Annotated in this window: 113 protein-coding genes and 5 pseudogenes (2 of these 118 cut by a window edge); 44 read left to right on the top strand and 74 right to left on the bottom strand. The window is 66.8% G+C overall.

Annotated features, from left to right (window positions below):
• The 4 genes and pseudogenes from WS70_RS18325 to WS70_RS32980 all read right to left on the bottom strand — a co-directional run.
• Nucleotides 1–66: the start of a baseplate J/gp47 family protein gene (locus WS70_RS18325; protein ID WP_059596564.1), read on the bottom strand. 840 nt of this gene lie to the left of the window's left edge; 66 of the gene's 906 nt are visible here — the first part of the coding sequence; its start codon is at nt 64–66; the stop codon falls past the left edge of the window.
• The gene (locus WS70_RS18320) at nt 63–425 is read right to left on the bottom strand and encodes a GPW/gp25 family protein (protein ID WP_050042429.1); all 363 of its coding nucleotides are present in this window, start codon (nt 423–425) and stop codon (nt 63–65) included. The genes WS70_RS18325 and WS70_RS18320 overlap by 4 nt, the downstream gene beginning before the upstream one ends.
• Complete coding sequence (locus WS70_RS18315) at nt 422–1102, bottom strand: phage baseplate assembly protein V (RefSeq protein ID WP_059596563.1); 681 nt, start codon at nt 1100–1102, stop codon at nt 422–424. Before WS70_RS18315 ends, WS70_RS18320 begins: the two co-directional genes overlap by 4 nt.
• A pseudogene (locus WS70_RS32980) lies at nt 1024–1257 on the bottom strand (hypothetical protein); the annotation flags it as partial. The pseudogene WS70_RS32980 and the gene WS70_RS18315, both read right to left, overlap by 79 nt.
• A 19-nt stretch (nt 1258–1276) precedes the next feature.
• Between WS70_RS32980 and WS70_RS18305 the strand changes: the two are divergent.
• Nucleotides 1277–2047, top strand: a complete 771-nt coding sequence (locus WS70_RS18305) for a DNA-methyltransferase (protein ID WP_082722147.1) — start codon at nt 1277–1279, stop codon at nt 2045–2047.
• On the opposite strand, the pseudogene WS70_RS18300 reads toward WS70_RS18305, so the two are convergent.
• Nucleotides 2036–2182: pseudogene (locus tag WS70_RS18300) on the bottom strand (phage virion morphogenesis family protein); the annotation flags it as partial. The gene WS70_RS18305 and the pseudogene WS70_RS18300 overlap by 12 nt on opposite strands.
• Nucleotides 2183–2457: 275 nt before the next feature.
• On the opposite strand from WS70_RS18300, the gene WS70_RS31650 reads away from it, so the two are divergent.
• Complete coding sequence (locus tag WS70_RS31650; protein WP_159082916.1) at nt 2458–3684, top strand: hypothetical protein; 1227 nt, start codon at nt 2458–2460, stop codon at nt 3682–3684.
• A 60-nt stretch (nt 3685–3744) separates the two neighbouring features.
• Here the strand turns inward: WS70_RS31650 and WS70_RS18295 are convergent, their stop codons facing one another.
• The 13 genes and pseudogenes from WS70_RS18295 to WS70_RS18235 all read right to left on the bottom strand — a co-directional run bounded on the left by WS70_RS18295 (nt 3745) and on the right by WS70_RS18235 (nt 10181).
• Nucleotides 3745–4212, bottom strand: coding sequence for a phage virion morphogenesis protein (locus tag WS70_RS18295; RefSeq protein ID WP_082722142.1), 468 nt, complete (start codon nt 4210–4212; stop codon nt 3745–3747).
• Entirely contained in the window at nt 4209–4625 is a 417-nt protein-coding gene (locus WS70_RS18290) for a phage tail protein (RefSeq protein ID WP_059596561.1), read from the bottom strand. Before WS70_RS18290 ends, WS70_RS18295 begins: the two co-directional genes overlap by 4 nt.
• Complete coding sequence (lysC, locus tag WS70_RS32975) at nt 4618–4893, bottom strand: Rz1-like lysis system protein LysC (protein ID WP_226382784.1); 276 nt, start codon at nt 4891–4893, stop codon at nt 4618–4620. The genes WS70_RS18290 and lysC overlap by 8 nt, the downstream gene beginning before the upstream one ends.
• Nucleotides 4814–5170, bottom strand: a pseudogene (gene lysB / locus WS70_RS18280) (Rz-like lysis system protein LysB); the annotation flags it as partial. The pseudogene lysB and the gene lysC, both read right to left, overlap by 80 nt.
• Complete coding sequence (locus WS70_RS18275) at nt 5167–5979, bottom strand: N-acetylmuramidase domain-containing protein (protein WP_059596558.1); 813 nt, start codon at nt 5977–5979, stop codon at nt 5167–5169. The gene WS70_RS18275 and the pseudogene lysB, both read right to left, overlap by 4 nt.
• Nucleotides 5976–6248, bottom strand: a complete 273-nt coding sequence (locus tag WS70_RS18270) for a phage holin family protein (RefSeq protein WP_004524440.1) — start codon at nt 6246–6248, stop codon at nt 5976–5978. The genes WS70_RS18275 and WS70_RS18270 overlap by 4 nt, the downstream gene beginning before the upstream one ends.
• 1 nt (nt 6249) lies before the next feature.
• Nucleotides 6250–6594, bottom strand: a complete 345-nt coding sequence (locus WS70_RS18265) for a putative holin (protein ID WP_059596557.1) — start codon at nt 6592–6594, stop codon at nt 6250–6252.
• 14 nt (nt 6595–6608) lie between these two features.
• Nucleotides 6609–6815 (bottom strand): tail protein X, encoded by a 207-nt coding sequence (locus WS70_RS18260; protein ID WP_004524438.1) that lies wholly within the window; start codon nt 6813–6815, stop codon nt 6609–6611.
• Nucleotides 6812–7063, bottom strand: a complete 252-nt coding sequence (locus WS70_RS18255; protein ID WP_059596556.1) for a hypothetical protein — start codon at nt 7061–7063, stop codon at nt 6812–6814. Before WS70_RS18255 ends, WS70_RS18260 begins: the two co-directional genes overlap by 4 nt.
• Entirely contained in the window at nt 7063–7542 is a 480-nt protein-coding gene (locus WS70_RS18250) for a head completion/stabilization protein (RefSeq protein WP_059596555.1), read from the bottom strand. The genes WS70_RS18255 and WS70_RS18250 overlap by 1 nt, the downstream gene beginning before the upstream one ends.
• 99 nt (nt 7543–7641) lie before the next feature.
• Nucleotides 7642–8331, bottom strand: coding sequence for a phage terminase small subunit (locus WS70_RS18245; RefSeq protein ID WP_059596554.1), 690 nt, complete (start codon nt 8329–8331; stop codon nt 7642–7644).
• Entirely contained in the window at nt 8328–9338 is a 1011-nt protein-coding gene (locus WS70_RS18240; protein WP_059596553.1) for a phage major capsid protein, P2 family, read from the bottom strand. The genes WS70_RS18245 and WS70_RS18240 overlap by 4 nt, the downstream gene beginning before the upstream one ends.
• A 33-nt stretch (nt 9339–9371) precedes the next feature.
• Nucleotides 9372–10181, bottom strand: a complete 810-nt coding sequence (locus WS70_RS18235; RefSeq protein ID WP_059596552.1) for a GPO family capsid scaffolding protein — start codon at nt 10179–10181, stop codon at nt 9372–9374.
• Between the two features lie 143 nt (nt 10182–10324).
• Here WS70_RS18235 and WS70_RS18230 point away from each other — a divergent pair, with 143 nt between their 5' ends.
• From WS70_RS18230 to WS70_RS18215, 4 genes are all read left to right on the top strand, one after another.
• Entirely contained in the window at nt 10325–12094 is a 1770-nt protein-coding gene (locus WS70_RS18230; protein ID WP_108033979.1) for a terminase ATPase subunit family protein, read from the top strand.
• Entirely contained in the window at nt 12091–13146 is a 1056-nt protein-coding gene (locus WS70_RS18225) for a phage portal protein (protein WP_108033978.1), read from the top strand. The genes WS70_RS18230 and WS70_RS18225 overlap by 4 nt, the downstream gene beginning before the upstream one ends.
• A gap of 113 nt (nt 13147–13259) precedes the next feature.
• A complete protein-coding gene (locus WS70_RS18220) occupies nt 13260–13532 on the top strand; it encodes a BrnT family toxin (protein WP_059473851.1) in 273 nt (90 codons plus the stop codon).
• Complete coding sequence (locus WS70_RS18215; protein ID WP_059473841.1) at nt 13492–13764, top strand: BrnA antitoxin family protein; 273 nt, start codon at nt 13492–13494, stop codon at nt 13762–13764. Before WS70_RS18220 ends, WS70_RS18215 begins: the two co-directional genes overlap by 41 nt.
• A 205-nt stretch (nt 13765–13969) precedes the next feature.
• Here WS70_RS18215 and WS70_RS18210 read toward each other — a convergent pair whose 3' ends face one another.
• From WS70_RS18210 to WS70_RS18195, 4 genes are all read right to left on the bottom strand, one after another.
• On the bottom strand, nt 13970–14248 hold the full coding sequence (locus WS70_RS18210) for a hypothetical protein (protein ID WP_059473840.1): 279 nt from the start codon (nt 14246–14248) through the stop codon (nt 13970–13972).
• Nucleotides 14245–14727, bottom strand: coding sequence for a DUF2778 domain-containing protein (locus WS70_RS18205; RefSeq protein WP_059473839.1), 483 nt, complete (start codon nt 14725–14727; stop codon nt 14245–14247). The genes WS70_RS18210 and WS70_RS18205 overlap by 4 nt, the downstream gene beginning before the upstream one ends.
• A 509-nt stretch (nt 14728–15236) precedes the next feature.
• The gene (locus tag WS70_RS18200) at nt 15237–15842 is read right to left on the bottom strand and encodes an ImmA/IrrE family metallo-endopeptidase (RefSeq protein ID WP_059596310.1); all 606 of its coding nucleotides are present in this window, start codon (nt 15840–15842) and stop codon (nt 15237–15239) included.
• 12 nt (nt 15843–15854) lie between these two features.
• Nucleotides 15855–16358: a hypothetical protein gene (locus tag WS70_RS18195; RefSeq protein ID WP_059596309.1), complete on the bottom strand. Its 504-nt coding sequence runs from the start codon at nt 16356–16358 to the stop codon at nt 15855–15857.
• Between the two features lie 947 nt (nt 16359–17305).
• On the opposite strand from WS70_RS18195, the gene queC reads away from it, so the two are divergent.
• The 6 genes from queC (at nt 17306) to WS70_RS18150 (ending at nt 21601) form a co-directional block, all read left to right on the top strand.
• Nucleotides 17306–18040, top strand: a complete 735-nt coding sequence (gene queC / locus WS70_RS18185; RefSeq protein WP_059471469.1) for a 7-cyano-7-deazaguanine synthase QueC — start codon at nt 17306–17308, stop codon at nt 18038–18040.
• 88 nt (nt 18041–18128) lie between these two features.
• Entirely contained in the window at nt 18129–18761 is a 633-nt protein-coding gene (queE, locus tag WS70_RS18180) for a 7-carboxy-7-deazaguanine synthase (protein WP_059471470.1), read from the top strand.
• Between the two features lie 19 nt (nt 18762–18780).
• Entirely contained in the window at nt 18781–19233 is a 453-nt protein-coding gene (gene queD / locus WS70_RS18175) for a 6-carboxytetrahydropterin synthase QueD (protein WP_059471471.1), read from the top strand.
• Nucleotides 19234–19271: 38 nt separating this feature from the next.
• On the top strand, nt 19272–19565 hold the full coding sequence (locus tag WS70_RS18170) for a hypothetical protein (protein WP_203235990.1): 294 nt from the start codon (nt 19272–19274) through the stop codon (nt 19563–19565).
• A 477-nt stretch (nt 19566–20042) separates the two neighbouring features.
• Nucleotides 20043–20828, top strand: coding sequence for an HpcH/HpaI aldolase family protein (locus WS70_RS18155; protein ID WP_059471473.1), 786 nt, complete (start codon nt 20043–20045; stop codon nt 20826–20828).
• The gene (locus WS70_RS18150; RefSeq protein ID WP_059471474.1) at nt 20825–21601 is read left to right on the top strand and encodes a tetratricopeptide repeat protein; all 777 of its coding nucleotides are present in this window, start codon (nt 20825–20827) and stop codon (nt 21599–21601) included. The genes WS70_RS18155 and WS70_RS18150 overlap by 4 nt, the downstream gene beginning before the upstream one ends.
• A 245-nt stretch (nt 21602–21846) precedes the next feature.
• On the opposite strand, the gene rodA is transcribed toward WS70_RS18150, so the two are convergent.
• From rodA to WS70_RS18120, 5 genes are all read right to left on the bottom strand, one after another.
• Nucleotides 21847–22995 (bottom strand): rod shape-determining protein RodA, encoded by a 1149-nt coding sequence (gene rodA, locus WS70_RS18140; RefSeq protein WP_059471475.1) that lies wholly within the window; start codon nt 22993–22995, stop codon nt 21847–21849.
• 11 nt (nt 22996–23006) lie between these two features.
• Nucleotides 23007–25355, bottom strand: a complete 2349-nt coding sequence (mrdA, locus tag WS70_RS18135; RefSeq protein WP_059596307.1) for a penicillin-binding protein 2 — start codon at nt 25353–25355, stop codon at nt 23007–23009.
• Between the two features lie 183 nt (nt 25356–25538).
• On the bottom strand, nt 25539–26051 hold the full coding sequence (mreD, locus tag WS70_RS18130; RefSeq protein WP_059596306.1) for a rod shape-determining protein MreD: 513 nt from the start codon (nt 26049–26051) through the stop codon (nt 25539–25541).
• Nucleotides 26048–27115, bottom strand: coding sequence for a rod shape-determining protein MreC (gene mreC / locus WS70_RS18125; RefSeq protein WP_059471478.1), 1068 nt, complete (start codon nt 27113–27115; stop codon nt 26048–26050). The genes mreD and mreC overlap by 4 nt, the downstream gene beginning before the upstream one ends.
• 119 nt (nt 27116–27234) lie before the next feature.
• Complete coding sequence (locus tag WS70_RS18120) at nt 27235–28278, bottom strand: rod shape-determining protein (protein WP_004189550.1); 1044 nt, start codon at nt 28276–28278, stop codon at nt 27235–27237.
• A gap of 364 nt (nt 28279–28642) precedes the next feature.
• On the opposite strand from WS70_RS18120, the gene gatC reads away from it, so the two are divergent.
• The 5 genes from gatC to WS70_RS18095 all read left to right on the top strand — a co-directional run bounded on the left by gatC (nt 28643) and on the right by WS70_RS18095 (nt 33805).
• Complete coding sequence (gene gatC / locus WS70_RS18115; RefSeq protein WP_059471479.1) at nt 28643–28942, top strand: Asp-tRNA(Asn)/Glu-tRNA(Gln) amidotransferase subunit GatC; 300 nt, start codon at nt 28643–28645, stop codon at nt 28940–28942.
• Nucleotides 28943–29057: 115 nt separating this feature from the next.
• Entirely contained in the window at nt 29058–30548 is a 1491-nt protein-coding gene (gene gatA / locus WS70_RS18110) for an Asp-tRNA(Asn)/Glu-tRNA(Gln) amidotransferase subunit GatA (RefSeq protein WP_059596305.1), read from the top strand.
• A gap of 2 nt (nt 30549–30550) precedes the next feature.
• On the top strand, nt 30551–32038 hold the full coding sequence (gene gatB / locus WS70_RS18105; RefSeq protein WP_059471481.1) for an Asp-tRNA(Asn)/Glu-tRNA(Gln) amidotransferase subunit GatB: 1488 nt from the start codon (nt 30551–30553) through the stop codon (nt 32036–32038).
• A gap of 127 nt (nt 32039–32165) precedes the next feature.
• On the top strand, nt 32166–33005 hold the full coding sequence (locus WS70_RS18100; protein ID WP_059596304.1) for a PPK2 family polyphosphate kinase: 840 nt from the start codon (nt 32166–32168) through the stop codon (nt 33003–33005).
• Between the two features lie 29 nt (nt 33006–33034).
• On the top strand, nt 33035–33805 hold the full coding sequence (locus WS70_RS18095) for an exodeoxyribonuclease III (protein ID WP_010100857.1): 771 nt from the start codon (nt 33035–33037) through the stop codon (nt 33803–33805).
• Nucleotides 33806–34031: 226 nt separating this feature from the next.
• On the opposite strand, the gene WS70_RS18085 is transcribed toward WS70_RS18095, so the two are convergent.
• Nucleotides 34032–35096 (bottom strand): NAD(P)-dependent alcohol dehydrogenase, encoded by a 1065-nt coding sequence (locus WS70_RS18085; protein ID WP_059471483.1) that lies wholly within the window; start codon nt 35094–35096, stop codon nt 34032–34034.
• Between the two features lie 221 nt (nt 35097–35317).
• On the opposite strand from WS70_RS18085, the gene WS70_RS18080 reads away from it, so the two are divergent.
• Nucleotides 35318–36262 carry an AraC family transcriptional regulator gene (locus WS70_RS18080; RefSeq protein ID WP_059471484.1) on the top strand — a complete coding sequence of 315 codons (945 nt, stop codon included), beginning with the start codon at nt 35318–35320 and terminating at the stop codon, nt 36260–36262.
• 103 nt (nt 36263–36365) lie between these two features.
• On the opposite strand, the gene WS70_RS18075 is transcribed toward WS70_RS18080, so the two are convergent.
• The 7 genes from WS70_RS18075 to argB all read right to left on the bottom strand — a co-directional run bounded on the left by WS70_RS18075 (nt 36366) and on the right by argB (nt 43662).
• Entirely contained in the window at nt 36366–37430 is a 1065-nt protein-coding gene (locus WS70_RS18075) for a M48 family metallopeptidase (protein WP_059471485.1), read from the bottom strand.
• Nucleotides 37420–38733: an AmpG family muropeptide MFS transporter gene (locus WS70_RS18070; RefSeq protein WP_059596303.1), complete on the bottom strand. Its 1314-nt coding sequence runs from the start codon at nt 38731–38733 to the stop codon at nt 37420–37422. The genes WS70_RS18075 and WS70_RS18070 overlap by 11 nt, the downstream gene beginning before the upstream one ends.
• 9 nt (nt 38734–38742) lie before the next feature.
• On the bottom strand, nt 38743–39357 hold the full coding sequence (metW, locus tag WS70_RS18065) for a methionine biosynthesis protein MetW (protein ID WP_059596302.1): 615 nt from the start codon (nt 39355–39357) through the stop codon (nt 38743–38745).
• Nucleotides 39354–40499, bottom strand: a complete 1146-nt coding sequence (gene metX / locus WS70_RS18060; RefSeq protein WP_059596301.1) for a homoserine O-succinyltransferase MetX — start codon at nt 40497–40499, stop codon at nt 39354–39356. Before metX ends, metW begins: the two co-directional genes overlap by 4 nt.
• Nucleotides 40500–41303: 804 nt before the next feature.
• Nucleotides 41304–41996, bottom strand: coding sequence for a nucleoid occlusion factor SlmA (gene slmA, locus WS70_RS18055; RefSeq protein WP_059596300.1), 693 nt, complete (start codon nt 41994–41996; stop codon nt 41304–41306).
• Nucleotides 41963–42766 carry a pyrimidine 5'-nucleotidase gene (locus tag WS70_RS18050; RefSeq protein ID WP_059471490.1) on the bottom strand — a complete coding sequence of 268 codons (804 nt, stop codon included), beginning with the start codon at nt 42764–42766 and terminating at the stop codon, nt 41963–41965. Before WS70_RS18050 ends, slmA begins: the two co-directional genes overlap by 34 nt.
• Nucleotides 42763–43662 carry an acetylglutamate kinase gene (gene argB / locus WS70_RS18045; protein ID WP_059471491.1) on the bottom strand — a complete coding sequence of 300 codons (900 nt, stop codon included), beginning with the start codon at nt 43660–43662 and terminating at the stop codon, nt 42763–42765. The genes WS70_RS18050 and argB overlap by 4 nt, the downstream gene beginning before the upstream one ends.
• Nucleotides 43663–43987: 325 nt before the next feature.
• Between argB and WS70_RS18035 the strand changes: the two genes are divergently transcribed.
• Genes WS70_RS18035 through WS70_RS18025 form a run of 3 tightly spaced genes read left to right on the top strand, consistent with a single transcriptional unit; the run spans nt 43988 to nt 46090 of the window.
• A complete protein-coding gene (locus WS70_RS18035; RefSeq protein ID WP_059471492.1) occupies nt 43988–44230 on the top strand; it encodes a cysteine-rich CWC family protein in 243 nt (80 codons plus the stop codon).
• A gap of 17 nt (nt 44231–44247) precedes the next feature.
• Nucleotides 44248–45528 (top strand): ATP-binding protein, encoded by a 1281-nt coding sequence (locus WS70_RS18030; protein WP_059471493.1) that lies wholly within the window; start codon nt 44248–44250, stop codon nt 45526–45528.
• 19 nt (nt 45529–45547) lie between these two features.
• Entirely contained in the window at nt 45548–46090 is a 543-nt protein-coding gene (locus tag WS70_RS18025; RefSeq protein ID WP_010100880.1) for a response regulator transcription factor, read from the top strand.
• Nucleotides 46091–46275: 185 nt separating this feature from the next.
• Here WS70_RS18025 and hslU read toward each other — a convergent pair whose 3' ends face one another.
• From hslU to WS70_RS17970, 9 genes are all read right to left on the bottom strand, one after another.
• Complete coding sequence (hslU, locus tag WS70_RS18020; RefSeq protein WP_059471494.1) at nt 46276–47619, bottom strand: ATP-dependent protease ATPase subunit HslU; 1344 nt, start codon at nt 47617–47619, stop codon at nt 46276–46278.
• A gap of 10 nt (nt 47620–47629) precedes the next feature.
• Nucleotides 47630–48166, bottom strand: a complete 537-nt coding sequence (gene hslV / locus WS70_RS18015) for an ATP-dependent protease subunit HslV (RefSeq protein WP_059471495.1) — start codon at nt 48164–48166, stop codon at nt 47630–47632.
• Between the two features lie 234 nt (nt 48167–48400).
• The gene (gene dksA / locus WS70_RS18005; protein ID WP_059471496.1) at nt 48401–48817 is read right to left on the bottom strand and encodes an RNA polymerase-binding protein DksA; all 417 of its coding nucleotides are present in this window, start codon (nt 48815–48817) and stop codon (nt 48401–48403) included.
• Between the two features lie 691 nt (nt 48818–49508).
• Complete coding sequence (locus WS70_RS17995; RefSeq protein WP_059471498.1) at nt 49509–50591, bottom strand: CobW family GTP-binding protein; 1083 nt, start codon at nt 50589–50591, stop codon at nt 49509–49511.
• A 178-nt stretch (nt 50592–50769) separates the two neighbouring features.
• A complete protein-coding gene (locus WS70_RS17990) occupies nt 50770–52050 on the bottom strand; it encodes a class I SAM-dependent rRNA methyltransferase (RefSeq protein WP_059596299.1) in 1281 nt (426 codons plus the stop codon).
• Nucleotides 52051–52115: 65 nt separating this feature from the next.
• Nucleotides 52116–53036, bottom strand: coding sequence for a tyrosine recombinase XerC (xerC, locus tag WS70_RS17985; RefSeq protein WP_059471500.1), 921 nt, complete (start codon nt 53034–53036; stop codon nt 52116–52118).
• A gap of 40 nt (nt 53037–53076) precedes the next feature.
• Nucleotides 53077–53790 (bottom strand): DUF484 family protein, encoded by a 714-nt coding sequence (locus tag WS70_RS17980; protein WP_059471501.1) that lies wholly within the window; start codon nt 53788–53790, stop codon nt 53077–53079.
• Between the two features lie 31 nt (nt 53791–53821).
• Nucleotides 53822–54706 carry a diaminopimelate epimerase gene (dapF, locus tag WS70_RS17975; protein WP_059471502.1) on the bottom strand — a complete coding sequence of 295 codons (885 nt, stop codon included), beginning with the start codon at nt 54704–54706 and terminating at the stop codon, nt 53822–53824.
• 29 nt (nt 54707–54735) lie between these two features.
• Nucleotides 54736–55620, bottom strand: coding sequence for a lipid A biosynthesis lauroyl acyltransferase (locus WS70_RS17970; RefSeq protein WP_059471503.1), 885 nt, complete (start codon nt 55618–55620; stop codon nt 54736–54738).
• A 266-nt stretch (nt 55621–55886) separates the two neighbouring features.
• Here WS70_RS17970 and metK point away from each other — a divergent pair, with 266 nt between their 5' ends.
• On the top strand, nt 55887–57074 hold the full coding sequence (gene metK, locus WS70_RS17965; protein WP_059471504.1) for a methionine adenosyltransferase: 1188 nt from the start codon (nt 55887–55889) through the stop codon (nt 57072–57074).
• 290 nt (nt 57075–57364) lie between these two features.
• Here the strand turns inward: metK and WS70_RS17960 are convergent, their stop codons facing one another.
• Nucleotides 57365–58390, bottom strand: a complete 1026-nt coding sequence (locus WS70_RS17960; protein ID WP_059597921.1) for an IS110 family RNA-guided transposase — start codon at nt 58388–58390, stop codon at nt 57365–57367.
• 198 nt (nt 58391–58588) lie between these two features.
• Entirely contained in the window at nt 58589–58942 is a 354-nt protein-coding gene (locus tag WS70_RS17955) for a hypothetical protein (RefSeq protein WP_059471532.1), read from the bottom strand.
• 368 nt (nt 58943–59310) lie between these two features.
• On the opposite strand from WS70_RS17955, the gene WS70_RS17950 reads away from it, so the two are divergent.
• The gene (locus WS70_RS17950) at nt 59311–60081 is read left to right on the top strand and encodes a phytanoyl-CoA dioxygenase family protein (protein ID WP_059471505.1); all 771 of its coding nucleotides are present in this window, start codon (nt 59311–59313) and stop codon (nt 60079–60081) included.
• 197 nt (nt 60082–60278) lie between these two features.
• Here the strand turns inward: WS70_RS17950 and WS70_RS17945 are convergent, their stop codons facing one another.
• Nucleotides 60279–60485, bottom strand: coding sequence for a DUF3185 family protein (locus WS70_RS17945; protein ID WP_059471506.1), 207 nt, complete (start codon nt 60483–60485; stop codon nt 60279–60281).
• Nucleotides 60486–60660: 175 nt separating this feature from the next.
• Here WS70_RS17945 and mgrA point away from each other — a divergent pair, with 175 nt between their 5' ends.
• Entirely contained in the window at nt 60661–61704 is a 1044-nt protein-coding gene (gene mgrA, locus WS70_RS17940) for an L-glyceraldehyde 3-phosphate reductase (protein WP_059597971.1), read from the top strand.
• 87 nt (nt 61705–61791) lie between these two features.
• Here mgrA and WS70_RS17935 read toward each other — a convergent pair whose 3' ends face one another.
• The 4 genes from WS70_RS17935 to WS70_RS32160 all read right to left on the bottom strand — a co-directional run bounded on the left by WS70_RS17935 (nt 61792) and on the right by WS70_RS32160 (nt 65072).
• Nucleotides 61792–61977, bottom strand: coding sequence for a hypothetical protein (locus tag WS70_RS17935; RefSeq protein ID WP_059471508.1), 186 nt, complete (start codon nt 61975–61977; stop codon nt 61792–61794).
• A 249-nt stretch (nt 61978–62226) separates the two neighbouring features.
• On the bottom strand, nt 62227–63090 hold the full coding sequence (locus WS70_RS17930) for a DMT family transporter (RefSeq protein ID WP_059597972.1): 864 nt from the start codon (nt 63088–63090) through the stop codon (nt 62227–62229).
• A 344-nt stretch (nt 63091–63434) separates the two neighbouring features.
• Nucleotides 63435–64724, bottom strand: coding sequence for an MFS transporter (locus WS70_RS17925; RefSeq protein WP_059597973.1), 1290 nt, complete (start codon nt 64722–64724; stop codon nt 63435–63437).
• A gap of 24 nt (nt 64725–64748) precedes the next feature.
• Nucleotides 64749–65072, bottom strand: coding sequence for a hypothetical protein (locus WS70_RS32160; protein ID WP_162498953.1), 324 nt, complete (start codon nt 65070–65072; stop codon nt 64749–64751).
• Between WS70_RS32160 and WS70_RS17920 the strand changes: the two genes are divergently transcribed.
• Entirely contained in the window at nt 65071–65283 is a 213-nt protein-coding gene (locus WS70_RS17920; protein WP_004198969.1) for a hypothetical protein, read from the top strand. The two genes, WS70_RS32160 and WS70_RS17920, sit on opposite strands and share 2 nt — an antisense overlap.
• A 40-nt stretch (nt 65284–65323) precedes the next feature.
• Entirely contained in the window at nt 65324–66355 is a 1032-nt protein-coding gene (locus WS70_RS17915) for a serine/threonine protein kinase (protein ID WP_059597974.1), read from the top strand.
• Between the two features lie 183 nt (nt 66356–66538).
• On the opposite strand, the pseudogene WS70_RS17910 reads toward WS70_RS17915, so the two are convergent.
• From WS70_RS17910 to WS70_RS17900, 3 genes and pseudogenes are all read right to left on the bottom strand, one after another.
• Nucleotides 66539–67369, bottom strand: a pseudogene (locus tag WS70_RS17910) (LysR substrate-binding domain-containing protein); the annotation flags it as partial.
• 35 nt (nt 67370–67404) lie between these two features.
• A complete protein-coding gene (locus WS70_RS17905) occupies nt 67405–68823 on the bottom strand; it encodes a coniferyl aldehyde dehydrogenase (protein WP_059471512.1) in 1419 nt (472 codons plus the stop codon).
• 34 nt (nt 68824–68857) lie between these two features.
• On the bottom strand, nt 68858–70537 hold the full coding sequence (locus WS70_RS17900) for an isovaleryl-CoA dehydrogenase (protein WP_059471513.1): 1680 nt from the start codon (nt 70535–70537) through the stop codon (nt 68858–68860).
• Between the two features lie 227 nt (nt 70538–70764).
• On the opposite strand from WS70_RS17900, the gene WS70_RS17895 reads away from it, so the two are divergent.
• Nucleotides 70765–72411, top strand: a complete 1647-nt coding sequence (locus WS70_RS17895; RefSeq protein WP_059597975.1) for a GMC family oxidoreductase — start codon at nt 70765–70767, stop codon at nt 72409–72411.
• 36 nt (nt 72412–72447) lie between these two features.
• Here the strand turns inward: WS70_RS17895 and WS70_RS17890 are convergent, their stop codons facing one another.
• Genes WS70_RS17890 through fliF form a run of 6 tightly spaced genes read right to left on the bottom strand, consistent with a single transcriptional unit; the run spans nt 72448 to nt 79377 of the window.
• Nucleotides 72448–73863 (bottom strand): flagellar hook-length control protein FliK, encoded by a 1416-nt coding sequence (locus tag WS70_RS17890; RefSeq protein WP_059597976.1) that lies wholly within the window; start codon nt 73861–73863, stop codon nt 72448–72450.
• 36 nt (nt 73864–73899) lie between these two features.
• Nucleotides 73900–74352, bottom strand: coding sequence for a flagellar export protein FliJ (gene fliJ / locus WS70_RS17885; protein WP_059471516.1), 453 nt, complete (start codon nt 74350–74352; stop codon nt 73900–73902).
• A gap of 5 nt (nt 74353–74357) precedes the next feature.
• Entirely contained in the window at nt 74358–75929 is a 1572-nt protein-coding gene (gene fliI / locus WS70_RS17880; protein WP_059471517.1) for a flagellar protein export ATPase FliI, read from the bottom strand.
• Nucleotides 75923–76603 carry a flagellar assembly protein FliH gene (fliH, locus tag WS70_RS17875; protein ID WP_059597977.1) on the bottom strand — a complete coding sequence of 227 codons (681 nt, stop codon included), beginning with the start codon at nt 76601–76603 and terminating at the stop codon, nt 75923–75925. The genes fliI and fliH overlap by 7 nt, the downstream gene beginning before the upstream one ends.
• On the bottom strand, nt 76596–77591 hold the full coding sequence (gene fliG, locus WS70_RS17870; RefSeq protein ID WP_059471519.1) for a flagellar motor switch protein FliG: 996 nt from the start codon (nt 77589–77591) through the stop codon (nt 76596–76598). Before fliG ends, fliH begins: the two co-directional genes overlap by 8 nt.
• Nucleotides 77581–79377, bottom strand: coding sequence for a flagellar basal-body MS-ring/collar protein FliF (fliF, locus tag WS70_RS17865; RefSeq protein WP_059471520.1), 1797 nt, complete (start codon nt 79375–79377; stop codon nt 77581–77583). The genes fliG and fliF overlap by 11 nt, the downstream gene beginning before the upstream one ends.
• Nucleotides 79378–79625: 248 nt before the next feature.
• Between fliF and fliE the strand changes: the two genes are divergently transcribed.
• The 6 genes from fliE (at nt 79626) to WS70_RS17835 (ending at nt 83669) form a co-directional block, all read left to right on the top strand.
• Nucleotides 79626–79970: a flagellar hook-basal body complex protein FliE gene (fliE, locus tag WS70_RS17860; protein WP_059471521.1), complete on the top strand. Its 345-nt coding sequence runs from the start codon at nt 79626–79628 to the stop codon at nt 79968–79970.
• Nucleotides 79971–80098: 128 nt separating this feature from the next.
• On the top strand, nt 80099–80533 hold the full coding sequence (gene fliS, locus WS70_RS17855) for a flagellar export chaperone FliS (RefSeq protein ID WP_059471522.1): 435 nt from the start codon (nt 80099–80101) through the stop codon (nt 80531–80533).
• Nucleotides 80530–80856, top strand: a complete 327-nt coding sequence (locus tag WS70_RS17850; protein WP_059471523.1) for a flagellar protein FliT — start codon at nt 80530–80532, stop codon at nt 80854–80856. Before fliS ends, WS70_RS17850 begins: the two co-directional genes overlap by 4 nt.
• Nucleotides 80857–80968: 112 nt before the next feature.
• Nucleotides 80969–82450, top strand: coding sequence for a flagellar hook-length control protein FliK (gene fliK / locus WS70_RS17845; RefSeq protein WP_059597978.1), 1482 nt, complete (start codon nt 80969–80971; stop codon nt 82448–82450).
• Nucleotides 82447–82764 (top strand): EscU/YscU/HrcU family type III secretion system export apparatus switch protein, encoded by a 318-nt coding sequence (locus WS70_RS17840; protein WP_059471525.1) that lies wholly within the window; start codon nt 82447–82449, stop codon nt 82762–82764. Before fliK ends, WS70_RS17840 begins: the two co-directional genes overlap by 4 nt.
• A gap of 185 nt (nt 82765–82949) precedes the next feature.
• Nucleotides 82950–83669 carry a PepSY-associated TM helix domain-containing protein gene (locus WS70_RS17835; protein ID WP_059471526.1) on the top strand — a complete coding sequence of 240 codons (720 nt, stop codon included), beginning with the start codon at nt 82950–82952 and terminating at the stop codon, nt 83667–83669.
• A 296-nt stretch (nt 83670–83965) separates the two neighbouring features.
• Here the strand turns inward: WS70_RS17835 and WS70_RS17830 are convergent, their stop codons facing one another.
• The 5 genes from WS70_RS17830 to WS70_RS17810 all read right to left on the bottom strand — a co-directional run bounded on the left by WS70_RS17830 (nt 83966) and on the right by WS70_RS17810 (nt 90306).
• Nucleotides 83966–84817, bottom strand: coding sequence for a carbohydrate ABC transporter permease (locus WS70_RS17830; RefSeq protein ID WP_059471527.1), 852 nt, complete (start codon nt 84815–84817; stop codon nt 83966–83968).
• Between the two features lie 9 nt (nt 84818–84826).
• Nucleotides 84827–85723 (bottom strand): carbohydrate ABC transporter permease, encoded by an 897-nt coding sequence (locus tag WS70_RS17825; protein ID WP_197419262.1) that lies wholly within the window; start codon nt 85721–85723, stop codon nt 84827–84829.
• A 130-nt stretch (nt 85724–85853) separates the two neighbouring features.
• A complete protein-coding gene (locus tag WS70_RS17820) occupies nt 85854–87113 on the bottom strand; it encodes an ABC transporter substrate-binding protein (RefSeq protein ID WP_059471528.1) in 1260 nt (419 codons plus the stop codon).
• 61 nt (nt 87114–87174) lie between these two features.
• Nucleotides 87175–89157, bottom strand: a complete 1983-nt coding sequence (locus WS70_RS17815) for a beta-galactosidase (RefSeq protein ID WP_059597979.1) — start codon at nt 89155–89157, stop codon at nt 87175–87177.
• A 9-nt stretch (nt 89158–89166) separates the two neighbouring features.
• Complete coding sequence (locus tag WS70_RS17810) at nt 89167–90306, bottom strand: ABC transporter ATP-binding protein (RefSeq protein WP_059597980.1); 1140 nt, start codon at nt 90304–90306, stop codon at nt 89167–89169.
• A 187-nt stretch (nt 90307–90493) separates the two neighbouring features.
• Here WS70_RS17810 and WS70_RS17805 point away from each other — a divergent pair, with 187 nt between their 5' ends.
• Nucleotides 90494–91552: a LacI family DNA-binding transcriptional regulator gene (locus WS70_RS17805; RefSeq protein WP_059471531.1), complete on the top strand. Its 1059-nt coding sequence runs from the start codon at nt 90494–90496 to the stop codon at nt 91550–91552.
• A gap of 174 nt (nt 91553–91726) precedes the next feature.
• Here WS70_RS17805 and WS70_RS17800 read toward each other — a convergent pair whose 3' ends face one another.
• The 7 genes from WS70_RS17800 to WS70_RS17770 all read right to left on the bottom strand — a co-directional run bounded on the left by WS70_RS17800 (nt 91727) and on the right by WS70_RS17770 (nt 98887).
• Entirely contained in the window at nt 91727–92752 is a 1026-nt protein-coding gene (locus WS70_RS17800; protein ID WP_108033975.1) for an XdhC family protein, read from the bottom strand.
• A gap of 195 nt (nt 92753–92947) precedes the next feature.
• Nucleotides 92948–94351 (bottom strand): amino acid permease, encoded by a 1404-nt coding sequence (locus WS70_RS17795; protein ID WP_059469369.1) that lies wholly within the window; start codon nt 94349–94351, stop codon nt 92948–92950.
• Between the two features lie 206 nt (nt 94352–94557).
• Nucleotides 94558–95214, bottom strand: a complete 657-nt coding sequence (gene rqpR, locus WS70_RS17790; protein ID WP_059469373.1) for a response regulator transcription factor RqpR — start codon at nt 95212–95214, stop codon at nt 94558–94560.
• Nucleotides 95211–96053, bottom strand: coding sequence for a sensor histidine kinase (locus WS70_RS17785; protein ID WP_059469368.1), 843 nt, complete (start codon nt 96051–96053; stop codon nt 95211–95213). Before WS70_RS17785 ends, rqpR begins: the two co-directional genes overlap by 4 nt.
• Nucleotides 96054–96475: 422 nt before the next feature.
• Nucleotides 96476–97246 carry a ferredoxin--NADP reductase gene (locus WS70_RS17780; protein WP_059469367.1) on the bottom strand — a complete coding sequence of 257 codons (771 nt, stop codon included), beginning with the start codon at nt 97244–97246 and terminating at the stop codon, nt 96476–96478.
• A 255-nt stretch (nt 97247–97501) separates the two neighbouring features.
• A complete protein-coding gene (locus WS70_RS17775; RefSeq protein WP_059469366.1) occupies nt 97502–98308 on the bottom strand; it encodes an endonuclease/exonuclease/phosphatase family protein in 807 nt (268 codons plus the stop codon).
• A gap of 6 nt (nt 98309–98314) precedes the next feature.
• Nucleotides 98315–98887 (bottom strand): hypothetical protein, encoded by a 573-nt coding sequence (locus tag WS70_RS17770; RefSeq protein WP_059469365.1) that lies wholly within the window; start codon nt 98885–98887, stop codon nt 98315–98317.
• 417 nt (nt 98888–99304) lie between these two features.
• Between WS70_RS17770 and WS70_RS17760 the strand changes: the two genes are divergently transcribed.
• The 10 genes and pseudogenes from WS70_RS17760 (at nt 99305) to WS70_RS17715 (ending at nt 109749) form a co-directional block, all read left to right on the top strand.
• The gene (locus tag WS70_RS17760; RefSeq protein ID WP_059469364.1) at nt 99305–100285 is read left to right on the top strand and encodes an AAA family ATPase; all 981 of its coding nucleotides are present in this window, start codon (nt 99305–99307) and stop codon (nt 100283–100285) included.
• Nucleotides 100286–100356: 71 nt separating this feature from the next.
• The gene (locus WS70_RS17755; RefSeq protein WP_059469363.1) at nt 100357–101469 is read left to right on the top strand and encodes an NAD(P)/FAD-dependent oxidoreductase; all 1113 of its coding nucleotides are present in this window, start codon (nt 100357–100359) and stop codon (nt 101467–101469) included.
• A gap of 143 nt (nt 101470–101612) precedes the next feature.
• Nucleotides 101613–101927 carry a high-potential iron-sulfur protein gene (locus WS70_RS17750; protein WP_059469362.1) on the top strand — a complete coding sequence of 105 codons (315 nt, stop codon included), beginning with the start codon at nt 101613–101615 and terminating at the stop codon, nt 101925–101927.
• Nucleotides 101928–102140: 213 nt separating this feature from the next.
• Nucleotides 102141–102491, top strand: a pseudogene (locus WS70_RS17745) (MFS transporter); the annotation flags it as partial.
• Nucleotides 102492–102836: 345 nt separating this feature from the next.
• Nucleotides 102837–104465: an ABC transporter substrate-binding protein gene (locus tag WS70_RS17740; RefSeq protein WP_059469361.1), complete on the top strand. Its 1629-nt coding sequence runs from the start codon at nt 102837–102839 to the stop codon at nt 104463–104465.
• Nucleotides 104466–104577: 112 nt separating this feature from the next.
• Entirely contained in the window at nt 104578–105588 is a 1011-nt protein-coding gene (locus WS70_RS17735) for an ABC transporter permease subunit (RefSeq protein WP_059597537.1), read from the top strand.
• Between the two features lie 98 nt (nt 105589–105686).
• On the top strand, nt 105687–106604 hold the full coding sequence (locus tag WS70_RS17730) for an ABC transporter permease subunit (RefSeq protein WP_059469359.1): 918 nt from the start codon (nt 105687–105689) through the stop codon (nt 106602–106604).
• Nucleotide 106605: 1 nt separating this feature from the next.
• Nucleotides 106606–107598, top strand: coding sequence for an ABC transporter ATP-binding protein (locus tag WS70_RS17725; protein ID WP_059469358.1), 993 nt, complete (start codon nt 106606–106608; stop codon nt 107596–107598).
• A complete protein-coding gene (locus WS70_RS17720; RefSeq protein WP_059597536.1) occupies nt 107595–108611 on the top strand; it encodes a peptide ABC transporter ATP-binding protein in 1017 nt (338 codons plus the stop codon). Before WS70_RS17725 ends, WS70_RS17720 begins: the two co-directional genes overlap by 4 nt.
• Nucleotides 108604–109749 (top strand): TraB/GumN family protein, encoded by a 1146-nt coding sequence (locus WS70_RS17715; protein ID WP_059469356.1) that lies wholly within the window; start codon nt 108604–108606, stop codon nt 109747–109749. Before WS70_RS17720 ends, WS70_RS17715 begins: the two co-directional genes overlap by 8 nt.
• A 501-nt stretch (nt 109750–110250) precedes the next feature.
• Here WS70_RS17715 and WS70_RS17710 read toward each other — a convergent pair.
• Entirely contained in the window at nt 110251–111207 is a 957-nt protein-coding gene (locus WS70_RS17710) for a DUF979 domain-containing protein (RefSeq protein ID WP_059469355.1), read from the bottom strand.
• Nucleotides 111204–111823, bottom strand: the 3' portion of a protein-coding gene (locus WS70_RS17705) for a DUF969 domain-containing protein (protein WP_059469372.1). The gene runs 130 nt beyond the window's last position; only the last 620 of its 750 coding nucleotides appear in the window; the start codon falls outside the window, past its right edge — the gene reads right to left on this strand; it ends in the stop codon at nt 111204–111206. The genes WS70_RS17710 and WS70_RS17705 overlap by 4 nt, the downstream gene beginning before the upstream one ends.

Here is a 111823-nt window from a genome sequence, read left to right as displayed (position 1 = left end):
GAAGTCGAGCGGCTCGACGATGTCCGGCGCGGGGAGCTGCGAAAGATCGATGGGCGTGCTTCTCACGTTGTTCCTCCGTTCGTCAGCGGCACGCGCAGCGAGACGAGTTCGTCTCGCTCGTCGGTCCATCCTTCGATGTCGACGAACTGCCGGCCCGCGAACGCGTCGGTGGCGGCCGCAGAAATCTGAATGCGCGTGACCGTCAGGCGAGGTTCCCATCGCATCAACGCGGTTGCGATCGCCGCATACAGGCGAATCCGGGTCGCGCCGTTCGCCGGCGCGTCGATCAGGTCGGGCAGCTCCGAGCCGAACGTGCGGCGTTGGATGCATGAGCCAAGCGGCGTCGTGACGATGCGGCCGATGGACTGCGCGAGGTGATCGAGCCCGGACATTGAGCGGCCCGTCTCTGCGTTCATGCCCCTCATAGCGGCTGGCTCACTTCGGCCGATTCGCCACGCGCCTGGTGCGTGTGGTGCGGCACGCTCTTGCCCATCGAGCGCACTTCGCCCGTGAAATCGGCCGCGCCGTCGATGCGCATGACGTTGCCGCCGCCCGCGCTGCCCGAGCCCGTCATGCCAGACTCGAACGCAAGCGGCCCTTTTACGAGCAATGCGCCCGTGCAGGTCGTCTGCTCGGCGTCGAGCGTGACCGATGCGGCCTTCACGGTCGCCGATTCCGTCTCGACCGTGATCGACACGGGCGCGACAACGCGCACGGTCGCGCCGGCGGGCAGCTCGGCCGTGAGCGCATGCGCGTCGTGGTCGTAGCTCACACGCGCGCCGTCCGCGTAGACGCGGGTGTGCGTGTTCGGCAGGTTGTCGGGCGCGGGGAACGTGTCGGAGAAAACGCCGCGCAGCGCGACGCCTTGCGCAAGGTCGCCCATCGCGCCGAGCACGACGACCTGCTCGCCCTTCGTCGGCGGCGACCACTCGCGCGTGTTACCGGCCGCCGGCGCGAGCCAGGGAATCCAGTTCGTTTGCAGGCCGTCGTCGTCCGACTCGCCGACCGACACGCGGCAGAGGCCCGCCTTGTGGTCGACATCGAGAATCGAGCCTTTGCGCACGACGTTGCGTGCTTGCCGTTGAATTTCGTTCGCATCCATACCGGCAATGGTGCCGGTCGCCCGCGCGTGGCGCGAGCACTCGCCTTTGTCGTGCCGCCGGGTACAGCGCGTTCGTGATCCGCGCAGTGAAACGTGCGTCGACAATGGCCGCTCGATACACGCAACGACGCGTGCGGCGAGCGCCGCGCGCGCATTTTTTACTCTCGCAACACGATGACGATTCAACCTACCGACGCCGCGCCCGCGGCCGATCTTGCCCCGCTACTCGACCGACTTCACGCAATGGACGCGCTCACGATGGCGCGCATGCTGCCCGATGCTTCAATCGATATGGTGTTCACCGATCCGCCGTATTCGTCCGGGGGGCTGCACACGTCGGCGCGCACGCGGCCGCCGAGCGAGAAGTACATCAACAGCGGCACGAAAGCCGAGTACGAGGACTTCGACAGCGACAACATGGACCAGCGCGCGTGGGCGTTCTGGTGCCACGCGTGGCTGACGGAATGCCGCCGCGCGTTGAAGTCGGGCGGCCTGCTCGTGTGCTTCATCGACTGGCGGCAGCTCCCGACGCTCACGGATGTCGTGCAGGCGGCCGGCTTGATCCTGCGCGGCGTCGCGGTATGGGACAAGACGCCCGGCCGCGCGCGACCGCGGCGCGGCGGCTTCGCGCAGCAGGCCGAATTCGTCGTGTGGGCAAGCCGCGGCGCGATGCGCGACAGCGATGTGTATCTGCCGGGCGTGTTTCCGTCGCGTCTGCCGCTGCCGAAGCGTCACGTCACCGAGAAGCCGCTCGACGTGGCGCGTGAGGTCGTGCGGCTCGTGCCGGCCGGCGGCGTCGTGTGCGACCTGTTCGCCGGTTCGGGCACGTTTCTCGCCGCGGCGCGCGAGGCCGGCTTGCACTGGATTGGATGCGAGACGAATGCGGCGTATCACGTGATCGCGTCGGCCCGGCTCGATGCCGCAGCGAACGATTCAGCGGTTTAGGTAGCGTAACAGCCGATCGCGCACGAGCTCGCGATCGGCGTCCGCGAAACCGAGCACGACGCGAACCGGATACTGCACGAGCGGCCCGCTCGGCTCGATGGGCACTTTCCAATCTTCCTGAAGGACGCGTGCGATCAGTGCGCAAACCGTAATAACAGGTGACCCAGTTGCCGGCACGTAGGTATGCACGCGTCGTTTCGCTTCTGTTGAGAGGCGATGGCTCTACCAAAACAGGTAGTTGCCGGATAACGCCGCTGCGATCAATATATCATCGAATACTGATCGACTCCATTAAGGCGATTAAGGAAAGTCGGACATTTTAAGTAGAGATATATTTCCCACAATTTTCAGAATGGCGGCGAAGTTTACTGCGCCGCAACAGGGCAATCCACCATAGGGAGGGTAAGAGCATGAAGAAGCTCAATGCGATTCCCGTTGCTATTGCATTAATTTATTCAACTATTCCTTTGTATTCCACACAAACATATGCCGGTCAGCCCAGAGATCCGGCAGCTTGCAAGCTCCCAACTAAAATTCCAGATGGGAATAATAGATATCAACATTTGGCATGGCAGATTTTTGTTGCCGCTAACTGCGATTCCGGGAAAACCGATCTTCCTCTCACATGGGAGACTTGGCCGGAACAAGATTGTTTAAAGAGCGGCAAAAAGGACTGCACCAATAATGCTAATCAAACGCGCTTGCATGCCAGCATACTTGCAACGAGAAATTTTGATTTTAAGAAAACCTGTCAGCCAATGACGACAAAAGATAACGCGCCGTCTGGCGCTTTCTTGCCTTTCGTGCCAAAAAATTTGACGAAGAATCCAGAGTTCTGTGAAGAGGTGCATGTCAATCAAGATGCTGCGGATTTTATTACCTCTCCATCTGGGAAAAGCGTCAAATATAGTCTGCAAACTCTTCCTGGGCAGAAAGATTATGTCGCTAACAACGGAAAGATCAATTTTCCTCGAACAGCCATCGAGATTAAGGTGGATTGGCTGCCAGCCAGCTCAATCAAGGAAAAACTTAATTGTGATATTGATTCTAAAGAATATTATTTGGAGAAAATTGACGGCGTGTGTTATGCTATGGTCAGCTTCCATTTGAATTCAAAGTTAACAAATAATTGGGTGTGGGCCACGTTCGAACCCCAGAGTGAAATTACAAATCCGAATCGCTGCAAATCAGATCTCTACTCAAATTGTAACGATCCATGGGGGTCAAGCCCTCCGATTAGCAACGGCCAAGTGACTTCTCGAACAGCCGATTTGGATACCTTAATTGATAAAGCCAACCTTTCGATTGCATTCAAAAATTATCGTTTGGTTGGGGTGCAAACAAATTATACTTCGGGGGTTGATACTCCTGTCCGGAAGCCGGTATTGCTAGGAAATTCATTTACAGAATTTAATGCAGGAGTGGCTCCGAAGAAAGCGTCATGCATGACCTGCCATGCTTATGCTTCATTTACTAGCGATACGAAGCCAATTGTCCAAAATCCATATTTCGGCGCCTTTCCGGGGACGCAGCCGATTGGACTGCCAGCCCCGTTAACCAATTGGACAAAGCAGGACTTTTCATGGTTGCTCGGCGTCATGCCACCCAATGATTTCGTGAGTGCCGGCAAGAAATAGAGGGAAGTTCGCAGTCAGTGCACTTCGCTCGTTCTACGCCGCCGATCTGGGCGGCGTGTGTCATCGGTTGAGATACTGTATTAGCCGATCGCGCACGAGCTCGCGATCGGCATCCGCGAAACCGAGCACGACGCGAACCGGATACTGCGCGAGCGGCCCGCCCGGCTCGACGGGCGCTTTCTGGCCTTCCTGGTGGACGCGCGCGATACGCGACAGCCGCTCATCGAAACCAATCGCGAGCCCGGCGTCGTCTACGTCGATTCGCAAATAGCGCGCCGTGCGCAGCTTCCGAAACATCGCCTCGCGCTTCACGCGGCCGGCCTTCTCACGCAAGCGCTTGCCGCCGCGCTTTACCTTCCGCGGCGCATACGCCGAACCATCCGGGTTCCTCTGCGCGGCGACGCGCGACTGCTGCGCGCGGCGCAGATCGCGGCCGAGCTCGCGCAGCAGTTGACGGCGGGCCGCCGGCGACAGCTTCGCGAGCAGCGCGCCGGCCCACTGCTCGAGCGCCTGAAGATCGTCCGTCATGTGAGCCACTCGTCGGCCGCATCGTCGATGTGCTCGACCGTTCGGTTGCCGGCTTCGTCCGTTCCGACCACGATGCTTTCCGACAACTTCACTTTCAGCCCGAGGTCGACGGCGTTGTTCGACAGGATGTCCGCGACAAACGTGATGCTGTTGCGGCGCGCGTCCCGGTTCGTCACGAGGTCCGGCTGATTCGCGCGCGCCCACTCGACGACGGCGATCATCACATCGTCCGCGCTGCCGATGAAATCGCGAATGATGATCTCGCACTCGTATTCGCAGTCGAACGACGCCGTGCGCGTGCCCGTCGCTTCGATCCGGCCTTCGTTGACGAACACGAGCAGTTGATCCGGCGACGCGTTGAGCTGCGGCAACGCGGCGACGAGCGCCGCACGCAGGCTGTTCGGCTTATTCATCGCTGTCCGCCTGCGGCACGCGCGCCTGGCACGTCGCGATCATGTCGACTTCGGACGCGCAGCGCGCCCACGCCGCGCGCGCGACGTGCAGCGCGTCGCTGAGTTCACCGTTGGTTCGCGGCGCCATCGCCGGCATCGTGCAGCGCGTCACGCTCGCGCATTCGTTGAGCGTAATCGTCGGCGCCATTGAGGGCGGGGCTTGCGTGCAGGCGCACAACATCGTCAGGCAGAGCGCCAGCAGCCCAGGTGCGCACGGCGGCGTTTTCATCGATCAGTCTCCGCAGTTCGTTTCGATAGGTCGCGAGCGTCGCGTCGACGCCGGCGCGCGCGCGGTCGAGCTGCGCGCGCTGCTCGTCCTTCGCGCGGGCGTCAGTCAACAAACGCTCGATGACCGCTGCTCGGGCTTCCGCGTCCCGGTTGGCCCGGCGCGCGTCTTCCGTCGCCCGGTCGCGCTCCACGCGCAGTGCACGGTTGTGCCCGCAGCTCGCGACGAGCGCGAACACGACGGCCAGCAATGCCCACGGCAGAAGGCGCGACAGGTTCATGCGGCCGCCTTGCCCGTGCCGGCGTACTTTTCGTACGCCCGTTCGAGCTTCACGTCGTACAGGTTGATCGCGAAATCCGGGCCGTTGTAGCCTTCTGCGAACGCCGCCCACTTCCGGGCACGAAGCGCGGCCAACAGCTTCTTGTCGGCCGCGACGTACCGCACGAACGCGTCGAGGTGCTCGGCTTCGCCCAGCTCCATGCGGGACACGAATTCGTCGACGCTCGCGTAACCCAGGCGCTTCCAGTGATACGCCATGATCTGGAACGCGCCCCAGCTCGCCGACTCGTAAGCGGATGCCGCGTCGATGCGCGCCGCGGTGTCGAGCCGCACGTATTCGGCGGCGCCGCCCTGGTAGCCGCCGCGCTTCGGATTGACGACGCTCGGCCAGCGTGCGGCGGCCGCATCCGCCGCGTCCTTGCCGAGATTCACGCCGAGCCGCTGATACATGACATGCCGCTCGAACAGAATCTTCGGCCGGCCGTCGTCCAGAAAGCCCACGCCGCGCGACTCGACTTCGTTGACGGCGCGCACGCACGCGACGGATACGCCGAGCGTGTCGGCCGCGCGCACGAGGTCGGCGTCCGTCAGGTGCTTCGGATCGCGCTGCCCGCTGGCGAGCACCCGGTACGTCTTCGGGCCGGCGATGCCGTCGACGACGAGGCCCGCGGCCGCCTGTAACGTCTGGACGGCGCGCTCGGTCTGTTCGTCGTAGAGGTGCGACACGTCGACCGGATAGCCGGCGCGCACGAGGCGCTGCTGCAGTAGCCCGACTTCCGCGCCGTGATCGTTGAATCGAAGGATGTTCACGCTTCGTCACTCCGTAGAAGGCGCGCGACGTTTCCGCGCGCGAGATAGACCAGCACGGCGAGCAGAACCGCGAGCGCCGCGTGAAAGAAGCCGGTCGGCTTCGGATGAAACAGCAGCTCGATGGCTGAGCCGCCCGAAATCGCGACGATCACCCAGGCTGCCCACGCGACGTGGAAGCGATGCCGCGCGCCGTTCTTGCGGTAGGTCAGCACGCGCACGATGACGGCGAGGTGTGCGGCGAGCGCGACGAGTGCGGACGAGACATGCACGTCAGTCTCCCTTGCGAAACAGCGCGAACAGGTCCATGCCCTTCACGCGCTCGATCAGCGTCAGCGTGACCGCGATCACGAGCGCGGCCGCGAAGAACGCGGCGACACCCGTCGAGCGGATCGGCACGGCGTGGATGATTTCAGGCGCGGCGAGGTAGCCCATCACGAGCGAGATGAGCATGTATGCGGCGCGCTTCGCGAGGCCGAGGTCTTTCGACGTGACGACGACGAGCGCCGCGCCCGCGAACGCGCCGATTAGCGCGTCGCCGTCGATGCCCGGCGCGATGCCGGCGAGGCCGACCGCGGCGAACAGCGCCGCGGCCGAAGAAGTGTTCGGTTCAGCCATTCATTCGGCTCCGGTCAGTCAAACAGTTGCAATAGCGGCGTGGTCGTCTCGATCGCGCGGCGCTCGGGCATCTCCACGACGGTTCCCATCGGCAGCACCACGCCGAGCTCGGCGAGGCCGGGGTTCGCTTCGAGCACGGCTTCAACCGTGCCCGCCGTGCTGCCGTAGTGCCGCCAGCACAGCGCGTCGAGCGTCTCGCCTTGCAGCGCCGCGATCTTCATTGCCCGAGCGCCTGCCCGTCGCGATCGAACAGGCCGAGCACGCGCGGCTTGAGCCGGGCTCGCCGGCGCGCGATCACGGCGGCTCGTATGGCCGCCTCCGCGCCGGTGCGATCCGAGCAATAGGCAATCTCAAGCCAGAACAGGCCAGCGACGTGCTGCTGCACCTGGCACGCGCCGGCGCAGAACAGTTTCCCGCCGCGCACGCGGGACTGCGCGAACTGACGAATGCGGTACAGGGGGCGGGCCATCAGATCAGCTCCACCGTCGAGCGCGCGATGCCGAGGATGTCGCTGATCGCCCATCGCGCGGCGCGGCGCGAATCGTCGACCGTCGCGGCCAGATCGGCCGCGACCTGGCCGCCGCTCTTCGTCGTGTCGTAGCCGCGGTACTTCTCCGTCACGTCCGCGTGCGTCAGGTGGTACACCGCGCGCCGGTAGCGGGCCACGTGTGCCGATTCGCCATCGATGCGCGGCGCCGGCACGTCGGCGAGCGTCGCCGCGCCCGCCGCGCGCTGCCGTGCGCGCCACGCGGCGAGCTCGTCGTTCACGGTCAGCATCGCATCGCGCGCGGCGTGCCGCAGCCGTTCGCGCGTCACGGTGCCGTCCAGGCGCATCGCATCGCGCAGCGCGGACAGGTCGATGTCCGGGAAGAAGCCGTCGTTCGTCAACGTGCCTTCGATCGGCGTCGCCGCGACGGTGGGCGCGGCAGTAGCGACAAAACTGTTCATGGTCGATTCGCAATGAGGTGGCGGTGGACCGGCGCACAAGATCCGAAACCGTCAGGCGTGGGGCCTGGGCGCCGGTGCCGCCATGCCGAGGTGGGCTCTTTACGTGCCGTCGGTGCCGTCGCCCCGACGGCCCGCGGCTTCGACCTGCTTCGTCAGCCGGTCGATGTCCTTTTTCACGCCGACGCGATCGTTCAGCGCGACCGCGCGGCGCAGATAGTCGAGCGCGCGCGCCGGCGCGTCGGCCTGCGTCGCGTAGCCGAGCGCCTTGCATAACTTCGCGCGCACCTGGTCGTGCATGTCCGCATCGCGCGTCAGATCGTCGACGAGCTCGAGACTCGCCGCGTCGAACGTCCCGCCATCCATGAACGCCGACAGCGCGGCGTCGGCGAACTGCTCGGCGACGAGCGACGCGAGCGAGCGCTCGAACTGGTCGGGCAGCGCCAAGCCGTGCGCGAGCGCGTAGGCCGCGATCGCGAGCGCGCCGTCGAAGTCGCCGGCGTCGATGCGCCAGACCATCACCGTCACGAGCACGTCGTCCTGCGCGCCGCGGCCGCCGTTCAACACGCCCGCCACGTAGTCGGCGTACTCCGGCAGCAGCTTGCGTTTCAGCTCGACCTTCCGCTCGATCGACTGAATACCCTTGAGCGCGCGGCGGTCGGCCGCGAGCTTCGCGAGCATCAGCTCATACGGCGTCGCGCCTTTCATCGTCTCGCCGGGCGACACGGCGGCCGCCGCGCGCGCGGCCGAGACGCGTTCGAAGTGCGCGCGAGCGGGCGTGTTGATCGTCATGCGGTCACCAGTTCGATGTTCTCCGCGACGCAGCCGCAGCCGAAGTCTTCGACGACGTAGGCGTCGTTCGACGATTCGTAGTTCTCGATGCGGTCGCGTTCCGGCACTTCCTTGAGCGTGCGCCGGCGTGCGCCTTCCTGGTAGTAGATCGACAGGTTCGAGAGCTTCGTCACCATCAGCGCGCGCTTCGGGAAGAACGGCACGCGCACGGCCGGCAAGTTGCCGATGCGTTTCTGGCTCACGATCAGGTCGGCCGCGAGCTGCTCGGTCGGCGCCTGCGTCGTGTTGACGATCGGGAAATACTTGTCGTGCAGCAGCTCGCGGCCGCAGATCGCGACGAGGCCCGTGTCTTCCTGGAACCACGGATCGATCATCGACGAGACGATATCCATCACGAGCGCGTCGAGGTTCTCGTAATCGCCGGCCTTGCCGACGAGCACCTTGCCGGCCTGCTTGCCCTCGTGCAGCACGCGCTGCGCTGCGCGGTCACGGTACTGTTGCAGCCAGCCGATATTGACGTCCTGCAACAGCGGATTCGCCTGCTTGTCGGTCGTCGCGGCCGCCTTCACGCCGTGCCAGCCGATCATGATGCGATCGAGCGCGGCTTGATTCACGATCACGTCGCGGATGCGCTGCTGGAAGTCAGGGAACTTCGCCCACGCGTCGAGCTTGCGATACGGAATCGCCGTGTCGTAGTCGGTCTTCTCGCAGCGGTAGCGGTTGCTGTCGAGCGCCGTCGGGTCGACCGGTTGCCGCGCGGCCTTCGTGGTGTCGGTGCGGCTCGCGATCGGGCCGGACACGGACAGGCCGAGCTTCTCGCCTTCGAGCTCGATCACGGGCAGGATGTTGATGCTTTTCAGGAACGCGCTGGATTCCTGGATTTTGGTTTCGAGTTTCTGTTGCACGGTCGGCTCGACCGCGAACTTCTTCGACACGTCGCCCGTGTCGTTCAGCTTGGCGATTTGCGTGGCGTACCCTTCGTACGCCTTGCGCGTTTCCTTCCTCATCGGGGAATGCTCCTGTGTGGTGTGCGGGATGGGTCAGCAGTCGGTCACGAGCTCGCCCGTCGAGCCGGTCGACGGCGGGCGCTGCGGCGCGCCGTTGTCGGTGTTCGACAGCTTTTCGGTGAGCGCTTCGACGGCGGCGAAGGCTTCGTCTGCGCGCTTCTTCGCGTCGGCCGCCGCGCTCGTGGCGCTCGTCACGGCCGCGCTCAGCGTCGCGACTTCGCGGTCCGTGTCGTGCGCATGGGTCGCGACCTGTTCGACGGCTTCGCGCACGTCGGCGAAGCGCTCGTCGTCGTTCTCGCGGTTGCGGGCGAACAGGCCCTTCACCCATTCCTTGAGGCCGGCCGTCTCGGTCGCGCCTTCGAATTCGATCGACGTTTCGCACGCGGCCGAGTACACGTTGTTCGTGCGCTTCGCGGCGAATTGCAGCGCTTCGGTGCCGAGGCTCGCCGGGTCGTCGGTCGCGGCGAGCCCGACGAGATACGCCTCGCCGATGTCCGCGAAGTCGGGGTTGATTTCGATCGACGTGAAAATCTTCTGGCGCTTCTTCGACAGCGCGACGAGCTCGTCGGTCGGATCGATTTGCGCAAACAGCGCCATCTTTCCTTTCAGCGGGCCGTCTTCGATTTCGGCCGCCTTCAGCGCGATCACGTCGCCGTATGCGCCGAACGGGTTGAAATTCGAGAGCGGCGCCCAGCCCTTGATGTGCTCGATGTTCAGTCGCGCGCCGTACAGTTTCGGGTCGTAGTTTTTCGCCATCTGCGTGAGCCATTCACGCTTGATCTCGCGACCGTCGACGGTCGCGCCTTCCACTGCGACGCGGAAGAATTTCGATTTGCTTGCCATAGAGAGGGTCGAACGTGGTTGAGTGAGCGTGGTTCTCATGTTCGACGTTCACGCGCTACGGCTCAACGAGTGGCGTTTGTGGCTCACGCCGGTACAGTCCGCTGCGCGTGCTCGCGCGTGCGCGGCGGCCTACGCTTGGCCGCATGCTTGAAACTACGGACTCCCATCAGCTCGAAAACGACGTGCGCAAGGTCGCGCGCACGCTCTATTGGCAGGGCTGGCGCCTCTCGTCGATCGCCCGCCATCTCGACGTGAAACCCGCGACCGTCGCGTCGTGGTGCCGCCGCGAAAAGTGGAAGGATGCGACACCCATCGAGCGCATCGAGGCATCGCTCGAAGTGCGCATGATGGTGCTGATTGCGAAGGACAAGAAGGACGGCGCGGACTACAAGGAAATCGATCTACTCGGCCGACAGGTCGAGCGGCTCGCGCGCGTGCGCAAGTACGACGAGACGGGCAAGGAATCGGACCTGAACCCGAAGATTGCGTCGCGCAACGCCGGCCCGAAGCGCCGCGCGCCGCGCAACGAAATCAGCGAGGAACAGCACGAGCGCATCATCGAAGCGTTCCGCGAATCGCTGTTCGACTATCAGAAGGTCTGGTATCGGAACGGCGATCAGCGCACGCGCAACATTCTGAAGTCGCGGCAGATCGGTGCGACGTGGTACTTCGCGCGCGAGGCGCTCGTCGACGCGCTCGACACCGACCGCAATCAGATCTTCCTATCGGCCAGCAAGGCGCAGGCGCACGTCTTCAAGCAGTACATCACGCAGTTCTCGCGCGACGCCGCCGACGTCGAGCTCACGGGCGATCCGATCATCTTGCCGAGCGGCGCGACGCTGTATTTCCTGGGGACGAACGCGCGTACCGCGCAGTCGTACCACGGCAATTTCTATTTCGACGAATACTTTTGGGTTCCGAAGTTCCGCGAGCTGAACAAGGTCGCGTCCGGCATGGCGATGCACAAGCGCTGGCGCAAGACCTACTTCAGCACGCCGTCGAGCGTCACGCACGAGGCGTACGCGTTTTGGAGCGGCGCGCACGCGAATCGCGGCCGCGCCGCGGCCGATCGCATCCAGATCGACACGAGCCACGAGGCACTCGTGCGCGGCATGTTGTGCGAGGACGCGCAGTGGCGGCAGATCGTGACCGTGCTCGACGCGATGGCGGGCGGCTGCGACCTGTTCGATATTGACGAGCTGCGCCGCGAGTACAGCGCCGAGGAATTCGCGAATCTGCTGATGTGCCAGTTCATCGACGATTCGCTGTCGGTGTTCAAGCTGTCGGACCTGCAGCGCTGCATGGTCGACTCGTGGGAAGAATGGGCGGAGGACTTCTCGCCGCTGCTGCTGCGGCCGTTCGGTCATCGCGAGGTGTGGGTCGGCTACGATCCGGCGCTCACGGGCGACTCGGCGGGGCTCGTCGTCGTGGCGCCGCCGCGCGTCGACGGCGGCGCCTTCCGCGTGCTCGAACGTCACCAGTTCCGCGGCAACGACTTCGAAGAGCAGGCCGCGGCGATCGAGGCGATCACGCAGCGCTACAACGTCGGCTATATCGCGATCGACACGACGGGCATGGGCCAGGGCGTCTATCAGCTCGTGTGTAAATTCTTCCCGGCCGCCGTCGCGCTGAACTACTCGCCCGAGGTGAAAACCCGCCTCGTGCTCAAGGGCCAGTCCGTCATCCGCAACGGCCGCCTGCAATTCGACGCGGGGTGGATCGATCTGGCCGCGTCGTTCATGGCGATCAAGCAGACGATGACGGCAAGCGGCCGCCAATCCACCTACACCGCCGGCCGCAACGACGAGACGGGCCACGCCGACCTGGCGTGGGCCTGCCTGCACGCGATCGACCGCGAGCCGCTCGCCGGCGGCGGCATCCATTCATCTTCTTTCACGGAGTTCTACTCATGAGCAAGCGCCGATCGCGCGCGCCGCGCACGTTCGCGGCCGCGCCCAATCCGAGCGCCGGCAGCGCCGCGCCGGCGCGCGCCGAGGTCTTCACGTTCGACGATCCCACGCCCGTCATGAACCGGGCCGAGATTCTCGATTACGTCGAGTGTTGGTCGAACGGCGAATGGTTCGAGCCGCCGGTCAGCTTCGCCGGCCTGGCGAAATCGTTTCGCGCGAGCACGCACCATAGCTCGGCGCTCTTTTTCAAGGCGAACGTGCTCGCGTCGACGTTCCGCCCGCACCGCTGGCTGTCGCGGCACGCGTTCGAGCGGTGGGCGCTCGATTTCCTGACGTTCGGCAACGGCTATCTGGAACGCCGCCGCAACATGGTCGGCGGCACGCTGCGGCTTGAGCCGGCGCTCGCGAAGTACGTACGGCGCAAGGCGGATTTCAGCGGCTTCGTGTACGTGAACGGCTGGCAGGACCGGCACGAGTTCGCGCCCGACAGCGTGTTCCAGCTCATGCGGCCGGACATCAATCAGGAGGTCTACGGCCTGCCCGAGTATCTGAGCTCGCTGCACTCGGCCTGGCTGAACGAATCGTCGACGCTGTTCCGGCGGAAGTACTACGAGAACGGCAGCCACGCCGGCTTCATCCTGTACATGACGGACGCCGCGCAGAAGCAGGACGACGTCGACAACATGCGGGAAGCGTTAAAGAACGCGAAGGGGCCGGGCAACTTCCGCAACGTCTTCATGTACGCGCCGGGCGGGAAGAAGGACGGCATCCAGCTCATCCCCGTGTCCGAGGTCGCCGCGAAGGACGAGTTTTTCAACATCAAGAACGTGACGCGCGACGATCTGCTCGCCGCGCACCGCGTGCCGCCGCAACTGCTCGGTATCGTGCCGAGCAATTCGGGCGGGTTCGGCACGCCGGACACCGCCGCGCGCGTGTTCGGGCGCAACGAAATCAAGCCGCTGCAGGCTCGCTTCGCCGAGCTGAACGACTGGCTCGGCGAGGAGGTCGTGGCGTTCGACGATTACGAGATTCCGCCGGCGCCGTTCGCGGCATAGCGCATTGACCGCGTGCGGACGCGTGCGAGCCCCGATGCCGGCTGGCTCATACGGATAAAAGTATGTACAAATATTCGTTGCAACAGGGTGTTTTTGTACATACAATAATGGCTATGGAACTTGAATTCGATCCCAACAAACGCGACAAGACACTGACCGAGCGGGGGCTGGATTTCGCGCGTGCCGTGGAGGTGTTCGCCGGGCACCACTTCACATTGGAGGATACGCGGGAGGATTACGTGGAATCGCGTTACATCACGGTCGGCACGCTGGACGGCCGCATGATCGTGATGGTTTGGACGCCTCGCGGCGAGGCTCGCCGCATTATCAGCATGAGGAAAGCAAATGACCGTGAGCAAGCGAGCTACGCACACCAATTGGGTTGATCCGGACGACGCGCCGGAGCTGACCGACGAATTTTTTGAGAGGGCGGACGAGTACGTCGGCGACCGCTTGGTCCGTCGCGGGCCGGGCCGGCCGCTCGGCAGTCACAAAACCGCGACGACGATCCGACTCGACGACGACGTGCTCGACGCGTTCAAAGCGACCGGCCGAGGCTGGCAAACGCGGGTGAATGCTGCGTTGAAGGAGTGGCTCAAGACGCACAAGCCAGCATAGCGAATCGCATTCGCCGAACGAAGGGCCGCGCACCGGGCAACCGGGCGCGGCCCTTTTTTGCGTCTGACGAGCGCGAGCTGCTGAGTCGCTCGGCGCGACGGCGCATAGGCATCCCGTCGCTGTCCCATTCGTGTCCCGACTAGCGTCCCGTTGTCCCGTCTAGCGTCCCATCGTCCCGATTTCTGTTGCCGCGAGGCTGCGAATGTCAGCGATTGGTCGAATGCCGGAGGCGGCCGACCAAGCCGAAGAAGGCGAACGACAGAACGAGCGCGAGGACGAAGCTGATGACGAGCAGGATGCCGACGAAGATCTCTTCGTTTTGTTCGCCGCCGTCAGAGCCGAGCGCGCGAAACACGGGCGACAGCGCGTTCCAGCCTTCGCCGCCGTTTGCGAACCAATGCACCAGCAACGGCGATGACGAGATGCCCGTCAGAAGAGGCCAGGTAAGCAGCAGCGCCAGCAATATACGGCCGATCATCTTCATTTAACCGTCACCCTCCCATATGCCCTGAATGAGGTGCCTGGGACCTGCATAGTCGGTTGCGCTTTCAGGAAAGCCCGCAGCTTATCGAACTGCCCACGGCTCGTCAGCGTAATGCACCCGTCGCTTTCGCCCAGCCGGCCGACCGGATGCAGGCGGAAATGGCCGCGGCGGATGCCGTTGACGATCGTCCAGTCGTCAATCTGGCCGTCAATGCGATACAGCGCGAACCAGTCCGCGCGATTCGTGTTCAGGGCTGCATCCATCACCGTGTCTCGGAACCAGCCAAGATGGCCGCCGCTTTGCCGGTCGATGATGTAGTAGACGCCCGCGGGCAGTGGCCCCTTATCCGCTACGGCGGTCGAGCCCGGATCGTTGATGTATCGGCCGTTACCGGAAAAGGCGGGGACGCTTCCGAATCCTGGACAGGTCAGCGTCGATAGGCGGCTGCGGTTCAGGACGAATGTGCACTCGGCGGGCATAGGGTATTCCTCGGGACAGAGCTCTCAGGTTGTTATGGCGCAGGTTCGGCTAGCGCGGCGGCGCCCCGTTAGTCTTGCGCTAATTTCTATCGGAACTTGGCGGCCAGTGCAAGCCTATGCGACTGCGTTTGGATAGAGGCGCTACAGCGCCTTGGGACGCGGGGCGTTCTCCGGGCTTCAGCCAGATCGCGCGAGGCCGCTGTAGTCCCGTCAGGCGGGCGGATGGGGGCGGAAATGGGGGGAGGAGGCCGATGTGCGAAGGAGGGCGCCGCAGCCGCCTTTGCGCGGTCCCCTCCTCGCCTGCGGGCTTCGCTTGACAGGGTGGTTCTAGTGCACCGGGCGCCTTTGCTTGCTGGCCCTTGTGGCGTGGGTTTCGGGGAATTTGCAGGTGTGCGGGGATAGTGCGTTCTGATGCAAGCGCGTGCGCTTTGATGCGGCTTGGCAATCACTGGCCTGACGTGGTTTGGGCGAAAAAAAGCTCGCCGTAGCGAGCTTCAGTGGATTCTAGGCTAGCGCCTAGCAAGCATATTTTTTACTCGGTATTCCATCGCAGGATTCGAGACGCGGAAACGAGGCGCCATTTGAGCAGTGAAGCGATCCAGCGGCATCTTTTCCGTGCCGTTTTCACGCTTATAAGCGTCGATGATCGGTCGGCCGACGGATCGGATAAGCTGCGAGGGCATAAGGAGTTCCGCCGCGAAGTTATTTGCTTCCGATTCGTGTCTCGTCCAATAAGATTCGCTGCGGCTCATCGTGCTCTTGTCATCGACGAACTCGAGCCGTCCCTCAACGCGATGCATACAAAAGTGGCCGATTTCGTGCGCCAGCGTAAACCTACGTCGTGGTTCGTACGAATTCTGGTTGGTGTTTATCCAGACAGTGGCCCTACCTTCGTGCTCAAGAGAAATCAGGCCCACCGTATCGCTATCGACAGGCGCCGACGTTGAGCCGTTGAAAGTCGGCGACTCGATAACGTTGATATCTAAGAGTCGCGCGATGGCATCGACATCGACCGGCGGTGCGCCCGCAAAGATGTCATAGTCGAATTCATCCTTCAGGTATTTCCCCAAATCCGACACGGTCAACATTTGGGGGGCAGTAGTTTCGGTAACCATGTGACCTCCCTCTTACGATGATAAATCGTCTAAGGCATCCTTCTCGTTGCGAGCATCATTCGCCCGCTGGCCGGCGTGAGCTTTCCGCCTTGCGACAATTTCGCTCAGCTTTTCCTCAACGCTGTCGCTCACGCTCTGGACGACGCCGGGGTTCTTCATCAGCTCTTTGACGAACTTCACAGCCTTCTCTTCGTCGGTCGCAAGCTGCGCAAGCAGGGCCTTGAACGCGTTCTCTATGTGAGCGTCCTTCTCCATCGAAAAGTGCTCGGTGAAGATAAGGCCGGCAATCGCCAACAGCGCGGCAACCGCTGCAATTACGAAGGTTGTGTAGACGATGTAAGTGTTGGCGATCGAGACTGAGTCCGCCGATGCGACAGTGAGCGGCGTGCTCCAGCGATTGATTGCTGTGAATGCAACAATCGATCCTACGATCCCTCCGCAGAACCCGCCGAGTAAGCCGCGAGTCTCGCGAGCAAACCAACGTGCAACAGGCCCTTGTTCCCCGGTCGCCATCATTCCCACCTTGTTATCTTATCAAAGTACTGGATGTATACACAGTATTGCGTGCAGCTTCAGGGCGAAGCATAGCACCTTGCTAACTGGTCAGATAGTGCAAGATTAGGCATTCGTCAAGGGCCTAGCATGCTCGGACGGAGTTTTCCCGCCGCTGGACAGGGTGTCAGAAGCCCCTGACAACCGGTGAAGAGCGGTCGGTGTTGTGCAGCTAAATTGCAGCTTGCATAGGCCGGATTGACTTCGACTCGCCCTGTTTAGCCTTGATCTTGCAGCGTGCGAGTTGCGCAAGGCATTGATTTATAAGCGATTGGTGCGCGTCAGTAAAACTCCGAAGGCAGTGCTCGAGTGCTACATGCGCACAGTCAACTCTGCCGCATGGCGCGCGCGAGCGATCCGGCATCCCGTTCAGCGTCGCGCGGGGGCTGGCCCGCGGATGCCGCGTGTGCCGAGGATGAACCGGGCTGTGCCCGGAATGTGCCAAGTTGTGTAATACTTCAGGCTGCTTTTCGCTTCTTGGGCGGCCGCGATGCCTTGCCAGACGGGGCGCTGGTGTCAGCGGTACGTTTTGAAAATCCGCGTGTCGGTGGTTCGATTCCGCCCCAGGCCACCAGCAGTATCCCACCCCAAGAATCGCCAGATTCTTGGGGTTTTTCGTTTGTGGAGCGGCATTTCCGGTCCTCGGCCGGTTTTGGGGAGGCGTGATAAAATCTCCGTCGACTCAAAGACTTAGAGGACTTGAGGATGTGCCCCGGTGGGCGCCGCAAGTCCTTTTTTCGTTTCGGCGCTCGAGGACGGCATGGGCCCGTGCGCCGCTGCATCGCGGAGCGATGAGCGACATAAGCGCCGCGCCGTTTCCGGCCGGGCGCTGCTGCCTATACTGGGTGGGCCGGCGCCGCCGGCGCGTGCCGGATCGCCGGCGCGCTCGCTCATCATTCACGGAGTATCAGGTGATTCGGACAGACGCTAAGGACGGCGCGCTCGTGTTGTTTTCCGGCGGCCAGGATTCGGCTACGTGTGTTGCCTGGGCGCTCGAGCGCTATCAGACCGTCGAGACGCTCGGCTTCGACTACGGCCAGCGCCATCGCGTCGAGCTCGAATGCCGCGAGGGCGTGCGCGATGCGCTGAAGCGGCGTTTTCCGCAGTGGGAGAACAAGCTCGGCGACGATCACATGATCGATCTGTCGGTGCTCGGCTCGATCAGCGACACCGCGATGACACGCGCGATCGAGATCGAGACGGCGTCGAACGGCCTGCCGAACACGTTCGTGCCGGGCCGCAATCTGCTGTTCATGACGATCGGCGCGGCGATCGCGTATCGGCGCGGGTTGCGCGTGCTCGTCGGCGGCATGTGCGAGACCGATTTTTCCGGCTATCCGGATTGCCGCGACGATACGATGAAGGCGCTGCAGATCACGCTCAATCTCGGCATGGACGCGCGCTTCGTGCTGGAAACGCCGCTGATGTGGCTCGACAAGGCCGACACGTGGCGGCTCGCGGAGCAGCTCGGCGGCAAGCCGTTCGTCGAGCTGATTCGCATCGAGACGCACACGTGCTACGTCGGCGAGCGCTCGGAGCTGCACGATTGGGGCTTCGGCTGTGGCGAATGCCCGGCGTGCAAGCTGCGCAAGCGCGGCTATGAAGCGTATCTGCGCGGCGAGCGCGTGACGGAGGCGCCGGTCTGACGCGGCGCGGTGCTCACGCGACGGCGCGGGCGACAACTGGATTCATCGAGTAACGGAAGGCGAACGGCGCGAGCCGAAACGAAGCAGCATGACGTACACGGTCAAGGAAATCTTCTATACGTTGCAGGGCGAGGGCGCGAATGCCGGGCGTCCGGCCGTGTTCTGCCGGTTCGCCGGCTGCAACCTGTGGTCGGGGCGCGAAGCGGATCGCGACGGCGCGGTGTGCCGCTTCTGTGACACCGACTTCGTCGGCACCGACGGCGAGAACGGCGGCAAGTTCAAGGACGCCGTGTCGCTCGCAGCGAAGATCGCGTCGCTGTGGCCGGCAGGCGAAGCGTATCGCTTCGTCGTCTGCACGGGCGGCGAGCCGATGCTGCAGCTCGATCAGCCGCTCGTCGACGCGCTGCATGCGGCGGGTTTTACGATCGCGATCGAGACGAACGGGTCGCTGCCCGTGCTCGAGTCGATCGACTGGGTCTGCGTGAGCCCGAAGGCCGATGCGCCGCTCGTCGTCACGAAGGGCAACGAACTGAAGGTGGTGGTGCCGCAGGACAAGCAGCGCCTTGCCGATTATGCGAAGCTCGACTTCGAGCACTTCCTCGTGCAGCCGATGGACGGCCCGTCGCGCGACTTCAACACCAAGCTCGCGATCGACTGGTGCAAGCGCCATCCGCAGTGGCGACTGTCGATGCAGACGCACAAGTACCTGAACATTCCTTGAGCCTTACGCTTCATTCATCGTGCTGATTACCCGAAAACTCGAATTCGACGCGGGCCACCGCATCCCCGATCACCGCAGCCAGTGCCGGAATCTGCACGGCCATCGCTATGTGCTCGAAATCACGCTGCGCGGCGATCTTGTCGATACCGAGGGCGCACCCGACCGCGGGATGGTGATGGATTTCGCCGATGTGAAGGCGCTCGCGATGGAGCACCTCGTCAGCAAGTGGGATCACGCGTTCCTCGTCTATGCGCGCGACGACGTCGTGCGCTCGTTCCTCGAGAAGATGGCCGACCACAAGACGGTCGTCCTCGACCGGATTCCGACCGTCGAGAATCTCGCAGCGATCGCGTTCGACATCCTCGCGAACGTCTACGATGCGCATTACGGCGTCAATCTGCGCCTCGAGCGTGTGCGTCTCTACGAGACGCCGAACTGCTGGGCCGACGTCGAGCGCGACGCGCGCGTCTGACGCGCGGCGGTACGCGGCGCTCGGCACCGGCGGCCGGCGTGCGCCGCGGTATGCGCATCGGCGTGCGCGAGGCGGTCGCGCATCGGCGCTTTTTCTTCGCCCTCCTTCGTTCGATGTACTTGTCCGGTTTGCTTGGGGCGCTCGGTTTCGTGTGGATGAGCAGTGGCGGTGCGATTCGGCCGAATTCGTTGAACTCGGCGGATCAGCGGATCGTCGCATTTGTCGATTTGTCGATTTGTCGATTTGTCGATTTGTCGATTTGTCGATTTGTCGATTTGTCGATTCGCCGAGCACCGAGCACCGAGCACCGAGCACTGAGCACGAGCCGCTGACTCGTTGATCCTCTGTTGCTGTCGTCCTGGGCAATTGTCTGATCGGCCAGCGAATCGTTCGAGCTGTCGATGCCCTGGTTCGATAATTCGTCAAACTTGTCGACCCGCCGACCCGCCGACCCGCCGACCCGCCGACCCGCCGACCCGCCGACCCGCCGACCCGCCGACCCGCCGAATCCCCGAATCTCCGAATCCCCGAATCTCCGAATCCCCGAATCCCCGAATCCCCGAATCCCCGAATCCCCGAATCCCCGAATCCCCGAATCGCACCAACCAGTTCGCGCCCCGCCGTGCGCGGCTTCACCCCGCATCAGTATTTCCCGAGTCCGCGCACCGGCTGCGATCACGGTATGATCGAATCGGCCGCCGCGACGAACGAACCGCGCGCGTCCTTGCGGCTCGGCGCCCACCCGGCGGCAGCCCGCCGCTCCTTCCGAATCGCAGTCCGCTCGTGCGCCGCACGACAGGAGGCCGCCGATGAGCACGCTTACCAATTCCCTGAAGACGCGTCTGAGCGACGGTGACGAGCCGTTGTTCGGCCTGTGGCTCACGCTCGCGAGCGCGGCGGCGACCGAGGCGCTCGCGCATGCCGGCTTCGACTGGCTGTGCATCGACATGGAGCACGCGCCGAACGACAGCCACGACGTCGCCGCGCAGCTGCGTGCGCTCGCGGCCGCGCATCTGCCGAGCGAGCCCGTCGTGCGAGTGCCGGCGCGCGAGCCGTGGCTCGTCAAGCGGGCGCTCGACGCGGGCGCGCGCACGCTGATGTTCCCGAACATCGAAACGGCCGACGACGCCGCGCACGCGGTGCGGCTTACCCGCTTTCAGTCGGCCGACGCGCCGGATGGGCTGCGCGGCGTCGCGGGCGTCGTCCGCGCGGCGGCTTACGGGATGCGGCGCGACTACGTGCAGACCGCGAACGCACAGATCGCGACGATCGTGCAGATCGAATCGGCGCGCGGGATCGACGAGGCCGAGCGGATCGCGGCGACGCCGGGCGTCGATTGCATGTTCGTCGGTCCGGCTGATCTGTCGGCGAGCCTCGGGCATCTCGGCGATACCAAGCATCCGGATGTCGCGACCGCGCTCGAACACGTGCTCGCGGCGGGGCGGCGCGCCGGCGTGCCGGTCGGCATCTTCGCCGCCGACGCGGCCGGTGCGCGCCAGTATCTCGAAGCCGGGTTTCGCGTGATTGCGTTGTCGGCGGATGTCGTGTGGCTGCTGCGCGCGACGCGGCAGGCGCTGCAGGAGGTGCGGGGATGAACGGGAAGAGCCGCCGCGCGCCGACGTTCGCGCGCGCGCGGCGCGCGCTGCAAGACGCGGCGATCGGCGCACTGCTCGCGACGGCGTTCGGCGCGGCGACGGGCGGCGTATTCGCACAGGCGTCGGGCGCGCAGAGGCAGCCGAATCCGGAGCGCGAAACCAACTCGGCGATCGCCGACTACAACGCGGGCAATCTGCGCGCCGCGCTCGTGCAGTTTCACGACGCGGCGACGCGCGGCAACCGTCTCGCCGCGTTCGACTACGCGATGATGCTGATCACGGGTGAAGGCGTGACGGCGAACGTGCCGGAAGGGCTGCGCTGGCTGAAGCGCGCGGCTGACGCGGGCATGTCGCAGGCGCAATATGTGTATGGCCGGATGCTCGACGACGGCGAGTTCGTCGCGCGCGATCCGGCGGCCGCGCACGGCTGGTTCCTGAAGGCTGCGCGGCAAGGGCACGTGCAGGCCGAGCTCGCGCTTGCGAACCAGTTTCTCGACGGACGCGGCACGCCGCGCGACAACCGGCAGGCGTTCGCGTGGTACAAGCGCGCGGCCGACGCGGGCGAGCCGGTTTCGCAATACGTGACGGCGTCGTTCTACGAGCACGGCGGCGACGGCGTCGCGCGCAACCTCAACATCGCCCGCGCATACTACGCGGCGGCCGCCGCGCAAGGCGACGACGCGGCGGCGCTCAAGTATCGGGAGCTGACAGCTGAACTGAAGGCGGGGCCGGGTGGTGCGTTGGCGCCGAAGGTGCCTGGTCCGTCGAACTGATCGGACCGGACGAATTGGCAAACCGCAAACCGCAAACCGCAAACCGCAAACCGCAAACCGCAAACCGCAAACCGCAAACCGGGCTCGCGCAAGGCTGGCGCGCCAGACACGACGCGCGGCAACCGCGACCGACACGGTAGAACGTCGCGAGTCCGCGCGTTCACCGCACCCGGCTCGCTGAACGCCGGCTCGAACGCGAGCCCGAAAGCCGGACATAAAAAGCGGCACATCGCGCGCCGCTTCGATCAACTCTTCATCAGCCGTTTCTGCCGTCCGACGCTCATGATGAGCCCGATGGCGATACCGAGCGTCGTGAGCGCGGTGCCGCCGTAGCTCATGAACGGCAGCGGCACGCCGACGACGGGAAGCACGCCGCTCACCATCCCGATGTTGACGAATGCGTAGACGAAGAACGCGAGCGTGAGCGACCCCGCGAGCAGCCGCCCGAACAGCGTCGCGCCTTGTGCGGCGATGTAGAGCCCGCGCGCGATCAGCGCCATGTAGAGCGTGAGCAGCACGATCCCGCCGACGAGCCCGAATTCCTCGGAGAACACCGCGAAGATGAAGTCTGTGTGCTTCTCCGGAATGAATTCGAGGTGGGCCTGCGTGCCCTTCAGATAACCCTTGCCGAGCGGGCCGCCGGAGCCGATCGCGATCACTGCCTGGATCGTGTGGAAGCCCTTGCCGAGCGGATCGGACGTCGGGTCGAGGAGCGTGCAGACGCGGTGCTTCTGGTAGTCGTGCATCAGCGGCCAGACGACTTCGGGCTGGCAGATGCGGTTCTCGAACACGGCGATCGAGCCGACCGCGAGCACGCCGGCGACGAGCACCGGCACGATCAGCTTGTACGACAGCCCCGCGAGATAGATCACGAAGAGGCCTGCCGCGAACACGAGGACGGCGGTGCCGAGGTCCGGCTGTTTCGCGATCAGGCCGACGGGCACCATCAGGATGCCGAACGCGACGACGAAGTCGTACCAGCGCAGGCTGCTTTCGCGTCGCTGGTAGTACCACGCGAGCATCAGCGGCGTCGCGATCTTGAGGATCTCGGACGGCTGGATCACGACGCCGACGTTCAGCCAGCGCTTCGCCCCCTTTTTCGTCATTCCGAACAGCGCGACCGCGACGAGGAGCGCGACGCCGAACGAATAGAGCGGCACGGCGAAGCGCATCAGCGTCTGCGGCGGAATGTTCGCAATCACCCACATCAGCGCGAACGTCAGCAGGATGTTGCGCAACTGGTCTTCGACGCGTCCGGGCATGTCGATGCTCGCGCTGTAGAGCGTGACGATGCCGACGCACAGCAGCAGGAACACGATGAGCGCGAGCGGTCGGTCGAAGCCCGCGAACATCTGCTTGATCTTGTCGAGCGAGGCGCGCTTGTCGAATTGCATGCCTGTCTCCGTTACTCGTCGATGCCGCCCCGCGCCGGCTTCTCGGCGGGGATGGCGCGGTTGTCGTTCCGCGGCGCGGCGGCGGTGATCGCCGCGTCGCTCGCCGGCGCGCGGCGCGGTTTGCGCGTAGGCAGGCGGCGGGCCGCAGGCGGCGCGCTCGCGGCGCTGACGGCCGTCGCGGTTGCGCCTGGAGCGCTGGCCGTTGCGCTCGTCGCGGTGCCGATTGCATGGGGGGCCGCGCGAGTGCCCGCTGCGCCGACGCCGGCATTTGCGTCGCTGGCCGCCGCCCCGCTTGCGCCCGACGCCGCCTCCGCTCCGCTCGCTGCCGCGGGCGGCGTCGGCCGAGGCAGCGCCTTGAACCCGGCCGCAACGCCGACAGGCTTCGTCGCGTCGCCGATCACGGGCGCGTTGACCGGCTCGGTCGCCGACGCGGCCGCCGCGACGGCTGCGGCTTCCGTCGTGGGATTCTTGCGGTCGAGCAGATAGAAATCGAGCACGCGCCGCGCGATTGGGCCTGCGGACTGTGCGCCCCAGCCGCCGTTCTCGACAATCAGCGCGATCGCGATCTGCGGATGGTCGGCGGGCGCGTATGCGATGAAGAGCGCGTGGTCGCGCAGATGCTCGGCAAGCAGGTGGCCGCGGTAGTTGCCGCCCTGCAGCGAGAACACCTGCGCGGTGCCGGTCTTGCCCGCCGCGAGGTACGGCGCGCCGCGGAACACCTTGAACGCGGTGCCGGACGGATTCTCGACGACGTTTTCCATCCCGCGCTTCACGACGTCGAGGTCGCCCTGCTTGAGCGGGATCGCGCCGCTTTCCTTCGGCACGGTCAGATGCCGCTCGCGCGAGATCGGGTTCTCGACCTCTTTCACGAGGTGCGGCTTCATGACGACGCCGTCGTTCGCGAGCGTCGCGGTCGCGTGCGCGAGCTGCAGGATCGTGAACGAGTTGTAGCCTTGTCCGATCCCGAGGCTGATCGTCTCGCCGTCGAACCACTTCTGCTGCGCGGCCTTCTTGAACGTCTTCTTCTTCCATTCGGGCGACGGCAGCACGCCGCGCGCCTCGCCCTGGACGTCGATGCCGGTGATCTGGCCGAATCCGAACGGCTTCATGAAATTCGCGATCGCGGTCACGCCGAGGTCGCGCGCGAGCATGTAGAAATACGTGTCGTTCGACACCATGATCGCCTTGTTCATGTCGACCCAGCCTTGACCCGAGCGCACGTCGTTGCGGAACGTGTGGCCGCCGAACGTGAAGTAGCCGGGGTCCTGGAAGCCCCAGCCCGGCGAGCGCTTGCCGAGCGTCAGGCCTGCGAGCGCCATGAACGGTTTGTACGTCGAGCCGGGCGGATAGGTGCCGTGCAGCGGGCGGTTCAGGAGCGGCTTGTCGGGCGAGTTGTTGAGCTCGTCCCAGGTCTGCTGGTCGATCCCGTCGACGAACGAATTCGGGTCGAAGCTCGGCGACGACACGAACGCGAGCACGTCGCCTGTCTTCGGCTCGATCGCGACGAGCGCGCCGCGTTTGCCGGCGAACGCCTGCTCGGCGACCTGCTGCAGTCCGATGTCGAGCGACAGTACGAGGTTGCTGCCGGGCGTCGCCTGCGTGCGCGACAGCGTGCGCACCGGCCGCCCGCCCGCTGTCACCTCGACTTCCTCGAAGCCCGTGATCCCGTGCAGCTCCGTCTCGTAGCTCTGCTCGACGCCGACCTTGCCGATGTAGTCGGTGCCCTTGTAGTTGTTCGCGTCGCGGCGCGGATCGTAGGTTTCCGGATCGCTGTCGTTCTCGTCGCTCATCGCGTCGATGCGGTCCTGGTCGCGCTTCGAGATCCGGCCGATGTAGCCGATCACGTGCGCGGCCGTTGGGCCGAGCGGATATTGGCGGAACAGGCGCGCGCGCACGTCGACGCCCGGGAAGCGCCAGCGCTGCGCGGTGAAGCGCGCGACTTCGTCGTCGGTCAGGCGCGTTCGGATCGGCAGGCTCTCGAAGTTCTTCGAGTCCTCCTGCAGCTTCTTGAAGCGGCGGCGGTCGCGCGCGTCGATCTGCACGACTTCGGAGAGCGCGTTGATCGTGTTTTCGAGCGTGTCGGTCAGCTTCGACGGCGTGATCTCGAGCGTGTACGCCGAGTAGTTCTTCGCGAGCACGACGCCGTTGCGGTCGGTGATGATCCCGCGGTTCGGGACGATCGGCGCGACCGAGATCCGGTTTTCCTCGGCCTGCAGCGCGTATTTGCCGTGCTGCCAGACCTGCAGGTAGAAGAACCGCGTGGCGAGCAGGCCGAAGCAGACGAACACGAACACGCCCGCCGCCGCGACGCGCAGGCGGAACTTCGAGAGCTGCTGTTGAGTGTCCTTGAATTCGGTCATGCGATTACGGATGAAGGGGCGTGCTTTCCGTCGCTGCGCCGGTGTGTCGGGCGGTGCCGACACGGCGCGCTCGCGCGGGCCGCGCCCACTCGCAGGCCGGCGCGCTGCGGCCGCAAAACGCTAGCGGCGGGCGGGCGGGCGGTCGGCGGGCGTTCAACGTGGAAATCCTGGCGGCGCGGCGCGTCAGATCGGCCGCGTGTCGTCCGGGTCGACCGGACGGCGCTGCGGCATTAGCAGCAGATGGCTCGCGATCGGCCACAGCGCCGCCTCGACGAAACCGTCGACGAGATAGCTCCAGCCGGGAAACGCGGCGCCCATCAGCAGCCGGATCACGAACGGCACGAGCTGCGCGAGCACGAGAAGCGGCGCGACGTAGAAAATTTGCACGCCGAGCGGCAGCCACAGCACGCGCCGGTGGATCGTGATCGCGCCGTACGCGAGCAGCGTGTACGCGAGCGCGTGCTCGCCGAGGAGGCCCGCGTCGTGGACGTCCATCAGGATGCCGAGCATGAACGCGACGCCCATCCCGACCTTGCGCGGCTGGTGGATGTTCCAGAACAGCACGACGAGCGCAACGAAATCGGGCACGCCGGGGATCCGCCCCCACGGCATCAGGTTCAGCAGGAACGCGGCCGCGAGGCTGAAGACGATGAAGTACGGATTGACCGGCTGCAGGATGTACTGAGGGCGGTTCATCGCTGCGCTCCTTGCGACGGCGCGGCCGCGGGTTTGAGCGGGGCGGCGGGCTGCGCCGCGCCGGCCGGGCGGTTCTGGGCGGGCGAGGGCGGTTGCGCGGCGGGCTTCGCACCCTTGTCGGCGCTCTTGTCCGCCGCCTTCGCGTTTTTGTCCGCGCCCTTCGCCGCCTTCTTGCCCTTCGCCGACTTCGCGTCGCTCGCGGCGTCGTCGGTCGCGGGCCGCGGCGGGACGTCGGTGCGGTAGTGCAGCACGAGCATCTCGCGCGCGCCGCGCACCGCGGCGACCGGTGCGCAGACGACGTGCGCGAACGCGGTGTCGGCGAGCTTGTCGACGCGTACGACCTTCGCGACCGGCAGCCCCGGCGGATAGACGCCGTCGAGGCCGCTCGTCACGAGCTCGTCGCCGACGAGCAGGTCGGCGCTCGTCGGCACGAAGCGCAGATCGAGCGCGTCGCCCTTCGGCGTGCCGTAGATCACGCTGCGCAACCCGGTGCGCAGCACCTGGACCGGAATCGCGAGGTCGCGATCGGTGACGAGCGTGACTTCCGACTGCAGCGGGAACACGCGCGTGACCTGGCCGATCACGCCGTCCTCGTTGACGACGGGCGCGCCGTCCTGGATGCCCGCCTGCGCGCCGTGGCCGATGATGATCTTTTGCGAGAACGGGTCGCCGGTGTCGTACTGGATCTCGACGGGCGTCGCCTGCGCGGCGATCTGCTGGCGCAGCTCGAGCACCGCGCGCAGGTGCGCATTGTCGGCAGCGAGCTGGCCTGCCTGGTTCGCCTGCAGCGACAGCGTCAGGTTGCGGTCGCGCAATTGCTGGTTTTCGTGCCGCAGCGACGCGCTCGACGTCGCGAGCTCGGTCGCGCCGACGAACAGGTCGCGCGGCACGAGCGCCGCGCGCTGCAGCGGATAGAGCACGGTGCCGAGGACGCCGCGGACGATTTCGAGTGTGTTGAAGCGCGCGTCCGAGATGAGGAGCGCGATCGCCAGGACGACGAAGAAGGTCAGCCGCGCGAGCGCGGACGGACCTTGTTTGAAGAGGGGCGGCGGACTGTATTCCATGGTCGGCGCCGGGCGCGTGATCGATTTAGATGTTGCTCAGACGCGCGAACGGCGCGGCGGTTCGTTCTAAACGAGCGAGCCGGCCACGCCGCGCGAGCGACATACGGATACCTAGACGATCACTCGTACGAGAAGATGCTGCCGAGCTTGTCCATCCGTTCGAGCGCCATCCCGGAGCCGCGTACGACGCAGGTGAGCGGATCCTCGGCGACGAGCACGGGCAGGCCGGTTTCCTCGGCGAGCAGGCGATCGAGGTCGCGCAGCAGCGCGCCGCCGCCCGTCAGCATCATCCCGCGTTCGGCGATGTCGGCGCCGAGTTCGGGCGGCGTCTGTTCGAGCGCGATCTTCACCGACGACACGATCTGGTTCAGCGGATCGGTGAGCGCCTCGAGGATTTCGTTGCTCGAGATCGTGAAGCTGCGCGGAATGCCTTCCGACAGGTTGCGGCCCTTGACTTCCATTTCCTTGACTTCCGAGCCCGGGAACGCGGAGCCGATTTCCTTCTTGATCGCCTCGGCGGTTTGCTCGCCGATCAGCATCCCATAGTTGCGGCGGATGTAGTTGACGATCGCTTCGTCGAACTTGTCGCCGCCGACGCGCACCGAGCCCTTGTAGACGATGCCGCCGAGCGAGATCACGCCGACCTCGGTCGTGCCGCCGCCGATGTCGACGACCATCGAGCCCGTGGCTTCCGACACCGGCAGGCCCGCGCCGATCGCAGCGGCCATCGGCTCCTCGATCAGGTAGACCTGCGACGCGCCCGCGCCGTGGGCCGCTTCCTTGATCGCGCGGCGCTCGACCTGGGTCGAGCCGCACGGCACGCAGATGATGATGCGCGGCGACGGCGAGAACATCCGCGATTCGTGCGCAGTCTTGATGAACTGCTTGATCATCTGCTCGGTGACCGTGAAGTCGGCGATCACGCCGTCTTTCATCGGACGGATCGCCTCGATGTTGCCGGGCACCTTGCCGAGCATCTGCTTCGCTTCCTTGCCGACCGCTTGAATCGTTTTCTTGCCGTTCGGGCCGCCTTCCTGGCGGATCGACACGACGGACGGCTCGTCGAGCACGATGCCCTTGCCGCGCATGTAGATCAGGGTGTTTGCGGTGCCGAGATCGATCGCGAGATCGTTGGAGAAATAGCTGCGCAAAAAGCCGAACATTCAGAATCCTGTTTCGCTCTGGGGCCGGCCCCATGCGAACATGACGCGAAGGGCGGCAGCGGAAAAAATAACAGCCTCGGATCGGGCGGGAGCGGCCGCTCGGAAGCGCGAAGCTGCGAGTGAAATCTTCCGGGACCGGCGCGAAGCCCGCGCGGCTTCGTCAAAGCGGCGGCGGCGCGGCAAAGGCAGTCCGGGTCTGGGTCGAACGCGTAATGATACCTTATAATTTCGCAGTATTTGAATCGAAACGGGCGGTATTTTCGCCGCTTCGTCCCCGATTTTTGAGGGTTCGATCGAGTCCTCCAACCCCCTGACGCAACGCAAGTTTCACGCTGCGCCAAGCCCTTGTTTTTCCGGTGACCGCATGGCTTTGACCCTGACCGATGTGAAACGCATCGCGCACCTGGCGCGGCTCGAAATGGCCGACGCCGACGCCGAGCATACGCTTACCCAGCTCAACGAATTCTTCAGCCTCGTCGAGCAGATGCAGGCCGTCGATACGACGGGCGTCGCGCCGCTCGCGCACCCGATCGAGCAGATCCAGGCCGTCGCGCAGCGGCTGCGCGACGACGCCGTCACGGAACACGTGAGCCGCGACGAGAATCAGCGCCCGGCCCCGGCTGTCCAGGACGGCCTCTACCTCGTGCCGAAGGTGATCGAGTAAGCGCCCGATTCGGGCCGCGGCCCCAGCAGCCGGCCTCGCCGGCCCGTTTCGTCAGCTTGTTCGCCCGGGCGCGCGCCGTTGCCGCGCGCGCCGAAGAATCCAGGAAACCCACGCAATGCACGCAAAAAGCCTGACCGAACTGCGCGCCGCGCTCGATGCCAAGGAATGCTCGGCCGTCGAGCTTGCGCAGCACTATTTGAAACGGATCGACGCCGCGCGCGATCTGAACGCGTTCGTCCACGTCGACGCGGATCTCACGCTCGCGCAGGCGAAGGCGGCCGACGCCGCGCTCGCGCAAGGCGCCGCCGGCCCGCTCGCCGGCCTGCCGATCGCCCACAAGGACGTATTCGTCACGCGCGGCTGGCGCTCGACCGCCGGCTCGAAGATGCTCGCGAACTACACGAGCCCGTTCGACGCGACCGTCGTCGCGCGCCTCGCGAAGGCGGGCATGGTCACGCTCGGCAAGACCAACATGGACGAGTTCGCGATGGGCTCGTCGAACGAGAACTCCGCGTTCGGCCCGGTGAAGAACCCTTGGGACACGAACGCGGTGCCGGGCGGCAGCTCGGGCGGCAGCTCGGCTGCGGTCGCCGCGCGCCTCGCGCCCGCCGCGACCGGCACCGACACCGGCGGCTCGATCCGCCAGCCGGCGTCGTTCGCCGGCGTGACGGGCATCAAGCCGACGTACGGCCGCGTGTCGCGCTACGGGATGATCGCGTTCGCGTCGTCGCTCGACCAGGGCGGCCCGATCGCGCGGAGCGCCGCCGACTGCGCGCTCCTGCTGAACGCGATGGCGGGCTTCGACGAGCGCGACTCGACGAGCCTCGAGCGCGCCGATGAGGACTATACGCGCCACCTCGGCAAGACGTGGTCGGCCGACGCCGACGCGGGCAAGCCGCTCGCCGGCCTGCGCATCGGCTTGCCGAGCGAATACTTCGGCGCGGGTCTCGCCGACGACGTGCGCGCCGCGATCGACGCCGCGCTCAAGCAGTACGAAGCGCTCGGCGCGACGCTCGTGCCGGTGTCGCTGCCGAAGACCGAGCTGTCGATCCCCGTTTATTACGTGATCGCACCGGCGGAAGCGTCGTCGAACCTGTCGCGTTTCGACGGCGTGCGCTACGGCCACCGCGCGGCCGAGTACCGCGATCTGCTCGACATGTACAAGAAGTCGCGCGCCGAGGGCTTCGGGCCGGAAGTGAAGCGCCGGATTCTCGTCGGCACGTACGTGCTGTCGCACGGCTATTACGATGCGTATTACCTGCAGGCGCAGAAGATCCGCCGGATCATCGCGCAGGATTTCCAGGAGGCGTTCAAGCAGTGCGACGTGATCATGGGTCCGGCGTCGCCGACCGTCGCGTGGGACCTCGGCGCGAAGGGCGACGATCCCGTCCAGATGTACCTCGCGGACATCTACACGCTGTCGGTGAGCCTCGCCGGCCTGCCCGGCATGAGCGTGCCGTGCGGCTTCGGCGCGGGCGCGAATGCAAAGCGCCCGGTCGGTCTGCAGATCATCGGCAACTATTTCGACGAAGCCAGGATGCTGCAGGTCGCCGACGCGTTCCAGCGCGCGACCGACTGGCACGAACAGAAACCGGCAGGAGTGTGAGCATGACCCAGTGGGAAGTCGTTATCGGCCTCGAGACGCACGCGCAGCTGTCGACCGTCTCGAAGATTTTCTCGGGCGCGTCGACGCAGTTCGGCGCGGAACCGAACACGCAGGCCTGCCCGGTCGATCTCGCGCTGCCGGGCGTGCTGCCGGTACTGAACCGCGGCGCGGTCGAGCGGGCGATCCGCTTCGGCCTCGCGATCGGCGCGACGGTGGCGTCACGCAGCGTCTTCGCGCGCAAGAATTATTTCTATCCGGATCTGCCGAAGGGCTATCAGATCAGCCAGTACGAGATCCCCGTCGTGCAGGGCGGCCAGATCACGATCCAGGTGCCCGCCAATGAGAAGGCCGGCAAGGAAGCGTATTCGAAGACGGTCAACCTGACGCGCGCGCACCTCGAGGAGGATGCCGGCAAGTCGCTGCACGAGGACTTCGCGGGGATGACGGGCATCGACCTGAACCGCGCGGGCACGCCGCTCCTCGAGATCGTCACCGAGCCGGAAATGCGCAGCGCGGCCGAGGCGGTCGCGTACGCGAAGGCGCTGCACGGCCTCGTCATGTGGCTCGGCATCTGCGACGGCAACATGCAGGAAGGCTCGTTCCGCTGCGACGCGAACGTGTCGGTGCGTCCGGTCGGCCAGGAGAAGTTCGGCACGCGCGCCGAGATCAAGAACCTGAACTCGTTCCGCTTCCTCGAGGAAGCAATCAACTACGAGGTGCGTCGCCAGATCGAGCTGATCGAGGACGGCGGCGAAGTCGTGCAGGAAACGCGTCTGTACGATCCGGACAAGCGCGAGACGCGCTCGATGCGCAGCAAGGAAGACGCGCACGACTACCGCTACTTCCCCGATCCGGACCTGATGCCGCTCGTGATCGGCGCGGATTGGATCGCGCGCGTGAAGGGCGGGATGCCCGAGTTGCCGGCCGCGATGCAGCAGCGCTTCGTCGAGCAGTACGGCGTGTCCGCGTACGACGCCGGCGTGCTGACGTCGAGCAAGGCGATGGCCGAGTATTTCGAGGCAGTGGTCGCGAAGGTCGGCGCGGCAACCGCCGACGGCGCGAACGCGAAGATCGCGGCGAACTGGCTGATGGGCGACGTATCGTCGCAGCTCAACCGCGACGGCATCGACATCGACGCGTGCCCGGTGTCCGCGGCGCAGCTCGCGCTCGTGCTGCAGCGCATCGCCGACGGCACGATCTCGAACAAGATCGCGAAGGAAATCTTCGTGACGATCTGGGACGAGAAGGCGGCCGACGAAGGCGCAGCCGACCGAATCATCGAAGCGAAGGGCCTGAAGCAGATCTCCGACACGGGCGCGCTCGAAGCGATCATCGACGAGGTGCTCGCCGCGAACGCGAAGTCGGTCGAGGAGTTCCGCGCGGGCAAGGAAAAGGCGTTCAACGCGCTCGTCGGCCAAGCGATGAAGGCGACGAAGGGCAAGGCGAACCCGCAGCAGGTCAACGAGCTCTTGAAGAAGAAGCTCGGCTGAGCGGCCGCCGCCGGATTGAAACCGTACCGATGCAAGCGGGCCGCCGCCGAACCGGCGTTCGGGGCGGCCCGCTCGCATTTCGCGAGGCGCAAGGGCCGCGCTTCGTGCAACACGACAGGAGGTGTCGATGGCCAAGCAACCGTCGCTCGACGACTACCGCGTGCCGTATCACACGCGCGAAAAAGAAGCCGCCGCGTTCGCGCTCGATGCGTTCGAACCGGCCGCGAAGCCGTTTTCCGGTGGAACGAAGGAAACCGACCGCGAGCGGCTGTCCGCCGTCGCGTTGCAGCTCGACACGCTGCAGGAGCGTCTGCACACGCAGCAGCACAAGCGGATGCTGCTCGTGCTGCAAGGGATGGACACGAGCGGCAAGGACGGCACGATGCGGGCGGTGTTCCACGAAGTCGACCCGCTCGGGCTGCGCATCGTATCGTTCAAGGCGCCGACGCCCGTCGAGCTCGCGCACGACTTCCTCTGGCGCGTGCATGCGCAGGCGCCTGCCGCGGGCGAGCTGACGATCTTCAACCGCAGCCATTACGAGGATGTGCTCGTGCCCCGCGTGACGGGCGCGATCGACAAGGCCGAGTGCGAGCGGCGCTACAAGCAGATCCGCCAGTTCGAGGAGATGCTTGCCGAATCCGGCACGCGGGTCGTCAAGTGCTTCCTGCATATCTCGAAGGACGAGCAGCGCGCGCGGCTGCAGGCGCGCATCGACGATCCGAACAAGCACTGGAAGTTCGATATTTCGGACCTCGAAGCGCGCAAGCACTGGGATGCGTATCAGGCCGCGTATCGCGACGCGCTCGCCGCGACGTCCGCCGAGCATGCGCCGTGGTACGTGATCCCGGCCGATTCGAAGACGCATCGCAACGTGATGATCGCCGAGCTGCTGCTGCGCGAGCTGACCGCGATGAAGCTCGAATTTCCTCCCGCGAAGCCCGAGCTTGCGGGCATCAAGATCCAATAAACCGCAACGAATTCACTGGACGGAACATCATGCTGCGTGTCATCACCGCGAATCTGAACGGCATCCGCTCGGCCGCGAAGAAAGGCTTTTTCGACTGGCTCGGCGAGCAGAACGCCGACTGCGTCTGCGTGCAGGAAATCAAGGTGTCGGCGGACGATCTGCCCGCCGAGTTCGTCGAGCCGCACGGCTTCAGGAGCTACTTCCACCATGCCGAGAAGAAGGGCTACAGCGGCGCGGGCCTTTACCTGCGCCGCGAGCCGGACGACGTGATCATCGGCTATGGCAGCAGTGAATTCGATTCGGAAGGCCGCTATGTCGAGGCGCGCTTCGGCAAGCTGTCGGTCGTGTCGGTGTACGTGCCGTCCGGATCGAGCGGCGACGAGCGCCAGCAGGCGAAGTACCGCTTCATGGACGAATTCATGCCGCATCTCGCCGAGCTGAAGGCGAAGCGCGAGGTGATCCTGTGCGGCGACGTGAACATCGTTCACAAGGAAATCGACATCAAGAACTGGAAGAGCAACCAGAAGAACTCCGGTTGCCTGCCGGAAGAGCGCGCGTGGCTCACGAAGCTGTTCGACGACGTGGGCTACGTCGACGTGTTCCGCACGCTCGATGCGCGTCCCGAGCAGTACACGTGGTGGAGCAATCGCGGCCAGGCGTATGCGAAGAACGTCGGGTGGCGGATCGATTACCAGATCGCGACGCCGGGCATTGCCGGCACCGCGAAGCGCACGTCGATCTTCCGCGACATCAAGTTCAGCGACCACGCGCCGCTCACGGTCGACTACGACTACAAGTAACGCGACGCGTCGCGGCGAATGCGCGGCAGCTCCGCATGGGCCGGCCGGGCGGCCGCCGCGATTCGCGACGACGAAAAAACGGGTCGCGTTTGCGGCCCGTTTCCGTTGCGCGGCTTGCTTGCGTCGCGGCGCGTACGGGCACGGGCACGGCGTTGCGATCTGTGCGCAAAACGCACGGCGATCGCTCGGCGCGTCGACGCGAGCACGCCGAGCACACCGTCGCCCGCTAAGCCGAGCGCTTCGACGCAATCGACCCGATGTCGATCACGAAGCGGTACTTGACGTCGCTCTTCAGCATCCGCTCGTAGGCTGCGTTGATCTGGGCCATCGGAATCACTTCGATGTCCGACGTGATTCCGTGCTGTGCGCAGAAATCGAGCATCTCCTGCGTCTCGGCGATCCCGCCGATCAGCGAGCCCGCGAGGCGGCGGCGCTTGCGGATCAGGTTGAACACCTTCGGCGACGGATGGTCGTGCTCCGGTGCGCCGACGAGCGTCATCGTGCCGTCGCGCATCAGCAGGTCGAGGAACGGATTCAGATCGTGCTGCGCGGCGACCGTGTTCAGGATGAAGTCGAAGCTGTTCAGATGCGCGTGCATCTGCGCTTCGTCCTTCGAGATCACGACCTCGTGCGCGCCGAGCCGCTTGCCGTCGTCGATCTTCGACGGCGACATCGTGAACAGCACGACGTGCGCGCCCATCGCGCGCGCGAGCTTCACGCCCATGTGGCCCAAGCCGCCCAGGCCGACGATGCCGACTTTCTTGCCGGGTCCCGCGCCCCACTGGCGCAGCGGCGAATACGTCGTGATGCCCGCGCAGAGGAGCGGCGCCGCGCCCGCGGGATCGAGCGTGTCGGGCACGCGCAGCACGAACGCCTCGTCGACGACGATTTGCGTCGAGTAGCCGCCGAGCGTGACGTCGCCCGTCGCGCGATCGCGGCCGTTGTAGGTGCCGACGGAACCGTTCTCGCAAAACTGCTCGAGCCCTTCCGCACAGCTCGGGCACGCGCGGCACGAATCGACGAGACAGCCGACGCCGACCAGCTCGCCCGCGTTGAAGCGCGTGACTTGCGGACCGACGGCCGTCACGCGGCCGACGATCTCATGCCCCGGCACGACCGGGTAAACCGTGTTCTTCCATTCGTTGCGGGCCTGGTGGAGATCGGAGTGGCAGACGCCGCAGTAGAGGATCTCGATCTGCACGTCGAGATCGCGCAGCGCGCGGCGCTGGAATTCGAACGGCGCAAGCGGCGTCGTGGCGCTCGCTGCCGCGTAAGCGTAAGTCGTGCTCATGAGGGCTCCTGACTCGAAAAAGACGTGTGCCGTGCGCGGCCCGCGGAATGCAGCGGTGCAGCGGCACGGGAGCACATCGTAAGCACGCGGGTAGACACGAGGAATACCTGAAGATCTTGAATCTTTGCCTATTTCTCTTGAATTTCGAGCTGGGTGCGGAAAAAGGACTTTTCCGGTGCTAGATTGCAAGCCTGATTCTCTTGCAGTCCGAAGGACGTCCGATGAGCTTCGAGCCCTTTTCCCCTGATGGCGGCGCGCATCTGCAGCGTCGCATCATTACGCTGTTCGATCAGCTCGCGCCGAACGAAGGCTATACGTACGCGGATCTCGACGGCGTGCGCTTCATCCGCGCGAACCGGCGGGTGCCGCGGATGCCGGTGCTGTACGAGCCGAGCATCGTCGTCGTGTGCCAGGGGCGCAAGCGAGGCTATCTCGGCGAGCGGGCCTTCGTCTACGACGCGCAGCAGTATCTCGTGCTGTCGGTGCCGTTGCCGTTCGAATGTGAGACCTTTGCGACGCGGGAAGAGCCGTTTCTCGCCATTTCGATCCGTATCGATCTCGCGGTGATCGCCGAGCTCGCGATCCTGCTGGACGAGACGCACGGCGCGTCGGTCAGCGAGCCGCGCGGCATCTATTCGACGCCGCTCGACGCACCGCTCGCCGACGCGGTGCTGCGCCTGCTCGAAGCGCTCGCGTCGCCTGCCGACACGCGTGTGCTTGGGCCGGCGATCATGCGCGAGATCGGCTATCGTGTGCTGACGGGCGCGCAAGGCAACGCGATCCGCGCGGCGCTCGCGCAGCAGCATCACTTCGGGCGCGTGGCGAAGGCGCTGCGGCGAATCCACGCGGACTTGAGCAGCGAGCTCGATGTCGAGATGCTCGCGAGCGAAGCGGGGATGAGCCTCGCCGTGTTCCACGCGCAGTTCAAGAGCGTGACGGCGACGTCGCCGATGCAGTACGTGAAGGCGACGCGACTGCATCACGCGCGGCTGATGATGGTGCAGGACGGACTGAGCGCGGGCGCGGCGGCGGCGCGCGTCGGCTACGCGAGCGCGTCGCAGTTCAGCCGCGAGTTCAAGCGCCTGTTCGGGCGCAGCCCGAGCGACGAAGTGCGCTGGGTGCAAGCGGGCGGCCGGCAGCCGCTCGAGCTCGATACGGCGGAGTGACGGGCGAAGCGAACGCGCGAGCGAATGTCGCGACCGGTTGGCCGGAGCGGGCCGATCACGCGAGCCGCAGGTTCGACGCGGCGCGCCGTCGACACGCCGGTGTTCAGCGATTCGCCGCGGCGGCGCCGTGCTGCTTCGCGCCGGCTGCGGCGCCCGCCCCCGCGACGTTCGCACGCGCATCGGCGTTCTTGTCGAGCGCCTTCTTGTAGAGCGGCATCAGGTCGGCGAGGCGCTTGCGCAGATCGTTGCGGCGCCGCGTGTCGTATGGATGCGCGTAGATGAATCCGTTGTCCTTGTCGGCGCGGGTCGCGACCGCGAGCTTGTCCCACAGCGTGATCGCCGCGCGCGGATCGAAGCCCGCGCGCGAGGCGATGTCGCCGCCGATCACGTCGGCTTCGGTTTCGTCGGTCGGGCCGTAGCGGACCGACGCGAAGCGCTCGACGACGCCAAGCGGCGCGGGCAGCGGGTCCGACAGTCCGAAGAGCGGCGGCAGCGGGGTCGCGCCGGTGCCGAGCGACGCGGCCTGCTGCTCGCCGAGGCTCGAGCGCGCGTGCTCGCGCAGCGCGTGCGCGATCTCGTGCGCGAACAGCACGCCGAGTTCGTCGTCGGTGAGACGCAGCCGGTCGAGGAGCCCGCTGTCGACGAGCACCTTGCCGCCCGGCAGGCAGAAGGCGCGAATCGAGCGCGAGCGCAGCACCTCGATTTCCCAGTTCCAGCCCTTCACGCGGTCGCTCCACTTGACCGCATACGGTGCGAGCCGGGTGACGATCGCGCGCAGCCGCTTCACGCGCGGGTTGTTCGGCGGCAGGAGGCGGTCGCGCTGCGCGGCATCCTGCACGGTCTGCCGGTATTCGTTGTCGGTCAGCTGCTCGAGGAGCGGCGACGGAATCAGGCTGCGGAACACGATCGCGTTGCCGTAGCGCACCTGCTGGTCGCCGAGCCCGTACGACCGGGCATTGCCGGCTGCGGGCGCTGCGGCCGGAGCAGCTGCCGGGGCTGCGGGCGGTGCGCTCGGCGTCGGCGGCGCGGAGGACGGCGTGCCGTTTTCGGCGACGAGCATCGGCTCGGCCATGCACAGCTCGAGCCCGCCCGCCGGACCCGCGACACCGAGCGCGACGCCGCCCACGAACGTGAGCGCGGCGCGGGCGGTGCGCAGCTTAGCCCGCACGGGCGGCCTCGTTGCCAGTCGTGCTGCCGTTCCACGGCGCGATCTTCAGCAACAGCAACATGCCGGGAATGCCGAGCGCCGCGCAGACGAGGAAGTAGTCGAACCAGCCGATCTGCGACACGATGAAGCCGCTCGACGCCGACGCGAGCGTGCGCGGCACCGACGCGAGGCTCGTGAAGAGCGCGAACTGCGTCGCGGTGTAGCGCGGGTCGGTCGTGCTCGCGATGTACGCGGTGAACGCGGCGAGCGTGAGGCCTGTCGAGAACGTCTCGAAGCCGTAGATGGCCGCCATCAGCACGGGATCCGGGCCCGCCTTCGCGAGCCACGCGAAGCCGAGCGTCGACACGATCTGCAGGACGCCGAAGATCCAGAGCCCGCGCGCGATCCCGATCTTCACGAGCCACACGCCGCCGATGATGCCGCCCGCGAGGCTTGCCCAGAACGCGGTCGTCTTCGCGATCACACCGATCTGCGTCTTGTTGAAGCCGAGGTCGAGGAAGAACGAGGTCGACAGCGTCGTCGCCATCGTGTCGCCGACCTTGTAGAGGAAGATGAAGCCGAGCACGAGCAGGGCGCCGCGCCAGCCGTCGCGGCCGATGAACTCGCGAAACGGCAAGACCACTGCTTCCGTCAGGCTCCTCGGCGGCGCGCCGTGCACTTCCGGCTCGCGCACGACGAACGTCATCACGATGCCGGGCAGCATAAACGCGGCGGTGAGCGCGAACACGACGTCCCACGGCAGATGATCGGACAGGATCAGCGACAGCGAGCCGGGAATCAGCGCGGCGATCTTGTAGGCATTCACGTGCACCGCGTTGCCGAGGCCCTGCTCCGTGTCGCGCAGCAGTTCGCGGCGGTACGCGTCGATCACGATGTCGGCGCTCGCGCCGAAGAACGCGACGAGCGTCGTCAAGGCGGCGACCGTCCAGATCGATTCGCGCGGCGACACGAAGCCGAGCGCCGCGATCGCGCACGCGACCAGCAACTGCGTGACGACCATCCAGCCGCGCCGCCGACCGGGCCGCCAGCCTGGCAGGCGCGGGATGAAGCGGTCCATCAGCGGCGCCCACAGGAACTTCCATGTGTAGGGGAACTGAATCAGCGCGAAGAGGCCGATTTCCTTCAGGTTCACGCCTTCCGAGCGCAGCCAGGCTTGCACGAGGTAGACGAGCGTGAAGAGCGGCAGTCCCGACGTGAAGCCGAGAAAGACGCAAATCAGCATGTGCGTGTTCAGATAGGCGCGCCAGCCCGGGTGGTCCTCGTGGGCGTTGAGGGCGGGCGCGTCGTGAGGCGGTTTGGTCATCGAACGATACTAGGGTTGTCTCCGCTTGACGCGGTAGACCGCAAGACTACCACGCCAGTTCACTCCCCATCGAATCGGTTGTCCTTCGTGCAGTACCGCGCGATCGAGGATCTCGACGCCGACTTCCGGCGCGAGCGCTTCGAAATCCTTGATGGTCAGCACCCGCACGTTCGGCGTGTTGTGCCACTGATAAGGCAGCGATTTCGACACCGGCATGCGCCCATGCAGCACCGACAGCCGGTGCGCCCAATAGCCGAAGTTCGGGAACGACACGATGCATTCGCGGCCGACGCGCGCCGTCTCGCGCAGGATCGCGGCCGTCTGGTGAATCGTCTGCAGCGTCTGCGACAGGATTGCGAAATCGAAGCTGTGGTCTTCGAAAAGACGCAGACCGTCCTCGAGGTTTTGCTGGATCACGTTGATGCCGTTCTTCACGCTCGCGAGCACGCCGGCATCGTTGATCTCCACGCCGTAGCCGGACACTTCGAGCTCTTCGGTCAACAGCGACAGCAGCGACCCGTCGCCGCAGCCGAGATCGAGCACCGTCGAGCGCGGCTCGACCCAGCGCGCGATCGCGCGAAAGTCCGCGCGCGCGGACAGCATGTTCAGCACTTGTTGATTCATGCGCCCACCTCCTCGGCAATCCGTTCGTAATAGGCGCGCACCAGGTTGTGATAGCGCGCGTCGTCGAGCAGGAACGCGTCGTGCCCGTGCGGCGCATCGATCTCCCCGTACGACACCGAGCGCCGGTTGTCGAGCAGCGCCTTCACGATCTCGCGCGAGCGCACGGGCGCGAAGCGCCAGTCGGTCGCGAAGCTCACGACGAGGTACTTCGCCGTCGTGTGTGCGAGCGCCGCCGTCAGGTTGCCGCCGAACGCCTTTGCAGGATCGAAGTAGTCGAGCGCGCGCGTGATGAGCAGGTAGGTGTTCGCATCGAAGTAGTCGGCGAATTTGTCGCCCTGGTAGCGCAGGTACGACTCGACTTCGAATTCGACGTCGAAGTTGAAGTTGTACGCGTCGAGCGCGCCGTCCGCGCGGCGCAGCGCGCGCCCGAATTTCTCGGCCATGTCGTCGTCGGACAAATACGTGATGTGGCCGATCATCCGCGCGACGCGCAGGCCACGCCGCGGCTTCACGCCGTGCGCGTAATAGTCGCCGCCGTGGAAATCCGGGTCCGACAGGATCGCCGAGCGCGCGACCTCGTTGAACGCGATGTTCTGCGCGGACAGCTTTGGCGTCGACGCGATGTCGATGCAGTGCGCGACGCGCTCCGGATACAGCAGGCTCCACGCGAGCGCCTGCATTCCGCCGAGGCTGCCGCCCATCACCGCGGCGAAGCGCTCGATGCCGAACGCGTCGGCGACGCGCGCCTGCGCGTGCACCCAGTCCTCGACCGTCACGACCGGAAAGCGCGCGCCGTACGGCGCGCCTGTCGCGGGATCGATGCTCATCGGTCCGGTCGAGCCGAAACACGAGCCGAGATTGTTCACGCCGATCACGAAGAAGCGGTTCGTATCGAGCGGCTTGCCCGGTCCGACCATGTTGTCCCACCAGCCGGTGCTGCGCGGATCGTCCGCATGGACGCCCGCGACGTGGTGCGACGCGTTGAGCGCGTGGCAGACGAGCACCGCGTTCGAGCGCGCAGCGTTGAGCTCGCCGTAGGTCTCGACGACGAGCTGATAGCTGCCGAGCACGCTGCCGCTTTGCAGGCGCAGCGGTTCGGCGAAATGCATGGTTTGTGGAGCGACGATGCCGATCGATTCCATTCGTTCCGCCTTATGACTGGGCGGCTAAATGGGGTTGTCGGGCGTGCGCGGGAAGCGGGGAGCCGGCTGACGACCTCTTTAGCCGCATTTGTAGTGAACCGCCGGGACGCAGCCCCGGCCAGTTCGCGCGCCCGCAATCGAGTCAGCAAATCGGCGCGCTTCCCGAGCGTCACCGAAAGGCGGCGACGACAGTCGGGCAAGTATAACGGAAAAACTTCAGTGTCGCGGCGATGCGCGGACGCGGCCCATGGTCGGGGCGGGCGTGATCGAGGCGCGGGCGGTGGACGGCGATCGGGCTGCTGGGAGTCGGCGGCGGGGATGAGGCACGGTCGAAGCGGCGCGTTGACGCATGTGCGGCCAGCGATCCGGCGCATAACGGGAAAACTTCGGCATCGCGGATGCGGCGATGCGCGGACGCGGCCTATGGTCGGGGCGGGCGTGATCGAGGCGCGGGCGGCGGACGGCGATCGGGCTGCAAGACGCGGGGGGCGGCGTGAGGCGCCATTGCGGCGACGCATCGAAACATGTGCCACCGGCGATCCGGCGCGATGATGCGGGCCGGCGTTGCATGTGGCGTGGCGGCTGATGGGGTGAATCGGGCGCGGGAACGGGGCGGCGTATCGCGGAGCAAGATCACGATGCGGGGAGCCGACGAGTCGGGAACCGGGGCGGGCGTGCGAATCGTGGATCGAGAGTCGAGAGTCGAGAGTCGAGAGCCGAGAGCCGAGAGCCGAGAGCCAAGAGCCAAGAGCCAAGAGCTGCGCGGCCCTCGCGCCGGCGCCCTTCGGGGCGCGCCGCGCCCCGTCACTGCAAGATCAGCCGCAACTGCGCGTCGGCATGCTCGCCGGGCGCTTTCGTGAAGCCGCTCTTCGCGTAGCGGTGCCAGCGGCCGAGCACGTAGCTGACGACGAGGCTCGCGCGCAGCGCCGGATCGTAGTCGTCCGGCAGCGGCACGGCAGGCGGGGCGCCGGCGCCGTCGGCGCGGGCGTTGGCCTCGAGGAGCGCGACGCGCAGGCATTGCTTGATCGACGCCTCGATCCGCTCGAGCACCTGATTGACTCGCTCGGCGAGGCGCTCGTGCTCGCCGACGAGCGCCTCGCCCGTCAGCACGCGCGTCATGCCGGGATTCTTCGCGGAGAAATTGAGCAGCATCAGCGCGATCGAGCGCGCCTGCAGCACGCCGTTCGGCTCGTTCGATGCGATCTGGTTGACGAGCCCGAAGAACGTTCCCTCGATGAATTCGATGAGTCCTTCGAACATCTGCGCCTTGCTCGCGAAATGCCGGTAAAGCGCGGCCTCCGATACGTCGAGGCGCGCGGCGAGCGCCGCGGTCGTGATTTTCTCGCTTTTCGGCGATTCGAGCATCGACGCGAGCGTCCGCAGGATGTGCACGCGGCGCTCGCCCGGTTTCGGGCGCGCGCGGGCGCGGGAAGCGGCGTTGCGTTCGTCGTCCGCCGCTGCGTTTACTGCCGGATCCTGCGGGTGAGTCGGCTGCATTTTCGTCGCCCCGATCGAGTGCCCAATCGCAGCGATTTTAGCGAACCAATGCGACGATCGACATAGTGCGGCCGTCCGTAGCTTGGCAGATGACGGGGCAGGTGCCCCGTGATCCAGACGGTGCGGATGCCGAGCCGCTTGTAGCGCTTCAGGTGGCCGCGCGTGTCCTCGACGAGGATCGTGTCCGAAAGACGCGCGTGCGCGGCGCGCATCGCCCGGCGCAGCATCGTCGCGTCGGGCTTCGCGCGCCACGCGTGGCGGTCGCGCATGTGCTCGATCGCGATTACTCGTTCGAACAGGCGCTCGATCTTCAGCTCGCGCAGCACGGCGCGCGCGTACGCTTCGGGCGCGTTCGTCAGCACGATCTTGCGGCCGGGCAGCGCGGCGACAAGCCGCGCGAGCCCGCGCTCGGCGCGCACCATCGACGGCAAGTCGGCGAACGTGTGGACGACTTTCAGGAAATCGTGCGGATCAATCGGATGATGGCGTGCGAGGCCGAGGAGCGCCGCGCCGTAGCGGCGCGTGTAGTGGGTGCGCAGGTGATCGGCTTGCGCGCGCTCGACTTTCAGCATATCGACGATGTACTGCGTCATCGCCTGATTGATCGCCGGGAAGATCGCGTGCGACGCGTGGTGCAGCGTGTTGTCGAGGTCGAAGAGCCAGACGGGGCCGCCCGCGTGCGGGCGGGGGCGCCGCGCGCGCCGGCGTTCGGGCGTCTGCTCGCCCGCCGGCGGCGAGGCCGCGCGAGGCGGCGGACGGCGTGTGCTCAATGCGAGCGGATCATCGTGCCGAACGGCTGCTCGGTCAGAATCTCGAGCAGCACCGAGTGCTCGATCCGGCCGTCGACGATGTGCACCGACTTCACGCCGCTCTTCGCTGCGTCGAGCGCCGACGAGATCTTCGGCAGCATGCCGCCCGAGATCGTGCCGTCTTCGAACAGCGCGTCGATTTCGCGCGCGGATAGATCGGTCAGCAGGTTGCCTTCCTTGTCCATCACGCCGGGAATGTTCGTCATCATCACGAGCTTCTCGGCGTTCAGCACGGTCGCGAGCTTGCCGGCGACGAGGTCCGCATTGATGTTGTACGAGAGGCCGTCTTCGCCGAAGCCGATCGGCGAGATCACCGGGATGAACGCGTCGTCCTGCAGCGCCCTCACGACAGCCGGGTTGATCGTCTCGACCTCGCCGACCTGGCCGATGTCGACATACTGGCCCGGGTTGTCGCGATCCGGCATCATCAGCTTGCGCGCGTGGATGAGGCCGCCGTCCTTGCCCGTCAGGCCGACTGCGTGGCCGCCGAAGTGGTTGATCAGCGTGACGATGTCCTGCTGCACCTCGCCGCCCAGCACCCATTCGACGACTTCCATCGTTTCTTCGTCGGTGACGCGCATCCCCTGGATGAACGTGCCCTGCTTGCCGATCTTCTTGAGCGCCTGGTCGATCTGCGGGCCGCCGCCGTGCACGATCACCGGATTGATGCCGACGAGCTTCAGCAGGATCACGTCGCGCGCGAAGCCTTGCTTGAGCCGTTCTTCCGTCATCGCGTTGCCGCCGTATTTGATGACCACGGTCTTGCCGTGGTAGCGGCGAATGTAAGGCAGCGCCTCCGCGAGGACTTCGGCTTTCAGTACGGGGGAGATCTGCGAGAGGTCGATCGGCTCGGACATGGCGGCGGCTCTGGTGCGAAACGGGTTGAAACAGGCCGAATTGTACAGGAGTGGCGCGGCGCAGCATGGGGTTTTTGGCCGTTTGGCCGATGTGGAAAGCGCGCGCGGCAACCCCGGGTCGCCGACCGAAAAGTGGGGTTTTCCTGCGCAATCCGCATGCAATTTCCGCGTACGGCGCTTATGCTAGGGGCGTAGTGCTCGGCTGCGGCCGCGAGGCGGTTGCCGAGCGGTCGCGTCGAGGTCGCGGGGCGGCTGTCCCGGCAGGCGCCGATGCTCGCCCTTTCGTCCTTTATTGCCCATTCCGGCTCGACCCGGCCAATCCGCGATGACCGTGCCCGCCGCTTCGTCCGGCCTGATCAGCAAGCGCTGCCCGCGCTGCGGCAGCGCATTCGACTGCGGCGCCCGCACGCGTCCGTTCACCTGCTGGTGCGCGGCGATGCCGAGCCTGCCGCCGGGCGCGCAGCCCGCGACGGGCGCGCGCTGCCTGTGTCCGGAGTGTCTCGCCGACGAGATCGCCCGGCGCGTCGCCGCAAGCGAAGGGGGCGACCGCCCGGCGCGCGAGGACTAAGAAGGTAAACTGCGCGGATGCAACGAATCACCACCACCGGACGCGTCAACCTGAGCCATCTGTTCTGGTTGCGCAATCTCGCGATCATCGGCCAACTCGTCACGATCGCCGTCGTACAGGCCTATTTCGGCGTCCATCTGCCGTTGCCCGCGATGCTGATGGTGATCGCGCTCGAAATCGTCTTCAACGCGCTCACGTGGGTGCGCGTGCTGCGCGCGCGGCCCGAGACCAACTTCGAGCTGCTCGGCCAGCTGTGGGTCGACCTGGGCGCGCTGTCGGCGCTTCTCTTCCTGTCCGGCGGGACGACGAACCCGTTCGTGTCGCTTTATCTGCCGTCGCTCGCGATCGCGGCCGCAGTGCTGCCGTGGCACCTGATGATTTGGCTCGCGGCGTTCGCGGTCGCCTGCTATCTCGCGCTCGGCTTCGATTCGGTGCCGCTCAACCTGGATAATCCGGCGAATCTGTTCGATTATTTCCGTGCGGGAATGTGGGTGAACTTCATGGTGAGCGTCGGGCTCATCGCGTGGTTCGTCGCGCGGATGTCGAGCGCGCTGCGCCAGCGCGACGCGGCGCTCGGCGAGGCGCAGCAGGCCCTCCTGCGCGACGAGCGCGCGGTCGCGCTCGGCGTGCAGGCGGCCACGGTCGCGCACGAGATGGGCACGCCGCTGTCGACGATCGCGATGCTGACCGAGGAATTGCGCGAGGCCGCTCGCACGGACGCGGGGCTTGCGCGCTACGATGCCGACCTGAAGGTGCTCGAGGAGCAGATGTCGCAGTGCACGTCGGCGCTCGCGCGCCTCAGAAGCCGCGCGTCGGAGCGGCCGAGCCGGCAGCCGGCCGCCGAATGGCTCGACACGTTCGTCGAGCACTGGCGGCTGCGCCATCCGCACGTGCTGTTCGAGCGGCGGGGGCCGCAGCCCGTGGGCGTCGCGCTCGACGACACGGTCGCGGTCGGCCAGATCCTGACCATCTTGCTCGACAATGCCGCGCGCGCGAGCCGCGATCGCGTTACGCTGATGGCAACGATCGCGCACGACGGCGCGCGCGACGAGATCGAGTTCGAAGTATGCGACAACGGACCGGGCATCCCGGCTGCGTTGCGCGACGCGCTCGGCGCGGCGCCGGTCGACAGCACGCAGGGCGGCCATGGGGTTGGCCTGTATCTGGCGTTCAGCGCGGCGGCGCGCTTGGACGGCTCGATCGAGCTTGCCGCCGCGCAGCCGCGGGGCACGCGGGCGATCCTGCGGCTGCCGGTTGCGCGCCAGGTCGCGGCCGAGATGGCGAACGGAAACGGATAGACAAGACGGAGTGATGCAAATGAGCGACAAGAATTTCCTCGTGATCGACGACAACGAAGTGTTTGCCGGCACGCTGGCGCGCGGGCTCGAGCGCCGCGGCTACGTGGTGCGGCAGGCGCACAACAAGGACGAGGCGCTCAAGCTCGCGGGCGCCGAGAAATTCCAGTTCATCACCGTCGACCTGCACCTCGGCGACGACTCGGGCCTGAGCCTCATCGCGCCGCTGTGCGATCTGCAGCCCGATGCGCGGATCCTCGTGCTGACGGGCTACGCGAGCATCGCGACCGCGGTGCAGGCGGTGAAGGACGGCGCGGACAACTATCTCGCGAAGCCGGCGAACGTCGAGTCGATCCTCGCCGCGCTGCAGACGAACGCGAGCGAAGTGCAGGCCGAAGAGGCGCTCGAGAATCCGGTCGTGCTGTCGGTCGACCGGCTCGAATGGGAGCACATCCAGCGCGTGCTCGCGGAGAACAACAACAACATCTCGGCGACCGCGCGCGCGCTCAACATGCACCGCCGCACGCTGCAGCGCAAGCTCGCGAAGAAGCCGGTGCGGCAGTAAGCGGGCGACGCGCGGCGGGCGCACGGCGTGTCGCGGCGACGGCCGGCGACCGGCAGCAACCGCCGCGCCATCGACACCGCGCCCGTACCGCCTTGTGCGCGTCGCGCCGCGCCGAAACGAAAAAACGGGCAGCCCGCAAGGGACTGCCCGTTTTTTTCATTCAGCAGCGGCGAAATCGCTTCGCGTTACAGCACGTAGCGCGACAGATCCTCGTCCTTCGACACCTCGCCGAGCGCACGGTCGACGTACGCCGCGTCGATCGTCACGCTCTGGCCGGCATGGTTGCCCGCCGCGAACGACACTTCCTCGAGCAGCTTCTCGATCACAGTGTAGAGACGCCGCGCGCCGATGTTCTCGGTCTTCTCGTTGACCGAGTACGCGATCTCGGCGAGCCGGCGGATGCCGTCGTCGGCGAACTCGAGCTGCACGTCCTCGGTCGCGAGGAGCGCCTGATACTGCTTGACGAGGCTCGCGTCGGTCGCGATGAGAATCGCTTCGAAGTCCTTCACCGACAGCGAATCGAGCTCGACGCGGATCGGAAAGCGCCCTTGCAGCTCGGGGATCAGGTCGCTCGGCTTCGCGAGATGGAACGCGCCGCTCGCGATGAACAGGATGTGATCGGTCTTCACCATCCCGTACTTCGTGTTGATCGTCGTACCCTCGACGAGCGGCAGCAGATCGCGCTGAACGCCCTGCCGCGACACCTCGCCGCCGCCGCCTTCGTGGTTGCGCGACGTGATCTTGTCGATCTCGTCGAGGAACACGATGCCGTTCTGCTCGACGTTCTGCACGGCCTTCGTCTTCACTTCCTCTTCGTTCAGCATCTTCGCCGCTTCCTCGTCGGTGAGCAGCTTCAGCGCTTCCTTGATCTTCAGCTTGCGGCGTGTCTTCTTGCCGCCGCCCAGGTTCGAGAACATCGAGCGGATCTGCTCGGTCATCTCTTCCATGCCCGGCGGCGCCATGATGTCCATGCCGACCGTCGGCTGCTCGATGTCGAGCTCGACGTCCTTGTCGTCGAGCTGGCCTTCGCGCAGGCGCTTGCGGAACGTCTGGCGGGTCGCGTTGTTGTCGTCGTTCGCGTGCTCGGCGCTCGCGCCGAAGCCGACCGCGCGCGGCTGCGGCAGCAGGATGTCGAGGATGCGGTCCTCGGCCTGGTCGGTCGCCTTGCTGCGCACCTTGCGCATTTCCGCTTCGCGCGTCTGCTTGACCGAGGTCTCCATCAGGTCGCGCACGATGCTGTCGACGTCGCGGCCGACGTAACCGACTTCGGTGAACTTGGTCGCTTCGATCTTGATGAACGGCGCATCGGCGAGCTTCGCGAGGCGGCGCGCGATTTCGGTCTTGCCGACGCCCGTCGGCCCGATCATCAGGATGTTCTTCGGCGTGATTTCCGTGCGCAGCGGATCGGCAACCTGCTGGCGGCGCCAGCGGTTGCGCAGCGCGACCGCGACGGCCCGCTTCGCCTTGTCCTGGCCGATGATGTGCTTGTCGAGTTCCGAGACGATCTCGGCAGGGGTCATGGTGCTCATTGCTTCGTCCTTACTCGATGGTCTCGATGATCCGGTTGTGATTCGTGTAGATGCACATGTCGCCCGCGATCTCGAGCGCCTTCTCCACGATGTCGCGCGGGGACAGATCGGTGTTCTCCGCGAGCGCGCGCGCGGCGGCCTGTGCGTACGCGCCGCCCGAGCCGATCGCGCAGATCCCGCCTTCCGGGTCGAGCACGTCGCCGTTGCCGGTGATGACGAGCGTCGTGCTCGCATCGGCCGTGATCAGCATCGCTTCGAGACGGCGCAGCATCCGGTCCGTGCGCCAGTCCTTCGCGAGCTCGACGGCGGCGCGCGTCAGGTTGCCCTGGTGCTTTTCGAGCTTCGCCTCGAAGCGGTCGAGGAGCGAGAACGCGTCGGCCGTGCCGCCCGCGAAGCCGACGAGCACCTGGTTGTTATAGATGCGGCGCACTTTGCGCGCACCGCCCTTCATCACGATGTTGCCGAGCGTGACCTGGCCGTCGCCGCCGAGCGCGACCTTGTCGCCGCGCCGCACGGAGACGATCGTCGTGCCGTGAAATTGCTCCATCTGTATTCCTCGAGAAAGACGGGGGATGCGGGGCGCGCGGAAGCCGCGGCCTGGCGGCTGGCTCAACGCGCATTGTCTTCATTTTAGGGCGGGCGCCGCGATATCAAGAGCGGCGTGCGACGGGCATCGCCGCGAGGAGAAAGGGCGCGACGGCGGGAAAAACAAAAGCGCGCGGCAGGCCGCGCGCTTTGTGCAAAGCGTGTCGGGCGCGGAAGGCGGGCCGCGCCGGGAAGGTCAGTCGCCGAACAGCTTCTGACGCAGCTCGCGGCGCTCTTGCGCTTCGAGCGACAGCGTGGCCGTCGGACGTGCGAGCAGACGCGGGATGCCGATCGGCTCGCCCGTCTCTTCGCACCAACCGTAATCGCCCGAATCGATGCGGGCGAGCGACTGCTGGACCTTCTTGAGAAGCTTCCGTTCGCGGTCGCGCGTGCGCAGTTCGAGCGCGTGCTCTTCCTCGATCGTCGCGCGATCGGCGGGGTCCGGCACGATCACCGTTTCGCGCAGATTCTCGGTCGTCTGGCCCGCATTGCGGAGAATTTCCGCCTGCAATTGTTCGAGCCGATTTTTGAAGAAGGCGAGCTGATCCTCATTCATGTAATCCTTGTCGCTCATCTTCAGGATTTCGGCTTCGGTCAAGAGTTTCTTCGTCATCTGCTTGCTTCTTCAATGTGCGGCGAATCCATGGATATTGCCCGCACTTTGGGATTACCCGCAACAGCCCTTGCAATTGTTTGCTATTCGCTGCGGCGGGGCCGAAAGCCTCCGGATACCGGACCCATCTCGTTCAGTACTCCCTTGGGCGGACCGGATTGCGCGTGACCGGCGGGCGGCCATCCCCGGCGCACCACCGCGCCGCCCAGGCTCCGCGCAAGGATCGGGCCTGCCGTCGCCCTTCTCCAGCGGGCAGGTATTGTAACTGAATCGCAAGCCCTCGCCGTATCGGGTCGATCCCCTGCCGATCAAGCGGTATCCTGAAAATATAACCCGCAAATCAGGAAAAAGCGATGACGTCCGCATGTCGGTCCGCAGCCGGCGCGGCAGCCTTCCCGGCATGCGCGCGGCAGCGGCCGACGGCTTGCCCGTGGCCGACGCGCGGACGTTCCGCTTGCGGCTGCGGTGACGCGTGGGCTTTGCGGTCGGCCAAGTCGATCTGCGTTGCTGCGATTCGCCCGTCAAAGGTCTTGCGGTCCTGCGGCTTGCGGCGCGCGGTCCGGCGGCCGCGCGCTATCGAGATCGGCGACGGCGGCGAAGCCGCGCCGACTTCGCGCGCCCGGCTCGCTCGGTCCGTTCGAATCGTCCCGCGCAGGCCGCATCGTGCGAGCCTGTGCGCCGTGCCGCTCGCTTACGCGAGACAGGCGTCGAGACCGTCGGTGATGAGGTCGCGCGGCAGGTCGACGCCGATGAACACCATCTTGTTGGTCTTCTTCTCGGCCGGCAGCCACTTCGCCGCGAGATCGCTGCCCATCATCTGGTGCACGCCCTGGAACACGACCTTGCGGTCGACGCCCTTCATGTACAGCACGCCCTTGTAGCGGAGCATCCGCTCGCCGTAGATCTGCAGGATCCCGCCGAGGAAGTCCTCGAGCTTGTTCGGATCGAACGGGCGGTCGTTGCGGTAGACGAACGACTTGATCTTGTCGTCGTGATGCGCGTGGTGGTGATTGTGATGGCCGTGCTCGTGATCATGCTCGCAATGGCCGTGATCATGGTCGCAATGCGCGTGGTCGCGGTCATGGTCGTGATGGTGGTGATGCGCGTGCTCGTGCTCGTCTTCGGCGAGGAAGTCCGGATCGATCTCGAGCTTCGCGTTCAGGTTGAAGCCGCGCAGGTCGAAGATCTCCTTGATGTCCGCGTCGCCGAAGTTCACGACCTTGATCGCCGCCTTCGGGTTCATGTGCAGCAGGCGGTGCTTGAGGTCCGAGACCGTCTCGTCGTCGACGAGGTCCGCCTTCGTGATGAACAGCCGATCCGCGAAGCCGACCTGGCGCTGCACGACCTCGTGCTCGTCGAGCTGCGCGTCGGCGTGTTTCGCGTCGACGAGCGTGATGACCGCGTCGAGCAGGAATTCGTCGGCGATTTCGCTATCGATGAAGAACGTCTGCGCGACGGGGCCCGGATTCGCGAGGCCCGTCGTCTCGATCACGACGCGGTCGAAATCGAACTTGCCGTCGCGCTTCTTCGCGGCGAGGTCGGCGAGCGCGCGCGCGAGGTCGCCGCGGATCGTGCAGCAGATGCAGCCATTGCTCATCTGGATGATCTGCTCGTTCGATTCCTGGACGAGGATCTCGTTGTCGATGTTCTCCTCGCCGAACTCGTTTTCGATCACGGCGATCTTCATGCCGTGCTGTTCGTTCAGGATGCGCTTGAGCAGCGTGGTCTTGCCGCTGCCGAGGAAGCCGGTGAGGATAGTGACGGGAATGGCCATGTCGTCGATCGCCTGTGGTTCGTGAAACGGGGTCAAAACCGCTGAAAAAACAGCGCGCCCGGCGAGACTTCCCGGGCGCTCAATCGTTTATTGAAACATATCTGTCAAGCCCCCGCCGCCGGCCGGACGGCCAGGGCGGCGCGGGCTCGCACTACGTCGCCCGTTCAGATCGGGGCGATCACGCGATTTGCAACAGCAGCCCTTTCAGATATTCGCCTTCGGGGAACGCGGTCAGCAGCGGGTGGTCGACGCCCGCGCCGAGGCGCTTCAGGATCCGCGCGTCGACTTTCGCGTCGGCCGCCGCGCCCGCGACGATCTTCTGGAACAGGTCCATGTCGATCGCGCCGGAGCACGAGTACGTGAACAAGAGGCCGCCTGGGCGCAGCAGCTTGAAGCCGCTCAGGTTGATGTCCTTGTAGGCGCGCGCGGCGCGGTCGACGCTGTCGCGGGTCGGCGCGAATTTCGGCGGATCGAGCACGATGAGGTTGAAGCGCTCGCCGTCTTCGACGAGACGGCGCAGCGTCTTGAACGCATCCGCGTCGAGCCACTCGGCGCGCGCCGCGTCGAAGCCATTCGTCGCGACGTTCTGCCGCGCGAGCGCGAGCGCGTCGCCCGACGAATCGATCGACACGACCCGCTTCGCGCCGCCTTTCAGCGCCGCGAGCGAGAAGCCGCCCGTGTAGCAGAAGCAGTTCAGCACGTCGCGATCGCGCGCGTACTGCGCGACGAGCGCGCGGTTGTCGCGCTGGTCGACGTAGAAGCCCGTCTTGTGGCCGTTGCGGACGTCGACGTGATACAGCACGTCGTTCTCGTTCGTGATCAGCGTGTCGGGCGGCGCATCGCCGGCGAGCACGCCCGTCGTCTGTTCGAGGCCTTCTTTCTCGCGGATCGACACGTCCGAGCGCTCGTAGACGTTCGGGCAGCCGGTCGCGGCGACGAGCGCCGCGACGATCGCGTCCTTCCACTGCTCGACGCCCGCCGCCATGAACTGGCAGACGAGCTGCGCGCGGCCCGCGCCGGCGGTGCCGTCGTTCGATGTGGTTTGCGCCGCCGCACCTTCTTTGACAGCGTGCGCTGCGGTGCCTCCCGAGAGGACTTGCGCCGCCATGTAGTAATCGACGATGAGCCCCGGCAGGCCGTCCGCCTCGCCGAAGACGAGCCGCACCGCGCCCGTCCCCGAGATCATCGCGTTGCGATGCGCGATCGCGCGCTGCACGCGCCGCTTGAAGAACGCGTGGTCGATCGGCTCGGCCTCGTCGAAGCTCCACACGCGCAGCCGGATCTGCGAATGCGGGCTGTACGCCGCGCGCGCGAGGAAACGCCCGTCGTGCGCGCGCACGATGACGGTCGCGCCGGGCGCGGGCTTGCCGTCGACGCGGTCGATCGCGTTCGCGTAGACCCACGGATGGCGGCGCAGCAGGGATTTGTCTTTGGACGGCTTGAGCGTAACGGTATGCATGTCGGGATCGAAAAAGCCGCGTCGGACGCGGCGGAAGGCGATTCGGTGAGCGTGGGCGACGCGCGTCAGTCGCGCTTCTTCGCGCGTGGATGCGCGCTGTCGTAAATCTTTGCGAGATGCTGGAAGTCGAGCGACGTATAGACCTGCGTCGCCGAGATGCTCGCGTGGCCGAGCAACTCCTGCACCGCGCGCAGGTCGCCGCTCGACTGCAGCACGTGTGTCGCGAACGAGTGGCGCAGCACGTGCGGATGGACGTTCGCCGGGATGCCCGCCGCGCGCGCCGCGCGCTTCACGCGCTCGCGCACGACGCCGGGCGACATCCGGTTGCCGCGCACCGACAGGAAGAGCGGATGCGGATCGTGCCTCACGAACTCGCCGCGCACCGCGAGCCATGCGTTGAGCGCGTCGATCGCCTTGCGGCCGACGGGCACCTTGCGCTCCTTGTCGCCCTTGCCGCGCACCGTGACTTCCGCTTCGGCGAGGTCGAGCCAGCCTTCGGAGCGATGCTCGCCGTTTCTCACGTACGCGACGTCGAGGCCGATCAGCTCGGCGAGCCGTAACCCGGACGAATAGAACAGCTCGAGGATCGCGTGGTCGCGCACGCCCTCGGCGGTGCCGGACATCGGCGCGTCCATCAGCGCGGCCGCATCGTCGACGGACAATGCCTTCGGCAGCAGCTTCGCGCGCTTCGGCGCGCGGATCGTGGCCACCGGGTTCGCGTTCATCTCGACGTGCTGCGCGAACCAGCGGTAGAACGCGCGCCATGCGGACAGCCGGTGCGAGATCGAGCGCGCCGACAGGCCGCCCGCATGCGCGCGCGCGACCGCGCCGCGCACGTCGACGGCCGTCAGGCTTTCGAGCGGCCGGCCGTTCGCGAGTTTCTTCAGCTCGTCGAGTTCATGCGCGTACGCGCGCAGCGTGTGGTCCGACAGCTTCCTGACGTGCCGCAGGTTCGACAGGTAGTCGGCGATCGGGGCGGCGGTCATGTCGGGTGGCGGGCGGGTGCCGGGGCGCTCTGCGCGGCCGTCAGTGAGGCAGCAGGCGCGTGAGCGCCGCGCTCGCGAGCGTGCCGATCTGCGTGAGGAAATCGGTGCCCATCCCGTCGTGGAAGCGCCGCGGGTCCGGCGAGCCCAGCACGAGCAGGCCGAACGCGCTCGCGCCGTCACCCGCCGCGGGCGCGCGCAGCGCGATCAGCGCGACCGACTCGGCGGCGCCGCTCGCGGCAGGCGCTTCGCCGCCGTCGACGGCCGGCGCGGCTGCGGCGGGCGCGAGCCACTGCGCGGCTTCGAAGCCGGTATTCGCTCCGCAATAAGGGGTCGCAAGACTACTCGTGAAGAGGCGCACTTCCTCGCCGACGTTGCGCGCGAAATCGGCCTGCGCGTAGGTGTCGGCGACATCCCAGAGCCTGAGCGCCGTCTGCGGCACGTCGAACACGTCGGCGAGGCCGCCCGCGATCGAGCGCGGCAGCGCGTACGGATCGCGTTCGGCGATCACGCGCGCGGTCCAGCGGTTGAACTTCGCGGCGAGTCCGTCGTTCTCGTGGCCGTAGCGCAACAGCTCGGCGAGCCGGCGTTCGAGATGCTTGTTCTTGTCTCGCAGCATCTCCATTTGCCGCTCCTGCAGTGACACCGCGGCCTTGCCGTGCGGGTTCGCGAGCTTGATCGTCGCGAGCAGCTCCGCGTGCGTGGCGAAGAATTCGGGGTTGGCGAGCAGGTAGTCGGCGACTTCGCGATCGTTCATGGCGCTTCGTTCAGCTTCAGCAAATGAAAGGTCAGACAACAAAAGGCCGGACGGACAGGTCGATCACGCCTTCGAAGACGGTCGTCGCCGGGCCGGCCATCAGCAGTGGCGCGCTTTCGTCGCGCGCGCCGTCCCACGAGATCGTCAGCGTGCCGCCATGCGTATGGACCGTGACGGGCGAATCGAGTTGCCCGCGACGGATGCCCGCCGCGACCGCCGCGCACGCGCCCGTGCCGCACGCGAGCGTCTCGCCCGCGCCGCGCTCGTAGACGCGCAGCTTTACTTCGTGGCGCGACAGGATTTGCATGAAGCCCGCGTTTACACGCTGGGCAAAGCGCGGATGGCGCTCGATCGCGGGCCCGTCGACGAGCACCGGGAACGCCTCGGCGTCGTCGACGATCTGCACCGCGTGCGGATTGCCCATCGACACGACCGAGATCCAGCGCGTCGCGCCGTTCACGTCGAGCGGCCACAGCGTGTCGGCGCCTTCGCGGCGGCCATCGAGGCCGCTCGCGTCGAACGGCACGCGCGCCGGCTCGAACACCGGCGCGCCCATGTCGACGACGACCTCGCCGTTGTCCTGCATCGTCAGCGTGATCACGCCATGCTTCACTTCGACGCGCACGCTCGCCTTGTCGGTGAGCCCGTTGTCGCGGACGAATTTGACGAAGCAGCGCGCGCCGTTGCCGCAGTGCTCGACCTCGCCGCCGTCGCAGTTGAAGATCCGGTATTTGAAATCGGCGCCTTCGACGGTCGGCTTTTCGACGAGCAAGAGCTGATCGGCGCCGATCCCGAAGTGGCGGTCGGCGAGCGCGCGCACCTGCGCGTCGGTGAGCGTGGGCAGCGCGCGGGTGTAGCCGTCGAGCACGACGAAGTCGTTGCCCGCGCCGTGCATCTTGGTAAACGAGAGTTTCATGGGCGCTATTGTATGCCGCGGCGGCGAGGTCAATAGAAGCTCGGCTCGCCGGGCGGGCGCGTCTTGAAGCGCTTGTGCACCCAGTAGTACTGCTCGGGCATCAGCGGGATCTGCGCTTCGAGGAACGCGTTCATCCGGCGCGCGTCGAGACCGTCGTCGCCCGTCGGATAATTTTCCCAAGGTTTGAACACTTTCAGCCGATAACCCTTGTAATCGGGCAGCACTTCGCCGATGAACGGCACGACCTGCGCACGGCCCGTCTTCGCGAGCCGGCCGACCGCGGTCAGCGTGCACGCGGGCACGCCGAAGAACGGCGCGAAGGTCGAGTTGCGCAGCCCGTAGTCCATGTCGGCGCCGAGCATCACCGGCTTGCGGTCGCGCAGCCAGCGCAGCACGACGCGCGCGCTGTCGGCGCGGCCGACCATCTCGGCGTCGAAGCGCCCCCGGGCCGCCTTCGCGACGGCTTCGAGCGTCTGGTTCGAGAACGGCTGGTACAGCGACCCGCAGCGGCGCTGCAGCGATCGATTGAGCCAGATCGAGCCCGCCTCGATGCCGACGAAGTGCAGGCCGAGGAAGAGCGTCGGCGGCAGGTTCGGATCGGTGAGATCGATCGCGCTGTCGACTTCGATCAATTTTTCGAGCTTTTTCGCGGAGCCGAACCACTGAACGCTGCGCTCGACGTAGCTGCGGATCGCGTGCCGGAAGTGCCGGCCGGCCACTTCCTCGCGGCGCGCGTCGCTCCAATCAGGGAAGCAAAGTTTCAAATTGATGTGTACGATGCGCTTTCGCCGGCTGGGGATCCGATAGAGCAGCCAGCCAAGGCCGTCGCCGAGGCGCGCGGTCAAGCCGTAGGGCAGGACCGCGAGGAATTTGAGGAATGCGATGGCGAGCTGCGTGCCGAGACGGCCTAGCATGCGAATCCTCCGTCGATCCGGACGGCCGGCGCGATGAGAACAGGGTTGAAGGACAGCGGAAGGAGCAGCACGATCGACGCTCTGTGACAATTCGAGAAAGCCGCTATAATACGGGCTTCGCCGAGTTAACTGACAACTTGCGGGGCGAAGCCGGCGGGCGCAACAAGCGTCCACGGCGCAGGAAATCCGCTAAAGCGTCGCCACTTCGGGCCTCTGGAAGCTGGCTACGTGAACTTCAACCGTAACCACAACAGGAGCCTGAGAACGTGGCAAACGATTATCTCTTTACGTCCGAATCCGTTTCCGAAGGCCATCCGGACAAGGTCGCAGACCAAATCTCCGACGCGATCCTCGACGCAATCCTCGCGCAAGACAAGTATTCCCGTGTCGCAGCCGAAACGCTGTGCAACACGGGCCTCGTCGTTCTGGCCGGTGAAATCACGACGACGGCGAACATCGACTACATCCAGATCGCCCGCGACACGATCAAGCGTATCGGCTACGACAACACCGATTACGGCATCGACTACCGGGGCTGCGCGGTGCTCGTCGCGTACGACAAGCAATCGCCGGACATCGCACAAGGCGTCGACCGTGCGCACGACAACAACCTCGATCAGGGCGCAGGCGACCAGGGCCTGATGTTCGGCTACGCGTGCGACGAAACGCCCGAGCTGATGCCGCTGCCGATCCACCTGTCGCACCGCCTCGTCGAGCGCCAGGCGAACCTGCGCCGCGACGGCCGCCTGCCGTGGCTGCGTCCGGACGCGAAGTCGCAGGTGACGGTCCGCTACGTCGACGGCAAGCCGCATTCGATCGACACCGTCGTGCTGTCGACGCAGCACGCGCCGGACATCGAACTGCCCGCGCTGCGTGAAGCGGTGATCGAAGAGGTCATCAAGCCGACGCTGCCCGCCGACCTGATCAAGGGCGACATCAAGTTCCTCGTGAACCCGACCGGCCGCTTCGTGATCGGTGGCCCGCAAGGCGACTGCGGGCTGACCGGCCGCAAGATCATCGTCGACACGTACGGCGGCGCGGCCCCGCACGGCGGCGGTGCGTTCTCGGGCAAGGATCCGTCGAAGGTCGACCGCTCGGCTGCTTACGCGGGCCGCTACGTTGCGAAGAACATCGTTGCCGCGGGCCTCGCGTCGCGCGCGCTGATCCAGGTGTCGTACGCGATCGGCGTCGCCGAGCCGACCTCGGTGATGGTCAATACGTTCGGCACCGGCCGCGTGTCTGACGAGACGATCACGAAGCTCGTCCGCGAGCACTTCGACCTGCGTCCGAAGGGCATCATCCAGATGCTCGACCTGCTGCGTCCGATCTACGAGAAGACCGCCGCCTACGGCCACTTCGGCCGCGAAGAGCCGGAATTCTCGTGGGAAGCCGCCGACAAGGCGCTCGTGCTCGCCGAAGCGGCTGGCGTCGAGCCGGCCGTGCAAGTCGCCTGACGCACGGTTCGCCGTAGCAAACAATCTATGGTCAGCCTGACTTTTGCAAGCGAGGCGGTGTTGACGTAAATTGGGCATGCGCAAATCTATCCGGGGTCGTTGTGGGAACAGGTTCCCGCCCCATGATGAGAGCCGCGCCGGGCAAACCTCAAAAAACCCGCAGCATCAGAGCGCTGTTTGTTTTACCAGGTTGCTTGCCCGGCCGTTGAGCCGTTTATGTCTTCACGTATCTCGCGTCGCAAAACCAGGAAATGACTGGGTAAAAAGGGTAACGGAGGCGGCGCACCGTGTCAGGCTGCTGCCACAACCTGACCACCTTGGTAGTGTGTTCCGCTGGCGAGGATGGCCCAGGCGATCCTCGCCAATTTGTTGGCCAACGCACAAGCCACCACGTTGGAATGCCGTCGGGCCAGCAGGTCGCGGACCCAGGCGCCCAGGCGATCGGTGCGCCGCTCGATGTGCAGCATGAGAACTCGCGCGCACTGCACCAGGAGTCGCCTTAAATGCTTATCGCCGCGCTTGCTGATTCCCAGCAGCGTTGCCTTGCCGCCGGTACTGTATTGGCGTGGAACCAGCCCGATGGATGCCGCAAACTGGCGAGCGCAAGCGAACTGATGGGCGTCGCCCAATTCAGTTGCCAACACGCTGGCCGTGATTGGACCGATGCCGGGAATCTCCAACAGGCGTTGGCTGCGTTCGTCCTCCCGCAGCTGCCGTATCAGCTCGCTTTCGATCTGCGTGATCTGTTCATCGAGGTACTTGAAATGCGCTTGCAGACGCTCGAGCAATTCAACTAGCCGCGGCGGCAGAGCGTGTGTGGCCAGCACGGCTGGAAGCCGACGAATGACGGCCATCCCCTTGGGCAGGCTGACCCCAAATTCCAGCAGAAAGGCATGAATCTGGTTGACAGTGCCAGTACGGTCGCGCACCAGCGCTTCACGTACGCGATGCAGCGCCGAGATCGTCTGTTGCACCTCGTTGCGCGGACTGACGAACCGCATGCTCGGGCGCGATGCCGCTTCGCAGATCGCCTGTGCATCGGCGAAGTCGTTCTTGTTGCCTTGCACGAAAGGTTTGACGAACTGCGGGGAGATCAACTTCGCGTGGTGCCCGAGTTCTTGGATGCGCCGGGCGACCCAGTGAGCCCCAGCACACGCTTCCATGACCACGGTACAACTCGGCACATTGGCAAGCAGCGTGAACATTTGGCTGCGCGTCAGCTTCTTGCGGAACACCATGCGGCCCGATGCGGACTGTGCGTGCAGGTGAAAGCAATGCTTGCCAAGATCGATTCCGATCAACGAGATGGTGTCCATGACGATCTCCCATAAGGAAACAGCCCGATCAGCGTAAGCCGATCGGGCTGTTTCGGTCAGGCTGACCATCTCATTAAACCCCGGTCGAGACCGGGGTTTTTTCATTTCGGCTTCGCTCGCGTCCTGCTTCGGCCTTGCCTGCGTTCGTCGCGGCATGCGGTTTGCAGGACGCGGCGAATTGCCGCGTGCTTCGCGCGTTCAGCGCGCGGCGAACACGAACCAGCCGGTGCTCGCTGCGAGACGGCGCGGCCGGTTGATCCGGGGCGGCACGACGCTCGCGCGATGCAGCGACGGCGCGCGCAGTCGCAACGCCGGCTTTTGCAGCAGCGAGCGCAGCGCGGTGCGGCGTGCCGCCGCATGCGCACTCATCAACGACAGGACCGCGTGCAGCCACGCGCGCAGGCCGTCGAGCCGCAGCTGGTGCTGGCGAGCGCGCTCGGCGAGCACGCTCGCTCGGGCGCTGTGGTGACGCAACGCGCGCACGATCCGGTGCGGCGCCGACGGCGCGCTCTTCGGGGTGCGGTGAAGACGGGAAGTCAGTCGGAAAGGCATGACGAAAATAATTCGCTCGTAGATTGCGCCCATTTCGGGGCGCGAATGTAAAAACGGCCGTTATGCGGCACGGGTCGAACCCATCGTACCGAAAGCATCGGTGCGCCGCTGCCCGCGAAAACTAGCAGGTGCGCCGAGACTACAGGCGATTCGTGACGCCCAAAAGTCGCGCTGACCCTTGCGCGCAGGCGCGTGGCGCGCGAACCTGCCGAACTTAGTGGCGCGCGCGCGGCCGACAGTTCCTTTGCGTTACATCAAATTCGCCGCTGCGATCGTGCGCCGTTTTTCGCTTGCCGGCATCGTAGCCGAGCATGTCGCGCACGTCCGCTTTACAATCGATCGTTGATAAAAATTATGCCGAACATCCCATGTCTTCCTTGCACCCGGAGTTGATTCACACGCAGGTCCAGACGCTGCGCGAGCGCGGCTTCGTCGTCGCTCCGGGGCTCGTCGCACCCGAGCGGTGCGCGCAATTGAAGGCGATTGCCGAGCGGCAATTGCGCGAAGCGGCGCAGCCGCTCGAATTCGAGGCCGACTTGCGCTATCCGGGCGCGCCCGAATCGCGGCACGCACCGGGCGGCCATACGGTGCGGCGGCTGCTCGACGCGTACGCGCGCGACAAGGCGTTCGCCGAGCGCGCGACGGCGCCGGAGATCGCCGCGTGGATGCGCATGTATTTCGGCGAGACGCCGGTTCTGTCGCGCGCGCATCACAACTGCATGATGACGAAGCATCCGGCATACGGCAGCCTGACCGGCTGGCATCGCGATGTGCGCTACTGGTCGTTCGAGCGTCCGGACCTCGTGTCCGTGTGGCTCGCGCTCGGGGCGGAGACAAACGAGAATGGCGCGCTGTGGCTCGTGCCGGGCTCGCATGGCGCGGAATTCGGGCCGGAAAGCTTCGACGAAGCGAAGTTCTTCCGCAGCGACGTGCCGGCGAACCGGCAGTTGATCGACCAGGCGGTGTGTCCGGAACTCGCCGCGGGCGACGTCGTGTTCTTCCACTGCAACACGCTGCATTCGGCGGGTCAGAACCGCACCGATCAGGTGAAGTTCTCGCTTGTGTTCACGTACCACGGCGACAGCAATCGACCGGTTCCGGGCTCGCGCTCGGCGTCGAAGCCGGAAGTGCGCTTCTAGTTCGCCGTTCGCGGCGGCGGGGGGCGGCGCGATTCGCGATTAGCGATGCGTCGCGTGCCGCGCGTTCGTTTCATGCGGAATCGGATGCGCACGGCCTTGCATCGCGTGCAAGCAACTGATGATCGGACAACGACCGGGCGGCCCGCATGCGGGCCGCCCGTTTTCGTCTTGGGGGCAATGCCGAAAGCACGAGCGCGTCAGCGCTTGCCGCTCGGCATCGACAGGCCGATCAGCCCGACGAGCGTCGCGACCACGCCGCCCGCGATCAGCATGGTCGTCTTCGTCGAAGGCGAGCCGGTGAAGAAGCGCGCGATGCCGTCGTTGATCGAATGAAACGACTGGCCGCCGAAATACAGCAGCACGACGCCGCCGACGATGAGCGCAACGGAAATCGCTCGAGTCATGAAAATCCTCGCTGAAACGGATGATGAAGACGCCGCAGTGTAGGGGAGCGCCGCCGTCACGTCCATCGCGGCAGTGCATTGCTGCACGATTCGCGATCGTTGGCTAACATGGCCGGCTGAGGTTCGTCCGGCCGGATCGCGTCCGGCCTCGCTCAACGTCCTGACGGGAATTCAGATGGCCTACGAAGCAGCTTCCGAACGCTATGCGGATATGCAGTATCGCGTATGCGGCACATCCGGGCTCAAACTGCCGGCGCTTTCGCTCGGCTTGTGGCACAACTTCGGCGACACGACGCCGATCTCGACGCAGCGCGAGATCCTGCGCACCGCATTCGACCTCGGCATCACCCATTTCGATCTCGCGAACAACTACGGGCCGCCGTACGGCAGCGCCGAAACGAACTTCGGCCGGCTGCTGCGCGAGGACTTCAAGCCGTATCGCGACGAACTCCTGATTTCGACGAAGGCCGGCTGGGACATGTGGCCCGGTCCGTACGGCAGCGGCGGCGGCTCGCGCAAGTACGTGCTCGCGAGCCTCGATCAGAGCCTGCAACGGATGGGGCTCGACTACGTCGACATCTTCTACTCGCACCGCTTCGACGCGCACACGCCGCTCGAGGAAACCGCGAGTGCGCTCGCGACGGCCGTCCAGCAGGGCAAGGCGCTCTACATCGGGATCTCGTCGTATTCGGCGGCGAAGACGCGCGAGATCGCGAAACTGCTCGCCGAATACAAGGTGCCGCTCCTGATTCACCAGCCCGCGTACAACTTGCTCAATCGCTGGATCGAGCGCGAGCTGCTCGATGCGCTCGACGGGACGGGTTCCGGCTGCATCGCGTTCACGCCGCTCGCGCAGGGGCTCTTGACGTCGAAGTACCTGAACGGCGTGCCAGCCGATGCGCGCATCAACAAGCCGGGCGGCGGATCATTGAAGGACGGTCACCTGAGCGCGCAGAACCTCGAACACGTGCGCAAGCTGAACGAGATCGCGCAGCGGCGCGGCCAGAGTCTCGCGCAGATGGCGCTCGCGTGGGTGCTGCGCGATCCGCGCGTGACGTCGGCGCTGATCGGCGCGAGCCGCGCGGAGCAGGTGCGCGAAAACGTGGCGGCGCTCCAGCAGCTCGCATTCAGCGACGATGAGATCGCCGAGATCGATCGCTATGCGACGGAAGGTGGGATCAACTTGTGGGAAAAGCCGTCCACCGATCAGGCGATCTGATCGGTAGTCATCCTGACGACGTGCCTGCCGCCCGCTTTCGCGTGCCGAATGCGGCGCAGGCGGATGTGCGTGGCGCGTGCGTCGCGGCTAGATCAGCGCGGGGAGCCCTTCGACCAGCAGCACGGCGACGGCCATGCCGAGCATCGCGCCGAGCACGCGCAGCACGTTGTGACGGAATTCGGTCGCGCACGGGATCGCGCCGAGGAACAGCGCGCCGGCGAGCGCCATCGGGATCAGCAGGATGAAGTCGGCGATCGTGAAGTATGTCGACATGCGTGTCTCCTTTCTTGCTTGGCCCGGTCGCGTGCGGGGCAGCCGGTTGTTTCGAGTATAGGTAACGGCCGGCGGTTTGGGGCTATCCGAAGCTTCGTAGCGCGACGAAAATTCGCGGACTGCCGGGTTTATTGCGAACAATCCGGCGAAACGCTTTCATTTCGTCTTTCTAATTGCTTTCTCGTGCTGCGGCGCGGTGAACAAGGCGCCCGCATGTTGCAGTGCGGGCGCCTTGTCTTCAGGCAGCCGTCATGTGCGCGCGGTGTGTCGGAACACGAGCGCGAGCCCCGCGAGAATCGCGATCATGCCGGCGATCTCGAGCGGCGCGAGACGATTGCCGAGCCACGCCGCATCCATGAGCGCCGTGACGACCGGGACGAGATAGAAAAGGCTCGTCACGTCGACGAGGTCGCCTTGCCGCATCAGCCGATAGAACAGCAACTGCGCGAACACCGAGATCACGATGCCGAGCCACGCGAGCGGCAGCACGAACGACCAGCTCGCTTCGAACGAGATCGGCTCGAACGGTGCGACCAGCATGCACAGTCCGAGGCCGAGTGCGTTCTGCAGCGGCAGCACGTCGATCGGCGCCGCGCACACGCGTTTTTGCAGCAGCGCGCCTGTCGTGATCGCGAGCAATGCGCCGAGTGCGCACGCGGCGCCCGACACCGGCGCGTCGCCGCCCGCGATGCTGCGGTAGACGACGAGGCTCAAGCCGATCAGCGCGAGCGCGAGTCCCGCGAGCCGCGCGCCCGATGCGCGGCGTTCGAGCATGACGAGCGTGAGGATCGGCTGCATGCCGAGGATCGTCGCGAGGATGCCGGGCGCGAGCCCGTGCTCGAGCGCGAGCAGATACAGGATCGAGTAGCCGCCTGTGAGCAGCAACCCGGTCGCGACCGTCGTGCGGCGCGCGCCGGGCGGCGGCAGCCAGCGGCGTCGCGCGAGCGACAGCACGAGCAGCACGAGCGATGCGAGCGCGAAGCGCGCGATCAGGAAAGCGAATGCGGACGCATGCCGCAGGCCGAGTTCGGCGAAGATCGCTCCGCTGCTCCACAGCAGCACGAAGAGCGACGTCGCGCCATGCGCGGCGAGCGCGGGTTTGACTGAAGCCATCTGAAATCCACCTGTCGATCGGATCGGAACGCTCCGAATGCACGCGCACGCGAATACGCCGCGCACGAGCGCGCGGAACGGTTCGGTCAGCGGCGAACGGAGAGTGAGAGAAGTTGCGCGGCGGTCAACCGAGCAGCGCCGCCGGAGGAGGCGGCGCGCCGACGGGCGGCGAAGCGGCAGGCGGACGATGCGCGCACGCGCGCGGCAGCCGTGCGATTGACGGCTTCGATACGGCGCGGGCGGGCAACGAGGGTTTCATCGCGACGAGTGCGAATGGAATGCGAGAGCGTCAAAGGTAACGCATCGATGCGTCGCTTGGCAATCGCTTCGGCGGCGTCATGCCGTCAAGCGGCGCCGACGCGTTCGCGCGCGTGCAGCCAAGTCGCCGCGACGACACCCAGCACGAGCAATGCGCCGACGAGCATCGCGACGCCCGGCCAGCCGAGCGTGCTCCAGAAGCGTCCGCCGAACGAGCCGACGACGCTCGAGCCGATGTAATACGCGAGCAGATAGAGCGCCGCGGCCTGGCCCTTGCCGTGCTGCGCGAGCCGGCCGACCCAGCCGCTCGCGACCGCGTGACCCGCGAAGAAACCGAACGTCACGCATGCGATGCCCGCGGCGATCGCGGCGACGGGATGGAGCAGCGTCAGCGCGACGCCCGCGAGCATCACGACGAGGCTTGCGATCAGCACGCGGCCGCGGCCGAGCGTATCGGCGAGTCGCCCCGACAGCGGCGACGCGATGACGCCCGTCAGATAGACGACGAAGATCGCGCTGATCGTCGCCTGGCCCATCGAATACGGCGGCGCGAGCAGCCGATAGCCGATGTAGTTGTAGAGCGTGACGAAGCTGCCCATCAGCACGAACGCCATCAGAAACAGCACGGGCAGCTCGCGCCGCTTGCCGAGATGGTGGGCGAGCGACGCGCGATGATGCGCGAGGTTGAGGCCGCGGCGCGGCGTGAAGTGCCGCGACGGCGGCAGCAGCGTGCGAAACGCGAGCATCGATGCGAGACCGAGCAGGCCGATCACGCCGACTGCGATGCGCCACGAGAACAGCTCGGTGAGAATGCCGGTGATCACGCGCCCCGCCATCCCGCCGATCGCGGTGCCGCCGACGTAGAGACCCATCGCGAGTCCGAGCCCGTCCGGATGCACTTCTTCCGCGAGATACGCCATCGCGACCGCGGGCACGCCGCCGAGCGCGAGTCCCGTCAGCGCGCGCAGGATCAGCAACTGATGCCAATGCGGCGCGAACGCGGCGGCGAGCGTGAGGAGCGACGATGCGGTGAGCGATGCCGTCATCAGCTTGTGACGGCTCAGCGCTTCGGAGATGAAGCCTGCGACGAAGACCGCGGCGGCGAGCGCGGCGGTCGCGAACGATAGCGCGAGACTGCTCTGCGCGGGGCTCACGCCGAACGTGTTCGAGAACTCGGGCAAGAGCGGCTGCACGTAGTAGAGCAGCGAAAACGTCGCGTAGCCGGCGAACAGCAGCGCGAGGCTCGCGTGCCAGTAGCTGCGCGAGCCGCGTTCGAGATACGAAGCGGACGAAGCGGACGGCGCGCGCTCGACGGCCGATGCGTCGTCCTGACGCGCGCGGGCGGCGGGCCGCGGCGCGCCGGATGATACAGTCACGCTGATTCTCCAAGCGAAGCAAACCTAAACGATACGCCGGTTGTTCGTTCGGCGTCGTTTCGTCGGATGAGGCGTTGGCTTTTGGCCGCATTTCAGAATGAATCGCTGAATGGCGGTCGCGCGCGTCAGGGTATGATGGAGCGACGCGCTGCCGTAATAATGGCGGCGTCGCGGCGGCGGAATCGACGCATCCTGCGAATTGGCGGCACCTTTGTCGTCAGCTCGCGTTTTCGCGATTCCATGAACGGTGAACAATGGGATACGCGCAACCGTCGCCGCATGGATGCGCAATTCGGGTATTTCCGGCCGGGCAGCACGCGGCCGGCTTTGAAAGCGGGGAAACATCATGCATGTCGGTTCGATTGTCTGCACCACCCACATCGCCGTGCCGAAAGGCGCGCGCGGCATCGTCCAGCGCATTCTCGGGGACATGGCGATGGTGACCTGGTACGCGGGCGTGCCGGGCGAATCCAAGGAGCTCAATACCGAGCCATTCTTTCTCGAGGATCTGATCGACACCGGCGAATCCGTGCTTCCCGCGGGCGCGGCGCTGCACTGACCGCTCGTCTTTCGGCCTCGCGCGCGGCACAATGCGGGGCATGACCGACGCCACTTCCGAATCCACCGCAGCCGGCGACAACGCCGGCTTGCCTTTTGCAGGTCTCACGCCGGAGCGCGTGCTCGACGCGCTCGACAGCGTGCTGATCCCCGCCGGTTCGCGCACCGACGGGCGCCTGCTCGCGCTCAACAGCTACGAAAACCGCGTCTATCAGGCGGGCATCGAAGACGGGCCGCCGATCGTCGCGAAGTTCTATCGTCCGCATCGCTGGCCGAACGACGCGATCCTCGAAGAGCATGCGTTCGTCGCCGAACTGGTGGCGCGCGAGATTCCGGCCGTACCGGCGCTCGCGTTCGACGGCCGTACGCTGCACGAATTCGAAGGCTTCCGCTTTGCGATCTTCGAGCGGCGCGGCGGTCGCGCGCCCGAGCTCGATCGTTGCGATACGCTCGAGTGGCTGGGCCGTTTCATCGGTCGCATTCACGCAGTCGGCGCGACGAAGCCGTACGTCGCACGGCCGACACTCGATATCGATACGTTCGGCTACGAGCCGCGCGATTTCCTGCTGTCGCACGACTTCGTGCCGAACGACGTTCGGCCTGCTTATGAAGCGGCGGTGACGCTCGCACTGGAAGGCGTCGCGCAAGCATACGAACGCGCGGGCGACGTGCGGATGCTGCGCGCGCACGGCGATTGCCATCCGAGCAACGTGCTATGGACCGACGCGGGCCCGCACTTCGTCGACTTCGACGACAGCCGGATGGCGCCCGCCGTGCAGGACTTGTGGCTGCTGCTGCCGGGCGACCGGCCGGACGCGATGCGCGCGCTCGCCGATTTGCTCGCCGGCTACGAGGACTTTTGCGAATTCGATCCGCGTGAGCTGCATCTGATCGAGGCGCTGCGCACGTTGCGGCTCATTCATTACGCGGCGTGGCTCGCGCGCCGCTGGAACGATCCCGCGTTTCCGGCCGCGTTTCCGTGGTTCAACACGCATCGCTATTGGGAGGCGCGCGTGCTCGAATTGCGCGAGCAGATCGGCGCGATGCAGGAAGGGCCGTTGTGGCCCGTATGACGTTCGCCGTGCCGGTCGCGCGGCCTGCGCTCGATCGACATCATGGACGCGTGCGCCGCAGTCTTCGCGATTCCATAACGTCAGCTTCCCTAACGATCGATTGATCGCGTCGCATGCGACGACGCTCGCTTCGCACGCGCGTCATCGTTTCCCTCGCGTGCGTCGGCGGCGTCGACGCACGCTTCAACGGCCGTCAGTGAGGAGCGACTTGCGCAGCACGTCCTTCAGCGCGCTGAACACCGGATTGTCGTTGTCCTTCCGATACGCGAACGTCAGCTCGACGGGCTTCGCCGGCGTCGTGCGCACCGGCCGATAGACGACCCCCTTGAAGTGCAGCATCGACGCAGCCGCCGGAATCAACGCGGCGCCGATGCCCGCGCGCACCAGCGCCAGCATCGAATGGATCTGGCTCACGTATTCGACGATGTCGGGCAGTACCTCGGCGCGCTCGAACAGTCCGCTCACCAGTTGGTGAAAATAGCGCGCCTCGTACGGCGAATACATCAGCAGCGGCCGGCCCTCGGAATCGCGCAGCGTCGGGTGCTTCGGCCAGGCGTCGGCGGCCGCCTCCGGCAACGCGAGCACGAGCGCCTCCCGCACGCACGGCGCCGATGCGCGCTCGCCATGCTCGACGGGCGGGCGCAGCAGCCCGACGTCGATCAGCCGCGCGTCGAGCGCTTCCAGCTGCGCGCCGCTCACCATCTCCTTCAGCGTCAGCCGCACGTCGGGCGACGCGGCGCGCACCGCGCTCACGAGCGACGGCAGCAGGCCGTAGCCGACCGACGCGGTGAAGCCGATCGTGGGCGCGCCGGCCGCGCCTGTCGCGACGCGGCGCGCGGTTGCTGCCGCTTCGTCGGCGAGCCGCAGAATGCGGGCCGCATCGGGCAGGAAGCTGCGCCCGGCCGCCGTCAGCTTCACCGAGCGGCTCGTGCGTTCGAGCCGCTCGGTGCCGATCTGGTGCTCGAGCAGGCGCACTTGCCGGGACAGCGGCGGCTGCGTCATGTGCAGGCGCTGCGGCCCTTCGTTCGTCCGGCGTCGGCGGCGACGCGTCAGAACTTCAGCATCATCTTGAGAATCGCGGCGAAGCGCCTGCCGTACGGCGGCGCGATCATGCCGCGCGTGTTGAGACGCGGCTGCGTGAGCACGGGCTTCATCTTCGAGAATGTCACGAAGCCGTCGTAGCCGTGGTACGCGCCCATCCCGCTCGCGCCGACGCCGCCGAACGGCAGCGTGCCGCAAGCGATGTGCATCAGCGTGTCGTTGACCGTCACGCCGCCCGAGATCGTGTCGCGCATCACGCGGTCGACGGTCGCGCGGTCTTCGTCGAACAGATACAGCGCAAGCGGCCGCGGGCGCGCGTTCACGTAGGCGATCGCATCGTCGAGCGTGTCGTACGGGACGATCGGCAGCAGCGGCCCGAAGATCTCTTCCTGCATCAACTGCGATGCGTCGGGCGCCTGGGTGACGAGGACGGGCGGCAGCCGGCGCAGCGCGGGATCGGGCGCCGCGTCGGTGAGCGGATGGAGCTGCGCGCCCGCTTCCTGTGCTTCGCTCGCGAGCCGCTGCAGCCGCGCGAAGTGACGCTCGGAAACGATCGACGTGTAGTCCGGGTTCGTCGACAGATTCGGGTAGAGCTTCGCCATCCGCTCTCGCGCACGCGCGACGAACGCCGCTTCCTTGCCGCGCGGCACGAGCACGTAGTCGGGCGCGATGCAGGTCTGGCCAGCGTTCAGTGTCTTGCCGGTGATGACGGCGTCGACCGCCGCGTCGAAGCGTGCGCGCGGCCCGACGATCACGGGCGACTTGCCGCCGAGCTCGAGCGTGACGGGCGTCAGGTGTTCGGCGGCCGCGCGCATCACATGGCGGCCGACGTTCGTCGAGCCGGTGAAGAGCAGGTGATCGAACGGCAGCCCACTGAACGCGGCGCCGATTTCAGCATCGCCGTTGACGACCGCGACGTGATCGCGCGCGAAGGTCTTCGCGATCAGCTCCTCGAACAGCTGCGACGTGCGCGGCGTCAGTTCGGACATCTTGATGATCGCGCGGTTGCCCGCGGCGAGCGCGCAGATGAGCGGCCCCGCGGCGAGCAGCACCGGGTAGTTCCACGGCACGACGATGCCGACGACGCCGAGTGGCTGCGGCATTACCTTCGCGCGCGCCGGGCGCATCCATTTGTTCATCGCCCGGCTCTTCGGCTTGATCCAGCGCTTGCCGTGCTTGAGCGCTTCGTCGATTTCCTCTTTCGCGAGCCAGATTTCGGACATCAGCACTTCTTCCTTCGCGCGATGGCCGAAGTCCGCGCTGATCGCGGCCGCGAGCGCGTCGCGGTTGTCGAGCAGCATCTTGCGCAGTGCGCGCAGGTGGTCGGCGCGCGTTGCCCACGACGGATACGGCGCGCGCAGATACGCGGCGCGCTGGTCGCGCAGCAGTGCGTCGAGTGTGGCTAAACCGGGCAGATCGTTCTTCATGGCGTCTCCAGTGCGATACGGGTGTGGCCGGCATTCAGGCCGGGAACGCCCGCTCGATGAGCGCGGCGTGATCGAAAGTGGCCGGCAGCGTTCCATAAACGCGTCCGGTTTCGCTGCTGGCGTCGCCGAAGCGCGTGGCGACGAACGCCTCGGCGACGGCGGGCGGCCCGTCGCGCAGCAGCAGCGAGGCCTGCGCGACGAGTGCGATGCGTTGTGCGATCCGGCGTGCGCACGCTTCGCGTTGCTCGGGTTCGAGGGACAGGAGACGCGTCAATTCCGCGAGCGCATCAGCGAGCGGCGCGCTGTGCTTCGCCGCATCCCGCCATTCGGCGAAGAGCGCGGCGGCCGCGTCGGGCTCGCGCTCGATCGCGCGCAGCACGTCGAGACACATGACGTTGCCCGATCCTTCCCAGATCGAATTGACGGGCGCTTCGCGATAGAAGCGCGCCATCGGCGCGGTCTCGACGTAGCCGTTGCCGCCCCACACTTCCATCGCTTCGCCGGTGAATTCGAGCGTGCGCTTGCAGACCCAGAACTTCGCGGCCGGCGTGACGATGCGGCGCCAGCCGCGCGCCTGCGGCGAGCGCGCCGCCGCATCCTCTTCGAACGCATGCGCGAGCCGCATGAAGAGCGCGGTCGCCGCTTCCGATTCGAGCGCCAGATCGGCGAGCACGTTGCGCATCAGCGGCTGATCGGCGAGCAGGCGGCCGAACGCGCTGCGATGCCGCGCATGGTGGATCGCCTGCACGAGCGCCGCGCGCATCAGCGCCGCGCTGCCGATCACGCAATCGAGCCGCGTGTAGTTCGCCATCTCGATGATCGTCGGCACGCCGCGTCCTTCGTCGCCGATCATCACGCCGTACGCATTCAGGAATTCGACTTCGCTGCTCGCGTTCGAGCGGTTGCCGAGCTTGTCCTTCAGGCGCTGCACCTGCACCGCGTTCTTGCTGCCGTCCGGCGAAAAGCGCGGCACGTAGAAGCACGAGATGCCCGCGTGTTCGGTCGTGCGCGCGAGCACGAGATGCGCGTCGCATTGCGGCGCGGAGAAGAACCATTTGTGACCGACGAGCCGATACGCTTCGCCGCGTCCGCTCGCGCCGAGCGCATACGCTTGCGTCTCGTTGCTGCGCACGTCGGAGCCGCCTTGCTTCTCGGTCATCCCCATGCCGACCATCATCGTGCGCTTTTCCGGAAGCGGCGCGTCGCGCGCGTCGTGCTCGTGGGAATAGAGCTTGTCGCGCAGCGTCGCAAAAAGGGCCGGTTCGCGCTGCAGCACCGGAATGCTCGCGAACGTCATCGTGAGCGGACACAGCGAGCCGGATTCGAGTTGCGCATGCAGGAAATACCCGGCGCAGCGCGCGACCATCGCGCCCGGCCGCGGGTCCGAGAACGGCAGCGCGTGCAGCCCTTCGCCGCGCAGCATCGCGAGCAGCCGGTGCCAGCTCGGATGGAATTCGAGTGCGTCGATCCGCTCGCCGCGCGGGCTGTGCGTCGACAGCTCGGGCGTGTGCCGGTTGGCGAGATCGGCAAGCGCGAGCGCGTCGAGCGTCGTCAGCGCGGCGCCGTCGCGCGCGAGCGCCGTTTGATGCCAGCTCGCGCCGTACCGTTCGACGGCATCGACGAGCGCGGCATCTGTTTCAAACGCGTTGTAATCGTGAAGCGGCGGCGCCTGGTTCGTCACCCGGTGCGTCGCCATTTGAAGGTCTTGCTGCATGCCTTTGTCTCCCATTTCGCGGGGCCCGGCTTCTGTTGGCCACGTCCTCCGCGCGAGGCGAATCCGATCATCTTAAATTTAGTTCACGCCGCCGTTTAGAGGAATCGCTCTTGAGTCGGGATGTCCCGGCTCGCCTTGCGTTCCTAAAATGCACGAACATGGCGACGCAAGCCGGCTGTCTCGATCGCGATTCCAGCCGCCGTTGATGACAAACAGGGAGACGTGACATGCAGTACGACTACATTATCGTCGGGGCCGGGTCCGGCGGATCGAGCCTCGCGGGTCGCCTGGCCGATGCGTGCCCGGACGCGACGATCGCGCTGATCGAAGCGGGCGGTCACACCGAACGCAATCTGCTCGTCAACATGCCGGTGGGGATCGCGGCGCTCGTGCCGTTCAAGCTCGGCACGAACTACGGCTACGAAACGGTGCCGCAGCCGGGCCTCGGCGGACGCCGCGGCTATCAGCCTCGCGGCCGCGGGCTCGGCGGCTCGAGTGCGATCAACGCGATGATCTACACGCGCGGCCATCCGCACGATTACGACGAATGGGAGCAGCTCGGCTGCACCGGCTGGGGATGGCGCGACGTGCTGCCGTACTTCCGCCGCGCGGAAGGCAACGAGCGCGGCGCGAACGAATGGCACGGCGCGGACGGCCCGCTCACGGTATCCGATCTGCGCTTCCGTAATCCGTTCTCCGAACGATTCATCGCGGCCGCGCACGAAGCGGGCTATCCGCTCAACGACGACTTCAACGGCGAGAATCAGGAAGGCGTCGGCTTCTATCAGGTCACGCATCGCGACGGCGCGCGCTGCAGCGTCGCGCGCGCCTATGTGTACGGCCGCACGCGGCCGAACCTGCATGTGATCGTCGATGCGACGGTGCTGCGCGTCGTGTTCGACGGCAAGCGCGCGACGGGCGTCGAGGTCGCGCGCGGCGGACGCATCGAGACGATCGGCGCGCGCGCGGAAGTCATTCTGTCCGCAGGCGCGTTCAATACGCCGCAACTGCTGATGTGCTCCGGCGTGGGTCCCGCCGCGCAGTTGCGCCGTCACGGCGTCGCGCTCGTGCACGATGCGCCCGACGTCGGCGAGAACCTGATCGATCACATCGATTTCATCATCAACAAGCGCGTGAATTCGTCCGAGCTCGTCGGCATCTGCGTGCGCGGCGTCGCGAAGATGACGCCCGCGCTGTTCGGCTACCTGTCGAAGCGTGAAGGGATGATGACGAGCAACGTCGCCGAGGCGGGCGGCTTCATCAAGAGCGATCCCGGCCTCGATCGCCCCGATCTGCAATTGCACTTCTGCACGGCGCTCGTCGACGACCACAACCGCAACATGCACTGGGGCTTCGGCTATTCGCTGCACGTGTGCGCGCTGCGGCCGAAGAGCCGCGGCAACGTCGCGCTCGCGAGCGGCGACGCGCGCGTCGCACCGCTCATCGATCCGCGCTTCTTCAGTGACGAGCGCGATCTCGACCTGCTGATCCGCGGCGCGAAGGCGATGCGCAAGATCCTGTCCGCCGCGCCGCTCGCGTCGCAAGGCGGGCGCGAGCTGTACACCGATCCGAACGACACCGACGCGCAGTTGCGCGCCGCGATCGTCGCGCACGCGGACACGATCTATCACCCGGTCGGCACGTGCCGGATGGGCGCCGACGCGCGCGCGGTCGTCGACCCGCAATTGCGCGTGAACGGGGTGGAAGGATTGCGGGTCGTTGATGCGTCGGTGATGCCGACGCTGATCGGCGGCAACACGAATGCGCCGACCGTGATGATCGGCGAGCGCGCGGCGGAGTTCATCGTGGCCGCGCGCAAAGGGCAGGCCGAGCCCGCTCGCGAGCGGGTCGAGGCGACGATGCACGGCGGCTGATGCGCGCTGCCGTGCAGGCGGCCGCGGGCGCGGCCGTCAGGCGAACGTGTCGACCATCCCGACGCTGCGTCGCGTCGCGTCGCTGGAGGTTGTCGCTGAGACGTCGTCGTGCGCGGCGTCGGCCGTCGTCGCGCCGAATGCGCGTCGCGTCGCGGCTCCGTCCGACGATTGTCGTTGCGGGGTCTGCTGCTGTTGCGCGGACGCGAAGCCGCCGTCGCTGACGCTCGCGCTGCCGAGCCCGAGTCCGCCCGCGTCCATCGCTTCGCGCAGCTTCGGCAGCGCGGCTTCGACCGCGTCGCGCACCTGCGCATGCTGCGACACGAAGAGCGCGTGCGCGTGGTTGTCCGCGACGCGCAGCACGACTTGCAGCGGCCCGAGATCGGGCGGATTCAGCGTGAGCTCCGCGCTCTGCTGATGCGCGTTCGACAGGAATACGATCTTTTGGCTCAGCGCGTCGGCCCAGTCCGGCGTGCCGACGGGCGGTGCGAGCGTCGGCGCTGCCGAAGCCGCCGCGGCGTTCGCGGCGGGCGCCGCCTGTTGCAGCGCAGCCGGCGCGGTCGACGCGGCGAGCGTCGCGCGTGCGGAATCGGCCGCGTCCTGCAATGCGGCGAGTGCGCCCGTCGCGTCCGGCTGGGCCGCATTCGCGGCGGCGTTCGCCATGGTGGCCGCGGGGTTCGCACCCGACGCATCGGTGAGCGCGGTTTGCATGCCCGGAGCCTTCGCGCCGGCGAGCATCTTGTCGAATGCGGAGCCGTTCGCAGCGAGCGGCGCGTTGCCTTGGCTCGCCGGCAGTGCGGCGGGCGTCGTCGCCGCGCTCGTCTTGCCGGCACCCGTGAGCTTGCTCAACGCGGCATTCAGCGCATCGCCGATCGATTGCTGCGTGCCGGCGCGATCGGACGAGGCGGCGCTGTCCTGAGCAGCGGCGCCCGCCGCGATCGTGTTCGACGGATGGGCGGTGTCGCCCGTGCCCGCTTGCGCGGCCGCCGCATCGGCGGCCGTCTGCACCGCCTGCGCCATCTGTGCGTCGGGCCGCGCTTGCAATTGCGCTTGCAGCGACGCGGCTGCGGCGAGCGCCGCTGCGTCGGCGGACGCCGATTGCGTCGCGGTTTCGCCGTCGTCTTCGTCATCCGGTTTGCCGGCGCCCTTCGCGTTGCCCGCGCTCGCCGTCGTCTGCGCGCCCGCGCCGGAGACAGACGAATTCGCCGCGTTGTTCGCCGCGGCATTCGTCGCATTGCCTGCGTTCTGCGCGTTTACGTTCACATTCGCATTCGCGATGGTCTGACGCTGCGTCTGCACGCTCTGCTTGAGCGTTTGCGCGAACGGCGCGGCCGACGACGCATCGCCTGACGACGCGCTCGACGAGCCGGACGCGTTCGCCGCGGAGCCGGACGACGACTCGATCATCGTGCTCGCCGCGCCGAGCAGCATACCGATCAGGGGAAGAGGAGGCATGTCGGATCTCGTGTTCGGGTTCGATGGGCGCGGCGCTCACTTCGCCGCTTCCGCGCGCATGCGCAGCACTTTCGCCGCGTGCTCGTCGGCGTCGCGCTGCTCGCGTTTCGCGACGCGTTTCGCTTCCTGCTGCGCGCCGCGCGCCTGCAGGATCTCGTACGAGCCGAGCGTGCGCTTCTTCGCCTGCCACTCGGGGCGCGCCGCGTCGATGCGGGTCTCCGCGGCGGCGAGCACGCGCCGCTGCTGGTCGATCGCCGCGTCGAGCGTGTCGAGGAACGCCTGGAAGTTGCGCCAGTTGCCGGCGGGCATCCCCGATTGCGCGGATTCGGCGAAGCGCACGCGATATTCGTCGCGATAGCGCACGAGCGCGTCGAGCTGCGTCTGCGCGTCGGTGCGCTCGCGCTGCGCGTGGCCGAGTTGCTTCGTCGCGGCGTCGAGATCGTGCTGCGCGCGGTCGAGCAGGAGTTGCAGAGGAAAGGATTGGGCCATGGCGATCAGCTTCCTTCGATATCGAACAGCGCATCGAGCGCGGCGAGGCTCGGCGCGTACGGCGCGCATTCACGAAAGCCTTGCTGCAAAAACGATTCGATGCGCGGGTAAAGCGCGATCGCGCGGTCGAGCTGCGCGTCGCGGCCGGGCGCGTACGCGCCGACCGCGATCAGGTCGCGGTTGCGCTGGTAGCGCGACAGCATCTGCTTGAACTGGCGCACGCGGTCGAGGTGCGCGTCGTCGATCAGCGCGGTCATCGCGCGGCTGATCGACGCTTCGATGTCGATCGCCGGATAGTGACCGGCTTCCGCGAGCGAGCGCGACAGCACGATGTGGCCGTCGAGGATCGCGCGCGCGGAATCGGCGATCGGGTCCTGCTGGTCGTCGCCTTCGGTGAGCACCGTGTAGAACGCGGTGATCGAACCGCCGCCTTCCGGTCCGTTGCCGGTGCGCTCGACGAGCGCGGGCAGCTTCGCGAACACCGACGGCGGATAGCCTTTCGTCGCGGGCGGCTCGCCGATCGCGAGCGCGATCTCGCGCTGCGCCATTGCATAGCGCGTGAGCGAATCCATCAAGAGCAGCACGTGCTTGCCCTGGTCGCGGAAGTATTCGGCGAGCGACGTCGCGTACGCCGCGCCCTGCATCCGCAAGAGCGGCGACACGTCGGCCGGCGCGGCGACGACGACCGAGCGCGCGAGCCCGTCCTCGCCGAGGATCTGTTCGATGAATTCCTTCACTTCGCGGCCCCGCTCGCCGATCAGGCCGATCACGATCACCTCGGCGCTCGTGTAGCGCGCCATCGTGCCGAGCAGCACCGATTTGCCGACGCCCGAGCCCGCGAAGAGGCCCATCCGCTGGCCGCGGCCGACGGTGAGGAGCGTGTTGATCGCGCGCACGCCGACGTCGAGCACGTGATGGATCGGCTCGCGTTCGAGCGGGTTGATCGACGGCGCGGCGAGCGGCGCGTCGACCTTCGACGCGAGCGGCCCGAGATTGTCGAGCGGGCGGCCCGACGCGTCGACGACGCGCCCGAGCATTTCCCAGCCGACGGGCAGCCGCTTCGCGCCCGCGAGCGGATCGGCGACGGGCGCGCTTTCGAGCGGCCACACGCGCGCGCCGGGCAGCACGCCAGCGACCGCGGTGGTCGGCATCAGGAACAGGCGCTCGCCCGCGAAGCCGACGACTTCGGCTTCCGCATACGGCAGCGCGCTGCCCGGAGGCAGCTCGATCGTGCATTCGGCGCCGACCGACAGGCGCAGTCCGATCGCTTCGAGCACGAGACCCGCCGCGCGCGTGAGGCGTCCGCACGGACGCAGCGGCAGCGCGCGCGCGTTGCGCTCGCGCATGCCGTCGAGATGGGCGCGCCAGTGCGCGAGATGCGGATTCGCGAGCGCCGCGCGCGACGTCGCGGGCGGCGCCGCGAGCGGGCGAGGGTGATGAGGGTGCGCGCCGACGCTGGCGCCGATGTCGTGCGCGGCCGCATCGACGTGCTCGGGGCCGTGCGACGCCAGCGCGAGCTCGCGTTCGAGCGCGTCGAGTTCGTCGCGGCCGAGCGCGCCGGATGCGTCGCTCACCATGCGCTCACCTTGCCGATCGCGGCGGCGACCCGCTCCCAGCGGGTGGTGAGCGTCGCGTCGATTTCGCCCGTCGATGCCTGCGCGCGGCAGCCGCCGCGCTCGATCGACGCGTCGGTGCGCACGCTCCAGCCGAGCGTGTCGAGCTCGTCCTTCAGATACGCCTCGACGACGGGCAGATCCGCCGGATTCACGATCAGATGCGGCGCGCCGGCGAGCGCGGGCTCCGCGGCGAGCACCTCGCGCGCGGCCGCGATCAGCGCGGCCGGGTCGTACTGCACGTGCTGGCGCACGACCTGCTGCGCGATCTCGAGCGAGAGCGTCGCGATGTCGTCGGCGAGATCGCGCTCGACGCCCGTGAGCGCGTCGCGAAACGATGCGGCGAGCGCGGCGAGCTGCGCGCTTTGCGTGCGCGCCTCGGTCTGGCCGTCGTCGAAGCCTTTCGCGCGACCTTGTTCATAACCTGCCTGATAGCCGAGCGCCTGGCCTTCGACGTGGCCGGCGGCGAGCCCTTCCGCGTGCGCGGCGTCGCGCACGCGCTGCAGTTCGGCTGCGAGCGCGGCGGCCGCCGCGCCGCCGTCGTCGGGCGGCGGGGGCGGCGGCGGATCGAACGAAGCCATCTCCCATCGCTGGTATGCGGTGACGGGCTTGCTCGACGCGCTCGTGCGATCAGACATACGCGTCTTCCGCCTTGCCGCCGATCACGATCTGGCCGCTCTCGGCGAGGTTGCGTACGACCTGCAGGATCTTGCGCTGCTGCGTCTCGACTTCGGACACGCGCACCGGGCCCCGTGCGTCGAGATCCTCGGCGAGCAGCTCGGCCGCGCGCTGCGACATGTTCGACAGGAACTTCTGCCGCAGCGCGGGCGGCGCGCCCTTCAGCGCGACGATCAGCGCTTCCGACTCCACTTCCTTGAGCAGGAGCTGGATCGCTCGATCCTCGAGCTCGAGCAGGTTCTCGAACACGAACATCTGGTCGATGATCTTCTGCGCGAGGTCCGGATCGTATTGCTTGACGTTCTCGAGCACCGCTTCTTCGTGCACGCTCGTCATGAAGTTCAGGATCTCGGCCGCTGTGCGGATGCCGCCCATCGGCGCGCGCTTCAGGTTGTCGCTGCCGGACAGCAGGCCCGTCAGCACGTCGTCGAGCTCGCGCAGCGCGGTCGGCTGGATGCCGTCGAGCGTCGCGATCCGCAGCAGCACGTCGTTGCGCAGCCGCTCGGTGAAGCACGACGCGATCTCGGACGCCTGGTCGCGGTCGAGATGCACGAGGATCGTCGCGATGATCTGCGGATGCTCGTTCTTGATGAGCTCGGCGACGGCCGCCGAATCCATCCACTTGAGGCCTTCGATGCCGCTCGTGTCGCTGCCTTGCAGGATGCGGTCGATGAGGACGCCCGCCTTGTCTTCGCCAAGCGCCTTCGTCAGCACCGAACGGATGTACTCGCTCGAATCGAGCGACAGCGCGGTGTGCTTCTCCGCTTCGAGCACGAAGTCGTTCAGCACGCCCTCGACTTCTTCGCGCGTGACGTTCTTCAGTGCGGCCATCGCGGCGCCGATCTTCTGCACCTCGCGCGGCGCGAGGAATTTGAATACCTGCGCGGCCTCCTCCTCGCCGATCGACATCAGCAGGAGCGCGCTCTTGTTCAAGCCTTCAGCGTTCATCGGACACCCAGTTCTTGACGACGGTTGCGACGATCTTCGGATCCTGGCGCGCGATCGTGCGCGCGTAGTCGAGATTGCGTTCGTAGCGGTTCTTCTCGCTTTCGAAGGCGAGGAGGGCCGGGTGCTCGTCGTCCTCGTCGGCGAGCTGCTTCTTGTCGGGGCTCGGCAGGCCGTCGAGCGCGATCGCGTCGTTCGGGCCGTCGAGCGCCGGGATCGCGGCCGGCGCGGGCTCCGCCGGCGGCGGGAATGCGCGGCGCAGCGCCGGGCGCACGAACATGAAGTAGAGCGCTGCGGCCGCGGCGGCGACGCCCAGCCACTTCGCGATGTCCTTGCCGAGCTCGATCATGTCGGGCTGGCGCCACCACGGCAGGTTGGCGAACGGGTCGGCGGCCGTCGAGAACGCGCTGTTGACGACGTTGACCGAATCGCCGCGCTTCTCGTCGTAGCCCATCGCGTCCTTCACGAGCTGCTGGATCTGCGTGAGCTTCTCCGCGGTGAGCGGCTGCATCGTCACGTGGCCCTTCGCGTCGGCGGCAGGCTGATAGTTGACGACGACCGCGACCGACAGCCGCTTGATCGTGCCCGTCGACTGTTCGACGTGACGCACGGTCTTGTCGAGTTCGTAGTTCGTCGTCGAATCCTTGCGGTCGCTGACGGGTGTCGCAGCCGGGCCGGCCGGCTGGCCGTTGCTCGCGACGATCGGCGCGGACGCCGGCTGCGGCGGCGTGTTCGACAGCGCGCCCGGCACGCCCGACGCGCCGCTTTGCGCGAGCTCGGTCGCGGTGCTCGTCTGCTGGCTGCGGATCGCGCTCTGCTGCGGCGTGCCGTTCGGGCCGTAGCTCTCCGAGGTCTGCTCGATCTTCGAGAAATCGACGTCGGCGCTCACCTGCGAGCGCGCGTTGCCGGCGCCGAAGATCGGCGCGAGGATCGCGTCGATGCGTTTTTGCGTGTTGCGCTCGATCTGCTGCACGTACTTGAGCTGGCTCGCGTCGAGGCCGGACGCCGACGCGGTCTGCGTGAGCAGGTTGCCGTCCTGGTCGACGATCGTCACGTTCTTCGCGGGCATGTCGGGCACGCCCGACGACACCATCCGTGTGACGGCGAGCACCTGGCCTTCGTCGAGCACGCGGCCCGGATACAGATCGACGAGCACCGACGCCGACGGCGCCTCGCGGTCGCGCACGAACACCGATGGCTTCGGGATCGCGAGATGCACGCGCGCGGCGCGCACCGCGTTGATCGATTCGATCGTGCGCTGCAGCTCGCCTTCGAGCGCGCGCTGATAGTTGACCTGCTCGGCGAACTGGCTGATTCCGAATTTCTGGTTGTCCATCAGCTCGAAGCCGACCGAGCCGCCCTTCGGCAGCCCCATCGACGCGAGCTTGAGGCGTGTTTCGTGGACCTGGTTCGCGGGCACGAGGATCGCGCCGCCTGCGTCGGCGAACTTATAGGCAACGTTTGCCTGCTGGAGCGCGGCGATGATCGCGCCGCCGTCGCGGTCCGACAGGTTGCTGTAGAGCACGCGGTAGTCGGGCGAGCGGCTCCAGAGCACGAGCGCGACGATCGCGGCGATCGCGAGCGCCGCGCCGATCAGGAACGGCAGGCGCGGGTTCGTCTTCATCCGCGCGAGGCCGGGGATGCGTTCGGCGAAGCCGCCCAGGCCGAAATCCGCGCCGCCCGCCGCTGCGCCCGGCAGCGCGCCCGCCGCGGCCACGGCTTGCGGCGACGCACCCGTCAGGCTCGAACGGGCGTCGGGATTGATCAGCGAGTTGGCCTGCGAGTCCATGCGTCGAGTATCTCCACTGCGGGCTGAATGCCGGCTCGGCAGAGCAGGCGGACATTGACACGGTGCGATTATCCGCAACGCAGTCAAGCGCGATCGGACGAATAGAGCAGGGTTTCGCCCGTACTTCTCCGGCTTTCGCCGTTGCGCGGCTGCTATGCTTTTTCGCAATCCGGCCCTCGCAACGCTCGCGGGAAGCCGGGGTTCCCCCCGCCGGGCCCGCGCGGCCCGGCTTCTTCTGCGGAGATCACATGGTTGCCCCCGTCAACGGAATCGCTTCGGCGCTGCAACAAATGCAGGCGATGGCCGCTCAGGCCACGGGCGGAGCGGCGAGTCCGACGGCGGCGCTCGCCGGTTCCGGCGCGGCGACGGCCGGCTCGTTCGCGAGCGCGATGAAGGCGTCGCTCGACAAGATCAGCGGCGACCAGCACAAGGCGCTCGGCGAGGCCCAGGCGTTCGAGCTCGGCGCGCAGAACGTGTCGCTGAACGACGTGATGGTCGACATGCAGAAAGCCAACATCGGCTTCCAGTTCGGACTCCAGGTGCGCAACAAGTTAGTGAGCGCCTACAACGAGATCATGCAGATGTCCGTTTGACGGACCTTGCTCCGCGTCATTTTTCTAAAGCTCTCGGGCTTTCTTACCGATAACGTCGATACAAGACCGCGCCGTGTCGCGCACGGAGCGGTGGTATCGGATCGAATGCACCAAAGAGGAGGAGCGCCATGTTTACCCCAGGTCACGCTGGAGCCAGTGCCTATGCGCGCGTCGGCGTCGAAACAGGGGTGATGGGCGCGTCTCCCCACCGGCTCATTGCTATGCTCTACCAGGGCGCGCGCCAGGCGATCGCGCATGCGCGGCTGCATCTGCAGCAAGGCAATGTCGCCGCGCGCGGCGAGGCGATCGGCAAGGCGATCCGCATCGTCGAGAGCGGCCTGCAGCAGTCGCTGAACCTTGAAGTCGGCGGCGACATCGCGTCTCGCCTCGACGCGCTCTATACGTACATCTGCCGGCGTCTGCTGCAGGCGAACGTCGACGCAAGCGAAGCGATGCTGATCGAGGTCGACGGCCTGCTCGCGACGCTCGAGGACGCATGGACGGGCATCGGCCCGGAGGTTGCCAGGATGACCGCGCAAGCAGGAACGGAACAGTCGCGATGAACCGGAAGGATGAGTACTTTGCCCGCTACGAAGCGATCGCCGACGTGTCCGGACGGATGCTCGTCGCGGCCCGCGATGCGTCGTGGCATGCGCTGAGCGGGCTGCAGGACGAGTATCTGCGGCTCGTCGACGGGCTGAAGGAAGCCGAGCAGGGCGTCCTGCTCGACGACGCCGAGCGCACCCGCAAGTTCGAGCTGATCCGCCGCATCCTCGCCGACGACGCCGCGATCCGCGATCTCGCGAGCCCCGAGGTCGCGCGGCTGTCCGCGTTCATCCACGCGGGCCGCTCGACGCTGAAGGATTTGTATCGGGCGCGCGGCTGAAGGCGGGCGGGGCGCGCCGCCGCCTTCGGGCGCGCCGGCTTGCGCGGACGAACGGCGCGCGTTCGTCTCCGCGGGTTGCCCGATTTTCATCCGGCGCGCGTCAGGATTCACGATGACCGGTATCGACACCGCTGCTGCCGCCATCCTGGCGAGCCGCATCGACAGCCTTCTCGACGCGATCCAGCCCTCGGCGGGCGGCGCGGCGGCGGCGCAGGTCGGCACGTCCGGCGCGCCGCCCGCCGCCGCGCCGCCGCAGGGCGCGACGGGCGGACCGCCGCCCGCGTCCGCACAGGCCGCGCTGTCCGAGGTCGGACTCACGCTCGACGCGATTTCCCGCTACGGCGGCGGCGCGACGCCCGCCGTCGTCGGCGCCGCGCCGCTGCTGCCCGCGCCGCCCGCTTCGACCGCGCAGGCGGGGGCGCTGCTCGAGCCGTTGCTCCTGCCGCTCGATACCGGCGCAGGCAATGCCGCGCCGTCCGCTGCCGCATCGGCCGCGCAGATCGCCGCGCAAGCGTCGTCTGCCGCGTCGCCCGCTGCCGCGCTGAGCGCAGCGCTCGCGCAGGCTGTCGCGGACTGCGGCCTCTTCTACGAATCTCATCTCGCTCAATGGCTCGCCGGCCAGCGCACGACGGCCGAACTCGCACGCGAGCCGCAGGCGCGGCTGGCGACGGCCGGCCAGCCGGGCGCACAGACCGCCCAGGCGGGCGATGCGCTCGGCGACGCGTTTGCCGACCTGCTCGCCGCGCGCCCGCCGCTGCCGCAAGGCGGCCGCGACGCGCCCGCGCAGGCGGTCGCGCGCGGTCCGGGGCAGACGGCGGGCGATGCGGGCGAAGGCACAGCGGCGGGGCGCGCACTACCGAACGCAGCGGCGCTTGCGCGCTCCGTCGACGCGTATGCGGCGCTCGCCGACGCGAACGGCAAGCCTGCCGCCGCGTCCTCCGCGCAGACGGCCGGCACGCGAGCCGGCCTGCCACCTACGGACGCCGACACGTCGGCGTCGGTCGCGGCATCGCTGCATGCGGCGACGCTGCCGATCGTGCGCCAGCAGCTCGATCTGCTCGCGACCGATCAGTTTCGCTGGATCGGCGAGGCGTGGCCGGGCGCGCGGCTCGACTGGACGATCGAGCCGGACGAGCAGCACCGCCGCGAACGATCCGCGCCCGACACCGATTTCCCGGGCGCGGGCGGCTGGCGCACGCGCCTCACGCTCGCGCTGCCGTCGCTCGGCACGATCGATGTGGAGCTCGTGCTGAACGGCGAGCAGCTCGCCGCGCGGCTGCGCGCGACCGAGGCGGGCGCGGCGCGGCTCGCGCCGCACGGCGACGCGCTGCGCGCCCGCCTGCAGGCGCTTGGCCTGCAAGTGAGCGGCCTGTCGATTCGCGCGATCGACGGCGTACCGGACGGCTTCGACACGACGGTTGCGCGGGCGGCGGCGTCCGCGTACGCGCGCGCGGCCGCGGGCGGCGAAGCGGGGCCGATGGGGGCGGCGGGCTTGGCGGATGCGGTGGGGGCGGCCGGGGCGGCAAGCGCCGAGCGTCGGACGCCGCCGCCGCCGCCGACCGAGACTGACGACGACTGGGAGTTCACGCGATGAGCGGGCCGCGGCGCAAGCGCGCCGCAGTGCTCGCCTACGACGCGAAGGGCGGCGATACCGCGCCGCGCGTCGTCGCGAAGGGATACGGGCTCGTCGCCGAGCGGATCATCGAGCGAGCGCGCGACGCCGGGCTATATGTGCATACCGCGCCCGAGATGGTGTCGCTGCTGATGCAGGTCGATCTCGACGCGCGGATTCCGCCGCAGCTGTATCAGGCGGTCGCGGAGCTGCTCGCGTGGCTGTATGCGCTCGAGAGCGGCGCGGACGATGGCGGAGACGCGCCGCCGGTCTTTCCGCTGCTGCCGAAGCGCTGAATGGGAGACGCCGTGGTGCCGCGGCGCGACGGTTGAATGGCGCGACGGCCACGCCTGCCCGCCTGCCCGCAGCATTGAGTTCGCTGACATTCTGTGTAATGATATCCATTCTCATTTAATTGAAGCGGGCGGCGCGCGACTCGGTTGCGCGCCGCCCGATGTTTTGTGCGAATGGAAGCCGAAGCGTGAACGCGCCCGAATCGATCGAAAAACACACCGGCGTCGTGGTGCCGTATCCGGGCGCGCCGAGGAAGCTCGACGCCGCCGAACTGGCCGAACGCCGCCGCCGCTCGCAGCGCGCGACGTTCATCAAGTGGCTGCGCAAGGTGCACGGCTGGGTCGGCTTGTGGGGCGCGGTGCTCGGCCTCCTGTTCGGCGTGACGGGCGTGCTGCTCAATCACCGCGCGCCGCCGCTCAAGATCTCGTCCGGCGAGCCGCAGGTCAGTCAGTTACAGCTCGCGCTGCCGTCGCCCGCGCCCGCGACGCCCGTCGCCATGGCCGCGTGGGTCGGGCGCGAGCTCGCGTTCGATGGCCGGCTCGGCCGCATTCGGAAGGAGCCGGCGCAGCCCGTCGCGTGGGGCGAGCGTCGCGTCACGCAGCCCGAGCACTGGCAGTTCGGCATCTTCGGTCCGCACAGCAACGTGCAGGTCGAGTACTGGAAGGGGAACGGCTACGTGTCGGTGAAGCGCACCGACAACGCATTCCTCACGACGCTCAACAACCTGCATCGCGGCGTCGGGATGAACCTGTTCTGGGTCCTGCTGATGGATACGATCGCGGGTTCGATGGTTCTGCTGTCGCTGACGGGCGTGCTGCTCTGGACCGAGCTCAACAAGCGGCGCACGGTCGGTGTCGTGCTCGTCGTCGGCTCGGTCGCCGCGGCGCTCGCGGCTGGCTTGGCTTGACGGCCGATCGCGGCGCGCGCTTCACGGCGGCGCGTCGCGGCGTGCGGTGCGCTTCGTCGATATCGAATGGCACGCATCACGCGACACATCGAGTTCCGCGCGGGCCGCGCCTTCCCGCTGTCGAGTTGACTGCCGGACGAGCGGCCTGCCATTCGCGATGCCGGAGCGTCGGCCGGAATATGCCGTCTCCCGCCTGGCCGCTTCTACGCACGCAAGCCGAGCGAAGGACGAAGTGCGAAGTGCGGCACGGCGACTAACGACCGAACCCAGACAGCCACGGCGACCGCGTATCCCGCTCACCCCTTCGTCGCGCCGAACGTGATCCCCGCGACGAAATTCTTCTGCATCGCGAAGAACATCGCGACCGACGGCAGCGCAGCGAGGATCGAGCCCGCCGACACGAGGTTCCACGACGTCGTCCATTGCCCCTTCAGCGCCGCGACGCCCGCCGTGATCGGCGCTGCCTCGTCGCCTTGCGTGAGGCACAGCGCCCAGAAGTAGTCGTTCCAGACGAACGTGAAGACGAGGATCGCGAGCGCCGCGAGCGCGGGGCGGATCAGCGGCAGCACGATCCGGTAGAACACGATCCATTCGCCCGCGCCCTCGACGCGCGCCGCCTCGATCAGTTCGAACGGCAACTGCTTGATGAAGTTGCGCAAGAACAGCGTGCAAAAGCCGGTCTGGAACGCGACGTGGAACAGGATCAGCGCCTCGACCGTGTTGAACACGCCGAGCCTGAGCGACAGGTCGCGCACGGGAATCATCAGCACCTGCACCGGCACGAAGTTGCCGGCGACGAACGTGCCGAACAGTGCGGCGTTGCCGCGAAAGCGATAGGTTGCGAGCGCGTAGCCCGCCATCGCCGCGAGCGCGATCGAGCCGAGCACCGAAGGCACGGTGATCTGCACGCTGTTCCAGAAATAATGGAGCATTGGCGACGTCGTCAGCGCGTCGCGGTAGTTCTCGATCATCGAGAAGTGCTTCGGCCAGCCCCAGTAGCGGCCTTCCTGGAGCTCCTCGGTCGAGCGGACCGACGTGACGAACACCGCGATCATCGGCAGCAGCCACACGACGAGCGCGACGGGCAGCGACAGCTTGTACAGATTGCGAGAGACGGGCTTCCATTGCTGGAGCGGCATCGGAAACATGGCGGCACCTCACTGTTCGTTGCGCACCATGCGGCGCAGTTGGAAGACGATATAGACGAGCATGATCGCGAACAGCGCGACGGCGATCGACGCGGAATAGCCGAGGCGGTAGTACTTGATCGCCTGGTCGTACATGTAATACGCGAGCACGGTCGAGCTTTCGAACGGCCCGCCGCCCGTCATCACCGAGATCAGGTCGAAGCTGCGCAGCGCGCCGATCACTGTGACGACGATCGCCATGAAGGTCGTCGGCCGCAACTGCGGCAACACGACGTGCCAGAACAGCGTGAAGCCGCGCGCACCTTCCATTCGCGCGGCCTCGATCTGCTCGGCGTTGAGCGCCGTGAGGCCCGTCAGGTAGAGGATCATGCAGTATGCGGTCTGCGGCCACAGCGCCGCGAGCACGATGCCGAACGTCGCGTAGCGCGCGTCGCCGAGCACGGGCACGCCATGTCCGACGATGAGCGCGAGGAGGCCGAAGGTCGGATCGTAGAACCACGAGAAGATCAGTCCGACGACGACGCCCGACAGCACGAACGGCGCGAAGCACAGCGACTTGACGAGGCGGATGCCGCCGACCGACTGGTTCAGGTACAGCGCGAACGCGAGGCCGAGCGGCGGCGCGAGCATGAAGAGCGCGAGCCAGATCACGTTGTTCTTCAGTGCGGTATAGAACGTCGGCGCGTGCAGCAACTCGACGTAGTTCGCGATGCCGACGAACGTGCGCTCCGTCATGCCGTCCCAGTTGTACAGGCTCAGCCACATCGTCGACAGGATCGGCCAGATCACGTAGACGGCAACCATCAGGCAGGCGGGGGCGAGAAAGAGCCACGCGGCGCGCTGCTGCCTGCGCGCGGCGAGCGACGGGTGGCGCGCGGGCGGCGCGGCGGGGGCGGCGCGTGCGATTGGCGCAACTGGCGCGGCGTCCCGGCGCGGCGGCGCGTCGGGGCGGGCGTCGTCGATTTCACGGGGCGTGATCGATCTGGGCACGGCGAACTCCTGAAACGGGACGCGGCGGCGCACGGCCGCCGCCGAATCACTTCTTGTAGATCCGCTTGCGGGTCTGTTCGAGCTGCGCGAGCACGGCGTCGAGCTGCGCGGGATTGGCCATGAACTGCTGCATGCCCTTCATTCCCTCGTCGGCCATTTCCTTCGTCATGTCGCGATCGTAGAACTGCGCGACGCCGCCCTTCGTGCCGGCGAGGATCCGGAAGCCGATGCGCGAGATCGGATCGTCGGGTTCCGGCGACTTGCTGTTCGCCGACAGCGAACCGAGCCCTTCCGCGAGCTTCGCGCCGATCTCCGGCGTTTCGACGAACGCGAGGAACGTGCGCGCGTCGGCCTTGTTCTTTGCTTTCGTCGGGATGTGCAGTGATTCGACCGGGCCGTCCTCGGCGGTCGGCACCGACGGATCGATGATCGGAAACTGGAAGTAGCCCATCTGCGGCTTCACGTTCTGCGGAAAGCCCGCCGCGATGAACGTGCCCATCAGCATCATCGCCGCCTTGCCCTGGAACAGGAACGGCTGCGCGCCGTCGAGATCGTAGGACAGCGCGTTGTCGACGAAGTAGCCGGCGTCGATCAGCGACTTCCACGTCGTGTACACCTTTTTCACGCGCGGGTCGGTGTACGGCACGTCGCCCGCCATTAGCCGCTGATGGAATGCGTTGCCGTTGATCCGCAAGTCGAGATAGTCGAACCAGCCGGCGAGCGTCCACGCATCGCGGCCGCCGATCGCGATCGGCGTGATCCCCGCCGCCTTCAGCTTCTTGCATGCGGCGAGGAATTGATCCCAGGTCTTCGGCTCGTCGGCGATGCCGACCTTGTGCAGCAGATCCTTCCGGTAGAAGAGGCCCCACGAGTAGTAGACGGTCGGCGCCGCGTACTGCTTGCCGTTGTACGACGACGCGTCGCGCGTCGACGCATACATCGCGTTCCAGCCGTTCTTCGCCCAGTCGGCGCTCAGGTCTTCGAACAGGCCGCGCCGCGCGTAGTACGCCATCCGCTCGCCCGCGTGCCAGTTGACGACGTCGGGCGCGACTGTCGTGAGCCACGCCGGCAACTGGACCTTGTATGCCTCTTCGTCGACGAAGGTCGCCTTTACGTCGATGTCCGGGTGCGCCTTGTGGAACGCGTCGAGCGTCGACTGCCACACCGCGCGCTGGCTCGCGCCCTTGAACGCGATGTTGATCGCGAGCGTGCCGGCGTCGGCGGGCGACGCGGCGCCGAACGACGCGACCGCGACGGCGGCCGTCGCCGCGAGCCCGGCAATGAAGCGGATGGGGCGATGGTTCATGTGTGTCTCCGATGTTGGTGTGGATGGACGACGCCGCGCGGCGCCGGTACTGCCGACGCCGTCAGCCGCGATAGGCCGCGACGCCGCGCGGCTCGACCTGCGCGTCGCCGAGCACGAACGCCGACGGCGGGACCGCGTCGATCGTGTGCGGCGCGTCGCCGTAGTTGAAGACGTACGTGAGTCCGCCGCGGCGGCTCACGCGGACGCTGTCGCCGAGCGGCGCGGGCGCGAGTCCCGCTTCGGCGGCAACGTCGGCGAAGAGCTGCTCGGTCGTGCCTTCGTCGAAGAGGGCTGCCCAGTAATGCAGCCGGCCGTGCGCGATGCATGCCGGATGGCCGTCAGCGAAGCGCGCGCGCACGTCGCCGTGCGCGCCGTCGCGCAGCTCGACGAGATCGCGCCAGTGACGCGCGAAGCCCGAAAACGCCGTGCCGTCGCGCAACGCGCCGTCGACGCGCTCGACGACGTTCGGCCGCAGCGACTCGACGCGCCACACGCGGATCGGCACGATCGATGCGAGCGGGCCGGGCGGCAGCGTCGGCGGGATTTGCAGATCGCGTGTCTTCGAGCCGCTGCGCGGCCCGAGCACGACATGCGCGTTCGACGCCGCGAGCCGAGCGGCGAAACCGTCCGGCACGACGGGCAGCGGCGGCACGACGATCAGCCGGTAGCCGTCGAGCGGCGCGCCGGCCGGAATGACGTCGACGTCGAAGCCGAGCGCGCGCAGCGCCGAGTAGTACTCGAACGCGAAGCGCGGATAGTGGAAATCCGCGCCTTGCGGATGCACGCCGAACAGCCACGTCGCTTCGTAGTCGTAGATCAGCGCGACCTGCGCGCGAACCTTGGCATCGGCGCCGGCGCCGGCGGCGTCGCGCAGCGCGGCGATTTCCCGCGCGACGCGCGCGGCTTCATGGCCGCCCACGTCGAGCGCGTTGTCCGGCGTGTTCAGCCCGGCGTGCATCTGCTCCTGCGCGAACGGGGCCTGCCGCCAGCGGAAATACGACACGCAGCCTGCGCCGTGCGCGAACGCCTCCCAGCTCCACAGCCGCACCATGCCGGGCAGCGGCGCCGGATTCCATTGCGCCCAGTTGACGGGGCCCGGCTGCTGCTCCATTACCCAGAACGGTTGCTTCGACATCCCGCGATAGACGTCGTGATTGAACGATGCGAAATCCGGATGGCCCGTGCGCAGCCAGCGCGCCTTCAGCTCCGGCGCGAACCATTGCTCTTCGAGCGCGCCGAGCGGGTAGCTGTCCCATGCGGCGAAATCGAGATCGCGCGCGACCTCGTAGTGATCGAACTCGGTGAAGAGCTGCATGAAGTTGTGCGTGACGCCGCGGCCGGGCGAATGCGCGCGGATCGCGTCGACCTGCATCCGGTGATAGCGCGCGAGCTCGTCAGACGCGAAGCGGCGATAGTCGAGGCGATGCGACGGATGCGCTTCGGTCACGGTGCCGATCGGCGCGTCGATCTCGTCGAAGCGCCGGTACTCCATGCTCCAGAACACCGTGCCCCATGCGCGGTTCAGCGCGTCGATCGTCCCGTAGCGCGCCTTCAGCCAGTTGCGAAAGCGCGCCAGCGCGGCGGGCGAGTAGCTGACGACCGTGTGGTGGCAGCCCATCTCGTTGTCGGTCTGCCAGTAGCGCACGGCCGGATGCCGGCCGTAGCGCTCGGCGACCGCCGTGCAGATCCGCTGCGACGCGTCGTAGTACGCCGGCGACGAGAAATCGTAGTGGCGGCGCGAGCCGAACGTGCGCGGCCGGCCGTCGGCGCCGGTCGCGAGGATGTCGGGATGGCGGTCGATCAGCCATTTCGGCGGCGTCGCGGTCGGCGTGCACATCACGACGTCGAGTCCCGCCGCGCCGAGCACGTCGATCGCGCGATCGAGCCAGCCCCAGTCGAATTCGCCCGGCGACGGCTCGATGCGGCTCCATGCGAATTCGCCGATCCGCACCTGCTCGATGCCGAGCGTCTTCATCCGGCGGGCGTCTTCCGCCCACATCGATTCGGGCCAGTGTTCCGGGTAGTAACAAACGCCGATGCGCATGCCGAGTCCTTATGCGTAGTGGTGAACGACGGCGCACGCGGGCACCGCGCGGCCGTCTGCGGTGAACAGATGGCAGGCGGCGGCGGGCGCGTGCAGCCGCACGCGATCGCCCGCGCGCAGCCGCGCGTCGCCCGGCACTTTCGCGACGAGCGGCGCGCCGCCCGGCTCGTCGAGATGCACGTAGCTCAGCTCGCCGAGATGTTCGACGAGCGCGACGTCGCGCGCGAGCGTCGCGGGCGTTGGCTCGCTGGCGAGCGCGAGATGCTCGGGGCGGATGCCGAGCGTCACTTCGTCGCCGGCCTGCAGCGCCGTGCCGTCGCGCGGCAGCGTCAGCGCTTCGCCGGAGGCGAGCGTGACGGTCGTGCGATTTACGTCGCGCGCGGCGACGACGGCCGGCAGGAAATTCATCCGCGGCGAGCCGATGAAGCCCGCCACGAACCGGCTGTTCGGATGGTGATAGAGCTCGAGCGGCGTGCCGATCTGCGCGATGCTGCCGTCGCGCGCGGCGTCGGCGCCCGCGTGCAGCAGCACGATCTTGTCCGCGAGCGTCATCGCTTCGGTCTGATCGTGCGTCACGTAGACGACGCTCGCGTTCGCGAACTGCCGGTGCAGGCGGGCGATCTCGATGCGGGTCTGCCCGCGCAGCGTCGCGTCGAGATTCGACAGCGGTTCATCGAACAGAAACACGCCCGGCTCGCGCACGATCGCGCGGCCGATCGCGACGCGCTGCCGCTGGCCGCCCGACAGCGCCTTCGGCTTGCGGTCGAGCAGCGCGTCGAGTTGCAGGATGCGCGCCGCGTCGCGCACTTTCCGGTCGATCTCCGGCTTCGGCGTGCGCGCGAGCTTCAGGCCGAACGCCATGTTTTCGTAGACCGTCATGTGCGGAAACAGCGCGTAGCTCTGGAACACCATCGCGACGCCGCGCTCGGCGGCGGGAACGTCGTCGACGCGCCGTCCGTCGATCAGCAGCTCGCCGTCGCTCAGATCCTCGAGTCCGGCGATCATCCGCAGCAAGGTCGACTTGCCGCAGCCGGACGGCCCGAGGAACACGCAGAATTCGTGCGCGCCGATCTCCAGATCGACGTCGCGGATGACCGGCGCGCCGTCTCCATAGGCTTTCTGCACGCGCCTCAATGAAATGCTCGCCATCGTCTCCACTCCATGTTCTAATGCGCCGCGTAAGATTAAGCGCTTAATCATCGGGCTCAAAAAAATGACCGCCTGCGATCGCGGATGCGCCGCGCCCGTGTTTCGGCGACTCGATGTGCGACGATGGTGCGCCAGAAAAATTTGCGAATCAAATATTGAATAACCGGCTCAGATAGTGAGAGACGAGATGGCGACGTTGAATGAGGTCGCGCAGCGTGCGGGCGTGACCGCGGCGACCGTATCGAACGTGCTGCGCAACCGCGGGCGCGTCGGCGCCGATACGCGCGCGCGCGTGCTGGACGCGGTGCGCGCGCTCGGCTATCGGCCGCACCTTGCCGCCCGCGCGCTCGCCGAAGGGCGCGCGCCGACGGTCGCGCTGATGGTGTCGAGCATCGCAAACCCGTTCTACCCGGAGTTCGCACTGGCGGTCGAAAAGGCGGTGCGGCGCAACGGGCAGTTCCTGATCGTTTGCAATACGAACGACAACCCGTCCGAAGGACGCGCGTATCTCGACCAGATCGCGGGGACGATTTCCGAAGGCATTCTCGTGACGAACGCGAACCTGCATCTGCCCGACCTGCTCGACGTGCAGCGGCGCGGCGTGCCCGTCGTGCTGTGCATGTGGGAGCGCCCGGACGCGCTGCCCGACACGCTGCCGTGCGTCGCGGTCGATTTCCGGCTGGCGGGGCGGCTCGCGGCGCAGCACCTGATCGCGCTCGGGCATCGCGACGTCGGCGTGATCGTCGGCGGCCGTTCGGAGACGGGCGTGCACGCGGCGCGATTCGACGGCTTCGTCGACACGATGCGCGAGCACGGTCTCGATGTCGCGGCTGTCGCGTGCGAGCCGGACACGATCGACGGCGGCGCGCGCGCAGCGCGCCGGCTGCTCGACGCGAAGCCGCACCTGACCGCGCTTTTCGCGACGAACGATCTGCCGGCGATCGGCGCGATGCACACGGCGGCCGAGCGCGGCAGGCAGGTGCCGGACGATCTGTCGATCGTCGGGATCACGAACATTCATCTGGCGAACGACGTGCGGCCGGCGCTCACGACCGTCGCGATTCCGATCGACGAGGCGGCGGATCTGGCGGTCGAACTGCTCAACGCGTTGCGCGAGACGGGAGGGGGCGTCGACGAGGCGCTACTGGCAGCGGCGCGCGCGCGGACGACTTCCGCGCCGAGATTGCTCGTGCGCGGGACGACGGGGCGCGCGCGGTCCGCGCATGGTGGGATGCGCGATCGCTGAGTATCGTGGTGGTGGCGAGAGCCGTGTGGCTTGGCTGCAGCGCTGAATGATGAGCGTCGATTTGCGATTAGCGACTGTCGAATGCCAACCGTCAACCGCCGACCGCCGACCGCCCAACCGCCCAACCGCCCAACCGCCGACGCCAACCGGTGATCGATGCGCGCCGCCGCCGCGTTAAATCCCGCAGACCGCGCCGCCGCCCGCCGCGACCTCCCGCGCCGCTTTCGCCCCTTCGACCTGCAGGATCGTCGGCAGCGACACGCCGTTCTTCGCCGCCGTCACCTCGGCGAGGATCGACACCGCGATCTCCGGCGGCGTGCGGCTGCCGATGTAGATGCCCGCCGGGCCATGCAGCCGCGCAAGCGCCGCCGCGCCCAGATCGAACTCGCGCAGCCGCTCGCGCCGCGCCTGGCTGTTGCGCCGCGAGCCGAGCGCGCCGACGTAGAACGCCGGCGTCTTCAGCGCTTCCATCAGCGCGAGATCGTCGAGCTTCGGATCATGCGTCAACGCGATCACCGCCGAGCGGCGATCGAGCTGCATGTCGAGCACGGTATCGTCGGGCATCGTCCGCACGAGCCGCGTGCCCGGCACGTCCCACGCGTCCGTGTACGCTTCGCGCGGATCGCAGACCGTCACCTGATAGTCGAGCCCGACCGCGATCTGGCACAGATAGCGCGACAACTGCCCCGCGCCGATCACGAGCATCCGGTAGCGCGGCCCGTGAATCGTCACGAGGCGCGCGCCGTCGAAGGACAGCCCGTCGGTCGCGATCGCGGGCGCGAGCGCCGCTTCGCCCGTCGCGAGATCGAGCGTGCGCGTGACGAGCCGGCCGCGTTCGAGCGCGTCGCACAGCGCCGCGATGCCGCTTTTCGGCGCGAGCGGTTCGAGCACGAGCTCGATCGTGCCGCCGCACGGCAGGCCGAAGCGATGCGCTTCTTCGGCCGTCACGCCGTACTTGACCGCTTCGGGCCGCGCCCAGCTCGCGACGCCCGACGCCTGCACGCGTGCGATCAGATCGTCCTCGATGCAGCCGCCCGACACCGAGCCGACGACGAGCCCGTCGTCGCGCACCGCGAGCATCGCGCCCTCCGGCCGCGGCGACGAACCCCAGGTCCGCACGACCGTCACGAGCAGCGCGCGGCGGCCGTCGCCGAGCCAGCGCGCGCCCGTCCTCAGCACTTCGAGATCCATGCTTTCCATGATCCGATCCTTGCGACGTCCCGGCCGGCGGGAGACCCGGCCGCTCGATGGCGCGATTATGGCGCGTCCGGTGAAAGCGCGCAGGAGCGGCCGCGCGCGCAAAAAAAACGCTCCCGGAAGTCGGGAGCGCCTATTGCACGCGCCGGCGAGCCGCTCGAGCAGGCCCGCTGCGCGCGATACGCGGGAAGAAACGCGTCAGTGCTGCTCGGCGCCGTGCGCGAGCTTCGAATGACGGCGCGAGTACGCGAAGTACACGACGAGGCCGATCACGAGCCACGTCCCGAACGCGATCCACGTGACGGGCTGCAGGTTCAGCATCAGGAACAGGCAAGCGGCGACCGCGAGGATCGGCACCACCGGCACGCCCGGGCAGCGGAACGCGCGCGGCAGATCCGGGTGCGTGCGGCGCAGCACGAGCACCGCGATCGACACCATCGAGAACGCGGCGAGCGTGCCGATGTTGATCAACTCGGCGAGCACGTTGAGCGGAATCAGCGCGGCGATCAAGCCGAAGAACAGGCCGACGAGCCAGGTCGTCAGGAACGGCGTCGCGAAGCGCGGATGCACGCGCGACAGCGCGGCGGGCAGCAGGCCGTCGCGCGACATCGCGAAGATGATCCGGGTCTGGCCGTAGCTCATCACGAGAATCACGGTCAGCATGCCGACGACGGCGCCGAGGTCGATGAAGCCCGCGACCCACTTCTCGCCCGCGATTTGCAGCGCGTACGAGATCGGATGCGAGACGTTCGCGTACTGCGCCCACGGCACGATGCCCGTCGCGATAGCCGCGACCGCGACGTACAGGAACGCGCACACGCCGAGCGACGCGATGATGCCGATCGGCAGATCGCGCTTCGGATTCTTCACTTCCTCGGCCGCCGACGACACCGCGTCGAAGCCGATGAACGCGAAGAACATCACGGCCGCCGCGCCGAACACGCCGTTCCAGCCGTGCGGCATGAACGGCTTCCAGTTCGCGGGCGTCACGTGGAAGACGCCGACCGCGATCACGAGCAGCACGACCGCGACCTTGATGAACACCATGATGTTGTTTACGCGCGTCGATTCGCGGATGCCGATCGACAGCAGCGTCGTGATGATGATCATCACGAGGAACGCGGGCAGGTTGAAGTAGGTGACGACGCCCGGCAGCGCGCCCGGCGCGGCGGTGAGCGCCGCGGGCAGAGACACGCCGAAGCCCTGCAGCAGCGACTGCAGGTAGCCGGACCAGCCGACCGACACCGCGGACGCCGCGAGCCCATACTCGAGCATCAGATCCCAGCCGATGATCCACGCGACGAGCTCGCCGAGCGTCGCATATGAATACGTGTAGATCGAGCCGGCGACGGGGATCGTCGATGCGAATTCGGCATACGACAGCGCGGCGAGGCCGCACGCGATCGCCGCGACCACGAACGCCAGCATCAGCGCGGGGCCGGCCTGCACGGCGCCCGTGCCGGTCAGCACGAAGATGCCGGTGCCGATGATCGCGCCGATGCCGAGAAAGGTGAGGTCGACCGCGCCGAGCGCCTTCTTGAGGCCGGCCGCGTGCGCGCCGGCGATCATGCGGTCGACGTTTTTCTTGCGGAAAAGAGACATTGCGAAGAATTGCCGGAAACGCGAGGCGCACCGGAAAGTGGAAAATCCGCCATTTTAGCGGATGTGGCGCGCTTGCCCGTGCCGGACGATGCGCAATTGCGACGCGAGCCGCAAAAAAATCGTCCAATGAAAACAACCGCTTGCGCGCGGCGCGGCGCTGCGCCGCGTCGCGGGAGGCGTCGGCCGCGCGGGGAACGCGCGCCGCGCTACGCGCCGATTGCCGGGTTCATGTCGACGAGCCGGTTGCTCATCACGTAGAACGTCAGCTCCGCGTTGTTCGACAGCTTCATCTTCTCGAGGAGGCGGGTGCGGTAGACGCTGACCGTCTTCACCGACAGCGACAGCGCGTGCGCGATGTCGGTGAGCCGCTTGCCCGACGCGATCATGCAAAGCGTCTGGTACTCGCGGTCGGACAGCTTCTCATGCGGCAGCGGCTCGTTCTCGAACGACACATATTCGGCGAGCGCCTCGGCCATCGCCGGGCTCACATACTTGCGGCCGGCGGCGACCTGGCTGATCGCCGACACCATTTGCGCGGCGTTGACGGTCTTCGACAGATAGCCGGCCGCGCCCGCTTTCAGCGCACGCACGGCGAATTGATCTTCGCGGTACATCGAGAACATCAGCACCGGCATGCGCGGCAGCTTGCGCTTCAGGCGCTTGAGCACCTCGATCCCGTTCATGTCGGGCAACGAGATGTCGAGGAGGATCACGTCGAACGCGCTCCTGTCGGTGATCGCGAGCGCCTCGCTGCCGCACTCGGCTTCCATCACCTCGCGTGCGATGCCGCGGTCGATCAGCAGTTGACGGATGCCTTGGCGGACGATCGCGTGGTCGTCGACGAGCAGGATCTGCAGACTCATCGCGCCTCCTTGCGCATCCTGCGCGCGGCGGCCGGCGTATGCGCGGGGGCGACGAGCGCGGCCCACGCGAAGCGCGCGCAAAGCGCCGTGCCCGTGCCGCTCGAGCGCGGCGAAACGAGTTCGAGCGTGCCGCCGAGCGCTTCGCAGCGCGCGCGCATGCCGCCGAGCCCGTAGCCGCGGCGGCGCGTGGCCGGAATGCCCACGCCGTCGTCGGCGACGACGAGGGTCAGATGCGTGTCGTCGACGTCGATCCGCACGTCGGCGGCCGATGCGCGCGCATGCTTGGCAACGTTTGCGAGCGCTTCCTGCGCGACACGGAATACGGCGAGCGCGCCGTCGGCGGAAAGCTGCGTGACGCGCGCGTCGGCCGCGCAGACGAAGCTCGTGCGCAGGCCGGTGCGCGCGCCGTGCGCGCCGATCCACGCGGCGAGCGCGCCGACGAGCCCCGCTTCGAGCGCGGGTGTGCCGAGGCCGTCGATCAGGCGGCGGTTTGCGGCCGTCGCGGCGTCGAGCGCCTGCTGCGCGAGCGCGAGCGCGCGCCGGCATCCGTCGGGCACGTCGTCCGGCAGCCAGGTTTCGATGTTCGCAAGCGCGAAGCGTGCGGCGGTGAGGTCGGCCCCGAGGCCGTCGTGCAGCTCGCCCGCGAGATGGCGGCGCGCGGATTCGTCGGCGGCGACGAGTTCGGCGGACAGTTGCGCGACGCGCGCGCCGAGCCGCTCGGCGGCAGGCGGGCGCACGGCGGGACGGGAAACGAAAGGAATGCCGGCATCGGTCGCAAGGTCGCGCGACGACGAAGCTAGGGCGCTTGCACTCGACAGCGCAATAGACGGCGTATCCATGACTCTCCCTTTCTGTTCAGAAAGCTATTCAGACACCCACTGGAACGACTGCCGACCGACGCGATCGGCACGGCCAGCCGGGGCGGGGTCAGCAATATGCTTCGGAAACATTATTTACATTCTGTAACATTTTGCGTGGCGCTGTAACAGTGAATGGGACCGTTTTCACGCGCCGCGCATGATATCGCAGAATTATATGCAAAGTCATACTGGGCGGACGCTTTAAGGTGCTCGCCGTGCCTCGGGGTGTTCCCGATGTAGGACAAACGCTGACAGACAACTTCAGCAACACAACGCGAACTTGTAACTATTTTGAGATACAAATATGACGTTTTGTAACCATGTTGCCAAAATCCGACACAAAAAAACCGGAGCGCCAGGCTTCGGTGGCTCCGGTTTTTGATGTGGATTAAGAAACGGGGTCAGTCGACGAACGCGCGCTCGATCACATAGTGGCCGGGGGCGCTGTTCTTGCCTTCGACGAGGCCCGCCTTCTTCAGCAGCTCGGTCGTGTCCTTCAGCATCGCGGTGCTGCCGCACAGCATGACGCGGTCGTGCTCGGGCGAGAACGGCGGAACGTCCAGATCCGTGAACAGCTTGCCGGACGAGATCAGGTCGGTGATCCGGCCTTCGTTCTCGAATTCCTCGCGCGTGACGGTCGGGTAGTAGACGAGCTTCTCGCGGATCACGTCGCCGAGGTATTCGTGGCCCGGCAGGTCGTGCTTGATGAAATCCATGTACGCGAGCTCGCCCTTCAGGCGGCACGTGTGCGTGAGGATCACCTTGTCGAAGCGGTCGTAGATGTCCGGATCGCGGATGATCGACATGAACGGCGCCAGGCCCGTGCCCGTCGACAGCAGCCATAGCGTCTTGCCGGGCAGCAGGTTGTCGGCGACGAGCGTGCCTGTCGGCTTCTTGCCGATCAGGACCGCATCGCCGACCTTCAGGTGTTGCAGCCGCGACGTCAGCGGGCCGTTCTGCACCTTGATGCTGAAGAACTCGAGGTGCTCTTCGTAGTTCGGGCTCACGATGCTGTATGCACGCGTGAGCGGCTTGCCGTCGACTTCCAGGCCGACCATCGTGAACTCGCCGTTGTTGAAGCGCAGGGCTTGTTCGCGGGTGCAAGTGAAGCTGAACAGCGTGTCGGTCCAGTGGTGGACGGACAGGACGGTAGCGGTGTCGAATTTGCTCATGGATTCGGAAACGATGCGGAAACCGAGGGACGGCCCGGTCCGCGGACCGGCCGATGGCGCACGTCATTCGCACGCCTACCCGATAAAACAGACGAGTGAGAAACGCCGTATTTTACCGTGCCTTGGATGCTCGCGTGCTTGATCCCGGCAAACGCGCGGAAATCGCCGACAAACTTGCGTGCGTCTTTCGTCGATTCAGGCAGGCTTTTCGGGGCCGGTGCGCCGGGTGCGTCCGGTGCGGCGCGCGTTCGGGCGTCAGTCGAGCCGCAGCCGCGCGACGTACGGCAGATGATCGGACAGCCATGCGGTTTCGTCGCCGGGCGCGCGCCATTCGATCGGCGTCATCCCGCGCACGAACATCTTGTCGAGCGCGAGCGCGGGCGAGAACGCGGGAAACGTGCGGCCCGACGCGCCGAGCAGCGTCGCGACTTCGGACAGGCCAATCTCGCCGAAGAGCGGGATCGAGTCGTTGCGCCAGTCGTTGAAGTCGCCCGCGAGGACGAGCGGCCCCGTGCTCGCGTGGCGCTCGATCCAGTGCGCGATCCAGCTCATCTGCCGCAGCCGCGCGGCGCGCGTGAGCGCGAGGTGCGCGCACAGCAGCGTGACGGGCGCGCTGCCCGCGAGCGTCGCGCGCGCGACGAGGAGGCCGCGACGCTCGAAGCGGTGCGCGGAAATGTCCCAGCGGCCGCCGAGGTCGAGCGGATGCGGCGACAGGATCGCGTTGCCGTGCCGCCATGAAGGCTTGAACACGTTCGGCCCGAGTGCGATCTGCCAGTCGAGCGCGCGCGCGATCTCGGTCGCCTGGCAGTGCCAGACGTCGTCGACGGGCTCCGCCATCGGCCTGCCGAAGCCGGACGCGAGCATCGGGCGCGGCATGCGCCGCGCCATCGCTTCCTGCAGGAAATAGACGTCCGCGTGCGTCGATTCGACCCAGCTGCGCATCGCGTCCCACGCGGTGAAGCCGAGCGGCGAGCGGCCCTTGTGCAGATTCCAGCTGACCGCCGTGATCTCGTTCTCGGCAGGCTGCGGTTCGGCGAGCGGCAGGGTCTCGGGCACGTGCATGGTCGGTCAGTCCTCGACGACGTGCGCACGCACGCGATAGACGAGTTGCGGGCTGCGGTCGGCCAAGGTCCAGTCGGTCCACTGCGCGGCGCGTGCGTTCAGGCCCGGATGGCTTGCGACGATTCGCAGCGGCGGCGGGGACGTGCACGGCGCGCCGCCGGACGGCACCGCGCCGCCGTCGGCGAGCGTTTCCTGCGCGTCGATCGCGAGCGCGACCGCGTCGCCTTCGACGTACAGCGGCGCGACCGTGATCGTGCGCGACATTTCGGATGCGGGCGCGTCGGCGGCCGACGCGTTCGTCGTCGCGGCGCCGCAACTGGCCGCGGGCGCGACGGGAAAGCTGTGCGTGTCCGAGCGGGCTTGGCCGACGGTGGTCTTCTGCTCGAACGTGTCGATCGTCTGGCCGTCGCGCACCACCTGGATTTCCCAATCGATCACGGACTGCGGACCGCTCTGCGCATGCGCGGAGAGCGCGGCGCAGACAAGCGCGCCCGCGACGCCGGCTTCGAGCACGAATTTTCCGGCGCGGGCGAGCCGGGAGGCGGGACAGGCGGACATCTCACGCTTAAACAAATTCATCGAACTTCCGACCGCGCGGGTAATTGCTCGGTTCATCTTTCGCGCGCGGCGCCGTTATCGGGGACATCGACGAGGTGAGCGCAGCGCGCGGATTTTTCAAGCACCGGGCGGCGCGGCAAACGGGCGCGCCGCGGCGACGGCGCGGCAGCCGGCGCGAGCGGCGAACGCATCGGCTGACTCGTCGACGAGCGGCGCGATGCGCAAGGGCTGCGGACCGCGCCACGGAATGGCGACGGCGCGATGCGCGCACGCACGACGTGAATCTACGATCATACGCGCGGCGCGTGTCGCGTGCAGCGTCGCGAAGATGTTAGCAGCAGTCCCCGGCGGCTGCTCGCTTGCGCGGGATGTCGCGCTGGCTACACTGAAATCGAAGGAGTCTGAAAGACGGACGGCGGCAGCAAGGCGAGGTGTGCGATGACGACGGCGATGGTGAAACAGGAACTGGCGGTGGCGTCGTTCAGTACGGTCTACGATCTGGATCGAATCGAGACGGCGCTGAACGATCTGAACGAAGGCGCAAGCGACGCGCTGCGCGCGACTTACGAGAAGATGCTGAAGACGGGCAACCTGCGCTTTTGCGTGAAGCCGACGCGAATGCCCGCGTTCGATTCGCTCGCCGAGGAATTGCCGAACTTCGCCGAGCCGCTCGACGACGTGCGCAAGCAAGTGGCGCTTTGCCTCGAAACCGACGATCGCCTCGAATTGATGCCGATTCTGCTGCTCGGCGAGCCGGGCATCGGCAAGACGCATTTCGCGAAGGCGCTCGCGAAGATGCTCGGGACCGCTTACCACTACGTGCCGATGAGCTCGCTGACGGCGGGCTGGGTGCTGTCGGGCGCGTCGTCGCAGTGGAAGAACGCGAAGCCGGGCAAGGTGTTCGACGCGCTCGTCAACGGCTGCTACTCGAATCCCGTGATCGCGATCGACGAGATCGACAAGGCGGGCAGCGACGCGCAATACGATCCGCTCGGTGCGCTATACGCGCTGCTCGAGCACGACACCGCATGCGCGTTCATCGACGAATTCGCCGAGGTGCCGATCGACGCGGGCAACGTGATCTGGATCGCGACCGCGAACGACGCAAGCGCGATTCCCGAGCCGATCATGAACCGGATGAACGTGTACGAGATCGAGCCGCCCGACGCGCCGGGCGCGCGCCGCATCGCGCGGACGATCTACGGCGAGATCCGCGACGCGCACGCGTGGGGGCGTCGGTTCCCCGACGCGCTGGGCGACGACGCGCTCGACGTGCTCGCCGCGATGCCGCCCCGCACGATGCGCCGCGTGCTGCTGCACGCGTTCGGCGCGGCGCGGCTCGACGGGCGAGACGCGGTCGCGCCGCGCGACATCCGCACCGACGAAAGCACCGGGCGCCGCCGGCCGATCGGCTTTTGACGGCCGGCAGGCGCATACGCGTCGCGCGACGTACAATCGTAGGTCCTGCTTTCGAAGCGTGAGCGACGCGAATGACGATGGAGCGGATTGACTGTGTGGTGATCGGCGCCGGCATAGTCGGCCTTGCGATCGCGCGCGAGCTGGCCGCGCGCGGACGCGAGACGCTGATCCTGGAGGCGGCCGATGCGATCGGCACGGGCTCGAGCTCGCGCAACAGCGAAGTGATCCACGCGGGGCTCTACTATCCGCGCGGATCGTTGAAGGCGTCGCTGTGCGTGCACGGGCGCGACCTGCTGTACGACTTCTGCGAGACGCACAACGTGCCGCACCGGCGCTGCGGCAAGCTCATCGTCGCGACGTCGCCCGCGCAGGCGAAGCAACTGAAGGCGATCGCCGCGCGCGCGGAGGAAAACGGCGTGCTCGATCTGCTGTCGCTGTCGCGCGACGAAGTGCAGGCGCTCGAACCCGAGCTCGAGTGCCTCGAGGCGCTGTTCTCGCCGAGCACGGGCATCGTCGACAGCCATCAACTGATGCTCGCGCTCCTCGGCGACGCCGAGCGCGACGGCGCCGCGTGCGCGCTGCGCTCACCGGTCGAATCGATCGACGTGGGGGGCGGCTGCTTCGTCGTGCGCGTCGGCGGCGATACGCCGGCCGAGATCGAAGCCGCGTGCGTGATCAACAGCGCGGGGCTCGGTGCGCAGGCGCTCGCGAAGCGCATTCGCGGGCTCGATTCGCGCTGGGTGCCGCCGCTCTATCTCGCGCGCGGCAATTACTTCGGCCTGTCCGGGCGCGTGCCGTTCTCGCATCTCGTCTACCCGGTTCCGGATCGCGCCGGGCTCGGCGTGCATCTGACGCTCGATCTCGCCGGACAGGCGCGTTTCGGGCCCGACGTCGAATGGATCGACACGCTGCGCTACGACGTCGATCCGCGCCGCGCCGCCGCGTTCTACACATCGATCCGCGCGTATTGGCCAGGATTGCCCGACGACTCGCTGCAGCCGGCCTACGCGGGCATTCGTCCGAAGGTCGCGGGGCCCGGCGAGCCCACCGCCGATTTCGTGATCCAGGGCGTGGCGCAGCACGGCGTGCGCGGGCTCGTGAACCTGTTCGGCATCGAATCGCCCGGGCTCACCGCGGCGCTCGCGATCGCGCAGCGCGTCGGCGAAATGGCGGCGCGCACATAACCTCCGTAGGCGGTGCGCCGATTTCTTGTTTTCGATTGGCTTATCTTCGGAATTACCCGCGTCACATTCGGGCGCACGAGCGGTATGCTTGTGCGCTGCTGCCGCTAGAGCAGCGACAACCCACAATGTTGGAGCGAATTCCCATGAAAACGTCCCGCCGGAGTTTCCTGATCACGAGCGTCGGCGCCGTGTCGGCGCTCGCGCTCACGCGCGAAGCGTTCTCGGCCGATCTGCCGATGCTGTCCGAAACTGATCCGACCGCCGTCGCGCTCGGCTACAAGGCCGACGCCGCCAAGGTCGACAAGGCGAAGTTCCCGAAGTACGCGGCAGGCGAAGCCTGTTCGGGCTGCATGCTGTATCAGGGCAAGAAGGGCTCGGCGTCGGGCCCGTGCGGTGCGTTCCCCGGCAAGCAGGTGTCGGCGAAGGGCTGGTGCAACGCGTTCACGAAAATGGCGTGACGCGGCGCGCGGCGTCTTGCGGCGCCGCTTCGCATCGCACCGAAGCGAAAAACGCCCGCGGTCCGACGACAGCGGGCGTTTTTTTATTGCTTGAAATCGATTCCTTCGCTTTCTACACTCGCTCCACGGCCGTTGGCGCAGCGTCAGCTTGTTACGGCGCAGGCGCACGACGCACGACGCACGACGAAAGCACGACGACAGCGAGGGGCGAGGATGGCATCGATTGCGGCTTCGACGAAAACGGCGGGACATGCGCTGAACCGGCGCGCGGTGGCGGCGGCCGTGATCGGCAACGCGCTCGAGTGGTACGACTTCATCGTCTTCAGCTTCATGACGGTCGTGATCGCCGAGTTGTTCTTTCCGACCAGCAGCGAATATTAGTCGCTTCTCCTGACGACCGCGACGTTCGGCGTCGCCTTCTTCATGCGGCCGATCGGCAGCATCGTGCTCGGTCTCTACGCGGATCGAGCGGGGCGCAAGGCGGCGCTGTCGCTCGTGATTCTGCTGATGACGCTCGGCATCTTCCTGATCGCGGTCGCGCCGCCCTATGCGCCGATTTCGATTGATCGCGGCTGCTCGCTGCGGCCGGCCTGCGCGGTCGACGCGCAACGCGTCGGCGCGAATGCGCGCCAAAAAAGATCGCGCAATCCGTAACACTCACGTATCGAACCCGATCCATCGCCGAAGATCGTTACGAAAAATCGAGGATGTAAGGGATAACGCTGATCGCGGCGAATCGCGCCGAATCGGCTCGACGGCGCGCGCGCCGCGCGCGGCCGAGCCACGCATTTCACGATGGCGCGCGCATGACGAATGGATTTTTCTCCGGCTTGTTCCTCTTACGAAAGCTCAAGTAATATCCGCCTACGCCGGCCTAGGCCGGCCTTGAACCGGAGACCTGGAGGAAACATGGAACATAATCGTCTGTTGCGCGCACTGCGTGTTACCGCCATCGCGGGCGTTGCAGCGGCATCTTTCGGCGTCGCGGGCTCTGCATTCGCACAGATCCCGAACAAAACGCTCGTCTACTGCTCAGAAGGCAGCCCGGCGGGTTTCGATTCCGCGCAATTCACGACGGGCGTCGATTTCACCGCGTCGACGTTTCCGCTCTACAACCGCCTCGTCGAGTTCGAGCGCGGCGGCACGAAGGTCGAGCCCGGCCTCGCCGAGACATGGGACATCTCGCCCGACGGCAAGGTCTACACGTTCCATCTGCGCCACGGCGTCAAATTCCATACGACCGATTTCTTCAAGCCGGCGCGCGAATTCGACGCGGACGACGTCGTGTTCACGTTCGAGCGGATGCTCGATGCGAACCAGCCATTCCGCAAGGCGTATCCGGTATCGTTCCCGTACTTCACCGACATGGGCCTCGACAAGCTGATCACGAAAGTCGAAAAACTCGATCCGTATACGGTCCGCTTCACGCTGAAGGAGCCGAACGCGCCGTTCATCCAGAACCTCGCGATGGAGTATGCGTCGATCCTGTCCGCCGAATACGCGGACCAGCTGATGAAGGCGGGCAAGGCGGCCGACATCAACCAGAAGCCGATCGGCACCGGTCCGTTCATCTTCCGCAGCTACACGAAGGACGCGACGATTCGATTCGACGGCAATCCTGATTATTGGAAGAAGGGCGCGGTGAAGATCTCGAAGCTGATCTTCTCGATCACGCCCGACCCGGGCGTGCGCGTGCAGAAGATCAAGCGCAACGAGTGCCAGGTGATGAGCTATCCGCGGCCCGCCGATATCGCGACGCTGAAGGCCGATGCGAACGTCGACATGCCGTCGCTGCCGGGCTTCAATCTCGGCTACCTCGCGTACAACGTGCAGCACAAGCCGGTCGACAAGCTCGAGGTGCGCCAGGCGCTCGACATGGCGATCAACAAGAAGGCGATCATCGAGTCCGTCTATCAGGGCGCGGGGCAGGCGGCGAGCGCACCGATGCCGCCGACGCAATGGTCGTACGACAAGAACCTGAAGGCCGCGACTTACGACCCGGCGAAGGCGAAGGCGCTGCTCGCGAAGGCAGGCTATCCGAACGGCTTCCCCATCACGCTGTGGGCGATGCCCGTGCAGCGCCCTTACAACCCGAACGCGAAGCTGATGGCCGAGATGATCCAGGCCGACTGGGCGAAGATCGGCGTGCAGGCGAAGATCGTCACGTATGAGTGGGGCGAGTACATCAAGCGCGCGCACGCGGGCGAGCACGACACGATGCTGATCGGCTGGACCGGCGACAACGGCGACCCCGACAACTGGCTCGGCACGCTGCTCGGCTGCGAGGCGGTGAAGGGCAACAACTTCTCCGAGTGGTGCTACAAGCCGTTCGACGAGCTCGTTCAGAAGGGGCGCGTGACGACGTCGCAGGATGCTCGTACGAAGATTTACATGCAGGCGCAGCAAGTCTTCGCACAGCAGCTGCCGTTTTCGCCGATCGCGAACTCGACCGTCTATCAGCCGGCGCGCAAGAACGTCGCCGACATGCGGATCGAGCCGCTCGGCTATACGCGCTTCGACGGCGTCAGCGTGAAATAAGCGGCGTCGGTGCGCCGTTAGGCCGACTGCACGATAATCATCCGGCGACGGGGGGCCACGAGCTCCTCGTCGCCGGTCGCACATTTCCCACAAGAAAATATCGAGAAGCGTCATGTTCCGATTCGTCTTGCGCCGCGTGGGCATGGTGATCCCGACCTTCATCGGCATCACGGTGCTCGCGTTCGCGCTGATTCACCTGATACCGGGCGACCCCATCGAAGTGATGATGGGCGAGCGCGGCGTCGATCCCGCGATGCACGCGGAAGCAATGCATCGCCTGGGGCTCGACGAGCCGCTGCCCCTTCAGTACCTGCACTACGTCGGCCGTGCGCTGCACGGCGACCTGGGCATGTCGATCATCACCAACACGAGCGTGATGAGCGAGTTCCTCGCACGCTTTCCGGCGACGGTCGAGCTGTCGATCTGCGCGCTCCTGTTCGCGCTCGCCGTCGGGCTGCCGGCCGGCGTGTTCGCCGCGTTGAAGCGCGGCACGATCGTCGATCACGGCGTGATGGGCACGGCGCTCACCGGTTATTCGATGCCGATCTTCTGGTGGGGGCTCATCCTCATCATGGTGTTTTCGGCGTATCTCGGGTGGACGCCCGTGTCGGGCCGCCTCGCGGTCGAATACGAGATTCCTCATACGACGGGCTTCATGCTGATCGACACACTGCTCTCCGGCGAAGAAGGCGCGTTCGCGTCGGCGGTGAGCCATCTGATCCTGCCCGCGATCGTGCTCGGCACGATTCCGCTCGCGGTGATCGCGCGGATGACGCGCTCGTCGATGCTCGAAGTGCTGCGCGAAGACTACATCCGCACCGCGCGCGCGAAGGGGCTGTCGCCCGTGCGCGTCGTCGTCGTGCATGCGCTGCGCAACGCGCTGATTCCGGTCGTCACGGTGATCGGCCTTCAGGTGGGCACGCTGCTCGCGGGCGCGGTGCTCACCGAGACGCTGTTTTCGTGGCCGGGCGTCGGCAAGTGGCTGATCGACGCGATCGGCCGCCGCGACTATCCGGTCGTGCAAGGCGGCATCCTGCTGATCGCGACGCTCGTGATCGTCGTGAACCTGGTCGTCGATCTGCTGTACGGCGTGCTGAATCCGCGCATTCGCCATACGAGGTAATCGAACATGCATTCCCATACGCGTATTCATCCGCTGAATCAGCGGTCAACTGCGGCGGCGGCATTCGGCCGCGCTCGCGCGGCAACGCGGGAGGCGCAATGAGCGACATGCAAAACGCGATGCCGTCGCAAGCGGCGCCCGTCGGCGGCCGTGTGCTCGCGCTGCGCGAATTCTGGGCGAACTTCTCCCGCAATCGCGGCGCGGTCGGCGCGGGCATCGTCGTGCTCGTGCTCGTCGTCGTCGCGCTGCTGGCGCCGGTGCTCGCGCCGCACAGCCCGATCGAGCAGTACCGCGACCACGTGAAGATTCCGCCCGCGTGGCTCGCGGGCGGCAACTGGCAATTCGTGCTCGGCACCGACGAAGCGGGCCGCGACATCCTCTCGCGCCTGATGTACGGCGCGCGGATGTCGTTCTGGATCGGCTTCGTGTCGGTCGTGCTCGCGCTGATTCCGGGCATCGTGCTCGGCCTCGTCGCCGCGTTCTTCCAGAAGTGGGCCGACACGCCCGTGATGCGCGTGATGGACGTGCTGCTCGCGCTGCCGTCGCTGCTGCTCGCGGTCGCGGTCGTCGCGATCATCGGTCCCGGCCTGACGAACACGATGTTCGCGATCGCGATCGTCGCGCTGCCTGCGTACGTGCGTCTCACGCGCGCGTCGGCGCTGGGCGAACTGCAGAAGGAGTACGTGACCGCATCGCGCGTCGCGGGCGCGGGCACGCTGCGCCTGATGTTCTCGCAGGTGCTGCCGAACTGCACGGCGCCGTTGATCGTGCAGGCGACGCTCGGCTTTTCGTCGGCGATCCTCGACGCGGCCGCGCTCGGCTTCCTCGGTCTCGGCGTGCAGCCGCCGACGGCTGAGTGGGGCGCGATGCTCGCATCGGCGCGCGATTACATCGACAATGCGTGGTGGATCGTGACGATGCCCGGCCTGTCGATCCTGATCTCGGTGCTCGCGATCAACCTGCTCGGCGACGGGCTGCGCGACGCGCTCGATCCCAAACTCAAACGGATGGCCTGACATGAGCGACTTATTGACCATCCGCAATCTCGCGGTGAACTTCAACGGGCTGCCCGCGGTCGACAGGATCAATCTGTCCGTCGCGCGCGGCGAAGTGGTCGGCGTGGTGGGCGAATCCGGCTCGGGCAAGAGCGTGACGATGATGGCGCTGATGGGCTTGATCGACGCGCCCGGCATCGTCACCGCCGACGAAGTCACGTTCGACGGCGTCGATCTCTTGAAGGCGAGCCCGAAGGCGCGCCGCAGGATCATCGGCAAGGACATCGCGATGGTGTTCCAGGACGCGCTGACGAGCCTGAACCCGAGCTACACGGTCGGCTATCAGATCAAGGAGGTGCTGAAGCTGCACGAGGGCCTGCGCGGCGACGCGCTGAAGAAGCGCGCGCTCGAACTGCTCGACCAGGTCGGGATTCCCGATGCGAAGAACCGCATCGACACCTTCCCGCACCAGATGTCGGGCGGCATGAACCAGCGCGTGATGATCGCGATGGCGGTCGCGTGCAATCCGAAGCTCCTGATCGCCGACGAGCCGACGACCGCGCTCGACGTGACGATCCAGGCGCAGATCATGGATCTCCTCGTCGCGTTGCAGAAGGAGCGCGGGATGGCGCTCGTGCTGATTTCTCACGATCTCGCGGTCGTGTCGGAAGTCGCGCAGCGCGTCGCGGTGATGTACGCGGGCGAGATCATCGAGACGAACCGCGTGCCGGACATCTTCGCATCGCCGCATCATCCGTACACCGAAGCGTTGCTCGCCGCGATTCCCGAGCACAATGCGGGGGCGAAGCGGCTCGCCGCGCTTCCCGGGATGGTGCCGGGCCGCGACGATAGGCCGAGCGGGTGCCTGTTCGCGCCGCGCTGCAAGTACGTCGTCGACGGCTGCACGAAGGCGCGCCCTGCGCTCGCCGAGCTCGTGCCGGGCACCGGCATGCGCACGCGCTGCATCAAGCCGCTCAACCTGCAAGCGACGCACACGGAAGGAGGCGCGCGATGAACGCAGTCTACGAAGCGCGCGAGTCCGCCACGCACGACGACATCGTGCTCGTCGCCGACAAGCTCGCGAAGCACTACGCGGTTAGAAGAGGGATGTTCGGGCACGGCACCGTGAAGGCGCTGAACGGCGTGTCGTTCGAATTGAGGCGTGGCAAGACGCTCGCCGTCGTCGGCGAGTCCGGCTGCGGTAAATCGACGCTCGCGCGCCAGTTGACGATGATCGAGCCGCCGACGTCCGGGCATCTGTCGATCGACGGCCGCGACGTCGCGGGCGCGGACCGCGAGACGATCGCCGCGCTGCGCCGCCGTGTGCAGATGGTGTTCCAGAATCCGTTCGCGTCGCTGAATCCGCGCAAGACGGTCGAGCAGACGCTCGCCGAGCCGCTCGCCATCAACACGCATCTGACGGCCGCCGAGCGCGCGCAGCGGATCGCGCAGATCATGCGCACGGTCGGCCTGCGGCCCGAGCACGCGAAGCGCTATCCGCACATGTTCTCGGGCGGGCAGCGCCAGCGCGTCGCGATCGCGCGCGCGATGATCCTCGATCCGCAGATCGTCGTCGCCGACGAGCCGGTGTCCGCGCTCGACGTGTCGATCCAGGCGCAGATCCTCAATCTCTTCATGGATCTGCAGGAGCAGTTCAAGACGAGCTACGTGTTCATCTCGCACAACCTCGCGGTCGTCGAGCACATCGCCGACGACGTGATGGTGATGTACTTCGGCAGCGTCGCGGAGCTCGGCGACAAGAAGACGATCTACGCGCGGCCGCGCCATCCGTACACGCGCGCGCTGATGTCGGCGACGCCCGCGATCTTCGAGGCGGATCGCAAGATCCAGATCAAGCTGCAGGGCGAGCTGCCGTCGCCGCTCAATCCGCCGTCCGGCTGCGCGTTCCATCAGCGCTGCCCGTACGCGGTCAAGCGGTGCCGCGCCGAGGAGCCGAAGCTGCGCGCTGTCGACGGCCGGCTCGTCGCCTGCCATCGCGCCGAGGAGGTGGGGGAGGCGAATGCCTGATGCAGTGGCGGCGCGCGAAGCCGCGCGCCGCTTGCGTAACGGCGGCCGGCGCGCGGCGACGCACGCCGGCAGGCATCCCCGGCGCTGGCGCGCGCGTGCGCTCGCCAGTGCCGTGCTCGCCGGCGCGTGCGCGACGGGCGGCATCGCGTGGCCGCCCGTCGGCGCGCTGGCGGCGGGCAGCGCTGCGACCGCGCCGCTGTCGCAGTCGCCGATTCCTTCGCCGAGCCTGTCGCTGCCGGGCTTCCATGCGCCGCCGTCGACGTCGAACGGCACCGTCGCGAGCGGCGTGGTGCGCACGCAGCCCGCGCGGATGCCGTTCTACGTCGCGACGAAAGGCAAGGTCACGATCTACGTGCTCGGCACGCTGCACGTCGGCGATCCCGCCGACTATCCGCAAAACCAGCCGTTCCGCCGTCCGATCCTCGCGGCGCTCGCCGCATCGCCGACGCTCGCGCTCGAGTTGTCGCCGGACGATCTACTCGAATCGCAGGACGACGTATCGAAGTACGGCGTGTGCAACTACGCGTGCCTGCCGCGCCTGCTGCCGCCGCCTCTCTGGCAGAGGCTCGCGGGCCGGCTGCGCGGCAATCCGGCCGCGCTCGCCGGCATCCGCAACATGCGGCCGTGGCTCGCGTCGCTCGTCGTCGAGACGTACGATTCGCTGTCGGCCGGCCTGCAAACCGAATACGGCACCGAGGCGCAGTTGCAGAACGTGTTCCTGCGCAAAAAGGGCGGGAAGGTCGTCGGGCTCGAGACGCTCGCCGAGCAGATGCGCGCGTTCACGGGGCTCACGCTCGCGCAGCAGCGCGAGATGCTCGCGCAGGACATGGTGCAGACGCCCGCGCAGAACGCCGCCGACGTGCGCGCGCTGCACCGCCTCTGGCGCATCGGCGACGCGGACGCGCTCGCCGCATGGGCGACCGCGAAGACGGAGCGGCTCGCGCGCGCGAAGGCGGTCGCCGATTCGATCGACAACAAGATCGTCAACGAGCGCAACCGCCGCTTCGTCGCGCGGATGACCGCGATCGCCGCGCCGAATAGGCCGCTCTTCGTCGCGATCGGCGCGCTGCACCTGGGCGGCCCGAAGGGCGTGCTCGAACTACTGCGGCAGCAGGGCTATCTCGTCGACGCCGGGTGATCGGGAACCCGAACGAATAGGGATTAACCCAAGTTTTGACCGAGGTTGACGAGTGAAGTGCGTTCCGGCGATTGACACGCCGTTGGGCCAAATCTATTCTCCTTTCACCGAGTAGGAAAAAGAAAATGCGCTACGGGGAACGATAAAAACAGCGCGGGGGTAGCGTTGCCGGCACGCGTTCAGCGTGTCGGCAGCGGTTGTCTGCATGCACGACGGGGCCAAACACCACAACAAACCAACATGCAGGCGCATACGCCCATTCAATCGACGTTCCGCCGTCCGGCCGGGGGAAGCAGATGTCAATGCGGGCGGCGGCGGACGCATTTTTTTACTTTGAGCGTCGAACTTTCTTGCGACGCGCGCGGCGGCCGCCGGGCCGCTGCATGACGGATGCAGCCGGTAGCCGGGTAGCCGGCCGTGTGCCGGATCGGTCGGCAGAGCGAAGAAAAAGCGCCCGAGGGCGCTTTTTTCATGGCCGGGCGGGAATGCGCCGCGCCCCGTTCATCGAAACATCAGGACGTTCAGCAGGACGATGTTCGTCGCGAGCAGCGCGAGCGCGGTCGGGATCTGCGTCTTGATCACGCCGTTCTTGTCGGGCAGCTCGAGCAGCGCGGCGGGCACTATGTTGAAGTTCGCGGCCATTGGCGTCATCAGCGTGCCGCAGTAGCCGGAGAACATCCCGATCGCGACCATCACGGCCGGATCGCCGTGGAACACGTTGACGAGGATCGGCACGCCGACGCCGCCCGTCATCACCGGAAATGCGGCGAAACCGTTGCCCATCACCATCGTGAAGAGCGCCATCCCGATGCAGTAAACGGCGACCGCGACGAACCGGTAGTCGAGGTTCACGTACGCCGTCGTCAGGTGCGCGACCGCCTTGCCGACGCCCGCGTCCGAGAACACGAGCCCGAGCATGCCGAGCATCTGCGGCAGCACGGCCGCCCACGACAGCGCGTCGACGAGGCGTCGCGCCTCCTGCAGCGACTGGCCGACCGAGTCGCGAGTGATCCGGCACGCGAACCCGAGCGCGATCACGCAGCCGATGCCGAAGCCGATCAGCGTGACGTTCTTCGGATCGACGAGCGGCGCGCCGCCGACGTGCAGATGGCTCGCGGCGAGTGTGACCGCGACCGTCACGAACGGGATCGTGAGCGCGGGCACGAAGAGCCGGTTGCCGATGCGCGCGGCGCTTGCGCGGCGGACCTCGTCGGACGGCAGTTTCGGCTTCGCCGCTGTCACGCCGCCGAAGCCCGCGATCAGCGCCATCACGATCACGAGTGCGCCGACGAGCTCAACGGGCAGCTTGTCGCCGGCGATGAAGACGAGCGCGTAGAGCAGCCAGAAGCCGCCCGCGGTGAAGCGGCGCGGATGCGCGCGGTCCGTGACGATCGTCGCGCCGACCGCGAGCAGCACGAGGCCGACGAGCCAGAACAGGTCGTTGATCGTGAGCGTCATGCGCGGCCTCCCTGGGCGGCGGTGGCGGCGGTGGCGTTCGCGGCGCGCGGATCGGTCAGCGCGCGCATCTCGCGTTCGAGCCTGCGATCGAGGAGCCACAGCCGGAAGCCGTGGATCAGGAACGCGGATACGGCGGTCGGAATGCCCCAGAGCGCGACGTGCATCGGTTCCACGACGATGCCCGCCTCCTTCAGGAACGTCACCATCAGCACGATCGCGCCGAATGCGACGAAGATGTCTTCGCCGAAGAAGAGGCCGACGTTGTCGGTCGCGGCCGCGTACGCGCGCAGCCGGTGGCGGGTTGCGTCGGGCAGCGGACCGAAGCGGTTCTCGGTCGCGCCTTCGGCCATCGGCGCGATCAGCGGCCGCACCATCTGCGGATGGCCGCCCAGGCCCGTCAGGCCGACGGCCGCCGTCAGCTCGCGCACGAGCAGATAGATGATCAGGAGGCGTCCCGCCGTCGCGGCCTTGATGTTTGCGATCCACGCCTGCGCACGCTCGCGCAGTCCGTGCCGTTCGAGGAGGCCGATCACGGCGAGCGGCAGCAGGATGATGAGCGGGATGTTGCGGGTCTTGAGGAAGCCCGCGCCGATCGCGGCGAGGATCCGCTCGGGCG

The organism is Burkholderia mayonis (assembly GCF_001523745.2).
GTDB classification, from domain to species: Bacteria; Pseudomonadota; Gammaproteobacteria; order Burkholderiales; family Burkholderiaceae; genus Burkholderia; species Burkholderia mayonis.
Note: the sequence above shows the minus strand (reverse complement) of the source record. Positions and strands in the feature narration are given on the sequence as shown.

Bases quoted from the DNA above. Each gene is read 5' to 3' on its own strand.
- WS70_RS18320 (WP_050042429.1), bottom strand. From the start codon at position 425: ATGAGGGGCATGAACGCAGAGACGGGCCGCTCAATGTCCGGGCTCGAT.
- WS70_RS18315 (WP_059596563.1), bottom strand. From the start codon at position 1,102: ATGGATGCGAACGAAATTCAACGGCAAGCACGCAACGTCGTGCGCAAA.
- WS70_RS18305 (WP_082722147.1), top strand. From the start codon at position 1,277: ATGACGATTCAACCTACCGACGCCGCGCCCGCGGCCGATCTTGCCCCG.
- WS70_RS31650 (WP_159082916.1), top strand. From the start codon at position 2,458: ATGAAGAAGCTCAATGCGATTCCCGTTGCTATTGCATTAATTTATTCA.
- WS70_RS18295 (WP_082722142.1), bottom strand. From the start codon at position 4,212: ATGACGGACGATCTTCAGGCGCTCGAGCAGTGGGCCGGCGCGCTGCTC.
- WS70_RS18290 (WP_059596561.1), bottom strand. From the start codon at position 4,625: ATGAATAAGCCGAACAGCCTGCGTGCGGCGCTCGTCGCCGCGTTGCCG.
- lysC (WP_226382784.1), bottom strand. From the start codon at position 4,893: ATGAAAACGCCGCCGTGCGCACCTGGGCTGCTGGCGCTCTGCCTGACG.
- WS70_RS18265 (WP_059596557.1), bottom strand. From the start codon at position 6,594: ATGGCTGAACCGAACACTTCTTCGGCCGCGGCGCTGTTCGCCGCGGTC.
- WS70_RS18260 (WP_004524438.1), bottom strand. From the start codon at position 6,815: ATGAAGATCGCGGCGCTGCAAGGCGAGACGCTCGACGCGCTGTGCTGG.
- WS70_RS18255 (WP_059596556.1), bottom strand. From the start codon at position 7,063: ATGGCCCGCCCCCTGTACCGCATTCGTCAGTTCGCGCAGTCCCGCGTG.
- WS70_RS18250 (WP_059596555.1), bottom strand. From the start codon at position 7,542: ATGAACAGTTTTGTCGCTACTGCCGCGCCCACCGTCGCGGCGACGCCG.
- WS70_RS18245 (WP_059596554.1), bottom strand. From the start codon at position 8,331: ATGACGATCAACACGCCCGCTCGCGCGCACTTCGAACGCGTCTCGGCC.
- WS70_RS18240 (WP_059596553.1), bottom strand. From the start codon at position 9,338: ATGAGGAAGGAAACGCGCAAGGCGTACGAAGGGTACGCCACGCAAATC.
- WS70_RS18235 (WP_059596552.1), bottom strand. From the start codon at position 10,181: ATGGCAAGCAAATCGAAATTCTTCCGCGTCGCAGTGGAAGGCGCGACC.
- WS70_RS18230 (WP_108033979.1), top strand. From the start codon at position 10,325: ATGCTTGAAACTACGGACTCCCATCAGCTCGAAAACGACGTGCGCAAG.
- WS70_RS18225 (WP_108033978.1), top strand. From the start codon at position 12,091: ATGAGCAAGCGCCGATCGCGCGCGCCGCGCACGTTCGCGGCCGCGCCC.
- WS70_RS18220 (WP_059473851.1), top strand. From the start codon at position 13,260: ATGGAACTTGAATTCGATCCCAACAAACGCGACAAGACACTGACCGAG.
- WS70_RS18215 (WP_059473841.1), top strand. From the start codon at position 13,492: ATGACCGTGAGCAAGCGAGCTACGCACACCAATTGGGTTGATCCGGAC.
- WS70_RS18210 (WP_059473840.1), bottom strand. From the start codon at position 14,248: ATGAAGATGATCGGCCGTATATTGCTGGCGCTGCTGCTTACCTGGCCT.
- WS70_RS18205 (WP_059473839.1), bottom strand. From the start codon at position 14,727: ATGCCCGCCGAGTGCACATTCGTCCTGAACCGCAGCCGCCTATCGACG.
- WS70_RS18200 (WP_059596310.1), bottom strand. From the start codon at position 15,842: ATGGTTACCGAAACTACTGCCCCCCAAATGTTGACCGTGTCGGATTTG.
- WS70_RS18195 (WP_059596309.1), bottom strand. From the start codon at position 16,358: ATGATGGCGACCGGGGAACAAGGGCCTGTTGCACGTTGGTTTGCTCGC.
- queE (WP_059471470.1), top strand. From the start codon at position 18,129: ATGACGTACACGGTCAAGGAAATCTTCTATACGTTGCAGGGCGAGGGC.
- WS70_RS18155 (WP_059471473.1), top strand. From the start codon at position 20,043: ATGAGCACGCTTACCAATTCCCTGAAGACGCGTCTGAGCGACGGTGAC.
- WS70_RS18150 (WP_059471474.1), top strand. From the start codon at position 20,825: ATGAACGGGAAGAGCCGCCGCGCGCCGACGTTCGCGCGCGCGCGGCGC.
- rodA (WP_059471475.1), bottom strand. From the start codon at position 22,995: ATGCAATTCGACAAGCGCGCCTCGCTCGACAAGATCAAGCAGATGTTC.
- mrdA (WP_059596307.1), bottom strand. From the start codon at position 25,355: ATGACCGAATTCAAGGACACTCAACAGCAGCTCTCGAAGTTCCGCCTG.
- mreD (WP_059596306.1), bottom strand. From the start codon at position 26,051: ATGAACCGCCCTCAGTACATCCTGCAGCCGGTCAATCCGTACTTCATC.
- mreC (WP_059471478.1), bottom strand. From the start codon at position 27,115: ATGGAATACAGTCCGCCGCCCCTCTTCAAACAAGGTCCGTCCGCGCTC.
- WS70_RS18120 (WP_004189550.1), bottom strand. From the start codon at position 28,278: ATGTTCGGCTTTTTGCGCAGCTATTTCTCCAACGATCTCGCGATCGAT.
- gatC (WP_059471479.1), top strand. From the start codon at position 28,643: ATGGCTTTGACCCTGACCGATGTGAAACGCATCGCGCACCTGGCGCGG.
- gatA (WP_059596305.1), top strand. From the start codon at position 29,058: ATGCACGCAAAAAGCCTGACCGAACTGCGCGCCGCGCTCGATGCCAAG.
- gatB (WP_059471481.1), top strand. From the start codon at position 30,551: ATGACCCAGTGGGAAGTCGTTATCGGCCTCGAGACGCACGCGCAGCTG.
- WS70_RS18100 (WP_059596304.1), top strand. From the start codon at position 32,166: ATGGCCAAGCAACCGTCGCTCGACGACTACCGCGTGCCGTATCACACG.
- WS70_RS18095 (WP_010100857.1), top strand. From the start codon at position 33,035: ATGCTGCGTGTCATCACCGCGAATCTGAACGGCATCCGCTCGGCCGCG.
- WS70_RS18085 (WP_059471483.1), bottom strand. From the start codon at position 35,096: ATGAGCACGACTTACGCTTACGCGGCAGCGAGCGCCACGACGCCGCTT.
- WS70_RS18080 (WP_059471484.1), top strand. From the start codon at position 35,318: ATGAGCTTCGAGCCCTTTTCCCCTGATGGCGGCGCGCATCTGCAGCGT.
- WS70_RS18070 (WP_059596303.1), bottom strand. From the start codon at position 38,733: ATGACCAAACCGCCTCACGACGCGCCCGCCCTCAACGCCCACGAGGAC.
- metW (WP_059596302.1), bottom strand. From the start codon at position 39,357: ATGAATCAACAAGTGCTGAACATGCTGTCCGCGCGCGCGGACTTTCGC.
- metX (WP_059596301.1), bottom strand. From the start codon at position 40,499: ATGGAATCGATCGGCATCGTCGCTCCACAAACCATGCATTTCGCCGAA.
- slmA (WP_059596300.1), bottom strand. From the start codon at position 41,996: ATGCAGCCGACTCACCCGCAGGATCCGGCAGTAAACGCAGCGGCGGAC.
- argB (WP_059471491.1), bottom strand. From the start codon at position 43,662: ATGTCCGAGCCGATCGACCTCTCGCAGATCTCCCCCGTACTGAAAGCC.
- WS70_RS18035 (WP_059471492.1), top strand. From the start codon at position 43,988: ATGACCGTGCCCGCCGCTTCGTCCGGCCTGATCAGCAAGCGCTGCCCG.
- WS70_RS18030 (WP_059471493.1), top strand. From the start codon at position 44,248: ATGCAACGAATCACCACCACCGGACGCGTCAACCTGAGCCATCTGTTC.
- WS70_RS18025 (WP_010100880.1), top strand. From the start codon at position 45,548: ATGAGCGACAAGAATTTCCTCGTGATCGACGACAACGAAGTGTTTGCC.
- hslU (WP_059471494.1), bottom strand. From the start codon at position 47,619: ATGAGCACCATGACCCCTGCCGAGATCGTCTCGGAACTCGACAAGCAC.
- hslV (WP_059471495.1), bottom strand. From the start codon at position 48,166: ATGGAGCAATTTCACGGCACGACGATCGTCTCCGTGCGGCGCGGCGAC.
- dksA (WP_059471496.1), bottom strand. From the start codon at position 48,817: ATGACGAAGAAACTCTTGACCGAAGCCGAAATCCTGAAGATGAGCGAC.
- WS70_RS17995 (WP_059471498.1), bottom strand. From the start codon at position 50,591: ATGGCCATTCCCGTCACTATCCTCACCGGCTTCCTCGGCAGCGGCAAG.
- WS70_RS17990 (WP_059596299.1), bottom strand. From the start codon at position 52,050: ATGCATACCGTTACGCTCAAGCCGTCCAAAGACAAATCCCTGCTGCGC.
- xerC (WP_059471500.1), bottom strand. From the start codon at position 53,036: ATGACCGCCGCCCCGATCGCCGACTACCTGTCGAACCTGCGGCACGTC.
- WS70_RS17980 (WP_059471501.1), bottom strand. From the start codon at position 53,790: ATGAACGATCGCGAAGTCGCCGACTACCTGCTCGCCAACCCCGAATTC.
- dapF (WP_059471502.1), bottom strand. From the start codon at position 54,706: ATGAAACTCTCGTTTACCAAGATGCACGGCGCGGGCAACGACTTCGTC.
- WS70_RS17970 (WP_059471503.1), bottom strand. From the start codon at position 55,620: ATGCTAGGCCGTCTCGGCACGCAGCTCGCCATCGCATTCCTCAAATTC.
- WS70_RS17960 (WP_059597921.1), bottom strand. From the start codon at position 58,390: ATGGACACCATCTCGTTGATCGGAATCGATCTTGGCAAGCATTGCTTT.
- WS70_RS17955 (WP_059471532.1), bottom strand. From the start codon at position 58,942: ATGCCTTTCCGACTGACTTCCCGTCTTCACCGCACCCCGAAGAGCGCG.
- WS70_RS17950 (WP_059471505.1), top strand. From the start codon at position 59,311: ATGTCTTCCTTGCACCCGGAGTTGATTCACACGCAGGTCCAGACGCTG.
- WS70_RS17945 (WP_059471506.1), bottom strand. From the start codon at position 60,485: ATGACTCGAGCGATTTCCGTTGCGCTCATCGTCGGCGGCGTCGTGCTG.
- mgrA (WP_059597971.1), top strand. From the start codon at position 60,661: ATGGCCTACGAAGCAGCTTCCGAACGCTATGCGGATATGCAGTATCGC.
- WS70_RS17935 (WP_059471508.1), bottom strand. From the start codon at position 61,977: ATGTCGACATACTTCACGATCGCCGACTTCATCCTGCTGATCCCGATG.
- WS70_RS17930 (WP_059597972.1), bottom strand. From the start codon at position 63,090: ATGGCTTCAGTCAAACCCGCGCTCGCCGCGCATGGCGCGACGTCGCTC.
- WS70_RS17920 (WP_004198969.1), top strand. From the start codon at position 65,071: ATGCATGTCGGTTCGATTGTCTGCACCACCCACATCGCCGTGCCGAAA.
- WS70_RS32160 (WP_162498953.1), bottom strand. From the start codon at position 65,072: ATGATGTTTCCCCGCTTTCAAAGCCGGCCGCGTGCTGCCCGGCCGGAA.
- WS70_RS17915 (WP_059597974.1), top strand. From the start codon at position 65,324: ATGACCGACGCCACTTCCGAATCCACCGCAGCCGGCGACAACGCCGGC.
- WS70_RS17905 (WP_059471512.1), bottom strand. From the start codon at position 68,823: ATGAAGAACGATCTGCCCGGTTTAGCCACACTCGACGCACTGCTGCGC.
- WS70_RS17900 (WP_059471513.1), bottom strand. From the start codon at position 70,537: ATGCAGCAAGACCTTCAAATGGCGACGCACCGGGTGACGAACCAGGCG.
- WS70_RS17895 (WP_059597975.1), top strand. From the start codon at position 70,765: ATGCAGTACGACTACATTATCGTCGGGGCCGGGTCCGGCGGATCGAGC.
- WS70_RS17890 (WP_059597976.1), bottom strand. From the start codon at position 73,863: ATGCCTCCTCTTCCCCTGATCGGTATGCTGCTCGGCGCGGCGAGCACG.
- fliJ (WP_059471516.1), bottom strand. From the start codon at position 74,352: ATGGCCCAATCCTTTCCTCTGCAACTCCTGCTCGACCGCGCGCAGCAC.
- fliI (WP_059471517.1), bottom strand. From the start codon at position 75,929: ATGGTGAGCGACGCATCCGGCGCGCTCGGCCGCGACGAACTCGACGCG.
- fliH (WP_059597977.1), bottom strand. From the start codon at position 76,603: ATGTCTGATCGCACGAGCGCGTCGAGCAAGCCCGTCACCGCATACCAG.
- fliG (WP_059471519.1), bottom strand. From the start codon at position 77,591: ATGAACGCTGAAGGCTTGAACAAGAGCGCGCTCCTGCTGATGTCGATC.
- fliF (WP_059471520.1), bottom strand. From the start codon at position 79,377: ATGGACTCGCAGGCCAACTCGCTGATCAATCCCGACGCCCGTTCGAGC.
- fliE (WP_059471521.1), top strand. From the start codon at position 79,626: ATGGTTGCCCCCGTCAACGGAATCGCTTCGGCGCTGCAACAAATGCAG.
- fliS (WP_059471522.1), top strand. From the start codon at position 80,099: ATGTTTACCCCAGGTCACGCTGGAGCCAGTGCCTATGCGCGCGTCGGC.
- WS70_RS17850 (WP_059471523.1), top strand. From the start codon at position 80,530: ATGAACCGGAAGGATGAGTACTTTGCCCGCTACGAAGCGATCGCCGAC.
- fliK (WP_059597978.1), top strand. From the start codon at position 80,969: ATGACCGGTATCGACACCGCTGCTGCCGCCATCCTGGCGAGCCGCATC.
- WS70_RS17840 (WP_059471525.1), top strand. From the start codon at position 82,447: ATGAGCGGGCCGCGGCGCAAGCGCGCCGCAGTGCTCGCCTACGACGCG.
- WS70_RS17830 (WP_059471527.1), bottom strand. From the start codon at position 84,817: ATGTTTCCGATGCCGCTCCAGCAATGGAAGCCCGTCTCTCGCAATCTG.
- WS70_RS17820 (WP_059471528.1), bottom strand. From the start codon at position 87,113: ATGAACCATCGCCCCATCCGCTTCATTGCCGGGCTCGCGGCGACGGCC.
- WS70_RS17815 (WP_059597979.1), bottom strand. From the start codon at position 89,157: ATGCGCATCGGCGTTTGTTACTACCCGGAACACTGGCCCGAATCGATG.
- WS70_RS17810 (WP_059597980.1), bottom strand. From the start codon at position 90,306: ATGGCGAGCATTTCATTGAGGCGCGTGCAGAAAGCCTATGGAGACGGC.
- WS70_RS17805 (WP_059471531.1), top strand. From the start codon at position 90,494: ATGGCGACGTTGAATGAGGTCGCGCAGCGTGCGGGCGTGACCGCGGCG.
- WS70_RS17800 (WP_108033975.1), bottom strand. From the start codon at position 92,752: ATGGAAAGCATGGATCTCGAAGTGCTGAGGACGGGCGCGCGCTGGCTC.
- WS70_RS17795 (WP_059469369.1), bottom strand. From the start codon at position 94,351: ATGTCTCTTTTCCGCAAGAAAAACGTCGACCGCATGATCGCCGGCGCG.
- rqpR (WP_059469373.1), bottom strand. From the start codon at position 95,214: ATGAGTCTGCAGATCCTGCTCGTCGACGACCACGCGATCGTCCGCCAA.
- WS70_RS17785 (WP_059469368.1), bottom strand. From the start codon at position 96,053: ATGGATACGCCGTCTATTGCGCTGTCGAGTGCAAGCGCCCTAGCTTCG.
- WS70_RS17780 (WP_059469367.1), bottom strand. From the start codon at position 97,246: ATGAGCAAATTCGACACCGCTACCGTCCTGTCCGTCCACCACTGGACC.
- WS70_RS17775 (WP_059469366.1), bottom strand. From the start codon at position 98,308: ATGCACGTGCCCGAGACCCTGCCGCTCGCCGAACCGCAGCCTGCCGAG.
- WS70_RS17770 (WP_059469365.1), bottom strand. From the start codon at position 98,887: ATGAATTTGTTTAAGCGTGAGATGTCCGCCTGTCCCGCCTCCCGGCTC.
- WS70_RS17760 (WP_059469364.1), top strand. From the start codon at position 99,305: ATGACGACGGCGATGGTGAAACAGGAACTGGCGGTGGCGTCGTTCAGT.
- WS70_RS17755 (WP_059469363.1), top strand. From the start codon at position 100,357: ATGACGATGGAGCGGATTGACTGTGTGGTGATCGGCGCCGGCATAGTC.
- WS70_RS17750 (WP_059469362.1), top strand. From the start codon at position 101,613: ATGAAAACGTCCCGCCGGAGTTTCCTGATCACGAGCGTCGGCGCCGTG.
- WS70_RS17740 (WP_059469361.1), top strand. From the start codon at position 102,837: ATGGAACATAATCGTCTGTTGCGCGCACTGCGTGTTACCGCCATCGCG.
- WS70_RS17735 (WP_059597537.1), top strand. From the start codon at position 104,578: ATGTTCCGATTCGTCTTGCGCCGCGTGGGCATGGTGATCCCGACCTTC.
- WS70_RS17730 (WP_059469359.1), top strand. From the start codon at position 105,687: ATGAGCGACATGCAAAACGCGATGCCGTCGCAAGCGGCGCCCGTCGGC.
- WS70_RS17725 (WP_059469358.1), top strand. From the start codon at position 106,606: ATGAGCGACTTATTGACCATCCGCAATCTCGCGGTGAACTTCAACGGG.
- WS70_RS17720 (WP_059597536.1), top strand. From the start codon at position 107,595: ATGAACGCAGTCTACGAAGCGCGCGAGTCCGCCACGCACGACGACATC.
- WS70_RS17715 (WP_059469356.1), top strand. From the start codon at position 108,604: ATGCCTGATGCAGTGGCGGCGCGCGAAGCCGCGCGCCGCTTGCGTAAC.
- WS70_RS17710 (WP_059469355.1), bottom strand. From the start codon at position 111,207: ATGACGCTCACGATCAACGACCTGTTCTGGCTCGTCGGCCTCGTGCTG.